General features: G+C 58.3%; 104 protein-coding genes, 4 tRNA genes, 5 pseudogenes and 1 riboswitch (3 of these 114 only partly in view). Of the genes and pseudogenes, 39 read left to right on the forward strand and 74 right to left on the reverse strand.

Annotation, left to right across the window (positions count from 1 at the left end):
- A protein-coding gene (locus ACOYXH_RS18075; RefSeq protein ID WP_095048111.1) for a PA3371 family protein crosses the window boundary here: on the forward strand, positions 1–4 show its final stretch. 176 nt of this gene lie to the left of the window's left edge; only the last 4 of its 180 coding nucleotides appear in the window; the start codon falls outside the window, past its left edge; the stop codon is at positions 2–4.
- On the opposite strand, the gene phnN is transcribed toward ACOYXH_RS18075, so the two are convergent.
- Positions 1–548, reverse strand: partial view of a phosphonate metabolism protein/1,5-bisphosphokinase (PRPP-forming) PhnN gene (gene phnN, locus ACOYXH_RS18080; RefSeq protein ID WP_095048112.1) — the 5' portion only. The gene continues 22 nt to the left of window position 1, outside the view; 548 of the gene's 570 nt are visible here — the first part of the coding sequence; its start codon is at positions 546–548; its stop codon lies off the left edge, out of view. The two genes, ACOYXH_RS18075 and phnN, sit on opposite strands and share 26 nt — an antisense overlap.
- 390 nt (positions 549–938) lie before the next feature.
- On the opposite strand from phnN, the gene ACOYXH_RS18085 reads away from it, so the two are divergent.
- On the forward strand, positions 939–1265 hold the full coding sequence (locus tag ACOYXH_RS18085) for an Arc family DNA-binding protein (RefSeq protein ID WP_003178899.1): 327 nt from the start codon (positions 939–941) through the stop codon (positions 1263–1265).
- Positions 1266–1378: 113 nt separating this feature from the next.
- Here the strand turns inward: ACOYXH_RS18085 and mgtE are convergent, their stop codons facing one another.
- Positions 1379–2821 carry a magnesium transporter gene (mgtE, locus tag ACOYXH_RS18090; protein ID WP_460413250.1) on the reverse strand — a complete coding sequence of 481 codons (1443 nt, stop codon included), beginning with the start codon at positions 2819–2821 and terminating at the stop codon, positions 1379–1381.
- 321 nt (positions 2822–3142) lie between these two features.
- On the opposite strand from mgtE, the gene ACOYXH_RS18095 reads away from it, so the two are divergent.
- On the forward strand, positions 3143–3661 hold the full coding sequence (locus ACOYXH_RS18095) for a cell envelope protein SmpA (RefSeq protein WP_095048114.1): 519 nt from the start codon (positions 3143–3145) through the stop codon (positions 3659–3661).
- A gap of 19 nt (positions 3662–3680) precedes the next feature.
- On the opposite strand, the gene ACOYXH_RS18100 is transcribed toward ACOYXH_RS18095, so the two are convergent.
- The 8 genes from ACOYXH_RS18100 to ltaE form a co-directional block, all read right to left on the reverse strand.
- Positions 3681–3757, reverse strand: a tRNA-Arg gene (locus tag ACOYXH_RS18100).
- Between the two features lie 71 nt (positions 3758–3828).
- Positions 3829–3905: transfer RNA gene (locus ACOYXH_RS18105), tRNA-Arg, on the reverse strand.
- Between the two features lie 72 nt (positions 3906–3977).
- Positions 3978–4054, reverse strand: a tRNA-Arg gene (locus ACOYXH_RS18110).
- Positions 4055–4161: 107 nt separating this feature from the next.
- A tRNA-Ser gene (locus ACOYXH_RS18115) sits at positions 4162–4252 on the reverse strand.
- A gap of 62 nt (positions 4253–4314) precedes the next feature.
- Complete coding sequence (gene csrA, locus ACOYXH_RS18120) at positions 4315–4503, reverse strand: carbon storage regulator CsrA (protein WP_002554426.1); 189 nt, start codon at positions 4501–4503, stop codon at positions 4315–4317.
- A gap of 187 nt (positions 4504–4690) precedes the next feature.
- Positions 4691–5932, reverse strand: coding sequence for an aspartate kinase (locus tag ACOYXH_RS18125; protein ID WP_007919332.1), 1242 nt, complete (start codon positions 5930–5932; stop codon positions 4691–4693).
- A gap of 90 nt (positions 5933–6022) precedes the next feature.
- Entirely contained in the window at positions 6023–8641 is a 2619-nt protein-coding gene (gene alaS, locus ACOYXH_RS18130) for an alanine--tRNA ligase (protein WP_095048115.1), read from the reverse strand.
- A 146-nt stretch (positions 8642–8787) separates the two neighbouring features.
- The gene (ltaE, locus tag ACOYXH_RS18135) at positions 8788–9792 is read right to left on the reverse strand and encodes a low-specificity L-threonine aldolase (RefSeq protein WP_258708689.1); all 1005 of its coding nucleotides are present in this window, start codon (positions 9790–9792) and stop codon (positions 8788–8790) included.
- A gap of 198 nt (positions 9793–9990) precedes the next feature.
- Positions 9991–10162, forward strand: a riboswitch (FMN riboswitch).
- Between the two features lie 101 nt (positions 10163–10263).
- Between ltaE and ACOYXH_RS18140 the strand changes: the two genes are divergently transcribed.
- Positions 10264–10773 carry a 6,7-dimethyl-8-ribityllumazine synthase gene (locus ACOYXH_RS18140; protein WP_095048117.1) on the forward strand — a complete coding sequence of 170 codons (510 nt, stop codon included), beginning with the start codon at positions 10264–10266 and terminating at the stop codon, positions 10771–10773.
- A gap of 152 nt (positions 10774–10925) precedes the next feature.
- On the opposite strand, the gene astE is transcribed toward ACOYXH_RS18140, so the two are convergent.
- The 7 genes from astE to ACOYXH_RS18175 form a co-directional block, all read right to left on the reverse strand.
- Positions 10926–11936: a succinylglutamate desuccinylase gene (astE, locus tag ACOYXH_RS18145; protein ID WP_320413375.1), complete on the reverse strand. Its 1011-nt coding sequence runs from the start codon at positions 11934–11936 to the stop codon at positions 10926–10928.
- Positions 11937–11948: 12 nt separating this feature from the next.
- Entirely contained in the window at positions 11949–12239 is a 291-nt protein-coding gene (locus ACOYXH_RS18150) for a hypothetical protein (RefSeq protein WP_016983958.1), read from the reverse strand.
- Positions 12240–12296: 57 nt separating this feature from the next.
- Entirely contained in the window at positions 12297–13643 is a 1347-nt protein-coding gene (astB, locus tag ACOYXH_RS18155) for an N-succinylarginine dihydrolase (protein WP_095048119.1), read from the reverse strand.
- A 163-nt stretch (positions 13644–13806) separates the two neighbouring features.
- On the reverse strand, positions 13807–15276 hold the full coding sequence (astD, locus tag ACOYXH_RS18160; RefSeq protein ID WP_460410885.1) for a succinylglutamate-semialdehyde dehydrogenase: 1470 nt from the start codon (positions 15274–15276) through the stop codon (positions 13807–13809).
- The gene (gene astA / locus ACOYXH_RS18165; protein ID WP_095048121.1) at positions 15273–16298 is read right to left on the reverse strand and encodes an arginine N-succinyltransferase; all 1026 of its coding nucleotides are present in this window, start codon (positions 16296–16298) and stop codon (positions 15273–15275) included. The genes astD and astA overlap by 4 nt, the downstream gene beginning before the upstream one ends.
- A gap of 51 nt (positions 16299–16349) precedes the next feature.
- Positions 16350–17369, reverse strand: coding sequence for an arginine/ornithine succinyltransferase subunit alpha (aruF, locus tag ACOYXH_RS18170; RefSeq protein WP_007951057.1), 1020 nt, complete (start codon positions 17367–17369; stop codon positions 16350–16352).
- 215 nt (positions 17370–17584) lie between these two features.
- Positions 17585–18805 carry an aspartate aminotransferase family protein gene (locus tag ACOYXH_RS18175; RefSeq protein WP_008077923.1) on the reverse strand — a complete coding sequence of 407 codons (1221 nt, stop codon included), beginning with the start codon at positions 18803–18805 and terminating at the stop codon, positions 17585–17587.
- Between the two features lie 304 nt (positions 18806–19109).
- Here ACOYXH_RS18175 and ACOYXH_RS18180 point away from each other — a divergent pair, with 304 nt between their 5' ends.
- Positions 19110–26897, forward strand: a complete 7788-nt coding sequence (locus ACOYXH_RS18180; RefSeq protein WP_460409856.1) for a dermonecrotic toxin domain-containing protein — start codon at positions 19110–19112, stop codon at positions 26895–26897.
- A 7-nt stretch (positions 26898–26904) separates the two neighbouring features.
- Here the strand turns inward: ACOYXH_RS18180 and argR are convergent, their stop codons facing one another.
- The 7 genes from argR to acs form a co-directional block, all read right to left on the reverse strand.
- On the reverse strand, positions 26905–27897 hold the full coding sequence (argR, locus tag ACOYXH_RS18185) for a transcriptional regulator ArgR (RefSeq protein WP_176471324.1): 993 nt from the start codon (positions 27895–27897) through the stop codon (positions 26905–26907).
- A gap of 246 nt (positions 27898–28143) precedes the next feature.
- A complete protein-coding gene (locus ACOYXH_RS18190; RefSeq protein ID WP_007912705.1) occupies positions 28144–28908 on the reverse strand; it encodes an ABC transporter ATP-binding protein in 765 nt (254 codons plus the stop codon).
- 27 nt (positions 28909–28935) lie between these two features.
- Positions 28936–30048 (reverse strand): M14 family metallopeptidase, encoded by a 1113-nt coding sequence (locus tag ACOYXH_RS18195; protein WP_220556861.1) that lies wholly within the window; start codon positions 30046–30048, stop codon positions 28936–28938.
- A 1-nt stretch (position 30049) separates the two neighbouring features.
- The gene (locus ACOYXH_RS18200) at positions 30050–30748 is read right to left on the reverse strand and encodes an ABC transporter permease (RefSeq protein WP_007912703.1); all 699 of its coding nucleotides are present in this window, start codon (positions 30746–30748) and stop codon (positions 30050–30052) included.
- On the reverse strand, positions 30745–31434 hold the full coding sequence (locus ACOYXH_RS18205; protein WP_007912702.1) for an ABC transporter permease: 690 nt from the start codon (positions 31432–31434) through the stop codon (positions 30745–30747). Before ACOYXH_RS18205 ends, ACOYXH_RS18200 begins: the two co-directional genes overlap by 4 nt.
- 91 nt (positions 31435–31525) lie before the next feature.
- Complete coding sequence (locus tag ACOYXH_RS18210; protein WP_038366516.1) at positions 31526–32299, reverse strand: ABC transporter substrate-binding protein; 774 nt, start codon at positions 32297–32299, stop codon at positions 31526–31528.
- Between the two features lie 748 nt (positions 32300–33047).
- On the reverse strand, positions 33048–35003 hold the full coding sequence (gene acs, locus ACOYXH_RS18215; protein ID WP_460413251.1) for an acetate--CoA ligase: 1956 nt from the start codon (positions 35001–35003) through the stop codon (positions 33048–33050).
- 474 nt (positions 35004–35477) lie between these two features.
- Between acs and ACOYXH_RS18220 the strand changes: the two genes are divergently transcribed.
- The gene (locus ACOYXH_RS18220; protein WP_093430405.1) at positions 35478–35738 is read left to right on the forward strand and encodes a DUF2790 domain-containing protein; all 261 of its coding nucleotides are present in this window, start codon (positions 35478–35480) and stop codon (positions 35736–35738) included.
- Between the two features lie 540 nt (positions 35739–36278).
- Positions 36279–37529, forward strand: a complete 1251-nt coding sequence (locus ACOYXH_RS18225; protein WP_095126160.1) for a ribonucleotide-diphosphate reductase subunit beta — start codon at positions 36279–36281, stop codon at positions 37527–37529.
- Between the two features lie 86 nt (positions 37530–37615).
- Here ACOYXH_RS18225 and ACOYXH_RS18230 read toward each other — a convergent pair whose 3' ends face one another.
- The 8 genes from ACOYXH_RS18230 to ACOYXH_RS18265 form a co-directional block, all read right to left on the reverse strand.
- A complete protein-coding gene (locus ACOYXH_RS18230; RefSeq protein WP_095048128.1) occupies positions 37616–38896 on the reverse strand; it encodes an MFS transporter in 1281 nt (426 codons plus the stop codon).
- Entirely contained in the window at positions 38893–41334 is a 2442-nt protein-coding gene (locus ACOYXH_RS18235) for a lantibiotic dehydratase (protein ID WP_220556863.1), read from the reverse strand. The genes ACOYXH_RS18230 and ACOYXH_RS18235 overlap by 4 nt, the downstream gene beginning before the upstream one ends.
- 3 nt (positions 41335–41337) lie before the next feature.
- Positions 41338–42144, reverse strand: coding sequence for a hypothetical protein (locus tag ACOYXH_RS18240; RefSeq protein WP_460065657.1), 807 nt, complete (start codon positions 42142–42144; stop codon positions 41338–41340).
- Positions 42134–43048: an MbnB/TglH/ChrH family RiPP precursor modification enzyme gene (locus ACOYXH_RS18245; RefSeq protein WP_460065659.1), complete on the reverse strand. Its 915-nt coding sequence runs from the start codon at positions 43046–43048 to the stop codon at positions 42134–42136. The genes ACOYXH_RS18240 and ACOYXH_RS18245 overlap by 11 nt, the downstream gene beginning before the upstream one ends.
- A 66-nt stretch (positions 43049–43114) precedes the next feature.
- Entirely contained in the window at positions 43115–43270 is a 156-nt protein-coding gene (gene tglA / locus ACOYXH_RS18250) for a 3-thiaglutamate biosynthesis pearlin carrier peptide TglA (protein ID WP_156685508.1), read from the reverse strand.
- Between the two features lie 10 nt (positions 43271–43280).
- Positions 43281–44426 carry a M50 family metallopeptidase gene (locus ACOYXH_RS18255; RefSeq protein WP_176471325.1) on the reverse strand — a complete coding sequence of 382 codons (1146 nt, stop codon included), beginning with the start codon at positions 44424–44426 and terminating at the stop codon, positions 43281–43283.
- Positions 44423–45340 carry a class I SAM-dependent methyltransferase gene (locus ACOYXH_RS18260; RefSeq protein WP_256579885.1) on the reverse strand — a complete coding sequence of 306 codons (918 nt, stop codon included), beginning with the start codon at positions 45338–45340 and terminating at the stop codon, positions 44423–44425. Before ACOYXH_RS18260 ends, ACOYXH_RS18255 begins: the two co-directional genes overlap by 4 nt.
- A gap of 13 nt (positions 45341–45353) precedes the next feature.
- A complete protein-coding gene (locus ACOYXH_RS18265; RefSeq protein ID WP_256587276.1) occupies positions 45354–46100 on the reverse strand; it encodes a methyltransferase domain-containing protein in 747 nt (248 codons plus the stop codon).
- Positions 46101–46290: 190 nt separating this feature from the next.
- On the opposite strand from ACOYXH_RS18265, the pseudogene ACOYXH_RS18270 reads away from it, so the two are divergent.
- Positions 46291–46506, forward strand: a pseudogene (locus ACOYXH_RS18270) (HNH endonuclease); the annotation flags it as partial.
- Positions 46507–46756: 250 nt separating this feature from the next.
- Positions 46757–47746: a hypothetical protein gene (locus ACOYXH_RS18275; RefSeq protein WP_258708693.1), complete on the forward strand. Its 990-nt coding sequence runs from the start codon at positions 46757–46759 to the stop codon at positions 47744–47746.
- Positions 47747–47749: 3 nt separating this feature from the next.
- On the opposite strand, the gene ACOYXH_RS18280 is transcribed toward ACOYXH_RS18275, so the two are convergent.
- The 4 genes from ACOYXH_RS18280 to ACOYXH_RS18295 all read right to left on the reverse strand — a co-directional run bounded on the left by ACOYXH_RS18280 (position 47750) and on the right by ACOYXH_RS18295 (position 51849).
- Positions 47750–48898, reverse strand: coding sequence for a hypothetical protein (locus ACOYXH_RS18280; RefSeq protein ID WP_258708694.1), 1149 nt, complete (start codon positions 48896–48898; stop codon positions 47750–47752).
- 86 nt (positions 48899–48984) lie between these two features.
- Positions 48985–49704 (reverse strand): DUF6933 domain-containing protein, encoded by a 720-nt coding sequence (locus ACOYXH_RS18285; RefSeq protein ID WP_258708695.1) that lies wholly within the window; start codon positions 49702–49704, stop codon positions 48985–48987.
- 94 nt (positions 49705–49798) lie between these two features.
- The gene (locus tag ACOYXH_RS18290; protein WP_258708696.1) at positions 49799–50944 is read right to left on the reverse strand and encodes a hypothetical protein; all 1146 of its coding nucleotides are present in this window, start codon (positions 50942–50944) and stop codon (positions 49799–49801) included.
- Between the two features lie 89 nt (positions 50945–51033).
- Positions 51034–51849, reverse strand: coding sequence for a sulfite exporter TauE/SafE family protein (locus tag ACOYXH_RS18295; RefSeq protein ID WP_258708697.1), 816 nt, complete (start codon positions 51847–51849; stop codon positions 51034–51036).
- A 112-nt stretch (positions 51850–51961) separates the two neighbouring features.
- On the opposite strand from ACOYXH_RS18295, the gene ACOYXH_RS18300 reads away from it, so the two are divergent.
- From ACOYXH_RS18300 to ACOYXH_RS18310, 3 genes are all read left to right on the forward strand, one after another.
- Entirely contained in the window at positions 51962–52729 is a 768-nt protein-coding gene (locus ACOYXH_RS18300; protein WP_258708698.1) for an AraC family transcriptional regulator, read from the forward strand.
- 93 nt (positions 52730–52822) lie between these two features.
- Positions 52823–53140 (forward strand): helix-turn-helix domain-containing protein, encoded by a 318-nt coding sequence (locus tag ACOYXH_RS18305; protein WP_150693326.1) that lies wholly within the window; start codon positions 52823–52825, stop codon positions 53138–53140.
- 10 nt (positions 53141–53150) lie between these two features.
- Positions 53151–53432: a helix-turn-helix domain-containing protein gene (locus tag ACOYXH_RS18310; RefSeq protein WP_064387601.1), complete on the forward strand. Its 282-nt coding sequence runs from the start codon at positions 53151–53153 to the stop codon at positions 53430–53432.
- Positions 53433–53453: 21 nt separating this feature from the next.
- On the opposite strand, the gene ACOYXH_RS18315 is transcribed toward ACOYXH_RS18310, so the two are convergent.
- Complete coding sequence (locus ACOYXH_RS18315) at positions 53454–54509, reverse strand: MBL fold metallo-hydrolase (RefSeq protein ID WP_258708699.1); 1056 nt, start codon at positions 54507–54509, stop codon at positions 53454–53456.
- A gap of 216 nt (positions 54510–54725) precedes the next feature.
- Between ACOYXH_RS18315 and ACOYXH_RS18320 the strand changes: the two genes are divergently transcribed.
- The 5 genes and pseudogenes from ACOYXH_RS18320 (at position 54726) to ACOYXH_RS18340 (ending at position 58761) form a co-directional block, all read left to right on the forward strand.
- A complete protein-coding gene (locus tag ACOYXH_RS18320) occupies positions 54726–55334 on the forward strand; it encodes a TetR/AcrR family transcriptional regulator (RefSeq protein ID WP_095048142.1) in 609 nt (202 codons plus the stop codon).
- Positions 55335–55490: 156 nt separating this feature from the next.
- Positions 55491–56558, forward strand: coding sequence for a diguanylate cyclase (locus ACOYXH_RS18325; protein WP_095048386.1), 1068 nt, complete (start codon positions 55491–55493; stop codon positions 56556–56558).
- A 280-nt stretch (positions 56559–56838) separates the two neighbouring features.
- Positions 56839–57522: pseudogene (locus ACOYXH_RS18330) on the forward strand (PAS domain-containing protein); the annotation flags it as partial.
- A 108-nt stretch (positions 57523–57630) separates the two neighbouring features.
- Positions 57631–58068: pseudogene (locus tag ACOYXH_RS18335) on the forward strand (methyl-accepting chemotaxis protein); the annotation flags it as partial.
- 159 nt (positions 58069–58227) lie between these two features.
- On the forward strand, positions 58228–58761 hold the full coding sequence (locus tag ACOYXH_RS18340; RefSeq protein ID WP_095048144.1) for a DUF1003 domain-containing protein: 534 nt from the start codon (positions 58228–58230) through the stop codon (positions 58759–58761).
- On the opposite strand, the gene ACOYXH_RS18345 is transcribed toward ACOYXH_RS18340, so the two are convergent.
- On the reverse strand, positions 58762–59703 hold the full coding sequence (locus ACOYXH_RS18345) for a LysR family transcriptional regulator (RefSeq protein ID WP_460409857.1): 942 nt from the start codon (positions 59701–59703) through the stop codon (positions 58762–58764).
- A 15-nt stretch (positions 59704–59718) separates the two neighbouring features.
- Between ACOYXH_RS18345 and ACOYXH_RS18350 the strand changes: the two genes are divergently transcribed.
- Positions 59719–60423, forward strand: a complete 705-nt coding sequence (locus ACOYXH_RS18350) for a CTP synthase C-terminal region-related (seleno)protein (RefSeq protein WP_220556869.1) — start codon at positions 59719–59721, stop codon at positions 60421–60423.
- On the forward strand, positions 60423–60728 hold the full coding sequence (locus ACOYXH_RS18355) for an antibiotic biosynthesis monooxygenase family protein (protein WP_095048147.1): 306 nt from the start codon (positions 60423–60425) through the stop codon (positions 60726–60728). The genes ACOYXH_RS18350 and ACOYXH_RS18355 overlap by 1 nt, the downstream gene beginning before the upstream one ends.
- 131 nt (positions 60729–60859) lie before the next feature.
- Here the strand turns inward: ACOYXH_RS18355 and ACOYXH_RS18360 are convergent, their stop codons facing one another.
- The gene (locus ACOYXH_RS18360) at positions 60860–61186 is read right to left on the reverse strand and encodes a DUF2025 family protein (protein WP_460409858.1); all 327 of its coding nucleotides are present in this window, start codon (positions 61184–61186) and stop codon (positions 60860–60862) included.
- Between the two features lie 221 nt (positions 61187–61407).
- Here ACOYXH_RS18360 and ACOYXH_RS18365 point away from each other — a divergent pair, with 221 nt between their 5' ends.
- Positions 61408–62535 carry a glycerophosphodiester phosphodiesterase gene (locus tag ACOYXH_RS18365; RefSeq protein WP_095048149.1) on the forward strand — a complete coding sequence of 376 codons (1128 nt, stop codon included), beginning with the start codon at positions 61408–61410 and terminating at the stop codon, positions 62533–62535.
- A gap of 161 nt (positions 62536–62696) precedes the next feature.
- Complete coding sequence (locus ACOYXH_RS18370; RefSeq protein WP_194933667.1) at positions 62697–63002, forward strand: PepSY domain-containing protein; 306 nt, start codon at positions 62697–62699, stop codon at positions 63000–63002.
- A gap of 306 nt (positions 63003–63308) precedes the next feature.
- On the opposite strand, the gene ACOYXH_RS18375 is transcribed toward ACOYXH_RS18370, so the two are convergent.
- The 3 genes and pseudogenes from ACOYXH_RS18375 to ACOYXH_RS18385 all read right to left on the reverse strand — a co-directional run.
- The gene (locus ACOYXH_RS18375) at positions 63309–63752 is read right to left on the reverse strand and encodes a hypothetical protein (RefSeq protein WP_095126168.1); all 444 of its coding nucleotides are present in this window, start codon (positions 63750–63752) and stop codon (positions 63309–63311) included.
- 110 nt (positions 63753–63862) lie between these two features.
- Positions 63863–64630, reverse strand: coding sequence for a methyl-accepting chemotaxis protein (locus ACOYXH_RS18380; RefSeq protein ID WP_414927069.1), 768 nt, complete (start codon positions 64628–64630; stop codon positions 63863–63865).
- Between the two features lie 165 nt (positions 64631–64795).
- Positions 64796–65485: pseudogene (locus tag ACOYXH_RS18385) on the reverse strand (methyl-accepting chemotaxis protein); the annotation flags it as partial.
- A 277-nt stretch (positions 65486–65762) separates the two neighbouring features.
- Here ACOYXH_RS18385 and ACOYXH_RS18390 point away from each other — a divergent pair.
- Positions 65763–66785: a transporter gene (locus tag ACOYXH_RS18390; RefSeq protein ID WP_007917764.1), complete on the forward strand. Its 1023-nt coding sequence runs from the start codon at positions 65763–65765 to the stop codon at positions 66783–66785.
- A gap of 224 nt (positions 66786–67009) precedes the next feature.
- Complete coding sequence (locus ACOYXH_RS18395; protein WP_258708702.1) at positions 67010–68623, forward strand: inorganic phosphate transporter; 1614 nt, start codon at positions 67010–67012, stop codon at positions 68621–68623.
- Positions 68624–68743: 120 nt separating this feature from the next.
- On the opposite strand, the gene ACOYXH_RS18400 is transcribed toward ACOYXH_RS18395, so the two are convergent.
- Complete coding sequence (locus ACOYXH_RS18400; protein ID WP_095048154.1) at positions 68744–69640, reverse strand: LysR family transcriptional regulator; 897 nt, start codon at positions 69638–69640, stop codon at positions 68744–68746.
- A 125-nt stretch (positions 69641–69765) separates the two neighbouring features.
- Between ACOYXH_RS18400 and ACOYXH_RS18405 the strand changes: the two genes are divergently transcribed.
- Positions 69766–70524, forward strand: coding sequence for an SDR family NAD(P)-dependent oxidoreductase (locus ACOYXH_RS18405; protein WP_095048155.1), 759 nt, complete (start codon positions 69766–69768; stop codon positions 70522–70524).
- 121 nt (positions 70525–70645) lie between these two features.
- Here the strand turns inward: ACOYXH_RS18405 and ACOYXH_RS18410 are convergent, their stop codons facing one another.
- Positions 70646–71083: a multidrug/biocide efflux PACE transporter gene (locus tag ACOYXH_RS18410; protein WP_460409859.1), complete on the reverse strand. Its 438-nt coding sequence runs from the start codon at positions 71081–71083 to the stop codon at positions 70646–70648.
- A gap of 89 nt (positions 71084–71172) precedes the next feature.
- On the opposite strand from ACOYXH_RS18410, the gene ACOYXH_RS18415 reads away from it, so the two are divergent.
- Positions 71173–72027: a LysR family transcriptional regulator gene (locus ACOYXH_RS18415; RefSeq protein WP_095048157.1), complete on the forward strand. Its 855-nt coding sequence runs from the start codon at positions 71173–71175 to the stop codon at positions 72025–72027.
- 41 nt (positions 72028–72068) lie between these two features.
- On the opposite strand, the gene ACOYXH_RS18420 is transcribed toward ACOYXH_RS18415, so the two are convergent.
- The 3 genes from ACOYXH_RS18420 to ACOYXH_RS18430 are packed head-to-tail and all read right to left on the reverse strand — an operon-like array spanning position 72069 to position 74143.
- Positions 72069–73340 (reverse strand): RNA polymerase sigma factor, encoded by a 1272-nt coding sequence (locus ACOYXH_RS18420; RefSeq protein ID WP_220556877.1) that lies wholly within the window; start codon positions 73338–73340, stop codon positions 72069–72071.
- The gene (locus ACOYXH_RS18425) at positions 73333–73677 is read right to left on the reverse strand and encodes a YciI family protein (RefSeq protein WP_095048159.1); all 345 of its coding nucleotides are present in this window, start codon (positions 73675–73677) and stop codon (positions 73333–73335) included. Before ACOYXH_RS18425 ends, ACOYXH_RS18420 begins: the two co-directional genes overlap by 8 nt.
- A gap of 40 nt (positions 73678–73717) precedes the next feature.
- Complete coding sequence (locus ACOYXH_RS18430; protein ID WP_095126173.1) at positions 73718–74143, reverse strand: YybH family protein; 426 nt, start codon at positions 74141–74143, stop codon at positions 73718–73720.
- A gap of 141 nt (positions 74144–74284) precedes the next feature.
- On the opposite strand from ACOYXH_RS18430, the gene ACOYXH_RS18435 reads away from it, so the two are divergent.
- Both ACOYXH_RS18435 and ACOYXH_RS18440 read left to right on the forward strand, forming a co-directional pair.
- Entirely contained in the window at positions 74285–74770 is a 486-nt protein-coding gene (locus ACOYXH_RS18435) for a GNAT family N-acetyltransferase (RefSeq protein WP_095048161.1), read from the forward strand.
- Between the two features lie 18 nt (positions 74771–74788).
- The gene (locus tag ACOYXH_RS18440; RefSeq protein ID WP_460409860.1) at positions 74789–75394 is read left to right on the forward strand and encodes a pyridoxamine 5'-phosphate oxidase family protein; all 606 of its coding nucleotides are present in this window, start codon (positions 74789–74791) and stop codon (positions 75392–75394) included.
- 123 nt (positions 75395–75517) lie between these two features.
- Here the strand turns inward: ACOYXH_RS18440 and ACOYXH_RS18445 are convergent, their stop codons facing one another.
- From ACOYXH_RS18445 to ACOYXH_RS18455, 3 genes are all read right to left on the reverse strand, one after another.
- Positions 75518–76006, reverse strand: a complete 489-nt coding sequence (locus ACOYXH_RS18445; protein ID WP_460409861.1) for a GNAT family N-acetyltransferase — start codon at positions 76004–76006, stop codon at positions 75518–75520.
- Positions 76007–76330: 324 nt separating this feature from the next.
- Complete coding sequence (locus ACOYXH_RS18450) at positions 76331–76825, reverse strand: GyrI-like domain-containing protein (RefSeq protein ID WP_095048164.1); 495 nt, start codon at positions 76823–76825, stop codon at positions 76331–76333.
- Positions 76826–76893: 68 nt separating this feature from the next.
- The gene (locus tag ACOYXH_RS18455) at positions 76894–77556 is read right to left on the reverse strand and encodes a LysE family translocator (RefSeq protein ID WP_460409862.1); all 663 of its coding nucleotides are present in this window, start codon (positions 77554–77556) and stop codon (positions 76894–76896) included.
- A 139-nt stretch (positions 77557–77695) separates the two neighbouring features.
- On the opposite strand from ACOYXH_RS18455, the gene alaC reads away from it, so the two are divergent.
- On the forward strand, positions 77696–78904 hold the full coding sequence (gene alaC, locus ACOYXH_RS18460) for an alanine transaminase (protein WP_053122962.1): 1209 nt from the start codon (positions 77696–77698) through the stop codon (positions 78902–78904).
- A 96-nt stretch (positions 78905–79000) separates the two neighbouring features.
- Here alaC and ACOYXH_RS18465 read toward each other — a convergent pair whose 3' ends face one another.
- Both ACOYXH_RS18465 and ACOYXH_RS18470 read right to left on the reverse strand, forming a co-directional pair.
- A complete protein-coding gene (locus ACOYXH_RS18465) occupies positions 79001–80356 on the reverse strand; it encodes a GntP family permease (RefSeq protein ID WP_095048166.1) in 1356 nt (451 codons plus the stop codon).
- A gap of 82 nt (positions 80357–80438) precedes the next feature.
- Entirely contained in the window at positions 80439–80972 is a 534-nt protein-coding gene (locus tag ACOYXH_RS18470; protein ID WP_095048167.1) for a gluconokinase, read from the reverse strand.
- A 216-nt stretch (positions 80973–81188) separates the two neighbouring features.
- Here ACOYXH_RS18470 and gntR point away from each other — a divergent pair, with 216 nt between their 5' ends.
- The gene (gene gntR, locus ACOYXH_RS18475) at positions 81189–82220 is read left to right on the forward strand and encodes an HTH-type transcriptional regulator GntR (RefSeq protein WP_095048168.1); all 1032 of its coding nucleotides are present in this window, start codon (positions 81189–81191) and stop codon (positions 82218–82220) included.
- A gap of 41 nt (positions 82221–82261) precedes the next feature.
- Here gntR and ACOYXH_RS18480 read toward each other — a convergent pair whose 3' ends face one another.
- Positions 82262–83134, reverse strand: coding sequence for a LysR family transcriptional regulator (locus tag ACOYXH_RS18480; RefSeq protein WP_460409863.1), 873 nt, complete (start codon positions 83132–83134; stop codon positions 82262–82264).
- A 121-nt stretch (positions 83135–83255) separates the two neighbouring features.
- Between ACOYXH_RS18480 and ACOYXH_RS18485 the strand changes: the two genes are divergently transcribed.
- The 3 genes from ACOYXH_RS18485 to ACOYXH_RS18495 all read left to right on the forward strand — a co-directional run bounded on the left by ACOYXH_RS18485 (position 83256) and on the right by ACOYXH_RS18495 (position 85945).
- The gene (locus tag ACOYXH_RS18485) at positions 83256–83696 is read left to right on the forward strand and encodes a PACE efflux transporter (protein WP_093430448.1); all 441 of its coding nucleotides are present in this window, start codon (positions 83256–83258) and stop codon (positions 83694–83696) included.
- A 125-nt stretch (positions 83697–83821) separates the two neighbouring features.
- Positions 83822–85246, forward strand: a complete 1425-nt coding sequence (locus tag ACOYXH_RS18490; RefSeq protein ID WP_095048170.1) for an MFS transporter — start codon at positions 83822–83824, stop codon at positions 85244–85246.
- Between the two features lie 153 nt (positions 85247–85399).
- Positions 85400–85945, forward strand: a complete 546-nt coding sequence (locus ACOYXH_RS18495) for a hypothetical protein (protein ID WP_095048171.1) — start codon at positions 85400–85402, stop codon at positions 85943–85945.
- Positions 85946–86080: 135 nt separating this feature from the next.
- Here ACOYXH_RS18495 and ACOYXH_RS18500 read toward each other — a convergent pair whose 3' ends face one another.
- The 6 genes and pseudogenes from ACOYXH_RS18500 to ACOYXH_RS18525 all read right to left on the reverse strand — a co-directional run bounded on the left by ACOYXH_RS18500 (position 86081) and on the right by ACOYXH_RS18525 (position 91553).
- Positions 86081–86620, reverse strand: coding sequence for a methyl-accepting chemotaxis protein (locus tag ACOYXH_RS18500; RefSeq protein ID WP_460410886.1), 540 nt, complete (start codon positions 86618–86620; stop codon positions 86081–86083).
- A gap of 3 nt (positions 86621–86623) precedes the next feature.
- Positions 86624–87400: pseudogene (locus ACOYXH_RS18505) on the reverse strand (PAS domain-containing protein); the annotation flags it as partial.
- Between the two features lie 551 nt (positions 87401–87951).
- The gene (locus ACOYXH_RS18510) at positions 87952–88965 is read right to left on the reverse strand and encodes an ABC transporter substrate-binding protein (protein WP_220556886.1); all 1014 of its coding nucleotides are present in this window, start codon (positions 88963–88965) and stop codon (positions 87952–87954) included.
- Positions 88962–89489: a sigma-70 family RNA polymerase sigma factor gene (locus tag ACOYXH_RS18515; RefSeq protein WP_460409864.1), complete on the reverse strand. Its 528-nt coding sequence runs from the start codon at positions 89487–89489 to the stop codon at positions 88962–88964. Before ACOYXH_RS18515 ends, ACOYXH_RS18510 begins: the two co-directional genes overlap by 4 nt.
- A 189-nt stretch (positions 89490–89678) precedes the next feature.
- The gene (locus ACOYXH_RS18520; RefSeq protein WP_095048176.1) at positions 89679–90470 is read right to left on the reverse strand and encodes a phosphate/phosphite/phosphonate ABC transporter substrate-binding protein; all 792 of its coding nucleotides are present in this window, start codon (positions 90468–90470) and stop codon (positions 89679–89681) included.
- A 141-nt stretch (positions 90471–90611) separates the two neighbouring features.
- A complete protein-coding gene (locus ACOYXH_RS18525; RefSeq protein ID WP_220556888.1) occupies positions 90612–91553 on the reverse strand; it encodes a fatty acid desaturase in 942 nt (313 codons plus the stop codon).
- 325 nt (positions 91554–91878) lie between these two features.
- On the opposite strand from ACOYXH_RS18525, the gene ACOYXH_RS18530 reads away from it, so the two are divergent.
- Entirely contained in the window at positions 91879–92298 is a 420-nt protein-coding gene (locus tag ACOYXH_RS18530) for a GNAT family N-acetyltransferase (RefSeq protein WP_095048178.1), read from the forward strand.
- 129 nt (positions 92299–92427) lie between these two features.
- Here ACOYXH_RS18530 and def read toward each other — a convergent pair whose 3' ends face one another.
- The 3 genes from def to ACOYXH_RS18545 all read right to left on the reverse strand — a co-directional run bounded on the left by def (position 92428) and on the right by ACOYXH_RS18545 (position 94276).
- On the reverse strand, positions 92428–92967 hold the full coding sequence (gene def, locus ACOYXH_RS18535; RefSeq protein ID WP_095126179.1) for a peptide deformylase: 540 nt from the start codon (positions 92965–92967) through the stop codon (positions 92428–92430).
- Positions 92968–92969: 2 nt separating this feature from the next.
- Entirely contained in the window at positions 92970–93920 is a 951-nt protein-coding gene (locus ACOYXH_RS18540; protein WP_007917840.1) for a YihY/virulence factor BrkB family protein, read from the reverse strand.
- A gap of 164 nt (positions 93921–94084) precedes the next feature.
- The gene (locus tag ACOYXH_RS18545) at positions 94085–94276 is read right to left on the reverse strand and encodes a CsbD family protein (RefSeq protein WP_027612573.1); all 192 of its coding nucleotides are present in this window, start codon (positions 94274–94276) and stop codon (positions 94085–94087) included.
- 197 nt (positions 94277–94473) lie between these two features.
- Here ACOYXH_RS18545 and ACOYXH_RS18550 point away from each other — a divergent pair, with 197 nt between their 5' ends.
- Positions 94474–94851: a hypothetical protein gene (locus ACOYXH_RS18550; RefSeq protein ID WP_007917843.1), complete on the forward strand. Its 378-nt coding sequence runs from the start codon at positions 94474–94476 to the stop codon at positions 94849–94851.
- A gap of 250 nt (positions 94852–95101) precedes the next feature.
- Here the strand turns inward: ACOYXH_RS18550 and fadD1 are convergent, their stop codons facing one another.
- Entirely contained in the window at positions 95102–96799 is a 1698-nt protein-coding gene (fadD1, locus tag ACOYXH_RS18555) for a long-chain-fatty-acid--CoA ligase FadD1 (RefSeq protein ID WP_095048180.1), read from the reverse strand.
- 347 nt (positions 96800–97146) lie between these two features.
- Entirely contained in the window at positions 97147–98835 is a 1689-nt protein-coding gene (gene fadD2 / locus ACOYXH_RS18560; RefSeq protein ID WP_095048181.1) for a long-chain-fatty-acid--CoA ligase FadD2, read from the reverse strand.
- Positions 98836–99034: 199 nt separating this feature from the next.
- Here fadD2 and ACOYXH_RS18565 point away from each other — a divergent pair, with 199 nt between their 5' ends.
- Positions 99035–99979, forward strand: a complete 945-nt coding sequence (locus ACOYXH_RS18565) for an alpha/beta hydrolase (protein ID WP_095048182.1) — start codon at positions 99035–99037, stop codon at positions 99977–99979.
- Between the two features lie 42 nt (positions 99980–100021).
- Complete coding sequence (locus tag ACOYXH_RS18570) at positions 100022–100492, forward strand: MaoC family dehydratase (protein WP_003227420.1); 471 nt, start codon at positions 100022–100024, stop codon at positions 100490–100492.
- A gap of 255 nt (positions 100493–100747) precedes the next feature.
- On the opposite strand, the gene ACOYXH_RS18575 is transcribed toward ACOYXH_RS18570, so the two are convergent.
- Entirely contained in the window at positions 100748–101215 is a 468-nt protein-coding gene (locus ACOYXH_RS18575) for a ferritin-like domain-containing protein (RefSeq protein ID WP_016983691.1), read from the reverse strand.
- 205 nt (positions 101216–101420) lie between these two features.
- Here ACOYXH_RS18575 and ACOYXH_RS18580 point away from each other — a divergent pair, with 205 nt between their 5' ends.
- Positions 101421–101657 carry a DUF3820 family protein gene (locus tag ACOYXH_RS18580; RefSeq protein WP_003227425.1) on the forward strand — a complete coding sequence of 79 codons (237 nt, stop codon included), beginning with the start codon at positions 101421–101423 and terminating at the stop codon, positions 101655–101657.
- A 31-nt stretch (positions 101658–101688) separates the two neighbouring features.
- The gene (locus ACOYXH_RS18585; RefSeq protein ID WP_095048183.1) at positions 101689–102870 is read left to right on the forward strand and encodes an aminotransferase class V-fold PLP-dependent enzyme; all 1182 of its coding nucleotides are present in this window, start codon (positions 101689–101691) and stop codon (positions 102868–102870) included.
- Here the strand turns inward: ACOYXH_RS18585 and ACOYXH_RS18590 are convergent.
- The 4 genes from ACOYXH_RS18590 to zwf form a co-directional block, all read right to left on the reverse strand.
- The gene (locus ACOYXH_RS18590) at positions 102867–103445 is read right to left on the reverse strand and encodes a peptidase associated/transthyretin-like domain-containing protein (RefSeq protein ID WP_220556891.1); all 579 of its coding nucleotides are present in this window, start codon (positions 103443–103445) and stop codon (positions 102867–102869) included. The two genes, ACOYXH_RS18585 and ACOYXH_RS18590, sit on opposite strands and share 4 nt — an antisense overlap.
- A gap of 280 nt (positions 103446–103725) precedes the next feature.
- Positions 103726–104391 carry a bifunctional 4-hydroxy-2-oxoglutarate aldolase/2-dehydro-3-deoxy-phosphogluconate aldolase gene (locus ACOYXH_RS18595; RefSeq protein WP_008082815.1) on the reverse strand — a complete coding sequence of 222 codons (666 nt, stop codon included), beginning with the start codon at positions 104389–104391 and terminating at the stop codon, positions 103726–103728.
- A gap of 17 nt (positions 104392–104408) precedes the next feature.
- On the reverse strand, positions 104409–105119 hold the full coding sequence (gene pgl / locus ACOYXH_RS18600; protein ID WP_095048185.1) for a 6-phosphogluconolactonase: 711 nt from the start codon (positions 105117–105119) through the stop codon (positions 104409–104411).
- Complete coding sequence (zwf, locus tag ACOYXH_RS18605; RefSeq protein ID WP_064119140.1) at positions 105106–106572, reverse strand: glucose-6-phosphate dehydrogenase; 1467 nt, start codon at positions 106570–106572, stop codon at positions 105106–105108. Before zwf ends, pgl begins: the two co-directional genes overlap by 14 nt.
- A gap of 226 nt (positions 106573–106798) precedes the next feature.
- On the opposite strand from zwf, the gene ACOYXH_RS18610 reads away from it, so the two are divergent.
- Positions 106799–107659, forward strand: coding sequence for a MurR/RpiR family transcriptional regulator (locus ACOYXH_RS18610; RefSeq protein ID WP_171057240.1), 861 nt, complete (start codon positions 106799–106801; stop codon positions 107657–107659).
- 80 nt (positions 107660–107739) lie between these two features.
- On the opposite strand, the gene ACOYXH_RS18615 is transcribed toward ACOYXH_RS18610, so the two are convergent.
- The 5 genes from ACOYXH_RS18615 to ACOYXH_RS18635 all read right to left on the reverse strand — a co-directional run.
- A complete protein-coding gene (locus ACOYXH_RS18615) occupies positions 107740–108594 on the reverse strand; it encodes a D-hexose-6-phosphate mutarotase (RefSeq protein WP_064391715.1) in 855 nt (284 codons plus the stop codon).
- 113 nt (positions 108595–108707) lie between these two features.
- Complete coding sequence (locus ACOYXH_RS18620) at positions 108708–110057, reverse strand: carbohydrate porin (RefSeq protein ID WP_095126181.1); 1350 nt, start codon at positions 110055–110057, stop codon at positions 108708–108710.
- 223 nt (positions 110058–110280) lie between these two features.
- Positions 110281–111441 (reverse strand): ABC transporter ATP-binding protein, encoded by a 1161-nt coding sequence (locus ACOYXH_RS18625; protein WP_095048187.1) that lies wholly within the window; start codon positions 111439–111441, stop codon positions 110281–110283.
- A 2-nt stretch (positions 111442–111443) separates the two neighbouring features.
- Entirely contained in the window at positions 111444–112289 is an 846-nt protein-coding gene (locus tag ACOYXH_RS18630; protein WP_093430462.1) for a carbohydrate ABC transporter permease, read from the reverse strand.
- Positions 112282–112733 carry the 3' end of a carbohydrate ABC transporter permease gene (locus ACOYXH_RS18635; protein WP_095048188.1) on the reverse strand. It continues 457 nt past the right edge of the window, so 452 of the gene's 909 nt are visible here — the last part of the coding sequence; its start codon lies beyond the right edge, outside the window; its stop codon occupies positions 112282–112284. Before ACOYXH_RS18635 ends, ACOYXH_RS18630 begins: the two co-directional genes overlap by 8 nt.

Raw genomic sequence — 112733 nt, forward strand, 5'->3', positions numbered from 1 at the left:
CTGAGCCTGATCAGACGCAAAAGATCACTGACGGCCTCCGCCAGCTCCCCGGAATTATCAATGACATTTACCGGCTCATCACTTGACCGCCTATCCTTGAACAACATATTGCGATCCAGTCTTGCGTCAATTTGCTCAAGCGTTTCTCGACCGCGCTTGAGCAGACGCTCTCGCAACACCTCACCCCGAACTGTCAGCAAAACTGGCAGCAGCGCGGGATAGCGCTCCATTGCTTGACGCAGATTGGCCCGGGAACCATTGACCAATACATGCCGTCCGGCATTCAGCCATTGATCCATTTCCACTGGAATCCCGTAGGCGAGACCATTGGCACGCCAGGCCAATGAAAATTCGCCGGCGCGCTCACGCTGCTCAAACTCATCCGGTGTCACCCCAACAGCATCCTCCCCCACCGATTCGGCAGATCGCGTGATCACCCGACGCATCACTTCACAGTTCAATGCACGTAAGGGGGCTCGCGCAGCCTCGATCAAACTGTCCTTGCCTGACCCGGACGGCCCCATCAAGTAAATTAGCTTGCCATCCATCCTGAAAACGCCCTCCAGCAGGTGTATGCCACTAGTAAATCGGCAATTTGCCACTATCCTGTACAGGTAAGGAACAAGGATGCAGAACCCGCATAGCATGCACGTTCTGATGCTATCGGACATCAATTGATGTGCAGCAGGAAGCGGACAAGGATGCGGACAGAGGTGAAGATTTCTAACCAGTCCGCATTTCTGATAATTGGTGCTGGCATTACGCCTTTACCCAGCTCAATATTTGTCACAGAATTGACGCCAATGATCTGGCAATTTTGAGGCATGATGCGGGCCTCTTAACAATTCAGGTTGAACCATTTGGCGCGGATGCTTGTCCTACCACACATCCTGCGGCCAATCCCGAGAACCGCTCCCCTGAACTAACCGGTTAAATATATGCGCCCATTGAAACAGGCAATTTATTCCAGCCGTACGGCTGACAAGTTCGTCGTACGTCTGCCAGACGGAATGCGTGAACGCATTGCCGAGGTGGCTCGCAATCATCATCGCAGCATGAACTCCGAGATCATTGCGCGCCTTGAGCAGAGTCTTATTCAGGAAGGTGCACTGGGCGAAGAGCTGAGCATGCGCCTGGACAGCCCGGAACTGTCGTTGCACGAGCGCGAGCTGTTGCAACGTTTCCGCCAGCTGTCTCATCGTCAGCAAAACGCTTTGGTGTCCTTGATTGCCCATGACGCCGAAATGGCAGCAGACGCGTCCTGAGCCATACCGAACATCTCAAGCCAGCTTAATTGCTGGCTTTTTTTTGCGCGGCATTTGAGATTTCGCAGCCACAAAAAAGCCCGCCAATTGGCGGGCTGTTTCGCTAATACCGATCAGAGCAGGAAGATTGTCGCCAGCCCGAGGAAGATGAAGAAACCACCGCTGTCCGTCATCGCAGTGATCATCACGCTCGCCCCCATCGCCGGATCTCGCCCCATCTTCGCCAGGGTCATAGGGATCAACACCCCCATCAACGCAGCCAGCAATAGATTCAGCGTCATCGCTGCCGTCATTACCACGCCCAACGACCAACTGCCGTAGAGCAGATAAGCAACGACGCCGATCACACCGCCCCAGACCAAGCCGTTAATCAAGCCCACCGCCAACTCCTTGCGCATCAGACGCGAGGTATTGCCAGTGCTGACTTGGTCGAGCGCCATGGCGCGAACAATCATGGTGATCGTCTGGTTACCGGAATTGCCGCCGATACCCGCCACGATCGGCATCAGCGCTGCGAGCGCTACCAGCTTCTCGATCGAGCCTTCGAACAGACCGATCACTCGAGAGGCGACAAACGCAGTGATCAGGTTGACCGCCAGCCATGCCCAACGGTTGCGTAAAGACTTCCAGACGGAGGCGAAGATGTCTTCCTCTTCACGCAAACCGGCCATGTTGAGAACTTCGCTCTCGCTTTCTTCACGAATCAGGTCGACCATTTCGTCGATCGTCAGACGGCCGATCAACTTGCCGTTCTTGTCGACTACAGGGGCCGAGATCAAGTCGTAACGCTCGAACGCCTGAGCGGCGTCGTAAGCATCTTCGTCCGGATGGAAACTCACCGGATCGCTGGCCATCACCTCGGCAACCTGTTTCTCCGGATCGTTGACCAGCAGACGCTTGATCGGCAACACACCCTTGAGCACGCCGTCGTAATCGACCACAAACAGCTTGTCGGTGTGGCCGGGGAGCTCTTCGAGTCGACGCAGATAACGCAGAACCACTTCGAGACTGACATCCTCACGGATGGTGACCATCTCGAAGTCCATCAACGCACCGACCTGCTCGTCGTCGTATGACAGGGCCGACCGTACGCGTTCACGTTGCTGGTTATCCAGACTCTCCATCAGCTCATGGACGACGTCTCGCGGCAGCTCGGAAGCCAGGTCAGCAAGTTCGTCGGCGTCCATGTCCTTGGCCGCAGCCAAGAGCTCGTGATCGTCCATGTCGGCGATCAGCGTTTCACGAACGGAGTCGGATACTTCGAGAAGAATGTCGCCGTCGCGATCAGCCTTGACCAATTGCCAGAGCGTCAGACGATCGTCCAGCGGCAAGGCTTCAAGGATGTAGGCGACGTCGGCAGAGTGCAGATCATCAAGCTTGCGTTGCAGCTCGACGAGATTTTGTCGGTGAACCAGATTTTCGACGCGATCGTGATGCGCGCCTTCCTGGCGGTGAGTCAGGTCTTCCACGACCCGCTGACGCTGCAGCAGTTCGACGACCTGAGCCAGGCGATCCTGCAGGCTTTCTTGTGTTTTCTTTACTTCGATTTCAGACATAGGCGAACTCCACTCCCAGCAGCGGGGCACGCCGGAAGGATCAATCAGTCAATTCATGATTGGTGAAACTATTTACTGAGTAACTACTGGGTAAGTCCATGGAGGTTTTCCATAAGCCCCGGCGGGGCTGACGGGCGCAATGATACACCGCCTGACGGTTTAAAACGTTAAAAAATCGCGGTCGAAACAAGCGCTTGCGAAACAAACCTGAGCACTGTCCTGATCCCTGCAAATGCGACGACTCATCCTGAAAAGAAAACACACCGGCGCTTAAAAATGTAGCGACTACTCTTGAGCGTAGATCGTCATGGAGGACGCCGAATGCCATTGAAACCATCCCACCTTGTGCTCACCTGTCTGCTCTGCCTGCCGCCCACCGGGGCCGCCCTTACCCTCCATCGTTGCGAAGCCGATGATGGCAGCATCACCTTCACCTCGATGAGCTGTGCGCACGGCGAGCAGCGCTCAGCACAGGAAGTCCACCCCTATTCCCCCGGATCAGTCGTGGCGGTGATGCCGGAACACAACCATGAAGAAATATCCGGGATGACAACAAAAACTCGAGCACTGGGGATTGTTGGTCACGCTGAAGACAGATGCGGAAACCTGATCGACGCCAGGCAACGTCGCGAAGCGATCATCAATCGCCGTGTCATTGCCGGCATGAGCCAACAAGATGTCGAGAGCGCGCTAGGTAAACCGCACAAGGTAAATATCCGAACATCGACGACGAGCTATCGATACGACCTCAAGCGAGGACGTTCGGCTCAAATTGATTTTGACGAGCGAGGATGCGTGAAAGCAAAAGCCAAATCCCGGACAGCAAAAAGCCCGCGTTAAACGCGGGCTTTTTGGTATATGGTGCACTCGACAGGATTCGAACCTGTGACCGCTCGGTTCGTAGCCGAGTACTCTATCCAGCTGAGCTACGAGTGCATTTGTGTTTTTAGACCAGACCACAACTGGCTGAAACCAAGTTATTCACATTGCTGCAACTAACTCTTAAATGGTGCACTCGACAGGATTCGAACCTGTGACCGCTCGGTTCGTAGCCGAGTACTCTATCCAGCTGAGCTACGAGTGCATTTGTGTTTGTTAGACCAGATCACACCTGGTTGAAGCCAAGTCATTTACATTGCTGTAACTGACTCTTAAATGGTGCACTCGACAGGATTCGAACCTGTGACCGCTCGGTTCGTAGCCGAGTACTCTATCCAGCTGAGCTACGAGTGCATTTGTTGCGCCGCATTATAGCCCGTCTAATCTCTATTCCAACCACTTTTTCTATTAATTTCAACAACTTACAGAAAAAGCCAGATTACAACGTACTAAGCAAATAATGGCGGAGAACGGGGGATTCGAACCCCCGACACCCTTTTGAGGTGTACTCCCTTAGCAGGGGAGCGCCTTCGGCCACTCGGCCAGCTCTCCGCAACACGGGGCGTATCTTAACCAACCTTTTCCCCGTTTGCAAACATAAAAATCGATAAAAATTAATGGCTTGGTTCTTCGTCCTTCTCTTTCTTTATACGCAGGTAAATTTCCTCACGGTGCACGGCAACCTCTTTCGGGGCGTTGACGCCGATACGCACTTGGTTTCCTTTAACGCCGAGCACGGTCACGGTGATTTCGCCATCACCGATAATCAGGCTTTCTGCGCACCGACGAGTCAGAATCAGCATACCTTTCTCCTCACGCAATTCATTTCAGGGACAACAGTCTGCAAAAAAAAGGCACCCGACCTACAACCGGAGCGATCGTAGCCCTACATGCCTGAGTATTGACCAGCGCGAGCAAAAGAACAGTTCAGGGCTCGCGCCATTCAAAAAATAAAGGGCGCGGTCAGACCGCGCCCTTCAAGAAACGGAATTACTCGCCCTGACGGGCCGGAGCATCCAGTTCGAAAGCCGTGTGCAGGGCGCGCACGGCCAGTTCCAGGTACTTCTCTTCAATCACCACGGAAACCTTGATTTCCGAGGTCGAGATCATCTGGATGTTGATGCTTTCTTTCGCCAGGGATTCGAACATGCGGCTGGCCACGCCTGCGTGGGAACGCATGCCGACGCCGACGATCGAGACCTTGGCAATCTTGGTGTCGCCAACCACTTCACGGGCACCGATCTCGCGAGCGGTGTTTTCCAGCACGGTCTGTGCGGCCTGGTAGTCGTTGCGGTGCACGGTGAAGGTGAAGTCGGTGGTGTTATCGTGCGCGACGTTCTGCACGATCATGTCGACTTCGATGTTCGCGGCACTGATCGGGCCGAGAATCTTGAACGCCACGCCCGGGGTGTCTGGCACACCACGGATGGTCAGCTTGGCTTCATCGCGGTTGAAAGCGATGCCGGAAATGATCGGCTGTTCCATGGTTTCCTCTTCATCAATAGTAATGAGGGTGCCCGGACCCTCCTTGAAGCTGTGCAGTACGCGCAGCGGAACGTTGTACTTGCCGGCGAATTCCACCGCACGGATCTGCAACACCTTAGAACCGAGGCTGGCCATTTCCAGCATCTCTTCAAAGGTAATCTTGTCCAGACGCTGAGCGACCGGCACAACGCGCGGGTCGGTGGTGTAGACACCATCAACGTCGGTGTAGATCTGGCACTCGTCAGCCTTCAACGCGGCAGCCAGTGCCACGCCGGTAGTGTCGGAACCGCCACGACCGAGGGTGGTGATGTTGCCGTGCTCGTCGACGCCCTGGAAACCGGCGACAACCACCACGCGACCTGCTTTCAGATCACCGCGAATCTTCTGGTCATCAATCTGCAAGATACGCGCTTTATTGTGCGCACTGTCGGTCAGGATCCGCACCTGATTACCGGTGTACGACACCGCCGGCACACCGCGCTTGATCAGCGCCATGGCCAGCAGGGCAATCGTCACCTGCTCGCCGGTGGAAACAATCACGTCCAGCTCACGCGGAACCGGTTGAGTGTCGCCACTGATTTGCTTGGCCAGATCGATCAGACGGTTGGTTTCGCCGCTCATTGCAGACAGCACAACCACCAGGTCATCGCCGGCATCGCGGAATTTCTTAACCTTGTCGGCGACCTGCTCGATTCTCTCGACGGTACCGACCGAGGTGCCTCCAAACTTCTGTACGATCAAAGCCATTTCAAAGCCGCCTCTGCCCATGAAGGGCGCCCAATAATCACTCGAACAGCCGCCGGACCCGCCACTAGACTGCGGGCCGGGCGGACTGCCTTATAAACCCTGCTCGACGAATGGAACGGTCAGCGCCAAAGCACCATCCAGTGCGCCGGCGTCGACACCGCCGCCCTGCGCCATGTCCGGACGACCACCGCCCTTCCCGCCCACTGCCGCAGCAGCCTGCTTCATCAAATCACCGGCTTTGAGTTGGCCAGTCAGGTCCTTGGTTACGCCTGCAACCAGTACGACCTTTTCCTCATGGACACTGCCGAGCAGGATCACTGCGCGGCCGAGTTTGTTTTTCAGCTGATCAACCAGCGCCAGCAGCGCCTTGCCGTCCTGACCATCCAGACGTGCGGCCAGAACCTTCACACCCTTGACGTCCACTGCCGAGTTCGACAGATCGTCGCCCGCGGCACTGGCAGCCTTGGCCTGTAACTGCTCCAGCTGTTTCTCCAGTTGGCGGTTGCGCTCCAGCACAGCCGACAGCTTGTCGATCAGGTTGTCGCGGCTGCCCTTGACCAGGCTGGCCGCTTCCTTGAGTTGTTCTTCTGCCGCGTTCAAGTAAGCCAGTGCTGCAGCACCGGTGACTGCCTCGATACGACGCACGCCTGATGCCACACCGCCTTCGCTGATGATTTTCAGCAGACCGATATCGCCGGTACGGTTGGCGTGGATACCGCCACACAGTTCGACGGAGAAATCGCCGCCCATGCTCAGCACGCGCACGTTGTCGCCATACTTCTCGCCGAACAGCGCCATGGCGCCTTTGTTCTTCGCGGTTTCGATGTCGGTTTCTTCGGTTTCAACCGCGGAGTTCTTACGGATCTCCGCGTTGACGATGTCTTCCAGCGCTTTGATCTGTTCCGGCTTGATCGCTTCAAAGTGGCTGAAGTCGAAACGCAGACGCTGGCTATCCACCAACGAACCTTTCTGCTGAACGTGCTCGCCCAAGACCTGACGCAATGCAGCGTGCAGCAAGTGCGTGGCCGAGTGGTTCAGCGAGGTAGCGTGACGCACTTCGGCATCGACGTGGGTTTCCACTGGCGCGCCAATGGTCAGGCTGCCCGAGTCCAGCACGCCGTGGTGCAGAAAGGCGCCACCGGTCTTGGTGGTGTCACGTACGTCGAAACGCGCGTTACCTGCCTGCAGGAAACCGCAGTCGCCGATCTGGCCGCCGGATTCAGCGTAGAACGGCGTCTGATTCAGAACGATCACCGCCTCTTCGCCTTCATTCAAGACGTCGACCGACTGACCATCTTTATAGATAGCGACAATTTTTGCCGAACCGCTGGTGTCTTTGTAACCGGTGAATTCGGTGGCGACATCAACCTTGACCAGGGTGTTGTAGTCCAAACCGAAGGAGCTGGCCGAACGCGCGCGAACACGCTGGGCTTCCATCTCACGTTCGAAACCGGCTTCGTCGACAGTCAGGCTGCGCTCGCGGGCGATGTCGGCGGTCAGGTCCATCGGGAAACCGTAGGTGTCGTAGAGTTTGAACACCACGTCGCCCGGCACCACGGTGCCTTTGAGTTCCAGCAGATCCTGCTCGAGGATCTTCAGGCCGTGCTCCAGCGTTTTGGAGAACTGCTCTTCTTCAGCCTTGAGCACACGTTCGATGTTGCTCTGCTGCTTCTTCAGTTCCGGGAACGCTTCGCCCATCTCGGCGACCAGCGCCGCGACGATCTTGTAGAAGAAGCTGCCGGTGGCGCCCAATTTGTTACCGTGACGGCAAGCGCGACGGATGATCCGGCGCAGTACATAACCGCGACCTTCGTTGGACGGCAGCACGCCGTCGGCGATCAGGAAGCCGCACGAACGGATGTGGTCGGAAACAACCTTGAGCGAAGACTGGTCGCCATTTTCGCAACCGATGGCTTCAGCGGAGGCCTTCAGCAGGTTCTTGAACAGGTCAATGTCGTAGTTGGAATTGACGTGCTGCATCACCGCACTGATCCGCTCCAGGCCCATGCCGGTATCGACCGACGGCGCTGGCAACGGATGCAACACGCCATCGGCGGTGCGGTTGAACTGCATGAACACGTTGTTCCAGATCTCGATGTAACGGTCGCCGTCTTCTTCCGGCGAGCCCGGTGGGCCGCCCCAGATGTGGTCGCCGTGATCGTAGAAAATCTCGGTGCATGGGCCGCACGGGCCGGTATCGCCCATGGTCCAGAAGTTGTCGGAGGCGTAAGGCGCGCCTTTGTTGTCGCCGATGCGGATCATGCGCTCGACCGGCACACCGATTTCTTTGGTCCAGATGTCATACGCTTCGTCGTCGGAGGCGTAGACAGTGACCCAGAGTTTTTCCTTCGGCAGTTTCAGAACGCCGGTCAGGAAGGTCCAGGCAAAGGTAATCGCGTCGTGCTTGAAATAGTCGCCGAAGCTGAAGTTACCGAGCATTTCGAAGAATGTGTGGTGACGAGCGGTATAACCGACGTTTTCCAGGTCGCTGTTCTTGCCACCGGCACGCACGCATTTCTGGCTGCTGGTCGCGCGGGTGTACGCACGTTTTTCCTGGCCCAGGAAGCAGTCCTTGAACTGGTTCATCCCCGCGTTAGTGAACAGCAGGGTCGGGTCGTTGCCCGGAATCAAAGAGCTGGAGGCTACACGGGTGTGGCCTTGCTCTTCGAAGAAGCGAAGGAAGGCTTCACGGATTTCTGCGCTTTTCATTAGGTTCTTCCACGGAGGCTGCGGCCAAAGGCCTGTTCGAAACGTCAACAGACGAAGCGACGGCAAAGGGCCGCATTATATCGGCCCTGCGCGCGGGGTACAGCGTGTTTATACGATAGAAACGGTCAATTGGACGGCTAACGCTATCACTTGCGCGAAAACTCGACGAATGTCGCGATCACTTGCTCGATTTGCGAGCGTTTGACGTCCATGTGCGTGACCATGCGCAGACGTGCGGCAGCGCTCAACTTGATCCCGCGTTCGGCGGCAAAGGCCTTGATCGCTTCAGCTTTTTCACCCATTTGCACATAAACCATGTTGGTTTGCACCGGTTCGACGATGAAACCTGCTTCACTCAAGCCCTCGGCCAGTAACTGTGCGTTGGCATGGTCGTCTGCCAGACGATCAACATTGTGGTCCAGCGCATACAGCCCCGCCGCTGCCAGCAGCCCGGCCTGACGCATGCCGCCGCCAACCATTTTGCGCAAGCGACGAGCCTTGCCGATCAATTGCTCAGAGCCACATAGCACTGAGCCCACCGGCGCGCCAAGGCCTTTGGACAGGCACACCGACACCGAATCAAAGTACCGAGTGATTTCCCGAGCATCGACGCCCAGCTTGATTGCCGCGTTGTAAAGGCGCGCGCCGTCGAGGTGCAGTTGCAAGCCTTTGTCCTGAGTGAAGCGGCGGGCGCGGGCCAGATACTCCAGCGGCAGGACTTTGCCTTGCATGGTGTTTTCCAGCGCCAGCAAACGAGTCCGGGCGAAATGGAAGTCGTCAGGCTTGATCGCCGCCGCGACCTGATCCAGATCCAGCGAACCGTCGGCCTGCACTTCCAGCGGCTGCGGCTGGATCGAGCCCAGCACCGCCGCGCCACCGCCCTCATATTTGTAGGTGTGCGCCTGCTGGCCAACGATGTATTCGTCGCCGCGCTCACAGTGCGCCATCAACCCCAACAGATTGCTCATGGTGCCCGTCGGTACGAACAATGCGGCAGCAAAACCCAATCGCTTGGCCAGTTCGGCCTCGAGACGATTGACCGTCGGATCTTCGCCGTAAACGTCATCACCGGTGTCCGCTGCGGTCATCGCATCGAGCATGGCGGGAGTCGGTTGGGTGACGGTGTCGCTGCGAAGATCGATAACGCTCATGAACCTGGCCTCTAATCAGCAGGGGAAATCCCTTTACGAAGTTGAATTACTGCGGTCATCGCTCGGATTAATCAACCCTTGCGCAAGGAAAAGTCGTTTCGAACCGCCAGAAAATTCGATGGCAATCATCAGAAAGGCGCAATGCACACAGCCACAATCTGTGTTAAAAACGCTGCGCCGCCCGATAAAGGGCGGCAAAAACGTTCTCAGGGCGGGGTGCAATTCCCCACCGGCGGTAATTGCGCGCAATGCGCATAGCCCGCGAGCGCTTGGCGACGAACACAGCTTGGGTTGTGCGCGGTGGCAAGGTCAGCAGACCCGGTGTGATTCCGGGGCCGACGGTCATAGTCCGGATGAAGAGAGAACGGGATTAACGCCAAAGGGCCGTCCGCGCGATGTTGTGCGTGTGCGCACCCTTGAATCCCTTTCGATTCATAACGCCCTGTTTTTCACACAAACAGGAGTCAGAACATGCAACCCACCGCTATCGACAGCAAAAGCAAACACCCTCACGGCGAGCGCGTCGCGTTCATTCAGGCCTGCTGGCACAAGGAAATCGTCGACCAGAGCCGTAAAGGCTTCGTCGCCGAAATGCTTGCCTTGGGTTATCAGGAATCGGACATCGACATCTTCGAAGTCGGCGGCGCTTTTGAAATGCCTCTGCACGCCAAGTTGCTGGCCAGAACCGGTCGTTATGCCGGCATCGTCGCCGCAGCCCTGGTCGTGGACGGCGGCATCTACCGTCACGAGTTCGTCGCTCAGTCGGTGGTCAGCGGCCTGATGCAAGTGCAGCTGGAAACTGAAGTGCCGGTGTTCTCGGTGTCCCTGACGCCGCATCACTTCCATGCCGGTGACGAGCATCAGAAGTTCTTCTTTGAGCACTTTGTACACAAGGGCCAGGAAGCGGCGCGGACTTGCGCCGATACGTTGCGCAAGGTTCGCGCACTGCGCCGCACCGAGCCGCATGCTGTAGCGGTCTGACGCCGAGTGAGGTTTTGACCTCACTCAAATCAAATGTGGGAGCGAGCCTGCTCGCGAAGAGGAACTGCCAGTCGATGATAAGTTGACTGATAGACCGCTTTCGCGAGCAGGCTCGCTCCCACATTGGGTTTGTGCCGGTTTAGAGATCGCTGTCAGGCGAGGTTTTCGTCGGTGGCCGGCACGATCAGGATGCCCGCGCGCAAGCCGTTCTTGACCTTGGGATTGGGAAAGATGATGCGTGCTCCCTCCTCCTCAATCACCCAACGGGTATTGGCCAAATCCTCGGCCAGCACGTAACCCACTTCCAACTCTGAAAAGTTTTCGATGTCCTGCGGCAGGTTCAGGCGGAATGCATCGCTGTGCTTGATGATTTCCCGGGCGACGCTGAACAGCTGCAAACCGTCCAGCTGCGCTTCAGCCATTTCCGGCTCAGTGCCTTCGATGATCTGCTGCAGACGAGTCTCCAATAGCGAGACATTGACCCCGTCGTTCTGCCCGAACGGCCGCGCCTTGCCCAGTTCCAGCGTGAAAGCCTCGGCACCGAGCTTGTCGTAGGTGTACGAGCTGAAGACGATCGACGGTTTGTTCTGCAACAGCACCGCTTCCATCCCGGCAGCACGCAGACGTGCCAGCTCCAGACGCGAATGCTGGCGACCTTCCTTCCACGGATACAACGCGAATTGCTCGATCTTCGAGCCTCGAATCGCCGTGTGCAGGTCGTAGTGCAGACGCTGGCGATCCGGCAGGCTGAAGAAACTCGCCGCCAGACGTTCCAGCTCACAGGCACGCAGCGCTTCGCTGCCACTGCTTTGTTCATGACGGCCGTTGAACAGCCGATTGACGTCCTGCTCGACGAAACGCTCGCCCTTGCGAATCGCTTCCGGGTTGCCGAACAGGAACAGAATGCGTGCGCGCGGCTTCAGGTCACCGCGAGCGATATCGTGCAGCAGCCGATCAAGCAACTCGATCGGCGCTGTCTCGTTGCCGTGGATGCCTGCCGACAGCAGCAGGTCCAGGCCATTGTCGCGCGCTTGCGGTGGCCGGACTTCCAGCGCACCTTCGCTCAACCAGCGCATACGCACGCCTTCGACAGTCAGTTGAGTCTTCTCCGCCGGTTCACGGCCGGCGAGGGTCAGTTCAAGCAGTTTGCCGAGGGCGAGCATAGAGCGGTTTCCTTAGTGATCGTGGTTGCAATCCGGGCCGTGCACGTGGTCTTCGTCGTCGCCGACGTCAGCCGGTTCCATTTCCAGTTGCAGACTTACCAGATTAGTCGCCAATGGGCGCAGCAGCAGGTTGGCGTACTCGGCGTCACCTTCTTCAACGTCCACGCCAATTAGCAGTTGGCCACGGCCGTCCTGCTGGATCCACAGCTCTTTGCCTTGCCACATGACCGCGACGCGGGTGCACGAGGTTTGCAGTTGCGTGCCGTCGGTGTCTTCAAGGATCAACTGCAGGGAATCGCTCATGTTTTTACTCTCTTCGGGAGACAAGCCGCGCGCCGCGTTCTGGCGACGCGCCGGCCATCAATTGATCTGGAATGGATAAACCGCGCCCAGTTTAAGGATTTGCGTCAGTTCATCCAGTGCCGTCCGGCATTCAAGCAGCAATTGCGGATCCGCCAGATCGGTTTCGCTCAGGCGGTCGCGGTAGTGCTTTTCAACCCATGCGGTCAACGAACCGTACAACGGTGGCGTCATGATAACCCCTGGGTTGACCGCCGCCAGTTCGGTTTCGTTAAGCGCGACGCGCAGTCGCAGGCACGCCGGGCCACCACCGTTCTGCATGCTTTGCTTGAGATCGAAGACTTTCACTTCGCGAATCAGACCGCCGGAGCTGGTCAGGCTTTGCAGATAAGCCCAGACGCGCTCGTTGGCCTGGCACTCTTGCGGCACGATCAGCAGCATCGAGCCGTCAGGACGCGAGAGCAACTGGCTGTTGAACAGGTAGGAACGCACCGCATCATCCACGGTGACTGCCGAACGCGGCACACACACGGACTGGAAGTTGCCGCCGACTTTGGCGAGCTTGCTTTGCAGTTCGGCGAGCATCTGATCGGTCTCGAGGAATGCATCTTCGTGATAGAACAACACTTCACCGTTACCGACGGCGATCACGTCGTTGTGGAACACGCCCTGATCGATCACGTTCGGGTTCTGCTGCGCGTAAACCACGCCTTCGTCTCGCAGACCGTGCAGACGCGCGACCGCTTGCGAGGCTTCGAGGGTCTGGCGCGCCGGGTATTTCTGTGGCGCCGGGAAACGGTTGTCGAACGCACTGCGGCCGAACACGAAAAACTCGACGCCCGCCTCGCCATACTCTCGACAGAAACGCGTGTGGTTGGCCGCGCCTTCGTCACCGAATTGCGCTACCGCTGGCAATGCCGCGTGATGCGCGAAGTGCTGCTGATTGGCGAACATCGCGCCGAGCACACGGCTGGTGGTCGGGTGCTCGATGCTGCGGTGGTATTTGCAGTTGAGGTTGGCGGCGGTGAAATGCACGCGACCGTCTGCGGTGTCGGCACTCGGGCTGACAGTCGCGGCGTTAGCCACCCACATGCTCGACGCGGAGCAGCTGGCGACCAGCAGCGGCATCGCCTCTTTGGCGGCGCGCTCGATCACTTGCGCGTCGGTGCCGCTGAAGCCCAGACGGCGCAGGGCGGCCACGTCCGGACGTTCCTGTGGCGCCAGCACGCCCTGCTGAAAGCCCATTTCCATCAGCGCTTTCATCTTCGCCAGACCTTGCAAGGCCGCTTCCTTCGGGTTCGAAGACTGCTGGCTGTTGCTCTGGGAGGCAACGTTACCGTAGGACAGACCGCCGTAGTTATGGGTCGGCCCCACTAGACCGTCAAAATTGACTTCATAGGATTTCATCAGCGAGGCTCCACGAGAATCTGTTGTTATAGGCTTCAGTAACTATTCTTTTAGACCGAGGCGCGGCCTTCGCGAGCAGGCTCGCTCCCACAGGATTTATGTTGAACACAATATGTGTGAACACCACTGAACCTGTGGGAGCGAGCCTGCTCGCGAATGGGCATCACGCCATCTTCACGCCGGGCGTCAGGGCAGCAGGCAACACCAGGCTTGGGGTTTCCAGCGAGGCCACCGGGTACGCGCAGTAATCCGCCGCGTAATAGGCGCTGGCGCGGTGGTTGCCCGAAGCGCCGACACCACCGAACGGCGCGCTGCTCGCAGCACCGGTCAGTTGTTTGTTCCAGTTGACGATACCGGCGCGGCTTTCCACCCAGAACTGCTGATAACGCGCTTCAGAATCCGACAACAGACCTGCGGCCAGGCCGTAAGCAGTGTCGTTGGCTTCAGCGATCGCCGCTTCGAAATCGGTGTAGCGGATTACTTGCAGCAACGGGCCGAACAGCTCTTCGTCCGGGCGATCGGCAACTGCGGTGACATCGACGATTCCCGGGGTCAGCAGCGCGGCTTGGGCCTGCGGCTGAGTCATTTCCAGCAGCGACACGGCGCCGTTGGCCAACAGATGTTCTTGAGCATCCATCAGCGCTTTCGCCGCGCCGAGGGAAATCACCGAGCCCATGAATGGGGCTGGTTGCTGATCGAATGCACCGACCTCAATGCTCGCACTGACTTCCACAAGACGCTTGAGCAGGCTGTCGCCCCACGCGCCTTGCGGCACCAGCAGACGGCGTGCACAGGTGCAACGCTGGCCGGCAGAGATGAATGCCGACTGAATGATCGTGTAAACCGCCGCATCCAGATCCGCGACCTGATCAACCACTAGCGGATTATTACCGCCCATTTCCAGCGCCAGAATCTTGTCCGGACGCCCGGCAAACTGCTGGTGCAGATGGTTGCCTGTGCGGCTCGAACCGGTGAAGAACAGGCCGTCGATGCCCGGGTTCGCCGCCAGCGCAATGCCGGTTTCGCGCGCACCTTGCAACAGGTTCAAAACGCCCGCCGGCAGACCGGCCTCGATCCAGCACTTGACCGTCAGCTCGGCGACTTTCGGGGTCAGTTCGCTGGGTTTGAACAGCACGCTGTTGCCGGCCAGCAGCGCCGGAACGATATGGCCGTTCGGCAAGTGCCCTGGGAAATTGTAAGGACCGAACACTGCGACCACGCCGTGTGGTTTGTGGCGCAATACGGCGGTGGCGTCGCCCAACGGGCCGCTCTTCTCGCCGGTACGTTCACGGTAGCTCTGCACCGAGATGGCAATTTTGTTGACCATGCTGGTCACTTCGGTCGCCGATTCCCACAGTGGTTTGCCGGTCTCTTCACCAATGGTGCGAGCCAGTTCGTCAGCGTGGCTTTTCAACGACGCGGCAAAAGCCTCAAGCACAGTGATGCGCTCGTCCAGCGTGCGACGTGCCCAACCCGGAAACGCCTGACGCGCAGCTTGCACAGCCGACTCAACCTGCGCAGCCGTAGCCCCCTCCCCCGACCACAGCACTTGCTGGGTCACCGGGTTCAGCGATTGAAAGGCTTCGCCCTGACCGGCCAGCCACTCACCTGCGATGTATAGCGAATTCATTATTTCGACTCCCGTGCAGCGGACAACGCCACGGCGCGCACTTGATCGCCAGCGTTGAGTTGAAGACGTTTGGCGGTCTGCGGATCGACCACCAGGGTGCCGGCAGCCAGACGCGCCGGCGCAGCGGTGATGCGGCAGTCTTCGCGTTTGCGGTTATGGATGATGAACGGCGTGGCGTCTTCGCCCGGTGTGCCAACAGCGAGCACCAGCGCTTCACTGTCACGTACCGCGCGGATCTTGCCGGTTTCGCATTCAATGGCCGGACCTGCGTCGAAGATGTCGACGTAACCCTGGTAGCTGAAACCTTCGCTCTTGAGCATCGCCAATGCCGGCTCAGTGTCCGGGTGCACCTGACCGATGACGTTACGTGCGCCTTCGGAGAGGAAGCAGGTGTACAGCGGGAATTTCGGCATCAGCTCAGCAATGAACGCCTTGTTGCCGACACCGGTCAGGTAATCGGCCTGGCTGAATTCCATCTTGAAGAAGTGACGACCGAGACTTTCCCAGAACGGTGAACGGCCGGCGTCATCGGACACACCGCGCATTTCGGCGATGATCTTGTTGCCGAACAATTCAGGGTATTCCGCGATGAACAGCATGCGCGCCTTCGACAGCATGCGACCGTTCAGACCGTTGCGGTAATCGGCGTGCAGGAACAGCGAGCACAGCTCGGAATTGCCGGTCAGATCGTTCGCCAGAAACAGCGTCGGGATCTCGCGGTAGATGTTCAGCTCTTGCGAAGCGCTGACGGTCAGACCGACACGGAAGTTGTACCACGGCTCACGCAGACCAACGGCGCCAGCAATGGCGGAAATCCCTACCACGCGGCCATCGTCGTCTTCGAGCACGAACAGGTAGTCCGCGTCGCCACGGCCAGCTTCGCCGCGAAAGGTCTTCTCGGCCCAGCCGACCCGGTGGGCCAGACGTTCTTCGTTGGCCGGCAATGTGGTCAGGCCGGTGCCGGTGCTGCGGGCCAGGTCGATCAGAGCGGATAAATCGCTGCTGCGTACGGGACGAACAATCATGCTATCTCCTCAAACGGGCCGCCTTCGCCACCCGTGAAACTCGCTAAGGCGTTAAACCGCCACCAGGCGCACGCTGGCACCTTCACCGACGCCCAGGGCTTCGGCCGCTTCCAGATCCAGAGTCACCGGTTTGCCCGGCGCGTAATCCAGCTCCAGCAACACCGCGCGGTAATCCTGCAGCTGCGCGTTAGCCACCAGATACTGACGCCCGGCACCTTTCACCGGCTCGCCGATCTTCACCGGCACCACGCGGCTCTGAGCGATCGAACGGATCCCCGACACACGTGCATGCAGGGTCGGACCACCGTCGAAAATGTCGATGTAGTGATCGGTCTCGAAGCCTTCGCGCATCAGGATGTCGAAGGTGATCTGCGCACGCGGGTGCACCTGGCCCATCGCCTCTTGGGCGGAATCCGGCAGCAGCGGTACGTAGATCGGGTAATGCGGCATAAGCTCGGCGAGGAACGTACGGCTTTTCAGCCCGCACAGACGCTCGGCTTCAGCGTAATTGAGGTCGAAGAAGTTGCGACCAATGGCATCCCAGAATGGCGAGTCGCCGTTCTCATCGCTGTAACCGACGATCTCGGTCACCACCGAATCGGCGAAACGCTCCGGGTGACTGGCGACAAACAGCAGACGGCCACGGGAGTTGAGCTCGGACCACGGCGAACCGACCAGCTCGCGCTGCACGTAGAAACTGGTCAGCAAGCTGTTGCCGGTCAGGTCGTGGCACTGCGAAAGCACGTGGATCTTGTTGTGGATCTTCAGCTCACGGGAGGCATGCACGAACGTCTCGTTGCGGAAGCTGTAGAACGGCTCCGAGTAACCGGCCGAAGCAACAATCGCCGAGCAGCCGACCAGCTTGCCGGTGGCGGTGTCTTCGAGGACGAAGAAATAGCTTTCCTCACCGTTGAAGCTCACTTCGGCAGCAAACGAGGCTTCGCTCGCGGCAATCTTGTCGCTCAGACGTTCCACGTCATCCGGCAAGGAAGTGACACCAATCGGGCTGTCCGCAGCCAGACGCTGTACCTCGCCCAGATCAGCCATTTGCGCGGGGCGCATCACCAGCATGGTGTCACTCCTTTCTCTTATAAATTCACAGAAAAAAAATAACCGGGCCTACATGGAGATCAATGTAGGAGTGAGCCTGCTCGCGATTGCGGTCTGTCAGAAACCAATGAGTTGACTGACACACCGCAATCGCGAGCAGGCTCACTCCTACAGTTGATCTGGTCCGGCATAAAATTTTGATCGACGCCTGAAAACTCCAGGCGCCGAAGGGTCTATCAGGCTTGCGTCAGTGCAGCAGCCGCGCGCTCGAAACGATCCAGACCGGCATCGATATCAGCGTCTTCCACCACCAGGCTCGGGGCAAAACGAATCACGTCCGGGCCGGCTTGCAGAATCATCAGGCCTTCTTTTTCAGCGGCGTTGAAGATGTCTTTGGCCTTGCCTTTCCAGGCATCGCTCAGCACGCAACCGATCAGCAGGCCGAGGCCACGCACCTGAGTGAACAGGCCGTATTTCTCGCCGATCTGCTCAAGGCGCGCCTTGAACTTGTCGTGCTTGGCGTTCACGCCGTTCAGCACTTCAGGGGTGTTGATCACATCGATCACCGCTTCAGCGACCGCACACGCCAGCGGGTTGCCGCCGTAGGTGGTGCCGTGAGTGCCGACGACCAGATGTTTGGCCAGCGCTTCGGTGGTCAGCATCGCCGCAATCGGGAAACCGCCGCCCAGGCTCTTGGCGCTGGTCAGGATGTCCGGGGTCACGCCGTAATGCTGGTAAGCGAACAGCTTGCCGCTGCGGCCCATGCCGGTCTGCACTTCGTCGAACACCAGCAGCGCGTTGTTCGCGTCGCACAGTTCGCGGGCACCTTGCAGGTAAGCCAGTTCGGCCGGCAGTACGCCGCCCTCGCCCTGAATCGGTTCCAGCACGACCGCGCAGGTCTTGTCGGAAACCGCAGCTTTCAGCGCGGCCAGGTCGTTGTAAGGCACGTGGGTGATGCCGGTGATTTTCGGGCCGAAACCGTCGGAGTACTTCGACTGGCCACCGACGTTGACGGTGAACAGGGTACGACCGTGGAAGCTGTTCAGCGCCGCAATGATTTCGTACTTCTCAGTGCCGAAACGGTCGAACGCAACGCGACGGGCCAGCTTGAACGCGGCCTCGTTGGCTTCAGCGCCCGAGTTGCAGAAGAACACGCGCTCGGCGAACGTGGCATCGATCAGCTTGTGCGCCAGGCGCAGGGCTGGTTCGTTGGTGAACACGTTGGACACGTGCCACAGCTTGTTCGCCTGTTCGGTCAGTGCACCGACCAGCGCCGGGTGCGCATGGCCCAATACGTTAACGGCAATCCCGCCGGCGAAGTCGATCAGCTCGCGGCCGGCCTGATCCCAGACGCGGGAACCGGCGCCACGCACCGGAATGAAAGCGGCAGGCGCGTAGTTGGGAACCATTACCTGGTCGAAATCGGCGCGTTGTACCGCAGCGTGCTCAACGGACATCGGAGTCTCCTGAAGAGGAACACTCGCCTGAAACTGGCGAGCTTGGTGAGGATTGTAAGGACAGTTTTCAGCCCGGCCTTGTCGCCAAGCGACAACTTCTTATAGCGCAAACCCCGGATTTTCCCGGGTTTACGGCAATGCGACATATAGCGTCGCAAAGGCGCAGTTTAACTGGCACCGTCGATTTGCGGCAGGCTGCAGAGAATACCAACTCAACCCTGCGACAAAGATATAAATATGTACCGCACAAGGGTGGCCGGTTGCTGATTTGCTGCGCGTTCTTTTCAACGCCAAGGAATGGCCCATGCACCTGACTCAGCGACACCCTCCGACAGCCTCGACCGCCACGAACAACGCGCTGCATCCAGACGATCATTACCTGCCGCTGAAAAATGCCTTGCCCGATTGGCTCGGCGCCGCGACACCGACTCGCCGCCTGGCACTCACGAACAGCCTGCCGCGCCTGTCCCTCACTCTCCAGTCGGCACCTGCCGAGCAACATCAGCAGATGAATAGCCTCAACGCCACGCAATGGGCCGCGCAAAGCAAGGTCGATCAAAGCCTGGAGCACTTGCAGGACGCCAGCACCTTTGCCGAGCCCTTGCTCCAGCAAGAACTGAAAAACTGGTTCGGCCTGGACCTGGATGTGCGCAACACCTTCGTGCGCCTGTACATCCCCGCAACCACTCCGTGGTTTCCGATCCGCACCGGCACGCGCGCCTGGACCGTGTCGTTACTGGAGGCCGCGCTGCACAACTTCGAGGAATCGGAAACCCGTGACGATGCCTTCGAAGCTGACTCGACCTTCGTCACTCGTCCCACCGTCAGCGGCCAGTTCAGTCCCCTGCCGGCGATCAAGGCGAAAATGAGCATCGCCGCTTTCACCCGATTGTGCCGAAGACTGGACATCGGCGCGCGATACAAGGCCCATCTCAAAGACAACCTCGGCTATACCGATCCGATGGTGGCCACCGTGCTGCGCAACAAAATCGATGACAGCCAGAAAGCCGCGATGAAAGCCGCCCTGCAGTGGGCGCGGATGAACCGCGATGTGTCGGAAAGCTATTTTCGCTTGATCGATGCCGTGCTCGACGGCATGAAAGGCCTGTACATCAGCGGGGCAGCGGTGTTGTGCCATGACATGGGGATGCTGTGCGCACCGCTGACCGGTATCGTCGTGTTTGCCCCAGACCTGTACGCCTCGCGAGACCCGGCAAGGGTGGTGGCTTATGTCCCCGATGATCCCGAGCACCCTTTCAAGGAATACGCCTCGACCTACGACCTGGTCGCTGAACTGACCCGCCAGTTGCGCTCGAAAGACTACCAGCAGTTTTTCAGCCGATTCGTGAACCACGAACATCGAGGTGTTTTCTTCAGCACCCTCAATAGCCGCTTGAGCCAGATCATGTGGCACCCGCCCGAGTCCGGCAGCTCGCTGCCCGCATGGCGCGACACCGCTGTCGAGCGCCCGGATCTGCAAACCACGCTGACCGCGTTCCATGACAATCTCTGGCAACACATCCATCACGCGAAACTGAACAAGATCTTCAATGACGCCAGGGTGATCGCCGTACCCACCGCGGTGGTCGACCAAAAAGCGCGCTGGGCCTTCTGGGACTCGGTGAGCAACATCATTTCCACCATCGTGCAGACCGCCGCGCTGATCGTTGCGCCGTTCGTGCCGGTGCTGGGTGAAGCCATGATGGCGTACATGGCCTATCAAATGCTCGATGAAGCGTTCGAAGGCGTCATCGAGTGGGCGCAGGGGCGAACGACCGAAGCCTTGGAACTCTTGATGGGCACCGTGGAATCGATGATCCAGTTGGGCCTGTTCGCCGTGGGCGGTAAGATTGGCGCGGCCGAGTTCCGCAAGATTTTGCCCAAGGAAGTCGTGGCGTTCATCGACCGCTTCAAACCGGTAAAACTGGCCAGTGGCAAGACCCGCTATTGGGAGCCGGATCTCGAACGCTACAAGCACCCGCAGGTTCCAACGGCAGATTCGCAACCCGATGCGCTGGGTTTGCACACGCATCAGGGCAAGCGCCTGCTGCCCTTGGAGGATGCCCACTTTGCAGTAAAAGAAAGCCAGGTGCCGGGGCAGTACCGCATTGAACACCCGAGCCGCCCCGACGCTTACCAACCGGTGGTGCGCCACAATGGCGAAGGCGCCTGGCACACTGAACTCGAGCAACCGCTGGAATGGGATGGCGAGACGGTTCTGCGCCGTATCGGTTCTTCCGTCGAGAGCCTGTCGCCGAACGAGCGCGAAACCGTCTTGCGGATCAGCGGAACCAGCGAAGACGCGTTGCGCAAAATGCATGTCAATCAGGAAAAAGTCCCGCCTTTGCTTGCCGACAGTATCCAGCGCTTCAAGATTGATCAGCAGTTGCAACGCTTCATCGATCAGCTCGAGAGCCATGTCGCCGAAGAGTTTTTGCGCGCTGATCCGGTCACACAGTTGCAGGTGCTCAGCGAATACGGGCGCTGGCCAAGCGATAAGTGCCTGCGTCTGCTCGATCGACAAGGGCAGCAGCTGTGGCAATCGTCTGCGGACGCAAGCCTGCCCGTCACCGAACTGCGCCAGGACAGCCTGCTCGGTGACGACGTGCTTAAAACCCTGCTCTATAGTCTCGACGAGACGCAGATCAAAGCCTTGTTGAACGAACCCTTCGCGGGACCGACACTGTCCATCGAGGTACGCAGCCAGAACCTGCGCAAGCAAGTGGCCGATCTCGCCAAACGCAACAGGAGCGCGCTGTTCGAGACGCGTTATCAGGCCCTTCAGCACCTCGATGATCCGCTGGCGGCACGACTCAAGGCTCACCCTCCCGAACTGCCGGCCAGCATCACCCGCGAACTGCTCGATACCGCGACCGGCAGCGAACTGTTGCAGATCAGCGAAGGACAATTGCCCGCACGCCAGCAGGCACTCATGCAGATGGCCAGTCAGGAGGTGCGCGTTACCCGCGCCTATGAAGGCCTGGAGCTGGACTCGGTGAGCAATTCCGACTCCGACTCTCTGGCGCTGCACAGCCTCAAATTGTTGCCAGGCTGGAGCGGCGATGTACGCATCGAGATCCGGGACAGGCGCTACGAGGGCCCGTTACTGGACACCATCGGCCGTGAAGATGCAGCCGCACACAAGGTTCTGGTTCGCCGCGACGATGGCCAATATCAACCTTACGACGATCGTGGGCAGCAGCTGCATTCGTTCAGCGATTTCTATTCCAGCCTGTTGTACGCATTACCCGACAGCGAGCGCCAGAACCTCGACATCCGGATTGGCCAGGGCCAGGCGCTGAAGGCGACCATTCGCGAACGTACGCTTGAGCGCAACGAGTTGCGTCAGGTGATCGGCGATACGCCGACCCAACCGTCGGCTGTCGACACACTGCGGCTGCTGGGGACCGATGGTTATCCCCCTGCGCCACCACGTCCGCCGCGCCCCAGTTCCCAACCGCGCACACTCGAAGAAGACATCCGGGTGCTCTATCCGCGGATGTCGAACCATGAGGTGGGTTATCTCGCCGAAAGCATGCTACGCAGTCCCGCTGGCCCACGCGCAGAGATACTTCGCTTGCAAAATGACTACCTGCAATTGCAGAACGAACTGCATGTCTGGGCCAACAATCCGCCCGCCATTCACCCCGAAACCGGCATGGCGCTCACGCCGCTGGAGAAGCGCGCCGAAATCCAGAACCGCAGGTTGCTCAGGGACGAGTTACTCAAAAGCTGGCGACGGGAGAACGTCACGCACTACGATCAACAGGGCTTCGCCGCCGGGCACGCCGTGCTGCTTAAGCACGCCATCATCGGCGACTTGCCCGTCCTCTCGAGCGATTTCAGTCATATCACTTCGCTCGGCATTGATGGCAGCCCAATGACCACCTCGGTCGAGCGCTTTTTGCAGTCTTTCAGTCAGTTGCAGATTCTGGATGCGCGCAACCTCAACCTGCCAAGCCTGCCACAAGCGCTGACCTCGATGCGCTCGCTGCGCGAATTGAGATTACGCGATTGCCGAGTCAGCCTGACAACGGTCACCGAGTCGGTGTTCGCCTCTATGCCGCAACTCACTCTGCTCGATCTGGAAGGCAACGCGCTGGGCTTGCCGCCGGACCTGCACTCGATGCCTGCATTGCGTTACGTCAATCTGTCGAATACCGGTATTTACACGGTGCCCGACGATTTGCTGGATCATCCACGCCTGATCTCGGCGCAATTCGATCGCAACCGCATCACCCGGATACCGGAAAGGTTTTTCAACCTGCCCAGCTCCCTCAGCGACGGTTACACCTTTGCTGACAACCCGTTGAGTGCGGCCTCTCGCGAACGGGTGAAAGTGTTCTTCGAGCACACCGGAAAGTACTTCGGTGTACGGCCTGTGCAGGAAGATCTGCAGCGCACGATCGCCTTGTTCCCAGCCCTTGATGCTGAAAAAGCTACACAGGTGTTGTACCGACTGCCCGGGCCGTTGGCCGAATTCGGTGCACAGTTGTCGCGCTGGGAAGATGAACTCGGCGCCCTGAATCTCGAATTCAATCAATGGACCAACCAGGCCGCCGTCCTTGACCCTGAGACGGGCGAACGTCTGCCCCTTGAAGCACAAACCCGCGAACTGGACGCCAGGCGATCCTTTGCGCAACAGATCGAGCAGCTCTGGCGCAGCCCGCCCGGCTACTACCGCCTCAAAGTACTCAGGGCAACGGCAACGTTCACGGGGGATATGCCGACGCTCAGCGCCGGTTTCGAGCACGTTACCCGGCTGGACCTCAACGGCAACGCCAATATCACCAACGCCCTGCGCTTCGTCGAGTGCTTCCCGAACCTGGCCGAGCTGAAAATGAACGGCTTCGAACTGGAGCCGCTTGCGCTTGGCGAAGTAAAACTGCCTCGACTGACCGACCTGGAGCTGAAAAATTGTGGCGTGGTCATGACCCCGGAAAATCAGGCTGTGCTGCTTTCACTCGACAGCCTCGACTCGCTGAACTTGAGTAACAATCCGCTGGGGACGTTCCCCGACCTGAACCTGCTGCCCCAACTGGACGATCTCGACCTGTCCAACTGCGGGCTGACCGTCGTGCCTGAAGGATTGACCAGCCATCCAGGTTTTCGAACCGTGGTGCTTGCGGGGAACCGCATCACGCAACTGCCTGACGCGCTGTTCGACCTTCCCGCCGATCGCAGTGACGCCATTGACCTTGCCGACAACCCGCTATCGGCAGCCTCCCGCGACCAGATCAAGAATTACTTCCGCAGCCATCGAAACGACTTTGACGTACTGGCTGACGAGCAAGACGTTGCCCTCGCCCGGCAGTTGTTTCCCGGTCTGAACGCCCAAGAGGCCAGCGAGATGATCTACGACTTGCCTGGCGACCTGGCCGGCGGTCGAAAACAACTCGTGCGCTGGAGAGCGGAGCTGCAACAGATGCGCGAGGATCTGGCGCGCTGGGCACTGGAAACTCCATCAGCGCACCCGGTTACAGGTCAGGTGCTTAGCGAAGGCGAGCGTCTGGAGCAACAAGACGCGCGTTCCGCCTTCAAGGAGCTCATGGAGGATTTCTGGCGTGAAAGGTCAATTGACACCGGCGCGCGCACCGCGTCTTTTGCGACAGACCTGAAGTTCTTCGGCGAACTGCCCCGCCTGACTGTGAACTTCGATCACGTGACAAGCCTCAAGCTTGCAGGCAATGCAACGACCACAGGCATCGATTCATTTGCTGCCTTGTTCCCGAATCTTCAGGCGCTGGAACTGAAAGCCTTCGCGCTCGATGACATCCCCTCATTCGTCGGGCGCCTCAAGGATCTCAAAGAGCTCAAACTGACTGACTGCGCGCTGACATTCACGCCTGAAGGGCAGCAACTGCTCGGTGCCATGTCCAAACTGCAGTTGCTCGATCTGAGCCACAACCCGCTGACAATCGCACCTGATTTGAACGCCTTGCCAAACCTGACGAGCGTTTCACTTGCCCATACAGATATCAGCAGCGTGCCCGAGGGTATCGCCGAGCATCCGGCTCTTGAAATTCTCCATCTCAATAACAACAACATCACCGAGCTGCCGGACACTTTTTTCAGCTTGAGTGCCGATCAGGCCGACGGCGTATATCTGAACGATAATCCGCTGTCCTTGAATGCTCGCGAGCGCATCAAGCGCTACTACGCCACACAGGGACGCAACTTCCGGGTCAAACCGGCATCGGCTGACATTGCCATGGCGCAAAGACTGTTCCCGCGACTGGGTGACAACGCGGCCATCAACATGATTTATCGCCTGCCCGGGACATTGCTGGCCGGCACGACTCAACTGCTCAGTTGGGAGGCAGAAATCGCCCGAATGATGGGTGATCTCAACGCGTGGCGTGAGCGTCTGCCGGTCAACAATCCGTTGACTGAACTGCCATGGACTGCTCAGGAAAAAGCCACAGAACTCGCCGCCAGACAAGAATTCAGCGACAAGCTTGAGCAACTCTGGCGCGGCCGGCGTAACGACAATTCAGCACTACGGTTCAACACTTTCGATGCCAAGCCGGCGTTTACCGGTGAGTTACCGGAGCTGAGCACCGATTTCACTCACATCACGCATCTCAATCTTCAGGGCAATCCAGGGCTGAAGGTTTCCGGAGGTTTTCTCAGAAGCTTCAGCGGATTGCAGGGACTGGAACTGCAGGGCTTCGGCCTCGGCCGCATACCTCAAGCGCTTCAAAGCCTGTCGTCGCTCGAAACGTTGATGCTGAGCAAGTGCCAGATCACTCTGGATCCTGAAGGACAAGCGATCCTGTCCACGCTGACCCGATTGAAATCGCTGGACTTGTACAGCAACACATTGCAGGCCACGCCCGATGTATCGGCCCTGCAAAACCTGACGTTCATCGATCTGATCAACACCGGGATCGATAGTGTGCCTGCCGGGCTGGAACAGCTGCCGCATCTGGAAGTGGCGTTGCTGAGCGACAACAACATCATCGAACTGCCGGCGGAACTGACGCGTTATTCTGGTCGCGGCATGGAACTGGGCAGCAACCCGCTGTCAGAGGCTTCCAGAGAACGAGTCAAAGCCGCTTTCCAGGCCAAGGCCGACAACTTTGGTATCTCCGCTCGACAGGACGACATCGAACTGGCTCAAAGTCTTTACCCATCGCTGTCCGGTTTCGACGCCAACGATCTTATCTACAGCCTTCCGGGTACGCTGGCCGATGGACGTCTTGAGCTGATGCGCCGCAAAACCGAGCTGACCGGCCTGCTCGACCGCCTGGGCACCTGGGCAAATGAGCCTCCCAGCGATCCTGTAACGCAGATGCCACTTGGGAACGACGCTGCAGCGACGGAAAAACTCAATCGCCAAACCTTCAGGCTCAACCTGGAAAAGGAACTGCGCCTAACGCCCACGTTCCTGACAGATCCAGCGGTTTACTGCGAGTTGTCGTTTACCGGTGAGCTGCCGCCGCTGACCGCACGCTTTGACCACATTGAAAAATTGAATCTGACCACCAAAGCGTCCGCCCCGCCTCGGGTTGATCGTCTGCTGGAGCTTTTTCCCAAGCTCAAAGACATCGACATCCGCAAATTTCCGCTGGGCGAGATTCCCGCCCCGATCTTCGCTATGGACAGGCTGCGCAGCCTGCATCTGCCCGACTGTGGAATCACCCTGACGGAACCGGCTGCAGAGGCCTTCGCAGGCTGGAAAAACCTGAGTTCCGTGGACCTGAGCAACAATCCGCTCAACATTGTTCCAGACCTGAGGCATCTCCCGCAGTTGGACAATCTGCGTCTCGGCAATTGCGCCTTGAGCAAGGTGCCTGACGGTCTGTTCGAGCTGCCTCGATTGACGAGCGCGGACTTGTCCGGGAACGCGATTACCGAGTTGCCAGGCGAGTTTCCTTCACAGCCCGGCGACGCGGTGACCGAATACAACTTCGACGACAACCCCCTTCACCCGGAAAGTCAGCAACGCCTGGACAGATACACCACGGCGTTTAACGAGCAAATGAACGAAAGATGGAGGACGGGGGTCCGGCGCGAACTTGACGACTTCGTGGATTCGGATTTTTCCGATGGCGAGGAGCGACCATTACCATCGACAAGGCATAGCTGACCCGCCGTCAGCCACGTTCTGGCGGCACTGACGACAACTCGAACGGGCTGCTGCTGCGCCGCTGGTTGCGATCTTCCCGCGGCGTGGCACCGAAGAAGTTGCGATAGGCGCTGGAGAAATGCGGCCCCGAGGAGAAGCCACAGGACAGGCCGATCTGGATGATCGACTTGCTGGTCTGCATCAACATCTGCCGGGCTTTGTTCAGGCGCAGCTCCAGGTAGTACTGGCTCGGCACACGGTTGAGGTATTGCTTGAAGATCCGCTCCAACTGGCGACGGGACACGCACACATGCTGGGCGATTTCGTCGGTGGTCAGCGGTTCTTCGATGTTGGCTTCCATCAGCAACACCGCTTGGGTGAGCTTCGGATGGCTGGAGCCGAGACGGTTCTGCAACGGGATGCGCTGACGCTCGCCGCCCTCGCGAATGCGTTCAACGACCAGTTCTTCCGAAACCGCTCCGGCCAACTCTGCACCGTGATCGCGAGCCAATACCGCCAGTAGCAGATCAAGCACGGACATGCCGCCGCACGCGGTCAGGCGATCGCGATCCCAGTCGAACAGGTGACTGGTGGCAATGACTTTAGGGAAACGCTCGGCGAAATCGTCCTGCCAGCGCCAGTGCACGGCAGCACGATAACCGTCGAGCAACCCCAGTTGCGCCAACGGATAGACACCGGCCGACAGACCGCCGATGACCGTACCCGCACGTACCAATTGCTTGAGCGCACTGCTCAGTGCCGGCGCCAATGTGGTCGGCGGCTCGTCAGCGAGCAGGAACAGTTTCTGGAAGTTTTCGAGTTTGCCGGTCCAGGCTTCACCGGGCAATTGCCAGGCGCCTTCGGCCGCCGCTGCGGTCACGGCTTCCGCCTGCAGGAACGACAGCTCGTAAACCACCTCCGGGTGCACACGCTGAGCAACACGCAAGGCTTCCTCCGCCAGCGCCAGCGTCAACGCTTTAGTGCTGGGCCAAATCAGGAAACCAATTCGATGGGCAGTCATGGGCGGGCGATCCGAAACGAAGAACAGTGATGAAGGCATGGGCCAATGCTAGCCCGTAAATGAACACAAATCTTGAGACCAACACCGATCAACTGTAGGAGCTGTCGAGTGAAACGAGGCTGCGATCTTTTGATCTTGTTGTTGAAGATCAAAAGATCGCAGCCTTCGGCAGCTCCTACAGGAAATTGAAGCCAGCCTACTGGCTGCGAAGCATGCACTATCGCGGTGCACAACGGCAGCCCTGATTTATTTCAAACTGCCCGAGAGGAATTGTTGCAAACGTTCAGACTGCGGATTCACCAGCACTTCACGCGGGTTGCCGCTTTCTTCAACAACACCTTTGTGCAGGAACACCAACTGGTTCGACACTTCACGGGCAAAGCCCATTTCGTGCGTGACCACGACCATGGTGCGACCTTCCTGAGCCAGCGCTTGCATGACTTTCAGCACGTCTCCCACCAACTCCGGGTCGAGGGCTGAAGTCGGTTCGTCGAACAGCATCACCTCAGGTTCCATCGCCAGCGCACGGGCGATCGCCACACGCTGCTGCTCGCCACCGGACATGTGCCCCGGGAACGCGTCTTTACGATGGGCCACACCGACCTTGTTCAGGTAGTACTCGGCTTTTTCGCGGGCTTCGTACTTGGGTACGCCCAGTACGTGAACCGGCGCTTCCATGATGTTTTCAATAGCAGTCATGTGCGACCACAGGTTGAAATGCTGGAACACCATCGACAGGCGCGAACGCATGCGTTGCAGCTGTTTCGGATCAGCGGCTTTCAGCGCGCCGTCCTTGTTCGCCACCAGTTTCAGCTCTTCGTTGTTGAGCAGAATCTTGCCCGCGTGCGGCTGCTCGAGCAGGTTGATGCAGCGCAGGAAAGTACTTTTGCCGGAGCCACTGGAGCCGATGATGCTGATCACATCGCCGGCTGCCGCTTTCAGGGACACGCCCTTGAGCACTTCGTGACTGCCATAGCGTTTATGCAGGTCTTGGACTTCAAGTTTGTACATGCGGTCGGTTCTCACAAAAACAGTCAGTCAGTCGTTGAGCAAGCGCCCGTGACGCAGCGCTTCGCGCCCCGCCACCTTGGCCAGCCAGAAACCGGGTTGGGCATAACGCAGCCGTTCAATGGCAAACAGCACCCCGGAGGTACCAGCACACACCGTGCTGACCCGATCGGACAGAGGATCAATCACTTCAAAAATCTCGTCGCCGGCCTCGACCCACTCGCCGGGCTTGCGCAGAAAACTTACGACGCCCGGATGCGGCGCGAACAGCAACTCGGTGCCTTCGAACGGCATGCCTTCACAGGCCTCGTGCGCCGGGTTCGGCCACTCGCCGGTGATCAAACCTTGCTCGGCGAGGAAGGCGAGAATGCCTTCAGCATACGCGCAAGCTTCGGCGCGACCGGTATCGGCCTGACCGCCCAGCTCAATGGTCGTTGCCAGACACGCCAGTGGAATCTGCGCATCAGGGAACTGCCGCGACAGACGCAGCCATGGCAGCGAACAAGCCTCATCGAACGAGCTGCCGCCGGAATCTTCCGCGAGCAATCCGACCTTCACATTCAGGTGCGCGGCCAGTGAGCGCCACTGCGGCCAATGCTGCGGCAACGCGTACATGTGCAGTGCGGCTTCGGCATCGCAGTGCAAGTCCAGCACCACGTCGGCTGTGCAGGCATGGCTGAGCAACACGCGCTGCATGCCTTGCAACTGGCTGCTCGCCTCTGGCAATGCCGCCAGGTGATCGGCCATGGCCTGACGAATCAGGCGCACATTGGCGTGCGGATCGTCACCGAGATTGTCGGCTAAAGCGGCCGCAACCGGCGCGCTCAGTTCGACGAAATCACGATTGAAATTCTTGCCACTGCCGGCCTCGAAACGGCCCTGGTGATTGCCTTGCAGCAATTGCCCGAGACCCAAGGGGTTGGCGACTGGCACCAGCTCGATGACACCGTTGAGCAGGCCTTTGGCTTCGAGTTCGCCGAGGCGCTTTTTCAGCTCCCAGGCGGTGCGCATGCCCGGCAATTCGTCAGCGTGCAGGCTGGCCTGAATATAGGCCTTGCGCTCGCCGCGACCGAAGCGAAAGACCGAAATCTTGCGCTCGCTGCCCAAGTGGCTCCACGGCAATACGTGGTCGATGCGCTCCATATCAGTGCTTCCGCGGGGCCAGGTAGCTCAACCAGCGACGCTCGGCCAGTTTGAACAGCTTGACCAGAATGAACGTCAGGCACAGGTAGAACACGCCAGCGGTGATGTACGCCTCGAACGGCAGATAGAACTGCGCGTTGACCGTGCGCGCTGCGCCAGTGATGTCGATCAAGGTCACGATGGAGGCCAGACTGGTGGTCTGCAGCATCATGATCACTTCGTTGCTGTACTGCGGCAGTGCCCGGCGCAGGGCCGATGGCAGCAGAATGCGCTTGTACAGTTTGAAGCGCGACATGCCCATGGCCTTGGCCGCTTCGATCTCACCGTTCGGCGTGGCTTTGAGGCTGCCGGCAATGATTTCCGCGGTGTAGGCGCTGGTGTTGACCGCAAAGGCCAGGCACGCGCAGAACGTTGCGCTGGACAGCCATGGCCACAGGAAGCTTTCGCGGACCGCTTCGAACTGCGCCAGACCGTAGTAGATCAGGAACAGTTGCACCAGCATCGGCGTGCCACGAATCACGTAGGTGTAAAGCCACGCGGCGCCGTTGACGACTGGGTTCTTCGAGACGCGCATCAGCCCCAGCGGCAGGGCCGCGAGCAGACCGAAAAACAGCGACAGCGCGAGCAGTTTGAGGGTGGTCAGCAGGCCGCCGAGGTACAGCGGCATGGCCTCCCAAATGACGTTGTAGTCGAAGATCATAGATCAGCCGCCCTTACGCCTACCGAGTAGCGCTTCTCAAGTTGACGCAGGATCAGCAACGAAACACTGGTGATCACCAGGTACATCGCCGCCACTGCGAGGAAGAAGGTGAAAGGCTCGCGGGTGGCATCTGCCGCCTGCTTGGCCTTGAACATCATGTCTTGCAGACCGACCACGGAAATCAGCGCGGTGGCCTTGGTGAGAACCAGCCAGTTGTTGGTGAAGCCCGGAATCGCCAGGCGAATCATCTGCGGCACCATCACCCGGAAGAACACCTGAAAACTGCTCATGCCGTACGCCATGCCCGCTTCGGCCTGACCTTTTGGAATGGCCATGAACGCGCCACGGAAGGTTTCCGACAGGTACGCACCGAAGATGAAACCGAGGGTGCCGATGCCGGCGGCCAGCGGATTCAAATCGATGTAATCGTCATAGCCGAGCATCGGTGCGACGCGGTTGAGCAAATCCTGACCGCCGTAAAAGATCAGCAGGATCAGCACCAGATCAGGAATCCCGCGGATCACCGTGGAATAAAGATCGCCCAGCCACGCCAGCCAGCGCACCGGCGACAGGCGTAACGCGACACCAATCAGCCCGAGAACGATGGCCAGAGCCATGGACGACAAGGCGAGCTGAAGCGTCAGCCATGCGCCATCGAGGATGACAGCCCCGTAGCCTTTCAACATGATTCAGGTCCTCGAAAGTTGGGATGAAAAAATGGCGCAAACCGCAGAGATCCTGTTGCTTGCGCCATTTCGGACTTGTCGCAGAGACGTTTTACTTGCCGTAGATATCGAAGGCGAAGTACTTGTCCTGGATTGCCTTGTATTTGCCGTTTTCACGGATGGCCGCGATGGCCGCGTTAATCTTGTCTTTCAGGGCGTCACCCTTACGGACTGCGATGCCTACGCCGTCGCCGAAGTATTTGACGTCGGTGAACGCAGGACCTGCAAACGCGAAGCCTTTGCCGGCGTCGGTGTTGAGGAAGCCATCTTGCAGCAGAGTAGCGTCAGCCACGGTACCGTCGAGGCGACCGGCAGCCACGTCGAGGTAGATTTCGTTCTGCGAGCCGTACGGCTTGATCTCGGCACCCAGCGGGGCGAGGACTTCGCGGGCGAAACGCTCGTGGATCGAACCACGTTGCACGCCGATGTTCTTGCCCTTCAGCTCAGCCAGACCTTCGCTGACCTGAGTACCGGCCTTCATGACCAGACGTGCCGGGGTGTTGTAGTACTTGTTGGTGAAGTCGACCGACTTCTTGCGATCTTCAGTGATCGACATGGACGACAGGATCGCGTCGATCTTGCGCACTTTCAGTGCTGGAATCAGACCGTCGAACTCTTGCTCGACCCACACACACTTGACCTGCATCTGCTCGCACAGAGCGTTGCCGATGTCGTAGTCGAAACCGACGATGCTGCCGTCCGGTGCTTTCGAAGCGAACGGAGGGTAAGCCGCTTCGATACCGATCTTCAGAGGTTTTTCGTCAGCGAAGGCGTTCATCGACAGCACGGACAGTGCCAGGGCGCCAAGCAGCACAAGTTTCTTCATCTTGGGACTCCATCGGTAAAGGGCAAAAACGGCAGAGTGAGCGACAGCCCAATATGCGAATGGGTGAATCGGGAAATCGGTTGCTGCATCGGTGGGAAATTTCCCATTGAAACCGTCGGAGATTTCAACGTCAGCCACGATGAGCGAGTGATCGGCATTCTAACGACAGGCCCGAAGCCGATATTTCTTCAATGCGACAACTAATTACAGATGCACAGAGAAAGCGACTTGAGCACATTGACAGCCTTGCAATTTCATGCAAGAGCGAAAGACAGTGAACCGATCTATGCTGCAAATTGCGGGCCTATTATTCGCAAACCCTTCTAATCCGGCAAGCGCAGCGTTGTGTCTTATTTTTCACCGGGGGTTTCGAGGCTCTAAAACGGGGCAATGCGTTTCCCTTTGCCCCGCTCCGGGGCGGGCGGTTACACATTCGGTTACGTGGAAGGTGTTGGGTAACAGGGGGAAATGTCTTACGGGGGAGATCGATAATTATTGACCCCCCGATCGTTCCCACGCTCTGCGTGGGAATGCAGCAAGGGACGCTCCGCGTCCCCGGAGCCGACGCAGAGCGTCGAGGGAGGCATTCCCACGCAGAGCGTGGGAACGATCGGAAGGTACTCGGTCAAACTGTGGGAGCGAGCCTGCTCGCGAAGAGGCCCGCCCAGCCACCACAAAACCCCCAGACACAAAAAAAACCCGCCCGGCAAACACCGGACGGGGCTTTTCAATGCATCAAGCCGAATGCTTAAGCAACATTCATGGTCTTGTGCGTATCAATCAAATGCTGCACCACACCCGGATCCGCCAGGGTCGAGATATCCCCCAACCCGTCATATTCCGCCGTGGCAATCTTGCGCAGAATCCGGCGCATGATCTTGCCCGAGCGGGTCTTCGGTAGCCCTGGCGCCCACTGGATCACATCCGGCGAAGCAATCGGGCCGATCTCCTTGCGCACCCAGTTCTTCAATTCCAGACGAAGCTGCTCAGTCGGCTCCTCGCCATTCTTCAACGTGACATAGACATAAATGCCCTGCCCCTTGATGTCATGCGGCACACCGACCACCGCCGCCTCAGCAACTTTCGGATGCGCAACCATCGCGCTTTCGATCTCGGCCGTACCCATGCGGTGGCCAGAGACGTTAAGCACGTCATCCACGCGCCCGGTGATCCAGTAGTAGCCATCGGCATCACGACGCGCGCCGTCACCGGTGAAATACATGCCACGGAAGGTCTTGAAGTAGGTATCGACGAAACGATCGTGATCGCCATACAGCGTGCGCGCCTGACCTGGCCACGAGTCGAGAATCACCAGATTGCCTTCAGCCTCGCCCTCGATGATGTTACCGAGGTTGTCGACCAGCGCCGGCACCACACCAAAGAACGGACGTGCTGCCGAACCCGGCTTCAGCGCGTGGGCACCCGGCAACGGGCCCATCATATTGCCGCCGGTCTCAGTCTGCCACCAGGTATCAACGATCGGGCAACGCGACTTACCGACATTCTTGTAGTACCAGTCCCAGGCTTCCGGGTTGATCGGCTCGCCGACCGAACCGAGCAGACGCAGGCTGCTGCCATCCGCACCTTCAACGGCGGCCTGACCCGAGGCCATCATCGCGCGAATCGCGGTGGGTGCGGTGTAGAGGATGTTGACCTTGTGCTTGTCGACGATCTTCGCCACTCGGGTGATGTCCGGATAGTTCGGCACGCCTTCGAACAGCAACGTGGTCGCGCCATTGGCCAGCGGGCCGTAGACAATGTAACTGTGGCCAGTGACCCAGCCGACGTCGGCGGTGCACCAGTAGATTTCGCCTGGGCGGTAGTCGAACACGCGCTCGTGGGTCATCGCCGCGTACAGCAAATAACCGCCAGTGGTGTGCTGCACGCCCTTCGGCTTGCCGGTGGAGCCGGAGGTATAAAGGATGAACAGCGCTTCTTCCGCGCCCATCTCTTTCGGCGCGCAGACGGTGCCCGCCACTTTCATCAGGTCTTCGTACCAGATGTCGCGATGCTGGTTCCACTTGATGTCGCCGCCGGTGCGCTTGCACACGATGACTTTCTGGATGCTGCTGGTTTCCGGGTTGGTCAGCGCGTCGTCGACGTTGGCCTTGAGGGAAATCTTCTTGCCGGCACGGATGCCTTCGTCAGCGGTGATCACCACTTTCGATTTGCAGTCAATGATGCGACCGGCCAGGGCTTCCGGCGAGAAACCGCCGAACACCACCGAGTGAATCGCGCCGATCCGGGTGCAGGCCAGCATGGCGACCACGGCTTCGGGAATCATCGGCATATAAATGGTTACCACGTCGCCGCGGTGCACGTCCTGACCACGCAAGGCGTTGGCGAGTTTGCACACTTGCTCGTGCAGTTCGCGGTAGGTGATGTTACGGCTTTCGGATGGATCGTCGCCTTCCCAGATGATCGCGACTTGATCGCCGCGCTCGGCCAGATGACGGTCGAGGCAGTTGTAGGAAACGTTCAGGGTGCCGTCGGCAAACCATTTGATGTCGACATGGTGATCGTCGAACGACGTCTGTTTCACCGTGGTGAAAGGCTTGATCCAGTCGAGACGCTTGGCTTGCTCGCGCCAGAAGCCGTCAGGGTTGACGACCGACTGCTGGTACATGGCTTTGTAGGTCGCCTCGTCAGTCAGCGTGTTAGCCAGAACCTCGGGACGAACGGGATACAGAGAAGCCGCACTCATCTTTCCTACCTCGGTGTAATAGTTGTTTTTGTATGACCCTGTTGTAACGGGGCGGGGGCCATAGAACCATTCGACGATGGTAGTAACAAGCCCCTACAAGTCGTGGCGATACCGAACCAAAACCCTCAACCCCATGCCCCACGCCGCCTGTAGGAGCTGCCGAAGGCTGCGATCTTTTGATCTTGCGTCTAAACATCCAGATCAAACGATCGCAGCCTTCGGCAGCTCCTACAGGGGGATTTCGGGGATTGTTACCAAATCTGCCAAAGGTGTTTATCAAAACCCGCTCTGTTTACCCCCGCCCCATCTCCCTAAAATTCACCTCGCCGACAAGGCAAACGCGATTAACAACGTTACAGCCCCCACGAAGGCCGTTAATCCAGCTCTCCAGTAATAACTGCAAATGATGAAGTTCCACACGCAACCCTAAAAAGGTTGCGTGACCCCACTCGACCTCAAAAAGGTAAATCTGAAATGAAAGCTTTATTGGTTCTGGCCCTCAGCAGTCTGTGCGCAACCGCCATGGCAGATGAGGTTCCGACTGATGTCGCGCAGCAACAACCGGTTGTTGAGGAATACACTTACTCGACTCACCTGGACATCGCCAAAGTTGTTTCCATGAGCGAAGTTCCGAATGTCTGCGAAGTGGTTCCAGCCAAAATGGAATACGACGACTCCAAAGGTCAGCGTCACATCCTGCGTTACAGCATCATGGGTAACGGCTGTACCAATTGATGTTTGAGACTGCACCGAATTGGATCTCTCAGCGCTTCATTGAGGGTCGATTCCAGCCCGACTTCGGTCGGGCTAGTTGTGTTTGAAGCCGGTAAAAATGCTTGCAAAACACTAGATGTAGTGAAAAAGCGGTTTTTTTGTTCGTTTTTTGAGCAAATTCACAATAGCGAGATTTTTACGAAAAAAAATCTATCCCCGGCAAAGCCCTGTAAACCCTCACTCTCGTCGAAAAACCACCCTCCTCGACCGCTCCATGCGCGGATTCGCCTCAGCACAGCCGTGTTTTTTTCCCTATAATGCCGCCCCATACGGGTCAGCAATATTCCCTTACAGGGAGCAAAAGCCATTCTGAAGCCCCGCAGCAGCGTTCAACGCTGATTGCGCCCATCAGAGGCTCTCGGAACCCGTCAAAATTTCTGTTTATTTGCCTGCGTGCATCGCTGCAAAAAACGACATCCAACGCGGTCTGTACGACCGTGTGAAAAACCAACCAATCAGGTTTCACACGGGCACAGGCCCTCACGCAGGAGACGACACGTCATGCTGAGCTGGGACGAATTCGACAAAGAAGACAGTGAAGTAGCAGCAGTGAAAGGCGCCAACGCCGGCCACGCTAGCGAAGCCAACATGGACCGCCTCGACAACGCCGGCGGCGCCGCCGCGCTGGAAGCCCGCGCCGTGACCGCCGACGACTCGGCCGCTGTCGCCCGCGCCAAGGCTGCACTGAACTCCCTCGACGTTGCCGAAGGCCTCGCCGAGCTCGAAGGCGCCTCCGCCCGTGTCGCCGTTGACGAAAAGCGCATGATCAACTGCCGCGCCGACCTCAACCAACTCGTGCCATTCAAGTACGACTGGGCCTGGCAGAAGTACCTGGACGGTTGCGCAAACCACTGGATGCCGCAAGAAGTCAACATGACCGCCGACATCGCCCTCTGGAAAAACCCGGAAGGCCTGACCGACGACGAGCGCCGCATCGTCATGCGTAACCTCGGCTTCTTCTCCACCGCCGACTCCCTGGTTGCCAACAACCTGGTCCTGGCCGTGTACCGCCTGATCACCAACCCGGAATGCCGTCAGTACATCCTGCGCCAGGCTTTCGAAGAGGCGATCCACACCCACGCCTACCAGTACTGCATCGAATCGCTGGCCATGGATGAAGGCGAAATCTTCAACATGTACCACGAGATCCCATCGGTCGCCAAAAAGGCAGCCTGGGGCCTGAAGTACACCCGCTCGATCTCCGATCCGAAGTTCGAAACCGGCACCCCGGACACCGACAAAGAACTGCTGCGCAACCTGATCGCCTACTACTGCGTTCTGGAAGGCATCTTCTTCTACTGCGGCTTCACCCAGATCCTGTCCATGGGCCGCCGCAACAAAATGACCGGCGTCGCCGAGCAGTTCCAATACATCCTGCGCGACGAGTCCATGCACCTGAACTTCGGCATCGACGTGATCAACCAGATCAAAATCGAAAACCCACACCTGTGGGATGCCGAGATGAAGGAAGAAGCGACCCAGATGATTCTGCAGGGTACGCAGCTGGAGATCGAATACGCGCGTGACACCATGCCTCGCGGCGTACTGGGCATGAACGCGGCGATGATGGAGGACTACCTGAAGTTCATCGCTAACCGTCGTTTGTCGCAGATCGGTTTGAAAGAAGAGTATCCAGGGACGACTAACCCGTTCCCTTGGATGAGCGAGATTATGGACTTGAAGAAAGAGAAGAATTTCTTTGAGACTCGGGTTATTGAGTATCAGACTGGTGGGGCGTTGAGCTGGGATTGATTCTAGCTGCACCCCAAAAAAAACCCGCACATGCGGGTTTTTTTTTCGAGTCGGCTTCTGAACGAAAACGATCTGGCAGTCCTGGTTTACCGCGCCGTCGCTGTTTTCAGTTCCCACGGCTTAAAACTCAGCCACAGCAACACCCCCGGCACCTGCAACGCAATCATCACTCCCAGCGACCACTGATAAGCCTCTACCGGGTGCCCATGCCCAGTTGCCGGCCACAGGTTCAAAATTTCCCCCATCAACCATTGCAAGACGAACGCCAGCACGAACACCACCAGGTTGAACGACGAACTGACCCGCCCGGCCAGCTCAGGCGATACCGACTGAGCTACGATCGCGTAGTTCATGGTCGTCGAGGTGCCGAAGAAGCTGAAACCCATAGCAATCAACAGCGGCGATACAGGCAGTCCGCTGATCATCAGCGATTGAAATACGATGAAAATCGAAACCCCGGCGCCGCATACCATGATCGGTTGAACGCCAAAGCGCCGCAGGTAATCTGTGATCGAGCCGAAGGCCAGCGAGCCTGCAACCATCGCCACGGTGCCCCAGAGCAGGGTATTGGCCATGCTGGATTCGCTCAACTGGGCGACATCGCGTAGCCACGGTCCCATCCACAGCGACAGCACCGACATATAGATCGCATGGGCAAATACCGAGTACAACGCCAGTCGCCAGAATACCCACGAGGAATACAGCGTCCCCACGGCCTTGGACATTTCGGCGAGAGTGGTGTGTTTGGGTTTGTAGGTGCGCGGCACGCTGAAATGAATGACCACGCAGACGAACAAAGTCAGTAGCGCCAGGATCAAGAATGCTTCACGCCATGAGATCCACTTGAGCAGTTCATGCAAGGGCGTGGTGGACGCCATGGCGCCCAGGCCGCCTACCGATAACAGGCATGCCGTACTCAACGGCAGGCGTTCGGCGGGCAACCAGATGGCGCACGCCTTGATCGCACTCATCAGAGAACCAGCGACACCCAGGCCGATCAGACCGCGACCAATGATCAGACCCAGTTCGGTATGGGAGAAACTGAAAATCAGAGAGCCCAACACGGCGAACAGCAGCATAGGTGCCTGCACGCTGCGCGGACCGTAGCGGTCGAGCATGACACCGAGCGGAATCTGCGCCGCAGCGAAGGTCAGAAAATACACGCCGGTCAGGAGACCCAGGCTGCTGGGGGGCAGGTTCAGTTCCCGTTCCAGGTCCACATAAATCAAGGCATTGACCGTGCGAAACAGGTACGACACAAAATGGCCGAGGCCAAACGGGATGAATATGGTCAAGAACAGGTACAAAAACGTGTGCTTGATTTCCTGGTCGGCCTTGGCGCACGAGCCTGTATTCTCATTACTCATGTCGAAGCCTCGCATGTGGAAAAGGTTGTGCGTATTTCACAGCAGAAACGCCCCCGCACCTCTTCAAGCCAAAGTTCATCGGGGCACGGTCGCATTTCAGAGAACTTTACGTGACCAGCATTTTTCAGCGCATTGGTGATGCCGTCGAAGGACAACGGATTATCGAAGTCGAGGAACAGCGGTTTGGGTTCGGTATCAATCTTGACGAAGGCATAACGGGGCAAACCGTTGACGGCGGCCCAGGCACGCCATTGCAGGGTGTGCTCAAGCTCGTCGACCGAGCCCTTCGGCTCTGGCAGGAGATCGCTGGTAAATAGCCAGGAAGCGCGCTTGTAGAGGGTGCGGCCCAACCAGATACGTCGGTGTTCGTGTTTGGCCACGGCGCTGCCAGCCAAGGCGAAGCCCAGCCGATGCATGGGGGTGGAATACACGCACAGCAAGTCTTCGCTGAACTGACCCAGGGCATCGACCACTTGCAGGCGACCGTTCACCCGCAGCACTTTTGCCCTGCCGGCGGCAAACTGTTGATGCGCCGCGACACAACCGCCGCCAGACGGCAGCACCAGTTGCAAATATGAGGGCTGCAAAGGCCAGTCGATGTGGGAGCGTTGATAGCTTTCGGGCGAGTCAGCCAATACCAGACGAGGGCGTTGGAATAACGCCTCTACCTGTTGGTTTATCTGAGTATTGAACGGTCCGAACGGCGCGGCGACGGGCTGGCTCAGAGTATGGACTGCCGGATGCACTTCACCCACGATGATTTGGTAGTCGCCGCGATTGAAGGCCTCGACCGACGCGCTGGAGAGCAGGATATCCGGAGAATGATAGTCGCTGCCGAACACCTCGAAGCCAGCAACATTCAGATCGTTATTGAGCAAAGTGATCAGGCGTTCGATGTCCGCCGCGCAAAGTTGTACCTCGGGATGGTCCGGGAAGTCCTGCAGCACTTGCGTCCAGGCTGTTTCCAGGCGCTGCTCGAGATCGAGGATGAGGCGCGCTTCAAGTGCAGGTAACAGAGGCGCGAGGGTGTTGAGCAGGTCGAGAAAATCAACTGGCTGATCGGGGCTGGCAGTCTGGCGCTGTTCCCAGACTTCAATGAAAGCCTCATTGAGTTGATGCGCGATGGCTTTGATCAGCCACTGATTGATGCGCATCAGCGGCGCCAGTTCTTCATTGACCTGGCTGAGCATGGCCTGGCCAAGGCTGATGTCTATGTTTCTCGAACAATCTTCGTACACCGGGTAACGTCCGACATACATGGCGCCGGTTTCTCGGCTGAGGTCCACCCCAGCCTCGCCAAGCAGCTGGTTCAAACCCTCCAGGCATTCGGTCCGGCGCATCAGGTCGCCGTGGGCATAATCCCGGCGCAAGCCTTCCAATGCTTCAAGGCGCGATTGCCAGGCCAGGCCGAAATCAGCGGACACTTGCGCGTCGACCAGGCAGCGCTGCAGCCGCGCGATGGGGCTTCGCTCGCGAGGCGATACTTGCCAGCCTCGGCGCACGATCCGTTTGCTCACCAAGTGCTCCAGCAGGTCGCGCAGAGTGCTGGGCGCGACTTCCGGACAGGCGCTCAACATACCTGCAAACGTGGGCTCTTGACCCTGTTGGTCGCTGATGTAGTGCAATACCCGAGCGGTTTGCGGGGTGAGGCGCTGGCTTTTGCCAATCGGCATGAACAGGATCTGCTCTTGCAGATAGCAACCGGTATTGAGCTGCAACGGCATTCGGTCGGTGTCTGGACATTGCCGGTTAATCTGTTCGACGAGCCGCTGCACCACCCAGTTCTCGAAGAATGTGTGGCGCTCCTTGATCCACGCCGTGTCACCTTGGGTCAGACGTACATTGTCAGCCTGGTTGGCATCGAACCGGCCCCAGGCCAAAGGTCCGAAAAAACTTGAGGTATCGTTCTTGGCGCAAAAACGTTGCGCGTAACTCCAGCCCAAACGCAGCTTCTGTTTTTTGCGGGTATCGTTTCTGCCGTGCCGATCCCGGACCAGCTCACGGATACGTGTCATCGCCGAGGGGTTAGATATGAATAAAGCCTCGGCGACTGCGTCGTCATCCAGGAAGTCGATCAACCCTTGGCGGGCACTTTCCAGATAGGCGTCATATTCCTCGGCTGCCTCTTCACGTGCCGCCGTCCGCTCCAATAAGCCGTTCCATTGCTGCAAAGACTCGGCCAGTGGTTCGCGCAGTACTTCCGGCAGATCAGAGAGTTGCAGGACCTGGTGCTCGTTGAGTTTGCGGATGAGCTTGCGGCAGGCCTGCGGTGAGTGCGCGTTGGCTTTCTCAAGCAACGTTGCCTTCAACGCCTGCAGTGAGCGGAAGTTTTGTTCAAAGACACGGCACGATGGCAGGTCGGCGAACCGGCCCAGATCGGTCAAGTGATGAATGGGAAATCCGGTCGAGCGCAGCCAGAAGTATTGTGAGCTTTCCATGTTCTAGACCGGCATCCTGATTGCGTTGAGTTGCTGCAGTTTACCGAGCAATGACAGGTCTTCACTGCTGAGTTGCGCGGTGGGGGAGGAACTCAGTATCTGCATCAAAGTGGCGAGTGACTGCGGTTGCTCCAGGCATCTATAGAGATGCGCCGCGCGCGGGCTTATGAGCGTAAATTTATGGCGGGCCTCAGGGTCAGGTAAATACACCAGGATGTGTTGGCTGGTTTCCTCCGGGCTGCTACGCCCCAACAGGCTTTTGTCGCGCAACCACTGCGACAGCGCATAGCTACTCTGGTAAATGCGTGCACCGTCGGTGCGCTGATAATGGCCCGGCACCACGGCGCTGGTTTCCACAAGTCCGGTGTAGAGGCGCACACATTCGCGCTCAAGCCCCATCAGGTCACGGATCTGCGGGTAATCAGCGAGTTCCTGGCGCTCGAGCAGAAACCCCAGCGCCGCATCGCAATAGCCATAAACTCTTGGCCCATAATCGAGCCAATTTTGTTGCCGCAGAAATGCCTTGGACAGTTCAGGCAGATCCAGCCCGATGTTGAGCAACGCGCGCAACGTCAACGGGGCACCGGTTTCCAGCGCGTTGATAAACGAATTGACCAAGCGGAACTGATAGTTCTCGACGAACCATTTCACTCTCTCAAACTGACTGGCATACACCTGCAAAATCGCCCGCTCGTCATCGGGATAATGCTCCAGCCATTGAGTCGCCCCCTGGGCCTCGTACAACTGCTGCTGCAGTGTTTCATCGCGTAGCAGGCGTCGCCACAGCTTCCAGACCTGCTCAGCATCCATGCATCAGCTCCTTAACCGGTTTGGTGTAGTGATTCCAGATTTTCTGTGCGCGGCGCACATCGGTGACGATCATGTGTTCGTCGTTGGCGTCCATCACCCGTGTCAGCGCATGGTGGGCCTGCCCCTGGTATTCCAGGATGATCGCCGAAGGCTGGGTACGAGACATAAGCTCCTCGTATAGATCCCAGACAGGTTCAGGCACACACGAGTCATGCCAGTCGTGGTAAAGCCCTTCGTGCCAACTGCCACCCGCCAGATGCACCGAGATCACCTTGTCCAATGGCAAGGTGTCGAGGTAGTCGCGCAAGTCGAAATTTTTCAGGTTCAAGTGATTGGTGTAGATGTTGTGCAAGTCCAGGTGCAAAAAGGTGCCGGACTGCTGTACGAACCGGGCCAGGAACTCAGCTTCACGCATTTCCGCGCCCGGGCATTGCAGGTAATAAGCAGCGTTTTCATGGGCCAGCGGCATCCCGTAATGGGCCTGCAACATCTTTGCGCGTTCGGCACAACGGAGCACCTCGGCATTGGAAAACTGCAGCGGGCTGCTCCAGATGTCCAGCCAGGAGTTGTCGCCATAGAAACAATGGTTGGCGACCCATGGGCTGTTCAGCATTTTGGCCAGGGGCACATGGCGTTGCACCGCGGCGGTTTCTTCGAGAGGGCTGAAACCGAAATCGCAACCGTAATTGGAATGCGCCAGCAAGGTGAACTTCTCAGCCAGCCGATTGATCATCTCCTTGGCTGCGGGCCTGATAATCTGCGGGCCGTCCATGGGGGCCATGATGTTGTCGAGAAGGATTTCCAGCACATCGACTTCGATGTCCTCAAACGGAAACCAGTCGAGAATCTCGGGGTTGTACTGGATACCCACACCAATCGGTTCGGGCTTAACGAAGTGAGCCATGTGGTTGCCCAGTCAGAGGAAGGGGACGGCTCCCTCGACGTAACGCCGAGGAAGCGTTTGAAACGATCAGGCGAAAACTTTGCTTTCGATGATTTCGATATCGTCGAGATCAAACTCTTCGAACGCCGTTTCGTTGAGGGCTTGCGGTGCGACGTTGGTGGTGGATTCGGTGGTGAGTTCATCCGCGTTGGCGATAGCCGGGGTCACAGTAGATTGAGTCATGTCACTGTCCTTATGGGTGGTTGAAAAGGCGAATCAAGGTGGCTGCGGTGAAGCACCAGGCTATTACCCAGCCCAGGCAGGTCAACAGAAATGTACCCCAGTAGAGTCTGCGCAATGCAGGGGAAACCGTTTCCAGCGGCGCAGTACGCCAATGGCGCTTTACATGGTTGAAAGCACGCTGACGCAGGCGTGGCTGGCCGAGCACTTCGGTAATGGCCAGGTACGTGTCGCCATTGAAGATGGGCAGCAGCGTCGGTATCAGGGAAATGAACGAAGCCACGATCATCACGACAAAAAGAGCCGGTAAAACACCTTCGGTGTCACGAAACATTGCCCACAGGGCTATGCCCACGCCGGCATACAGAAGGCTAACCAAGGGTCCTGCCAGAATGGTGATCACCCGCTGGTTCAGTGGCAGCTGCGACCATTGCGTCTGCACCGGACGTACCCAGCCGGTGGCGAGCAACACGTAGATGCCGATTCCGAAATCGTTAACCTTGACCCCATAATGACGACAGGCCATCGCATGCCCCAGTTCATGAAGGGCGATGGACGTCAAAATGACCGGGAAGTGCCAGAGCAACCAGTGGTAACTGTGGATATACGTCTCGCCGACATCGGCCAGGAACGTGCCGAAGTGCATACCCAGATACACGAAGCTCGCCAGGGCCAATGCCAGCAGCGGCAAAATGAATATCGCGCGACAGCACCAGGGCGCCCACCGGTAAATATGATCGAGCAAAGGCTGCGGATCGGTTTTCACCAAATTAATCAGCAGATATTCTTTTAGCGGGCCGTAGGTGATACCCGTGGCGGGATCACGCAGATCCTTTTTATGAGCGGTTCGCTCGCTGCTCAGCAACTTCAGATTGAGTAGCTTGCGCTCGAACTGCGCGAGCTTCTCAGGGCTGACCTTTATTCGATGCTGCGCAAGGGCAGCGTCGGCAATGTCTTGCCGGCTTCGCTGGCCATCGAAGAGCAAAGCGAGTGAGTACTCGGCCTTGCCCAGTTCAAAGCCAATATCATTACGAGGGTCGTAGAGGTTGTAGCGCCCCGTCACCGAATCGGCAGGCGGCGAGGTCACGACCAGGTCATCCCTGAAGCAGGGATGGGCTTGGATGCTCGACTTTTCGAGAACGCAGGCCGAGGCACTCATGCGCGAGCTCGCAACGCGTGCAGGCTGGGCATGTAAGACTCCTGAAGTGCCTTGCGACCCTGGGCCTTAATGCTTTCGAGGCGTTCGGTGGCAGGCTGGGCACAGGCGCGGCCCAGCACGAACACCGCTCCCGGCCTGGTCGGCCCGCACACCGGTTCGTGGGTGGTCTGGATCGGTTCCCAACCATGCAGGCACATCAAGTACTCGATGCTACTGGCACTCAAGTAACGGCGATGGTTATGCGTCAGAAACCCTTGCTCGATGCCATAACCCAGCGCGCGCCCCTCAATCAACAACAATCCGTCCTCGGCACTGGCCTTCCGGCAAAGTTGCATGACCTGGTTGACATCATGAACATGTTCCAGCGAACCATTGATGATGATCAGGTTGTAATCACCACTAGGGCTCATATGCTCGGCGCCCACCAGATCGATATCCAGGCCGATTTTTTTGCCGTATTCCACATAGGCGCGGTCGGGGTCGTTGCCTCTGACAGTCCATCCCCGTTTAGCGAAGGGAATCATCAAGCCGCCGGCGGAACAACCGACGTCAAGCAGTTTGCCTTTGGCGGGCAGCACATCGTGCAAGTACCGACACAGGTGTTCGCCACGGCGGACCTGGTCTAGAAAGAAGGCGCGCTCCGGCTCCGTATTGCCAAACAGGGTCAGGCGGTAGAATTTGTCGTAGTAGGCGTTGTAAAAGGCTTCATCGAAGCGGTACTGCTGGAAAATATGCCCGCAATCCTGGCAGCCGAGTACAGGCAATGCCACGACCTGATCACCAGGACCTTGGACACTTTCCAGTAAAACCCAATGTGCTTTGGAACTGCACAATTCACAGTTCATTTTCTGCGCGCAAAACTTTCCAGGCATTTGCAAAACTTGCAAATACTGTTGCTCTATAGTTGTACTCACGATGACATCCCGGTCACTTGATGCAGAAGAAACCTTCAAAGCATATGTACTTGAATATACTGGTTATATCCTTAAAGCCGGCGCGAGATAACATATCCATATTGCCAGCCGTGGAAAAAGGTTCAAGTACGCCTTTCAAACTTCTTGTCTTCGCCAGGATTTCATCGGCGTTATAACCCTGGTCGCGTTTATAATCTACATACAGGCTACTGAGGATGTCTTGAAAGCGCGCATCCGGGCCGCGTACTTTTTCAAACATGATAAAAGCACCGCCCCAGTTCAACGATTCGTAGATACGATCAAACAAGGCTTGGCGAATACGCGGGTGCACGAACTGAATAGTGTAGTACGCAACTATCAGATCGCTTTTTTCATAAGGAAAGGTCAGGATGTCATCGGTAACGAAGCTGACATTGTGCTGCGGCGATGCGCTCAGAAGCTCATTTGCCTTGCGGGTCATGGCGTCTTCCACATCAATGCCCACCCACTTTGCCGAGGCGCAATGACGCTGTGCGAGTTGTCGGGTAAGGGTGCCGGTAGAACTACCCAGCTCGTAACAGGTGCTGTCGCTCTTTACAAAAAAGTCACTGAGCGACAGCACGATATCGTGCCCGTCCTTATATTTAGGTACGGATTTCGATACATGGGAGTCAAAGTGTTGCGGGGTCGTGCCTCCGAAACTCCATGAGGCATTACTGGACTCTACGCCGTCACCGACGGTTTCGTAGAGAGTGGCAGGCGAAGTCATTAGGGAAGACATGTATGTCACATCCTTGTCCGATAACATGGGAGCACTTTAGTGCAACGAGATTCCTTTCTGCTCGACCAGAGAATATCCAGTCTTAATTAATGTGTCATCATTTTTCTGTGGAAAATAATTATTTCATGCGCACCAAACAGGTGCATGAAAACTGACCCAGGAATGTTTGAAGTGCACGCCGTTTTTTGAGTGCGAAGGCTGTGGCGAACCTGCTCCATTTGAGAAGGATGGGAAGCCGTTTCTGGAAGTGCATCACGTTAAGCATATGTCGCAAAAGGGTTCGGACCTTGAGACGAATGTTGTGGCGTTGTGTCCCAACTGTCACCAACGTTGCCACCATTCGGACGACAGAGAGGCTTTCACTGCTTGGCTGTATGACAACGTTGGAAGACTCGAAAAGGAATAATCGCGGTTTATCTGACTAACCCTATTTGTTGTTCTTGAGTCTGCTTCGCACCCCAGCGGAAGCAAGCTCCCTTGCCACAAGGTGGTGCATGGTCTGCAGTGGCGGTGTGGGGATTGAAATCTTGTTGAAGCCTAGAATCGCCAGCAGGCTGCCTCCCACAAATTCCGCATCATCCTGAAAACAATCAGTGCAACCCGCGCCGCCTCCCGCTATTAATACCCCTCCCCCACTCAAGGATCCGAGCCCCACCATGAAATTCGATCTCGCCTACTGCCTCGGCCTCGACGACAAGTTGTCGATCTATGACGTTCGCGATCTCAATTTCGATGAGACGGTGGCGTTTGACTCCGCGAAGGAGCACTTCCAGTGCCCCAACGATGCGTGTCGTTCGGCGTTCGAGGCTTCCAACGAGTTGGGCACGTTCAACGCCAAGAATGTGAATTACGTGCGCACGCCGCACTTCAAGAATCTGCCCACTACCCAGCATGTAGCGGGTTGTCCGTATGTGAGTTTGAAGGTTTCAGCGTCTGGCGTTGAAACGGCGGATGGCGAGGTGGATGACGGGCGTGAGGAACACTTCCCATCAGAGTTGCTGCTCACCCGGCGTGAGTATGTGCGCAAGCCTGTCGCGCCACCGGGGGCGGCGGATGTGTTGCGCGATGATCCGGTGCGGGGGGTGGCGGACACTGGTAAAGAGTCGGCGAGTCGTGAGTCGGCACCGGACAAGACCAGTGTGTTTGCGCACCCGGTGGAGTGCTTTGTTTCGAACTTCGCGGACAAGGAGCTGCTTAAGCGCATGCCGTTGAAGGTCGGCGAGCATACGGCGCCGTACAGTTCGTTCTTCAAGAAGATTGAGTATCTGACGGACAACAAGGGGCTGATTTACTGGGGGCGAATCAAGAAGATTGAGGACTTCCACAGTGGTGCCAGTTTCCGGATCGATTTCGAGGACAAGGTCTGGTTCAAGAAGCCCGAGGACAGTAAGAAGAAGCCGTACCCGGTCAGTGTTTATCTGAACAAGAAGCTGATCGACAACTACCGCAAGCGCAAGGCGTTTCTGGAGGAGATCAAGCACGCGGCGGATAGCGACAAGGCGTTGTTCTGTTTCTTCTATGGGGTGACGCCGGAGTTGAAGCAGGTGCCCGGCAAGAAGAACCCCGAAAAGCCTTTCGAGGTCTTCAATGCCAATATCGAGAACCTGGATCACTTCATTATTCGTGAAGCGCCGGGTTTGGAGTGACGGTTAGCCCTGGGGTAGTTGCAGGTTGACGGCGCCGGGGTGTTGTTTGACGACGGAGTACGGCAGGATCGACCACTCTGGTTCATCGCAAACACGTTGTATGCGCGGGAAGTACGGTCCGAGGTAAATGCCCTTGGCAGTGAAGTGCCAATTCAAAACGCTCCAGACATTTTCATCGGTGTAATCACAGCTGTCCTCATCACCGTCGGCTGGTTTTTTCATTTCGTTGGAATACAGCGTTGTGAATTGTTTGATCAACCACGGCGCCAACACATCGCTCTGATTGCTGGCGTTTGCTCCAGTCGAAGTATTCTCGCGCTCGCCAACCCACAAGACGTCTTGCAGCTTTATGTCTTGGCCAGTGTGAACATTGAGGTTGACGGGGGAGTTACTGACATCGGGGTGCGCGCCACCACAGTCATACCCGGTATTGATGTTCAGACTGACCACGTCCGGTGACAGGAACGTGGGCGCGACACTCTGATACTGCTCGGCATTTTCGCCACCCTGCAGCATGCAGGCGTGGTAGCTGATGACCTCTCGCCAGAGTCGCTCAAGCAATAGCTGATTGATGCGTAGTTGATCTTGCGCCGGGTAGCCGGACGCGACGCTGAACAGTGAAATTTTCGACTCAGGTTCTACCCACCACTGCAGGTTATAACCCATGAAGTTTTCTGTTTTCGCGGGCTTGAGCTTTAGCCCCTGTAAACGCAAATACTCGTAGGGTTCGCTCTTCGGCAGTGTGGCAATGAAAGGCAAAGTCGTTGATGTCGGCGCTGGAAGTTTGGCTTCGGCCAGTTTTACAGGCAACTTCTTGCCCTGCGGACTTTGCCACTCGCCTTGCCAGCCTTCGGCAATGGGTTTCAGTTTCAGCGTCGGCAGCGGCTTGTCATCACCGTAACGATTGTTGCCCTCGGTCAAGGTCAGTGTGCTGTCCTGCAATGCGCCGCTGAGAGGCAAATCGCGATGATATTTCTCGTAGAAATACCGCCCAGTCACTTCATCCGGCTGTGTGGTATTGAGCTCCACGACAATCGGCGTTTTACCCAGCGTACCGGTAAATACGCGCCGCCCATCTTCAGCATGGGCAGTGGAGATCAGTGAGAACAGCACAGCGGCGCACGGTGCCAGGCGCATCAGTCCCTTGAGCATGAATCAATCCTTGAAGGAGTCGGAGGTCGCGTCGGCACACAGGCGCCGACGCTGAAAAATACGCTGCGGATTATGGCGGGGGCGGCTTAACTATTCGAGTTTTCTTGCTCGTACTTTTCAAGCCAGGCTTCGTGCTCCAGCGCCGCAATTTCCCGAGCCATTTGTTGGCGACGCTCCTTGGCAGCATGAAGCTGGACGTCATCAAGAAAGCAGTAATGACGCAGCCAGTGAAGCGCCATTTCCTCATCCGGAAAGTAGTAAGACTTGGCGCCCTTGCTGTTCCTGGGCGTGTCATTCATTTGCTCGTCAAATACCATCGCTGTGATTTCATCCGGTGGCAAAGATCCCGTATGGGCGACCTTGTCTTGGAAATTCCATGCAATCTCATCAATGTGTTTTTGCGCGCTGCGATGGCTACGCCGATAGAACCGTTGATGCTCACAAGTCTGTTTCAGCCGCGCCAACATCAACTCTGGGTTAAGCCACTGCCCGAGGTCATGATGATGGGCGTTGATCACTATCCCCTTGACCCAACGATCCACAAATCGATCAACAAAGTCTTCTGTGTCAGCCTTTTTCGCATCAGCGAAAATCAGGCAATAGCGGGTCTGGACGTGAATGACCAGCAACACATGCTTGCGTTGTACCGTTATCGCGTGCACCAGCCACTGCTCATCAGCGCCGCTCAGCTCATCATCTTCAATGATTGCGGATGGCGGTTTAGCATCCACTGGCGTGATCTTTTTGCCCTTGTGGACACGGCTGAAGAATTTGCTGGCGGCTTCGGTGCAGTTAAAGATCAGCATGCTAGGCCCCATGTGATTTCTACAGAAAAGAAACATATTCTTGCGAACACGCTGACTGATTCCAACCCCCTTCGACGCACTAATCCAGTTTTACTCAGGGCAATTGCAATGGAACGCCGCCGGGGTGCTGTTTGATCAGGTCATAAGGCAGCACGCCCCATTCGACGTATCCGCACACGGCGGCGACATGTGGATACGACGGCGTGACGGTGATGCCGTTTGCGCTGAAGTACCACGATGGGAATGCCCAAGGTTCTTGCTCGTCGTACCCGCATTCGTTTTCGCCTTCCGCAACGACGGTCATTTCCCTGGAATAAAGCTTTAGTAGCTGCGCGACGAGCCAGGGTGAGAATTCTTTGGAGCGGTAGTTGTAATAGTCAGCGGAGGACACAGTAGAGGCGCCTTCCAATCCCTCCACATAATGAAAGGGCTTGCCCTGCCCCACCCACAGAACATCCTCAAGGGTCAGCAACTTCCCTGTTTGCGCATCAAAGTTGAGCGATTCATTGTTCTGATCCGGATAGGCACCGCCACAATAATATTCGGTAGAAATGCGCGCACTCATCACCGAAGACGACAACCATAGCGGCTGACTGGATTGCGAGTAACTCCCCGCACAGCTGAAGTGTGCGTCTACCTCGCCCCACAAGCGTGCCATTAAATATTGATTGATGCGCTCCCGCGCTTGCGGCGAATAACCCGATACCACTTCAAACAGCGAAGCCCCCGACTTCGCCTCGCTCCACCATTGCAGCGTGTAGCCCATCAAGGTTTCGGTTTTGCCTTTTACAAGTTGCAGACCCTGCAACCGTAGGTACTCGTACGGGTTCTTGTCATGCAGTTCGGTGAAATACGGCAAGGCACCAACGGGAACATCGGGGAGCTTGGCGGGCTGTAATTCGACCTTCAGGATCTTCCCATCCGGGTTGCTCCATTCGCCGCTCCAGCCGTCGAGTTTTGGCTGCAAGCGCAGAGTCGGGCGCGAATGGCCATCCATCGCCGCGCCTTCGGCCATCACCAGCGCATCGTCTTCTTTGCTGATGTCCAGCGCCAAGTCTTTTCGGTATTTTTTGTAGAAGTAACGACCCTCGCTGTAGCGAGTGTCGATTTCCACAACGATCGCGGCTTTGCCCAGGGTGCCGGCGTACACCTGTTTGTTGTCTTCGGCCCATATCGGGGTTGAGAGCACTAAACCGGCGAGCATCAACATGCCGGAGATTCGCAACAGTCCGCGATACATCTTTCATCCTTGAGTGACTGGGCTTTTGCCCATGAGAAAACGTTGCGGATTATGTCGAGGTTGCGCGGGGGAATCGAGCGCCGTCGCGCTCAGCTCAAACACATGCTGATCATCACGATCAGCAACAGCCCGATGTACACGCGCGCATGCACCCGATCCGGGATCCGCCCAATCCATGGCGCGGCCAATCGAATCCCGATGAGCGAGCCAACCGTCAGCAGCGCAAACGCCAGCAAATCCACATACCCGACAAACCAAGCGCCCAAGTCAGCCTGACTGAACCCGGCCAACGCCATGTACGTCAGCGTCCCGGCCAATGCCACCGGCACACTCAACGGATTGGCCATGGACGTCGCTTGCGACATGCTCAATCCACAACGGCGCAACAACGGCACGGTCATGACGCTGCCTCCTACACCGAGAAACGTCGCGATGGCGCCAATGCCTACACCACCTGCGGAAGTTTCCGTAGCGCCAAGTCGGCGTGGGATGACGTCTGCGTTTTGCGTGAGGAATCCGCGTCGTAACAGGCAATCGACGATAGTCACGCCGAGGTAGCCGATGAACGCGTAGCGAATCACGTCGCCGCTGACCCACACCGCCGCTATTGCGCCAACGACCGCACCCATCCCGATAAACCCACCCAGCGGCCACAGGTAATGACGGATGAGGTTGCCGGCGCGGCGATGTTTGTCGGTGGCGATCAGGGCGTTGACGATCATCACGCAGGTCGAAGTGGCGACAGCGATGTGCATCGCCGATTGGCCGATCGGGTCATCGGCACCGTGGCTGGCGGTGAGCAGGCGATACAGCAGCGGCACCACGACGAAGCCGCCGCCGAAGCCGAACAGCACGGCGGTAATGCCGGTCAGGCAGCCGAAGAGGGTCAGCAATAAATAGAACATGTCGAGGCGTCCGTTGTGGGAGAGCGGTCGACGATAGAGCGGCAGCGCTTGGCCTGCTTCAGTAAGTCAGCCAATAATGTTTGCGTTTACGCCAACCACCGGGAAACGCCTGATGCGCAATGTTTCGATCAATCTGCTGGATGACACACCGCGCGCGGTGGTGGCGATCGGTACGGATTATTCCCACGGTCACTTGTTGCCCTTTCACACGCATCGCCGGGCGCAATTGTTGTACGGCGCGACCGGTGTGATGCAGGTCAGCACCCATGACGGCAATTGGGTGGTGCCGCCGCAACGTGCGGTTTGGATTCCGCCGGGGGTGGCGCATGAGGTGATGATGCTCGGCGTCAGCACTCGCAGTGTGTATATCGAGCCAGGCGCAGTGGATTTGGGCGAGCGCTGCCAGGTGATCAGTGTGTCGCCGTTGATGCGGCATTTGTTGATGGAGGCGGTGGAAGTGCCGCCGACCTATGACTTGGGCGGACGCGACGGCGTGTTGATCGATCTGTTGCTGCATGAATTGACGCGCAGTGCGCCGCTGCCGTTGCACATTCCGCTGCCGACTGACGGAAAGCTCCTCTCTCTGTGTCAGAACTTTCTGCATCAGCCGTACGCCCATCAATCTCCACAGCAGTGGGCCGAGCAGTTACACATAAGCTTGCGCACCTTCAACAGGATGTTTCGGCAACAGACCGGATTGAGCTTCAGGCAATGGCGGCAGCAGGCCTGCGTGGTTCTGGCGCTGGCACGCTTGGCCTCGGGTGAAGCGGTGACACGAATCGCGCTGGACTTCGGTTATGAGAGCCCGGCAGCGTTCTCGACAATGTTCCGGCGCATCCTCGGGCAGGCACCGTCCGTCTGGTTGGAGGCGGCGAATTAGGGCAAATCAAAAAATGCGTTTGATCCCGGCCGAAAACAACTGTACAAAAACACAGTACATTTTCAATCAGCACTCTTGAGCCCGGAGCACACCATGGCCTCTCTTGCGATGAACCACATCCTCGAACGCATTGCCCTTTTCCAGTTCACCCCGACGCACTGCGTCCAGGCCCGAGCGATGCTGGGCTGGAGCGTGGACCAGCTATCGCGGGAGGCAGAGGTTTCGGTTGAAGACATTCAACGGTTTGAAGCGCAGCAGGACGTAGCGGATGCGGCGCGATTGGCGCTGGCTTACCGGTTCGAGGCGCAGGGGCTGGTGTTCTTTCCAGGGTTTGCACCGGGGCGTAGTGCGAGTGTTCAGGGCGTGTCGTCGGAAGCGATGGGGCGTGGGGATTTTGCGATGGCTGAGTAAGGATAAAAACATGAGCGAGATCGAAGAAAGCACAGGCAATGTTTATCAAGATTTAGAGCTTGAGCATGCAGGCGAGATGCTGCTCAAGTCCGAGTACGCGACCAAATTGATCTCGCTCATCGAGTCCACCGACATAAGCGAATCTGAAGCCGCACAAAGACTGGGAATACCTCTGGAGAACCTGCAGCAATTACTTCGTGGAAAATTTCGAGAAGTGTCGGTTACTACTATGGCTGATTACAGCCGTAAGATTTCAGGGCTTGTTTCTGGAGCAACCGGTTCGCCCCCTTAGGCGCGAACCGTCTTCATCTGATCAGGCGTTCTGCACCACACCCTCACTCTCCCCTTCAACCGCCAACCACCACGCCTCCCCGCGTTGCGGTTGAGCGATGTTAAACGCCTCACCCATCTGCGGCGTGGTAATGGAAATACTGCGTTCCCACGCCAGTGCCAGAATCCGGTCAAACGGTTCGTGCCAGGCGTGCATGGCCAGGTCGAAGGTGCCGTTGTGGATCGGGAAGAGCCAGCGGCCCTTGAGGTCGATGTGCGCTTGCAGGGTTTCTTCGGGCTGCATGTGCACGTGCGGCCATTCGACGTTGTAGGCGCCGGTTTCCATCAGGGTCAGGTCGAAGGGGCCGTACTGTTCGCCGATGCGTTTGAAGCCATCGAAGTAGCCGCTGTCGCCGCTGAAGAAGATCCGCGTGTCGCCGTCGATCATCACCCAGGACGCCCACAGGGAGCTGTTGCCATCGAACAGGCCACGGCCGGAAAAATGCTGCGACGGTGTAGCAACGAAACGGATGCCGGCAATCTCGGCGCCCTGCCACCAATCGTACTGGCGGACTTTGCTGGCTTCGATGCCCCATTTGATCAGCGTGTCGCCGACGCCCAGTGGCGTCAGGAACAGGTTGGTCTTGGCAGCCAGTCTGAGCACGGCCTGGTAATCGAGGTGGTCGTAGTGGTTATGCGACAGAATCACCGCTTCGATCGGCGGCAATTGGTCGATGCTGATCGGCGGCTGGTGGAAGCGTTTCGGCCCGGCCCACTGCACTGGTGATGCACGCTCGGCGAAGACCGGGTCGGTGATGAAGAATTTGTCGCGCAGTTTCAGCAACAAGGTCGAGTGACCGAGGCGATAGACGCTGTGATTGGGCGCTGCCAGCAGCTCTTCCCGAGTCAATGCTTGCACCGGGATCGGCGCAGCGGGCCGGGTGTTGCGCGGTTTGTGGAAAATCATGTTCCACATGATCCGCAGCATTTTGCGCAGGCCTTCGCGTTGCACCGGCGCATGGTTACGAAACAGGCCTTGAGCCTGTCGAGAGGCTTCAGGCGTGGATGTTTTATCCGGGATAGAAACAGGATTGGCCATGACTGAATGACTCCAGAAAAACCGCGCAATTCGCGGTTTCTCCACGGTTGGGACGATAAATGGCCAAGCTGCACGCATAGGCCGAACTGTCTGCTTTTTAGGTTGCGAGGATTAACGCAACATTACACTGCTCGGTGTAGTTTCTAGGTTGCATCAAAGCGGATGACAAGTAAACTGCCAAGTGTAATTTCATCTTTTCTTTGCCGAAGCGTACTTATGACAGCTCCACAGCGCCTCACCGACCGTAAACGCGAAGCCATTATTCAAGCGGCGATTGCCGAATTCCGTGCCAACGGTTTTGAGATCACCAGCATGGACAAGATTGCCGCCACGGCCGGTGTGTCGAAGCGTACGGTGTATAACCACTTCCCCAGCAAAGAAGAGCTGTTCGCCGAAATTCTCAACCAGTTGTGGGCACGAATCAGCGCAGAGCAATCCGTCGTCTATAACCGCGATCAGCCCTTGCGCGAGCAATTACGGCAGATGCTCCAGGCCAAAATGCAGTTGATGGCTGACGAGAATTTCCTGACCCTGGCCCGTGTGGCAATTGCCGCCACCATTCACTCACCGGAGCGCGCGCAGAACATGGTCGAGCGCATGGGCAAGCGCGAGGAAGGTCTGACCGTGTGGATTCGCGCCGCGCAGGCTGACGGCCGACTGAAACCGGTCGATCCGGAATTCGCCGCACAGCAAGTACAAGGCTTGCTCAAGACCTTTGCTTTCTGGCCACAGATGTCGATGGGCCGTGCCGCCCTCGATGTCGATATGCAGAACAGCGTCGCCGAATCGGCGCTGCAGATGTTTCTGGCCCACTATCAGCTCTAAATCGCCCCTCTCCTGCGCGAACCATCGACTAAATGGCTCGGAAGGACACTGATTATTCCCGTTGGAATAAATGACAATGTCCGACAATCGACCGACGAACGGTTAGCCTGAGAAAATACTGCAAAGTATTTCAGGATGAATTTCGCGCAGGGCATCATGGAAAACCAACGCGGCAAAGGCTTGTCATTCGCCAGACGTATTTATCTGCCCAGAGCCATTGGCTTGGGCGTGGGATTCTTCAGCGTCGCTGCGGCGTTGTATCCGCTGACCATGCCCGACTGGCTGTGGGCGCTGTTGTTGTTTAACGGTTTCGCCTGGCCGCACTTGGCTTACCAGATCTCCACGCGCTCGGCATTCCCGTATCAGGCTGAACGCCGCAATTTGTTATACGACTCGATGTTCGGCGGTTTCTGGGCGGCGTGCTTTCAGTTCAACCCGCTGACCACCGTGACCATCCTGTCGATGATGACCATGAACAACGTCGCCGCCGGCGGCCAACGTCTGTTCGTGTTCGGCGCCCTCGCGCAACTCGCCGGTGTACTGCTGGGCTGGGCGATTTTCGGTGTTAAATTCAGCCTGACGATGACCCAAATGCAAGTCTGGGCCTGCCTGCCGATGCTCACCCTGTATCCGCTCGCGCTGGGCATGGTGTGTTATCACCTGGCGATCAAACTCTCCCAACACAAGCGCGCACTGAGTGCCCTGAGCCGCACCGACAGCCTCACCGGCCTGCTCAATCACGGGGCCTGGAAAGACCTGCTGCACCTGAAATTTCAGCAGTGCCGCCAACACAACACCCAAGCCACGCTGGCGTTGATCGACATCGACCATTTCAAGGAGATCAACGACAGCTTCGGGCACATCGTCGGCGATGAAGTGCTTCAGCAATTGAGTCAGGAGCTCAAACGCCTGCTGGACCAGTACGAATTGGCCGGGCGCTACGGCGGTGACGAGTTCTGCGTGATCCTGCCGACACTGCCCCTGCACAAGGCCGAAGCCCTGATGGAGCAATTGCGCGAGGCATTGCAGCAGTATCGTCATCCGCAGGTGCCAGAGTTGCGAGTGGGCCTGAGTATCGGTTTGGCGCGCTATCAATCCTTGTACAAGGATGCACTGGACTGGCTGGACGATGCCGACAAAGCGCTCTACATCGCTAAACACACGGGCCGCAACACCATCAGTGTGGCCTTGACCAGGACCGCGACTGACAACGCCGACGCCTAAAAAGTTATACAAAATTACAAATAATTACTCTCTTGTACAAGTTTATGAAGTTTTGTATAAGTAGCCATCTGCCAGCCAAGGAATACTGGCATTGAGCAGTCATTGCCGAATGCCGTCCGCGCATTCGGTCTGCCGGCGCGGAAATAGGGACTGAATCCTCGATCTTCCCCACTTCCTGAGTACTGCGAACATGTTCTTTAATCGCCACAAAGCCGTCGTCGACGATCTTCAGCGCACCCTCACCGAACAAGCCGGCTTGCTCGAAGCGATCAATCGCTCGATGGCGGTCATCGAGTTCGACCTCGATGGCGTGGTGCTGCGCGCCAACGACAACTTTCTCAAGACCATGGGTTACACCGCCGAACAAGCGATCGGTCAGCCCCATCGACGTTTTTGCACACCGGAGTTCGGGCGCAGTGCTCAATACACGGATTTGTGGTCACGCCTGAAAAACGGCCAGTTTCAGTCCGGTACGTTTGAGCGGGTCGACGGCAAGGGCCAGCCGATCTGGCTGGAAGCCAGTTATAACCCGATCAAAGATGCCTCGGGACGGGTGGTGAAAGTGGTCAAGTACGCCATGGACGTGACCGCCAAGGTGCAGCGGGAAAGTGAGGCCAATGCCAAGTTACAGGCGATCGACCGGGCAATGGCGGTCATCGAATTCAACCTCGACGGCAGTATTCTCACGGCCAATCAGAATTTTCTGACGCGCATGGGTTACACCCTCGCCGAGCTGAAAGGCAAACATCACCGTTTGTTCTGCACGCCGGCACTGGTCAACAGCAGCGCCTATGAGGATTTCTGGCGGCGCTTGAATCAGGGCGAATTGTTCCAGGGGCAGTTCGAACGCGTGGATAAACGCGGGCAAACAGTCTGGCTCGAAGCCAATTACAACCCGGTTTATGACGCTGCCGGGCGCTTGTGCAAAGTGGTGAAATTCGCCTCCGATGTGACCGCGCGCGTCGAGCAACACGAACAGGACGCACGCAGTGCCAGCGCGGCTTATCACATCTCGGTAGCGACGCGAAAAGTCGCCGAGCAAGGTACGCAGGTGATCCAGCAAGCCGCCAGCGAAATGCGCGAAATCGCCGAAGACATTGCCGAGTCTTCAACGCTGATTGCACAACTGGGGGAACGCTCCGAGCAGATCACCGCCATCGTCAACACCATCCGCTCGATTGCCGACCAGACCAACCTGCTGGCCCTCAACGCTGCAATTGAAGCGGCGCGCGCCGGTGAACAGGGCCGCGGGTTTGCCGTGGTTGCCGACGAGGTGCGCCTGCTGGCGGGGCGTACCAGCGGCTCGACGGCGGAGATATCCACCATGATCGGTTTGATCCAGAGCGAAACCCGTCAGGCCATCAAGAGCATGGAAGGCACCCGTGGCCGTGCGGCTGAAGGCGTCGAGTTGGCGAATCAGGCGGGGACGGTGATTCTGCAGATTCGTGATGGTGCCAGTGAGGCGGTGGATGCGGTGAGCATGTTTGCCAATGAACGGGTGCCGGGGTAATCGATGCAGGGTCAGTAGACCGAGGCGCGACCTTCGCGAGCAGGCTCGCTCCCACAGGGAAATGTAATCCAATATGGGAGCGAGCCTGCTCGCGAAAGGGCCATGAGCCGCGATGCAGGACTATAGTGAGCTTCAGTCTCAAGTCCTGCCGAGTGCACCATGACCACTGAAAAACCCGCATTGCCTGAAACAGCTCCCGTCGACCACCTGCGCTTCCACCGCCCCCACGCCCACCTCAACACCACCTTCGGCAACGACAAGTTTGCCCTGCGCGCCGAGGCTTTCGCGCGGTTCTTCGGCACGCCGCTGTTTCTCGGGGCGCAAACCGTGATCGTCGCGGTGTGGATCGGCCTCAACGTGTCGGGCGTGACGCAATTCGACGTTTACCCGTTCATCCTGCTCAACCTCGCGTTCAGCCTCCAGGCCGCCTATGCCGCACCGCTGATTCTGCTGGCACAAACCCGTCAGGCCGCGCGCGACAAGGCACAAGCCGATGCCGATGCGCTACACCGTGAAGCGTTGGCACAGGCCAATACCGAGCGTCAGGCCCAAGCGGCGAAGAACACCGCGCAACTGCTTGAGCTGCTGGAGCAGAACACCCGCCTCACCGAGATGACCAAAAACCTCACCGAACGCATCGCCAGCCTGACCAGCGAGCTGCACGATCATATGCGCCAGAACCCGCAGCGCTGATCACGGCAAACGCAGCGCACGCCCAAGTTCATCGAACAACGTCACCACCGAACGCAAGGCTCGGCAATCCGCGCGGGTCAGCAACCATAACGCAGTGTCGTAACCGTGCAGCGGCTCGCTCAACGCCTGCAAACCGTCGATGATCAGAAAGTCCGGTAACGCCGCCACACCGAGGCCCGCACGAACCAGCTCTGTCACCGACAACATGCTGTTGCAGCGATACCCCGGAGTGACGCCGGGCAAGTGCTGGCGACGCCAGGCGACAGTCGGATGATCGGGCAAAAAGTCATCCGGGGCGATCCAGGTCAACGTCGTCAGATCCGAAGCATCGACATTTTGCAGATAGCGCGAACTGGCGCAGACCCGGTAGGAAATCTTCGCCAGTTGCCGTCCGACCAGATGCTCGGGCGGTGTCCGCGTCAGGCGCAGAGCAATGTCGGCATCACGGCGACTGAGGTTGGCGAAGTCGTTGGAGGTGCTCAGTTCAAGGGTCAGCGCCGGATAATTGGGCATGAACTGCGCCAGCGCCGGCAGCAGCAAACCCTGCAACACCGAATCGGTGCAGGTCAGGCGCACCGTGCCGCTGACCACTTCGCCGCCCTGCTCCACGCCGATACGTGCGGCTTCCAATGCCTGTTCGGCGCGTTCAGCTTGCTCGGCCAGCGTCTGCGCGAGGTTCGTCGGCAGGTAACCGGCGCGGCTTTTTTCGAACAATTGCTGACCGAGTGCGGCTTCGAGACGGCGCACGGCGCGAAACACCGTCGACACGTCGACCTTCAATAGCTGCGAAGCACGGACCAGGGAGCCGCCACGCACCAAGGCTAGAATCAGGGCGAGATCGGGGTAGTCGAGCTGATAGTGCGTCACTGCATTAATCACTTGTGGAAACGCCCATATTGAGTGCGTGAACGCCAATCTATAGTGAGCGCCATCAATCAACAAGCGCAGGGAACTCCCATGGAAAACAGCGCCGTCCGTATCGCCCTGATTGGCGATTACGACCCGCAAGTCACCGCCCACCAAGCCATTCCCGTCGCCCTCGGTCTGGTCGCCGAACACCTCAATCGCAACGTGCAATTCGAATGGCTGGCCACCGAGCAGATCCACGCCGATACACCACTCGGCGATTTCGACGGTTTCTGGTGCGTACCGGCCAGCCCCTACAAAAGTGAAGAAGGCGCACTGCGAGCGATCCGTTTTGCCCGCGAACAGCAGCGCCCTTTCCTCGGCACCTGCGGCGGCTTTCAGCATGCCGTGCTGGAATTTTCCCGCAACGTGTTGGGCTGGGTGGATGCGGAACATGGTGAAACATCACCCGACTCAGAACGCGCGGTACTCACGCCGTTGACATGTTCGCTGGTCGAAGCGGTGGACAGCATTCACTTGGTGCCCGGATCGTTGATCGCCAAGGCGTACGAAACGTCTGAGATTCGTGAAGGTTATCGCTGCCGCTTCGGTGTGAATCCGCTGTTCGAACGGCAACTGTTGAACGATCGGCTACAAGCTGTCGGTCATGATTCGTCAGGGGATTTGCGCGCGATTGAACTTAAGGATCAGCGGTTCTTTGTCGCCACGCTATTTCAACCGGAACGTGCGGCGCTCAAAGGGTTGATGCCGCCGCTGGTGCGCGCGTTTGTCGAAGCTTGTGCGGAGGCACGTTGATGGCTTCCTGCTTTGCGGTGATTTTTACCTCGACTCGAACCGAGGGTGACAACGGCTATGCCGAGGCCGCTGAGCGCATGGCTGAGCTGGTCAGTGAGCAGCCGGGGTTTCTTGGGGTGGAGTCAGTCAGAGGCGCGGATGGCGTCGGGATTACGGTGTCGTATTGGCAGAGCGAAGCGGCGATTCTGGCGTGGCGGCAGAACCCGGAGCATCGGGTGATTCAGGAGCGTGGGCGCTCGGAATGGTATTCGGCGTTTCATACGCGGGTGTGCAAAGTCGAACGCGAGTATCGGTTCAGCCTGTGATGTTGGTGGTGAACTCACCGGCCTCATCGCTGGCAAGCCAGCTCCCACAGGTTATGCGCTGTTCTGAAGATCACACCGTATTTGTGGGAGCTGGCTTGCCAGCGACGGGGCCGGTACAGCCACTAAAAATATCAGCCGCGCACCAGACTGCGCACCGCCTCAATCTCCGGCACCTCAACCTTGCTCATATACACCCGCAACGGCTCGGTGATGTTGATCCGCTCGTCGATGTTCTGATCCAGCAATAGCTGAATCAACTCGCGCTTAAGGGTCATGGTCTGCGCCGTCGCCGGCGCCCAGACGAATTCATTCACAGGAATAATGCCGTCATCCGCCACGTCCATGCCGAACGAATCTTCGCTGAAACGCACGATGTATTGACCGGTCTTGCGGTTGAGGCCGACAAACCCCTTGAGATCGTCGGCAGCCTGGCAGATGAGTTGGGAGGTGATGCGCATGGTAAACCTCACGAAAAATGATCGATGGTTTACACGCAGGGCAACGGAGCGGCGCGCCCTCTGCCGGGACGTCTGCCGAGGGCAAGCGTACTGCAAACCGCGCCACAAAAGTGCAGGAAAAATCGCTTTTAATACGTTTATGTCGGTCCTGCGATAGCACGCAATCGATTCAGTTGTTAAAAGGTAGGTCTTTGAAAATGCCCTGCGAAAGGAACTCGAACATGCCCGCCACTTTCACCAAAAGCGCCCTGGTTCTGAGCCTGCTGCTCGGCCTCGGTCAGGCGCACGCCGCCAGCCACGCTGATCCCGACGCCGTTGCTGCGGCCCACGGCATCCCGCACCCAGCGGTGATCGCTCACCGTGGCGCGTCCTTCGATGCACCGGAATCCACCGCAGCGTCCTACAAACTGGCCCGCGACCTGGGCGCCGATTACCTGGAAATGGACCTGCAGCGCAGCAAGGACGGCGTGCTGTTCGCCCTGCACGACGACAACCTGCAACGCACCACCGACGTCGCCAGCAAGTTTCCGGAGCGCAAGGACGCCTCGGCCACCGCGTTCACCATGGCCGAACTGAAAACCCTCGACGCTGGCAGCTGGTTCAACGCCAAGTACCCCGATCGCGCGCGCCCTTCCTACGCCGGGCTGAAAATTCTGACCCTCGATGAAATCATCGACATCGCCCAGGCCAACCCGCAACACAAGCCGGGCCTGTACATCGAGACCAAAGAGCCGCAGCTGTTTCCCGGGATCGAGAAAGACCTCAAGGAAAAACTCCAGGATCGTGGCTGGCTGAGCCCGGCCGGTTCGAAGCTGGCGAAAAGCGCACTGGGTGTGGGTCAGGGTAAAGGCAAGGTGATCCTGCAGACGTTCGAGAAGAACAGCCTCGCCCTGCTGGAAAAAGAAATGCCGCAAGTGCCGAAGATCCTCCTGCTATGGGTTGGCGAAGGCAGCATCGAGCCAAAATCGAAAGTGACCTTTGCCGAGTCTGGCGAGAAAGACAAAAACGTTTTCTACGGCAAACAAGAGCCGAAGTCCGAAGCCGAATTCAAGCAATGGGTGGATTACGCCAAGGCCCAAGGTGCCATCGGTACCGGCCCGTCGGCGAAGCTGACCAAGGGCGGCGACCAGAGCTATTCGGATCTGGTGCAACCGTGGATGAACCAGTACACCCATGATCAAGGCCTGCTGGTGCACGTCTACACCGTCGATGAGCCGGTGGACTTCGACAAAGTCATGGCGGCCGGTGTCGACGGCATCTTCACCAACCGCGCCAGCGAATTGTTGAAGTTCTACAAACGCCCGGCGGCTGGCACGGTTGATCAGGTGTTGAAGAACAACGGCTTCTGATCTGAAATCGAGGCGCCTTCATCCCGGGCAAGCCACGCTCCCACAGGTTCTGTGCCGGTGCATGGCTTGCCCGTTTTGTTTGGGTGCAGGGTTTTAAGGGTGAGTTAAGTTGCGCTGGTTAACCTGAGGCCACTTAAACGAGTCACCCAAGGAATGAACCGATGAAAACTTTGACTGCCCTGTTTACCGCCGCTGCCCTGACCCTCACTGCTGGCGTGGCCCTGGCTGATGTCCGCGTCGACCAGATCCCGCAACTGGTCAAGGAAGGCAAGATCAAGTCGCTGGAATCGATGAATGCCGAAGCGCTGAAACTGCATCCGGGTGCAACTATTACTGACACTGACCTGGATAACCACTTCAACGGTTATGAGTATGAAGTTGAATTGAAAACTGCTGATGGCAAAGAGTTCGATGTGGACTTTGATGCGACCACTGGCAAGGTGTTGAGCAACAAGCAAGACACTTGATTGAACGCACCACCAAAAGCCGCACGATTGAAAGATCGTGCGGCTTTTTTTGTGTTCGGCTTTTTTGATGTGTTGTCAGTGAAATTTTCTCCCCCTCACCCCAGCCCTCTCCCCCAAGGGGGCGATGGGGGAAGGGAGCAGATCGGGGACTTTTCAATGCCTGAGTTCGACTCGCAATCTTGAAGCCGATCAGGAAAACAACAAGAACCTGAGTGCGCCTCGAAATCTCAGGTCGGCGTAGCTCGAACAGTCACCGCGGTCAGTTCCCTCTCCCTTGGGAGAGGGCTAGGGTGAGGGGAAAAGGCATCACACCGAGGTGCTGACCAACGCCCCCGAAGTGCTCGAGTCGGAATCCTGCAACGCCTGCAACAGCGAGGCGGTGGCGGTGGACAGGGAGGCCGAGGTGGCGGTGATCTGCGCTTGTGCGGCGGCTACTTCGGCGGTTTTGGCATCCGAACTTTCCTGCTTCGCCTGGGCCGCTTGCAGCGCTTGCTGCTCCTCCTGCAATTGCTTCTGCAACTCGGCAATCTGCTTGCGCAGTTCTTTCACCGAATCCGATTCTTCACTGCTGGAATCGCTGTCACCCGCGGGTGCCGCACCACCGCCCGCAGCCACTTTGCTGGTGTCCGCTTTCACGCCAGTGCTGGCGGCTGCCGTGGTCGAGGTATCGTCACCAACGTCGCTGATTGCGGTTTTACTGGTGGGTGTCGTGACGGTCTGATTGATCGAAACTGAAGTAATGCTGACCATGGAAAGGCTCCAATGCCGGTTATAGATAACCGGTCATCGACCACGGCTGCTTCAATTTGAGATCGACTGTGTACCGACTCGGTATCCGAACCGGTACACAGGCATTGGCGTCAGGCACTCAGACGCGCGGTGACTTCGTTCAGCTCCCCCGACAGACTATGCAGGTTCTGACTGGCGCTTTCGGTGCGCTGCACGTTGTCGAGGTTGGTGCTGGCGATCGAGGTGATCTCGGTGAGGTTGCGCGAGATGTCCTCGGCCACCGAGGTCTGCTCTTCGGCGGCGGTAGCAATCTGACGGTTCATGTCGCGGATCGCTTCCACCGCGTGGGTGATGCGCTCTAGCATCGCGCCGGCCTGGGTCACCTGCTCGACGCTTTCATCACTGCGCGTCTGGCCGCTGTCGATGGCTTGCGCCGCGTCCACCGCGCCGGTCTGCACGCTCTGGATGATCTGGTTGATCTCGATGATCGACTCGGCGGTGCGTTGTGCGAGGTTGCGCACTTCATCGGCGACCACGGCAAAACCACGCCCGGCCTCACCGGCGCGCGCCGCTTCGATGGCCGCGTTCAAGGCCAGCAGGTTGGTCTGTTCGGCGATGCCGCGAATCACTTCCAGCACTTTGCCGATGCGGCCGCTGTCGGCTTCCAGACGACGGATCACCGTGGCGGTATTGGCGATTTCGCCGCGCATCTGGGTGATCGAATGGATGGTGCTCTGCATGACCTTTTCACCCTGCTGGGCGGACTGGTCGGCATCGTCGGCCGCACGCGCAGCATCAGCGGCGTGACGTGCGACTTCTTGCGCGGTGGCGGACATTTCGTTCATCGCCGTGGCCACTTGATCGGTGCGATTGAATTGTTCGTTGGTGCCGCCGGCCATGGTCGTGGCGATCGCATTCAACTCGCCACTGGCGCTATCCAGATCGCTGGCGCTGCGTTGCAAACGGGTGAAGGTTTCGGCGAGGAAATCGCGCAAGATGTTGGCGGCGGCGGCGAGGTTGCCCAGCTCATCCTGGCGGTCGCTGACCACGCGCTCGGCGAGTTTGCCGCGACTCAACTGAGTGACGTAATCGATGAGTTTGCGGATCGGTTCGACCAGGTTGCGGTTGACCAGCCACAGGCTCAGCGGGCCGATCAGCAGGCCCGATGCGAGCATCACCAACAGCCCCAGCCACACGGTGCGATCGGCGTCAGCACTGATCAGCGCCGATTGCGCGGTGCCCTGTTTGCGCAGTTCGGCAACCAGTTCACTCATCTGGTCGCTGGCGGCACGGTCGACACCTTTGACCGCGCTGTCGCCCGCCGTCGGATCGCCACCAGCCGCTACGTAGGCATCGCGGCCCTTCTGGTAGGCAGCGCCGAGCAGACGATGTTCTTCACGCAGACGTTCGATGCGGTTTTTCAGGCTCGGCTCGATGCCTTTCTGGCTGGCCAGTTCACCGAGGATGTTCTGCACATCGCGCTGACGATCCTCGAACTGACCCCAATATTTGGCCAGATCCGCCGGCTGCTTGCCGCGCAGCAGAACGTTTTTCCATTCCTGCACCTGCACCTTGAATTGCAGGTTGGCCTCGTCGATCAATTGCGAAGTGTGCAAGGGACCGGCGATCAACTGGCTGTAACTCTGCACGCCGTTGGAGAGGAAATGAAAACAGGCTAGGGCAATCAACAGCACCGCCAGCAGGCTGCCGCTCAGCAGGGCGAGAATTTGCGCTCTCAGGGATTTTTGCAGCATCGAAAGATACTCAGGACAAGGATGAGGCACGCCCGGTAAGGCGTAAAATTTTGCCGGACATCCCTGTCGGCACGCCTTGGCTCATGGCCAAGCGCGCGCAACGTAACCCAAGTGTGATCGGCACGCCAGAGCGCCTCTTGAAGAAAATCCGACCATCGGTAAGTCGCTGATTTGACGTCACTTTGCCGTCACATAAACGTCATGTGACATTGCGATGATGCGGCTCAGTGAACCTGCCATTTGCACAACCGACGCACCCTCCTCGCAGCGAGCCTTCATGAACCACAGCCTCGATATCAGCCATCGCGATCCCGATCTGTTTGGCCTGCTCTACGGCTATCGCTTCCTGCCCGGTGAACGTGGCCGCGAAGTCGATTCCGCCACGGCGTTGCGCTGTTTGCAGGACGACAGCGACAGTGGCGAATTTCTTTGGCTGCACCTCAATCTGGCGCACGCGGCGTGCGAGCGCTGGATGAAAAGTCATCTGCAATTGCCCGAAGAGTTTTTCGAGGCGTTGCATGAAGGCTCGCGGTCGACGCGCATCGAGCATGTCGACTCGGCGTTGCTGGCGGTGGTCAACGATGTCGTGTTCAACCTCAGCAGCATGGTCTCCTCGGACGTGTCGACGCTGTGGGTCTGTGTGCGCAGCAAACTGATCGTCAGTGCGCGTCTGCAACCGCTGCACTCGGTGGATAAATTGCGCTCGTCGGTGAAAGCCGGCGAGCGCTTTCGTTCGCCATCGGAATTGCTCGTGCATCTGCTGCGCGATCAGGGTGAAGTGCTAACGCAGATTGTGCGCAAGACCAGCATGAGCGTCGATCAGGTCGAGGACGAATTGCTCTCCTCCCGGCTGTCGACCAACCGTGCCGAACTCGGTGCCAATCGCCGCGTGTTGGTGCGTTTGCAACGGCTGCTGGCGCTGGAGCCGGGCTCGTTGCTGCGTCTGCTCAACCGGCCGCCGCCCTGGTTGCAAAAGGAAGACGTCAAGGAGTTGCGCAAATCCACCGAGGAGTTTGCGCTGATCATCAACGACCTCACCGCCCTTGGCGAGCGGATCAAACTGTTGCAGGAAGAGATCGCCGCCAACCTCAACGAACAGAGCAACCGCACGCTGTTCACCCTGACCGTGGTGACGGTACTGGCGCTGCCGATCAACATCATTGCCGGTTTTTTCGGGATGAATGTGGGTGGGGTGCCGTTGTCGCAAGATCCGGAAGGGTTCTGGATTTTGGTTGCACTGGTGGCGACGTTTACCGTGATTGCCGGGCGTTGGGCGTTTCGCAAACGCGGGGATTACTGACGCCTGAACGCTCGTTCCCACGCTCTGCGTGGTAATGCATCAAGTGACGCTCTGCGTCACAGGGACGCGGAGCGTCCCGGGCGTCATTCCCACGCAGAGCGTGGGAACGAGCAGAAGACCGACGGTGGGGCTAATCAGCCAAACACTGACATGGCGCAGTCTCTCTGTAACATTCTGCAACGATCATGGGCGACATTCCTTCCCTCGCTCAGGATTGTCCTGCCATGGCTACTCCCTCCCTGACCGCCAGCCCCGCGTCCGCCCACAGTGGCAGGCCAGCCCTCGACAAGAAAACCGGCCCGTTTACCTACGTGATCTTTTTCGCCGTGTTGGCGATGGGAATGCTGTTCACCGCTTACAGCCTGATGCACGACATGCACGAACTCGGCACGGTAGTCACCACGTGGACGCCGTTCCTGCTGCTTGGCGTGGCGCTGCTGATTGCCCTGGGTTTCGAGTTCGTCAACGGTTTCCACGACACCGCCAACGCCGTCGCGACGGTGATCTACACCCACTCGTTGCCGCCGAATGTCGCGGTGGTCTGGTCGGGGTTCTTCAACTTTCTCGGCGTGTTGCTTTCGAGCGGCGCGGTGGCGTTCGGCATCATCGCGTTGCTGCCGGTGGAGTTGATTCTGCAGGTCGGTTCGTCTGCCGGTTTCTCGATGATTTTCGCCCTGCTGATCGCGGCGATCCTGTGGAACCTCGGCACCTGGTGGCTGGGCTTGCCGGCGTCGTCTTCGCACACGCTGATCGGTTCGATCATCGGCGTCGGCGTGGCCAACGCCTTGATGCACGGCCGTGACGGCACCAGCGGTGTCGATTGGGCGCAGGCGACCAAGATTGGTTACGCCTTGCTGCTCTCGCCGCTGGTAGGTTTCGGTTGCGCGGCGCTGTTGCTGCTGGCGCTGCGTGCGTTCGTGAAGAATCGCGCGCTGTACAAGGCCCCTAAAGGCAACACCCCGCCGCCGTGGTGGATTCGCGGTTTGCTGATTCTGACCTGCACCGGCGTGTCCTTCGCCCACGGCTCCAATGACGGCCAGAAAGGCATGGGCCTGATCATGCTGATTCTGGTCGGCACATTGCCGATGGCCTACGCCTTGAACCGCACCATGCCCGAAGAACAATCGCTGCAGTTTGCCGCCGTGGCGCAAGTCACCCAGCAGGCGCTGGTGAAAAGTGCACCGCTGCCGACGCCCGCCGATCCGCGTGCGGTGCTCTCCGATTATGTGCGCAGCAAGGACGCCACGCCGCAACTGATCCCCGCCCTCGCCGCCCTCACTGGGCACATCGGTGAAGAAGTCAAAGGCTACGGTTCACTGGCGAAAGTCCCGGCCGAAGCCATGGGTAACGTGCGTAACGACATGTACCTGGCCAGCGAAAGCATTCGCCTGATGGACAAAAACAGGGTCGGCAATTTCGACGCCGACACCAGCGGCAAACTGCAACTGTTCAAGCAACAGATCGACAACGCCACGCGGTTTATTCCGCTGTGGGTGAAGATCGCCGTGGCCATCGCGCTGGGGCTGGGCACCATGGTCGGTTGGAAGCGGATTGTGGTGACGGTCGGCGAGAAGATCGGCAAGACGCACCTGACCTATGCCCAGGGCGCCTCGGCGGAAACCGTGGCGATGTTGACCATTGGCGCGGCGGACATGTTTGGTTTGCCCGTTTCGACGACCCATGTGTTGTCTTCGGGGGTGGCCGGGACCATGGTCGCCAACGGTGGCGGGTTGCAGATGAGGACCATCCGCAATCTGTTGATGGCGTGGGTGCTGACACTCCCCGCCGCCATTCTGCTGTCAGGCAGCCTGTACTGGCTGTTCACCCAGATCTTCTGACCGACGAAGATCCCCTGTAGGAGTGAGCCTGCTCGCGATAGCGGTGTGTCAGTCAACATTGATTAAACTGACACACCGCTATCGCGAGCAGGCTCACTCCTACAGTTTTGGTGTTCAGGTTCAGAGCGCGGAGCGAATCAGATCGCCAAGCCAATCCATGAACACGCGCACTCGCAAAGGTAAGTGTCGCTGCCTGGCATAGAGCAATGAAATCCCCATCGCCGGCGCGGTGAATTGCGGCAATACGGTCACCAGTTCGCCGTTTTCCAGATGCGGCTGCATACCGGTGCGCGGCACCTGCGTCAGACCAAAACCGCCCAGGCACGCCGACTCGTAAGCGTCAGTGCTGTTGACCGTAATGCTGCCAGCCATCGGCAAGCGTTTAACCTGACCGCCCTCCTCGTACACAAAACCTTCCGAACGCGAACCCAATACGCCGACGTAATGCACCAGCCGATGCTGCGCGAGATCTTCCAGGGTTTGCGGCACGCCGTAGCGCTCGAGGTACGCGGGGCTGGCGCAGTTGACCATCTGGAAGTCGCCGAGGTGCCTCGCGACCACCGACTGATCCGGTTGCGCGCCGATGCGCACCACGCAATCGAAGCCTTCGCTGAGCAGATCAACCCGGCGATCGGTGCTGCTGATTTCCAGTTCCAGGTTCGGGTGACGCTCCATGAACTGCGGCAGGCGCGGCATGATCAGACGCCGCGCGAGAATGTTCGGCATGTCCACCCGAATGCGCCCGGTCAGCGACGCCTCATCCTGGCGGAACAAGCCCTCGATCTCGTCCATGTGCGAGAGCAGATCCTTGCTGCGCTCGTACAACACCAGGCCGTCCTGCGTCGCCTGCACCTTGCGCGTGGTGCGTTGCAGCAGACGCGTGCCGAGCAGGGTTTCCAGCGCTTGCACATGTTCGGACACGGTCGAGCGCGGCAAGCCAAGGCTCTCGCCCGCGAGGGTAAAACTCGACAGTTCGCTGACCCGGACGAAGGTGCGCAGCAGTTCCAGTTTGTTCATGGGCCACCTATTGATTGTTCGGTTTAACCGATCAGTGATTCCGGTTTCAGTCTATTTATCACCATAGGACGGACAAATAAACTTTGATCCATCACCTGATCACTCACGGCAATCGAGGAAAAACCATGGACCGCAAAATCGCATTGATCACCGGCGCCAGTCGTGGCCTGGGAAAAAACGCCGCCCTGCACCTCGCCGCTCAAGGCATCGACATCATCGGCACCTACAACAGTCGCGCCGATGAGGCCCAAGCGCTGGTGCTTGAACTGGAAAAATTCGGCGGCAAAGCCGTGATGCTGCAACTGGATGTCAGCCGCAGCGAGAGTTTTGCCGGTTTCGGTGCGCAGGTTGAGCACGCGTTGCAGGAAACCTTCAAACGTCAGCGCTTTGATTTCCTGATCAACAATGCCGGGATCGGCGTGCACGCGCTGTTCGCCGAAACCACGCCGGAGCAGTTCGATCTGCTGATGAATATTCAGTTGAAAGGGCCGTTCTTCCTGACCCAGCAATTGCTACCCCTGATCAACGACGGCGGCCGGATCATCAATATTTCCAGCGGCCTGACCCGTTTCAGCTTGCCGGGTTACGGCGCTTATGCGGCGATGAAAGGGGCAATGGAAGTGCTGACCCGTTATCAGGCCAAAGAGCTGGGTGCGCGGCAGATTGGTGTAAACATTCTCGCGCCGGGGGCCATCGAAACTGACTTCGGTGGTGGTGCCGTGCGCGACAATGCGGCGGTGAATGCGATGGTCGCCGACAACACCGCGCTGGGCCGGGCCGGGCAGCCGGATGATATTGGCGGGGCGTTGGCGTTGTTGCTGTCGCCCGGTGCGCAGTGGATCAATGGTCAGCGGGTCGAGGCATCTGGCGGCATGTTCCTCTAACCAACGCTGAAAACACTTGCCCCCTATAGGAGCTGTCGAAGGCTGCGATCTTTTGATGTTGCCCTTAAAAATCAACAGCAAAAGATCGCAGCCTTCGGCAGCTCCTACATGGAGATGGGGGTTAGCCCTGACAAGCGTTGCGGGTCATGAAGCGCTCGCGCACTACGTCATAACCCCAGTGATACACGTAGGTGTACGGCAGAAAGAACAGCAACACGCCGATGTCGAGCAAAAACGCCTGCCACAGGCTGACCGACAGCCACCAGGCAATCAGCGGCACGCCCATCACGATCAAACCACCTTCGAACAGCAACGCGTGCACCACCCGTACCCAGGCATTGTGCGCAACGTTCATACGCGCCAGCAGACGATCGAAGAAGCGGTTGAACACCACGTTCCAGCCCAGCGCCAACAGGGCGATCAACACCGTCACCGCGCCCATTTCAAGCATCGGTTTTTGCATGATCCACGCCAGCAACGGGGTGCAGATCAGAATCGCCAGCAGTTCGAAACCGATGGCCTGGAAAATACGTTCAGAGATGGATTTGTGGGCAGTCATGGCCTGACTCCTTGAGTGAAGATGGTTGCCATGATCTATCTTGATACCGATACTTCATAACCAATAACCATCGATCAAGGCGATAGTTGATGATCTCGCAGGAAGTGCTGTTGGCATTTGTCCAGGCGGCGACCCAAGGCTCGTTTTCGGCAGCGGCGCGCAAACTGGGGCGCAGTCAGTCGACGATCAGCGCGGCGGTGGCCAGCCTTGAGATCGATCTGGATCTGCAGTTGTTCGATCGCAGCAGCCGCAAACCGGCGCTGACCCCGGCCGGGCATGTGATGCTGCAACGCGCTGAGGCGATTCTGGCGGCCAGCAGTCGTCTGGAAATGACTGCGCGGCAGTTGTCCCAAGGCGTCGAGCCGAAGTTGACCGTGGCGATTTCCGACACTTATCAGTCGGACCGTTTTGAAGCGGCGCTGGTCGGGTTTGAGCAGCGTTATCCGGATCTGGAGCTGGAATGCCTGATCGCCGAATGCGATGACCTGATCGAACTGGTGCAGCGCGGTCGTGCGCATCTGGCCTTCGCCGAAATGCAAGAGAACTACCCACCGGACCTGGCGACCTCGACGGTGGCCGAGCGCACGGAAATCGCCCTGTTCGTCAATCGCGATCACGCGCTGGCCAAGCTTGATCTCGTTGATCAACACATCCTGGAACAACACCGTGAATTGCGCCTGGCGACTATCGTCAATCCTTACGACAGTCGCGGCAAAGGTCGGGTGTGGTCGGCGCCGAGTTATCTGATGTTGCTGGAAATGGCCGAAAAAGGTTTTGGCTGGGCGCCGTTGCCGCGTTGGCTGGCGCAGCGTTTTGGCAATGATTTGCTGGTGGAGTTGAAGGTGCGCGGCTGGCCTAAGCCGGTGTTTGTCGATGCCTTGTGGTCGCGGCTGTATCCGCCGGGGCCGGCGGGGAGCTGGTTGTTGAGCAAGATGCTGGAATAGCGGCGCTGCCAATCGCTGGCAAGCCTGAAGTCAAAAGCCCCTCACCCCAGCCCTCTCCCGGAGGGAGAGGGCTGGGGTGAGGGCCATTCCAGCGCCATGAGCCGCCCTTCGATAAAACGCCGCTCCGGCTCTTGCCGGGTCAGCTCCAAGGCCCGCATATACGCAGCCCGCGCTTCTTCCACCCTACCCAACTGCCGACAAAACTCCGCCCGCGCCGAATGCGCCAAGTGGTAATCCTGCAACTCGCCGCGACCCAAAATCCCTTCAATCAGATTCAAACCGTTCAGCGCCCCATCCCGCTTGGCCACCGCCACCGCCCGGTTCAACTCGATCACCGGCGAAGGCATCGCACGCAACAGCACGTCATACAAACCAACGATCTGCTCCCAATCCGTCTCCCCCGCCGACGGCGCCTCAGCATGAACCGCCGCAATCGCCGCCTGCAAACAGTATGGCCCAAACCGCCGTGTCGTCAGCGCACGCTCAACCAGCGCACTACCTTCAGCAATCAGCCCGGCATCCCACTGAGATCGATCCTGATCATCCAGCAGCACCAGTTCACCACTCGGCGAAGTGCGCGCCGACCGTCGCGACTCGTGCAACAGCATCATCGCCAGCAGCCCCATCACCTCCGGCTCCGGTAGCAATTCCATCAACAGTCGGCCAAGCCGTATCGCCTCGCGGGTCAGATCTTCACGGATCAACTCGGCCCCGCACGACGCCGAATACCCTTCGTTGAACACCAGATAAATCACCCGCAACACGCTATCGAGGCGCTCGGGCAGTTCGCTCAGGCTCGGTACTTGATAGGGAATTTTCGCGTCACGAATCTTCGCTTTGGCGCGCACGATGCGCTGGGCAATCGCTGCCGGCGCGGAGAGAAAGGCGCGGGCGATTTCCTCGGTGGTCAGGTCGCAGACTTCGCGCAACGTCAGCGGCACTTGCGCATCCGCCGCCAGCGCCGGGTGACAACAAGTGAAAATCAGCCGCAGACGATCGTCTTCCACGTCTTCACCGCTCCAGTCCGCCTGTTCCAGTTCTTCCAGCTGCGCCAACAACAATGGCTGCGAGGCCTTGAACCGCGCGCGGCGGCGCAACACATCAATTGCCTTGAAGCGCCCGGTAGACACCAGCCAGGTGCGCGGGTTGTCCGGCACGCCGTCGCGCTGCCAGCGTTCGACCGCGACGAAGAACGCCTCGTGCAAGGCTTCTTCGGCGAGGTCGAAATCACCCAGCAAGCGAATCAGCGTCGCCAGGATCCGCCGCGATTCTTCGCGGTAGACCCGCTCGACCCGCGCCTTGACCTCAGACATTCAATTGCCGCACCGGTCGTACTTCAACGCTGCCCACCCGCGCGGCCGGAATATCGCCGGCAACCTGAATCGCTTCGTTGAGGTCCTTGGCGTCGATCAGGTAGAAACCGGCCAATTGCTCCTTGGTTTCGGCGAACGGGCCGTCGGTGATCGACAGTTTGCCGTTGCGCATACGCACCGTGGTGGCGGTCTGCACCGACTCCAGCGCCTCGGCGGCAACCATCCGCCCGCTGCCCTGGATCGACTCGGCGTAGGCCCAGCACTCGGCGTCCTCCGGGCTGTCGGGCGATGAATGCAGCAGGCGTTCATCGCTGTAGACCAGGCATAAATACTTCATGGCGTTCTCCTGAATCGGACGGTTCAACTATGGCTGAAGATCAGGGGGTCACATCGAACAGCGTCGCACCGCTCATCGGATCAAACGGCGCCGACCAGTGTTCGTGGGCGATTTTCCACGCCCCGCCAACCTGCCGATAGCAAGCGGTGACGCGCATCCAGCAGCTCTGGGTTTCGCCCTTGTCATTGGTGCCGCCGCAGTTGGCCACCCAGTGGGCGAAAGCGATGTTGTCAGCACTTTCGATGGCGATTTCGTGGAACTCGAAAATGTGCGGGCCGGGGCACATTTCCATGCACTCGACCCAGTGCGCGCGGTAGGCGGCTTTACCCTTGAATTGCAGGGCCTTGATCGCGTCGAAAGAGACGATGTCGTCGGCGTACAGCGCCATGACTTTCTCCACGTCCTTTTTCATGACGGCTTCGCGGTAGGTGTTGATCAGGGTCTGGATATCGGTTTGTGCGCTCATGCTGTTCTCCGTGGTTTTTGTTGTGAAGACACCCTTAGTCGTTCGGCGAACGGGCAGATCGACAGGCGAAACAAAAAATTTCCGCAGAAGACAAAATCGCTAGAATCCGAGCCTCATCTTTGTAGGAAAAAGGAAATTCCCGTGTCAGCCCAACTCGTGCCGTACGACAACCTGAACGCCTTGCAGCGTGAGCAAGTCGAGGCGATTGAAATCCATGCCGAGCAGATCAAGTTCTCCGGTGATATCCACGGTGCTTTGCACACCCTGCTGTCGAAACCCGGCCCCGGGGTGAAGGGTTTTGCGCTGCTGGCGGATGACGTGCCGGTGGCGTTTCTGTTGCTCAAGCGCCCGCCGGTGTTGCCGGCTTGGGCCGATGAACACAGCGCCACCCTGCATGCGTTGCAGGTCGATCGCCGCGCTCAGGGCAAGGGTTACGGCAAGGCGTGTCTGCAAGCGTTGCCCGAAGTTGCACGTCAGGCGTGGCCGGAGATCAAGGGGCTGGAATTGTCGGTGGATGCGGATAACGACGCGGCCATCGCGCTGTACGCCAAGCACGGCTACGTCGACAGCGGCGAAGCGTACAAGGGCCGGATCGGTTACGAACGGCGCATGGGCCTGTTTTTCTAAGTCATCGAGGGAAGCACGATGATCGACTCAATCGAAGCACTGGAAGCGATTTACGGACTGCCGCATGAACGAGCGCTGCGCAAGCAGATCGGTTTTCTCAACGAGGATTATCAGGCGATGGTGCGCCTGTCACCGCTGGTGATTGTCAGCTCGGTGGGGGCCGATGGCCTGGATAATTCGCCGCGTGGGGATACGCCGGGGTTTGTGCGGATCATTGATCAAAACACCCTGGCCCTGCCGGATCGCCCGGGTAACAACCGCATCGATACCTTGCGCAATGTGCTGCAGGATTCTCGGGTGTCGCTGCTGTTCATCATTCCGGGGATTGGCGAGACGTTGCGGGTCAATGGTACGGCGACGATCAGCGCTGAGCCGCAGTTGTTGGAGAGTTTTGCGGTAAATGGCAAACCGGCGAAAACGGTGTTGCTGGTGACGGTGGAGGCGGCGTTCTTCCATTGCTCGAAAGCGTTCGTCCGTTCGGATGCGTGGAATCCGGAAACGCACCTGCCGCGCTCGGCCCTGCCCTCTGCCGGCGCTTTCCACAAGCGCCTGAACGATGGCGAGTTCGACGCCGAAACCTACGACCGTGAAGCGCCTAAACGGGTCACCGATACTCTCTACTGACAGAACAAGGTCCCTTGTAGGAGTGAGCCTGCTCGCGATAGCGGTGTGTCAGTTAAATCGATGTTGACTGACACTCCGCTATCGCGAGCAGGCTCACTCCTACAGGTTTTGATCAGTGTTGGGTCAGAGAGTAAGAATCATCTCGTGCCACGCCATCCCGCCGTGGTCCGACTCCGATGGCTTGATGTAGGCAAAGCCAAACCCGGCATACAGCGGAATATGCTGTTCCTTGCACATCAAATGAATCGTCGCTTTATCCATCGCACGCATACGCTCGATGAACTCGCCCATCAAACGCTTGGCCAGACCCTGGCCCTGATAATCCGGGTGCACCACCACCGACATGATCACCACGTTCGGCCCTTTCGGGTCGTGGCCGATCAGTTCCTTGAACGCCTCGTCCGACATCTGCACGTCAAACGCCGCACCGGAATTGACGAAGCCTGCGACGATGCCATCGACCTCAGCCACAACAAAGCCTTCCGGCCAGGTGGCGATGCGCGTGGCGATTTTTTCGCGGGTAGCCGCTTCGTCACCCTCATAGGCAACGGTTTCGATGGCGTAGCAGCGGTCCAGGTCGGCGGCGGTGACGTTGCGGATAACGGTGTTCATGGCGGCTCGGAAATCGGCAGAAGAAAGTGCCGAAAGCATAAAGGAATAAGGCCTGCATATCGATGCGCAAGGGCGGCGTAAAGCCTGCGTATAAGTGCTTTTCTTCGGGTTCGCGGCGGGCTATTTCTCAGGTGTGTCTCTGACTACCCTTGGGGGAAACCGCTTATGAGCAGCGTTGAAATCGGCCTGTTGATGGTGTTGGGCATCAGTACGTTCGGCTTTATCACTCTGGGCATCGACCTGTTGCGGGCGCGACGGTTGGGCAAAGGCAAGCGGGGTTGAAAACCATGAGGCGGATCATTGATCCGCCTCATGCTTGTCGGCTCAGGCCTTGGTATCGACCGGCACGCAGATTTCCAGTTTGCCGGTGTGCAGCTTCGGATTGAAATCCGCGCTGTAACGCTCCAGCTCCGGGGCGTTGAGCTCCACGTAATGAGAGGTCGGCAACCAGGTCTTGTAGATGTATTGCAGGGTTTGTGGCAATTGCTCGAGCGGTCCTTTGTGCTCGAATACTGCGTACTGGCGAGGCAGCACTTCGACCCACTGGTAGACCTTCTGGTCGAGGTCATCGAGCTTACTGATTTCCACCCCGGCGATGTAATCGAAGCCGCCCTTGCCGTCGAAATTGCTGCAGACACCGTAGGTCACTTCGTTCTTTTGCCCCTGGATCTTTCCCAGGTGCGGCAAGAATTTTTCCCACAGCGCCGGAATGTCCTTGGCTGTGTCTTGGGTAAATCGACCGCGAAAACCTGCAATCAGCAAGAAGTGTCCATGTTCGAAGCGAGGTTCAGCCACTTCGACGCGTTTTTGCTCATCCATGACTCGACTCCTGGAACAAAAAAAGGGGTTCGGCTGGGAGTATAGAAAGCCCGATCCAAATCGCACGGTTACAGCGCGTGCAACTGCTCGACGGCGCCCGAACCGACAAATTCGTTGTAGCCAGATACGATCACGTACACCGCGAAATAGCAGAAGATCGCTGCAGATGCCAGGTACGAATAGCGCAATAGCTTATCGCCCAGCAGCTTGCCACCATGGCTCGCAGCGAAGCACAAACCGGCGGACCACAGCAGTCCGGCGCAGAGGAACCCACCGAGGAACAGCGCCGAGCTCAAAGGACCGCCACCACCGGAACGCGCAATCAAGGTGCCGCCCACCGCCGCGAACCAGAGAATCGCGCTCGGCGACGACATGGCGAGAAATATCCCCCGGAAGAACTCTTTGCGATGGGAGTTCTGCCCCACTTCCGCCGTCTCGGCCAGCAGCGCTTCGTGATGGATCGCCGAGTAAATCATCTTCGCCGCAAAGTAGATCAGCAGCGCCGAACCACCAATCCACAAAACCCAACGCACGGTCTCGTATTGCAGCAAAACGGTCATCCCGGCCAGCGCCAGAACCGCATAAACCAGGTCGCCAACACAGGTGCCGAGGCCCAGCGCAAAGCCCTGAAAGTAACCGCGCTGCATCGCCAGGGTGATCATGGCGATGTTGGCCACGCCGATATCCAGGCACAGCGAAAGGCTCAGCAAGAAGCCGCTGGTGAATTCCATCTACCGATTTCCTTGGGACAAAATTGTTTACAAACGGGCTGGACAGTATGCCATCACTGACCTTATCTTCCGCCACAGGTCACCGCAGTGACCAGCGTCGCTCGGACGGTTCCGGGCGCTTACGTTATCCGAGGCAACAATGGCTGAACAAGGTTCGCCGCGCCGCTTTGCGCGCATAGATCGACTCCCCCCTTATGTTTTCAACATCACCGCCGAGCTGAAAATGGCTGCCAGGCGTCGTGGTGAAGACATCATCGACTTGAGCATGGGCAACCCCGACGGCGCCACGCCGCCGCATATTGTCGAAAAACTCGTCCAGGTTGCCCAACGCGAAGACACCCATGGTTACTCCACATCCAAGGGTATTCCGCGTCTGCGCCGGGCGATTTCCAACTGGTACAAGCAACGCTACGAGGTCGACATCGACCCGGAAAGCGAAGCCATCGTCACCATCGGTTCCAAGGAAGGCCTGGCGCATTTGATGCTGGCGACCCTGGATCAGGGCGACACCGTATTGGTGCCAAACCCGAGCTACCCGATTCACATCTACGGTGCGGTGATTGCCGGTGCCCAGGTGCGTTCGGTGCCGCTGGTGCCAGGCGTGGACTTCTTCGACGAACTGGAACGGGCCATTCGCGGTTCGATTCCGAAACCGAAAATGATGATCCTCGGCTTCCCATCGAATCCGACCGCACAGTGCGTGGAACTGGATTTCTTCGAACGGGTGATCGCCCTCGCCAAGCAGTACGACGTGCTGGTGATTCACGATCTGGCTTACGCCGACATCGTCTACGACGGCTGGAAAGCCCCGTCGATCATGCAGGTGCCAGGCGCCAAGGACATTGCGGTGGAGTTCTTCACCCTGTCCAAGAGCTACAACATGGCCGGCTGGCGCATCGGTTTCATGGTCGGTAACCCGGAACTGGTCAACGCTCTGGCGCGGATCAAGAGCTACCACGACTACGGCACCTTCACCCCGCTGCAAGTGGCGGCGATTGCCGCGCTGGAAGGCGATCAGCAGTGTGTGCGCGACATCGCCGAGCAGTATCGCCAGCGCCGCAACGTGCTGGTCAAAGGCCTGCATGAACTGGGCTGGATGGTTGAGAATCCGAAGGCGTCGATGTACGTCTGGGCGAAGATCCCTGAGGCCTACGCGCATCTGGGTTCGTTGGAGTTTGCCAAGAAACTGCTGGCCGAGGCCAAGGTCTGCGTCTCGCCGGGGGTGGGGTTTGGTGAGTATGGCGACGATCATGTGCGCTTTGCGCTGATCGAAAACCAGGACCGGATTCGTCAGGCGGTGCGCGGGATTCGCGGGATGTTCCGGGCGGATGGGTTAGTTACCAAATAACTGACCCACCTCTGATCGTTCCCACGCTCCGCGTGGGAACGATCACCCACAAAAAAACCGCATCGCTGCGGTTTTTTTGTGTCTGCGTGAAGCCGCTTAAACGAACAGCGACAACAGCAGGATAAAGCCCAACGCGACGATGGAGAGGATGGTTTCCATCGCCGTCCAGGTCTTGAACGTCTCGGCCACGGTCATGTTGAAGTACTGCTTCACCAACCAGAAACCGGCGTCGTTCACGTGGGACAGGATCAGCGAACCGGCGCCGGTGGCCAGCACCAGCAACTCACGGTTAACGCCCGGGATCATCCCCACCACCGGCACGACAATGCCCGCGCCCGTGATGGTCGCCACAGTCGCCGAACCGGTCGCGATACGGATCACCGCCGCCACCAGCCACGCCAACAGGATCGGCGAGATCTGCGCGCTGACCGCCATGTGGCCAATCACGTCGCCCACACCGCTGGTGACCAGCATCTGCTTGAAGCCACCGCCGGCACCGATGATCAGAATGATCGCGGCGGTTGGCGCCAGGCTCGCGTCGAGCCACTTGAGCATCTGCTGCGAACCGATGCCCTGCTTGTGCCCGAAGGTGTACAGCGACAGCAGCAACGCCAGCAGCAGTGCCGAGATCGGGTGACCGATCATGTCCATCCAGGTGCGGAAGAAGTGACCGTCCGGCAGCGCCACGTCAGCGAAGGTTTTCAGCAGCATCAGGAACACCGGCAGCAGCACGGTGATCAGGGTGATGCTGAAGCTCGGCAGCGTGGTCGAGTCGTCATTTTCGCGGGCCAGTTGATCGACCAGTTCCTGATTCGGGTGACCCGGAATGTGCTTGGCGATAAACGTACCGAAGATCGGACCGGCAATGATCGCGGTCGGCAGCGCAACGATCAGACCGTAGAGAATGGTCTTGCCGATGTCAGCGCCAAACACGCCGATGGCCAGCAGCGGGCCCGGGTGCGGTGGCACCAGACCGTGCACGGCGGACAGACCGGCGAGCAGCGGGATACCGATCTTGATGATCGACACGCCGGTGCGGCGCGCAACGATGAACACCAACGGAATCAGCAGCACGAAGCCGATTTCGAAGAACAGCGGGATACCCACCAGAAACGCGGCGAACATCATCGCCCACTGGACTTTGTCTTTACCGAACGCACGGATCAGGGTCTGGGCGATCTGATCCGCCCCGCCCGATTCGGCCATCATTTTGCCGAGCATGGTGCCCAGCGCAAGGATGATGCCGACAAAACCGAGCACGCCACCGAAGCCGTCCTGGAACGCTTTGATGATGGTGCCGATCGGCATGCCCGACGTCAGGCCGAGGAACGCGGCGGCGATGGTCAGGGAAATGAACGGGTGAATCTTGAATTTGGTGATCAGGATAATCAGGCCGATTACCGTGACCACTGCATCGAGCAGCAGGTAGGCGTCGTGGGACATGCCAAACATTGGGGGTGTCTCCTGGATTGTTGTTGTTATTAAAGCGGGTTAAACAGAAGTCGGAAGGACAGCGCTATCTCTTTCAACACACTCATACCGCCTGCTTCAGACCGTGGGCCTGCCACCAGACGTGAGCCTGGGACGCCAGCTCTTCAACGCTGTGGATCGAAGCATTCAACGCCAACGTCAACGGCTCACCCTTCGGCGATTCGAGGGTGGCGAACTGGCTTTCGATCAACGTCGCGGGCATAAAGTGGCCCGGACGGTGGGACACACGTTCAGCGGCAACTTCAGGGGTCAATTCAAGAAACACGAAACCCAGGCCCGGCAAGGCGCTGCGCAACACTTCGCGATAACTGTGTTTAAGGGCCGAGCAAGTCAGCACCGGGCGTTTGCCCAGCGCGTCGACGCGACGCAGTTCATCGCACAGGCTGTCGAGCCAGCCGGCACGGTCGTCGTCGTTCAGGGGGATCCCCGCGCTCATCTTTTCGATGTTCGCGGCCGGATGGAAAGTATCGCCTTCAATGGCAGTGGCGCCGCTCAATTGGCACAGGGCCTCGCTGACGCACGTCTTGCCGCAACCGGCAACGCCCATGATGACTAGGGCGGTGATGGGATGACTCATATAACACCTCAGCGCGCAGACAGCGCTACCTTTGCTAGCTATGACTCTAGTGCACAGGCAGAAGTTGCCGACGCCTTCTTGTCGTTTTTTTGGGTTGCAGCAGGTTTGTTCCCAACGCCAAAAAGCGAAGATCAGGCAGGACCTCGCTTACGCATTTACAGCTGCATCAGGACAGCGCTACCTTAGTGCCTTGATTTTTGTTTGGCAAGCCGCCCGATGACCTCCCCTAAAAACGATAAAAATACCCGCACCACCGGCCGTCCCACCCTGAATGAAGTTGCCCGCCTGGCCGGTGTCAGCCCGATTACCGCCTCCCGCGCATTGCGCGGTGTCAGCACCGTGGCCACTGACCTTGTGGAAAAAGTCCAGAAAGCCGCGCTCGAACTCAACTACGTGGTCAACCCTGCCGCCCGCGCATTGGCCTCGGCGCAGAGCCATTCGGTGGTGGTTCTGGTGCCTTCGTTATCCAACTTGCTGTTCATCGATACGCTGGAAGCCATTCATCGGGTGCTCACGCCCAAAGGCTTCGAAGTGCTGATCGGCAACTTCCACTATTCACGCGATGAAGAAGAAAACCTGCTGCGCAACTACATGGCCTATCAGCCGCGCGGTTTCTTGTTGACCGGTTTTGACCGCACGGAAAGTTCGCGGCGGATGATCGAGGCGAGCAATATTCCCTGCGTGTACATGATGGAACTGGACAGCGCTGCCGGGGTGAATTGCGTCGGCTTCTCGCAGCTCAGTGCCGGTGAAACGGCGGCCGAGCATTTGCTCTCACGTGGGCGCAAGCGTCTGGCTTACATCGGTGCGCAACTTGATCAGCGCACGTTGTTGCGCGGTGAAGGCTTTCGCAAAGCGTTGCAAAAGGCCGGGCGTTACGACCCGGATCTGGAAGTACTGACGCCTCGTTCTTCATCGGTGGGCTTGGGCGGGGAGTTGTTTTTGCAATTGCTCGCGGCGCATCCGGACGTTGATGCGATCTTCTTTGGCAACGACGACCTGGCGCAGGGTGCGTTACTGGAAGCGCTGCGTCACGGCATCAAGATTCCCGAGCAGGTGGCGATTTTGGGCTTCAACGATTTGCCGATGTCAGAGCACATGGTGCCGCGCCTGAGCAGCATCAACACCCCGCGTGAAGCGATCGGCCGGCGCGCGGCGGAGCAGATGCTGACGTTGATGGCGGGTAACAGCGTGGCGCGTCCGGTGGAAGACATGGGCTTTGAACTGAAGATTCGCGAAAGTACCTGACAACAGGTAACCGATCGTTCCCACGCTCTGCGTGGGAACGATCAACCGCCCAACAATTCGACGAGGGCCAGCGCGCCTTTCTGTAGTGGCTGGCTCTTGAGCCACACCGCATGCACCGGCATTACCAGACCGTTTTCGATGTTGCGGAAATTCAGGCGTTTCAGCCGTCCTTTGTCCAACCGTGCCTGCACCACCGACAACGGAAAATTGCCCCAGCCCAACCCCGCCTCAACCATTTCCATCGCCGTCTCAAGGCTATCGGTGCGCCAATACGACTCCGCCACCAACGGCCGCGTTTCACTGATCGGCAAGTCACGACTGGCGACGATGATTTGCCGTACATGCACCAGATCCTCAAGAAACAGATCCTGACCCCGCAACAACGGACTGTCCGCCGCCAGGGTGGCGATCATCCGTTCGCTGCCGACAAACTGAAAACGCTCCAGCACATTCATGCTCAATCCGGCGAACGCCAGGCACAGGCTGACGCGGCCGCTGTGCAGCATCGCCAACACGTCGTCCTGCGGTGCGGTCAGCACTTCGATATCGAGCAACGGATGGTGCTCGGCGATCACCTTGATCGCCGCCAGCAAACGGCGCCGGTCGATGTCCGCGACTACGCCGATCGACAACTTGCTCTCCAGCCCCAACGACAGTTCCACCGCATGCACTTGCAACTGCTTGAGTTGCTCGGCAATCAGCCGCGCGTGTGGCACCAGCGACAGCGCCATCGCCGTGGGTTGCGGTTCGCGATGGCTGCGGTCGAACAGCAGATAACCGAGTTCCGCCTCAAGGTTGCCGATCCCCATACTTACGGCCGACGGGACTTTGCCCAACGCACGCGCCGCCGCCGAAAACGAGCCGCGTTCGATGACGGCAAGAAACAGCTCGATGCTGTCACTGTTGAAATTCAATTTGCACACCTATCAACAAAACTGAAAGCTACTGACTTTTTCTGTCAGCTCTATTGAAGCTATCTTTTGCCGCCTTCGCCAGTCCCGCTGGCGACAAACGGCAAGAAAGAGGCAACTCCCCATGCAAGGCGTCAAACGCAAACTGGTCTACGTGTCGCTCTACGAAGTGATCGGCATGACTTTCTCCGCCCTCGGTCTGGCGTTATTGTCCGGCACCTCACCGGGCAGCACCGGGCCACTGGCGGTGATCATCACCACCATCGCCGTGACCTGGAATTTCATTTACACCTCGCTGTTCGAGCGCTGGGAAAGTCGCCAGGTATCGCGCACGCGCACAGTGAAACGCCGTATCGCTCACGCGGTGGGCTTTCAACTGACGCTGATCGTGTTCCTGATTCCGTTGATTGCCTGGTGGATGAACATCAGTCTGGTGCAGGCGTTTCTGCTCGATCTGGCGCTGATCATTTTCATCCCCTGCTACACGTTTGCCTTCAATTGGCTGTTTGACCGGATTTTCGGGCTGCCAGCCTCGGCGCTACCAGATTCGGCGGCTGCGGCATAAATCGTTAATTCGTAAGCAGATATTGCGAGAATTCAGCGGTTTATCTGTTTAATCCGCCGATATTCACAATCCGTGAACTCCGATAGCAGGCTAAGCTTTTCCATCAATAAAAAATGGACCAGCCCATGACTGCACACGCCCCCGCCACCGCACAAAGCGACGGCATCGACCCGATCCGCGCTGCTCAGGTATCCGCCCGCATCGATCGCCTTCCGGCGGTCGCGACGATCTGGCGGCTGGTGGCGCTGCTGTCGATCGGTGGGTTTTTCGAACTCTACGACCTGTTCCAGACCGCTTACATCAGCCCCGGACTGATCCGCGACGGGATCTTTGCCACTGGCAATCAGGGCGTGTTCGGTTTCTCTGATCAGGCAGCGTTTGCCTCGGCAACGTTTCTCGGCCTGTTCCTCGGCGCCAGTCTGCTCAGCCCATTGGCGGATCGTTTCGGCCGCCGTGCGATCTTCACCTTCGCGCTGGTCTGGTACACGGTGGCGACGGTGTTGATGGGGATTCAGAGTTCGGCGCTGGGTATCATCTGCATGCGCTTTCTGGTTGGCATCGGCCTGGGCATCGAGCTGGTCACCATTGATGCTTACCTCTCGGAACTGGTGCCGAAACGCATGCGCAGCTCAGCCTTTGCCTTCGCGTTTTTCGTGCAGTTCCTGTCAGTGCCGGCGGTGGCATTGATGTCGTGGTGGCTGGTGCCGCAAGCGCCGTTCGGGGTCTCCGGCTGGCGTTGGGTGGTGCTGGCCAGCGCGGTGTTTGCGCTGTTTATCTGGTGGCTGCGCAAACGTCTGCCGGAATCGCCGCGCTGGCTCGCGCAGCATGGCCGCTTTGAGGAAGCCAACCGGATTCTCGATGGCATCGAAGCACGCTGCGCGAAGGATCACGGCAAAGCGCTGGACGTTCCCGAAGCCGTACCGGTCGACGTCGAAGGCAAGGGCCGCTTCGCCGATATCTGGCAGCCACCGTATCGCCGCCGCGCGTTGATGCTGATCGTGTTCCACATCTTCCAGGCCATTGGGTTCTTCGGTTTCGGCAACTGGCTGCCGGCGCTGCTGTCCGGTCAGGGCGTCAGCGTCACTCACAGTTTGATGTACGCCTTCATCATCACCCTCGCCTACCCGCTCGGGCCGCTGCTGTTCGTCAAGTTCGCCAACCGCTTCGAGAACAAATGGCAGATCGTCGGTTCGGCCCTCGGCGCGATGACCTTCGGCACCTTGTTCGCCCTGCAGACCAGCGCATTCGGGCTGATCTTCTGCGGGGTGATGATCACTTTCTGCAACGCCTGGCTGAGTTTCAGCTATCACTCGTACCAGAGCGAATTGTTCCCGACCAACATCCGCGCGCGCGCCGTGGGTTTCTGTTATTCGTTCAGTCGCTTGTCGACAGTGTTCAGCAGCTTGTTGATCGGCTTGTTTCTCGACAATTTCGGTACGCCGGGGGTATTGGCGTTTATCGTCAGCAGCATGCTAATCGTGATGCTGACCATCGGCTGGTTCGGCCCGCGCACGCGCAATCTGGCGCTGGAAAACATCGCTCATCGCTGATGGACAACGGTCATCCTCTGCCGCTTATCGGCAAGGGATGACCGCCACGAATACCTGACTGATGATCAAGCTGTTGAAATAAAAGGATTTATTCAAAAGGCACGGTAATTGCTCCGATACGCGAGCCAGCAATTACCTACAGGTCTACACGTCATGTTGATCAGTGCCAAACAACAGCAAATCATTCACCTGCCCAAAGCGCTGAATGACGATGCCACCACCACGGCAGCCGCCGGTCTGCAAGGTGGCCTGCACGGCGCCATGCTGCAAACCCTGCAAAACCAGACCCAGGCGCAAACCGCTGAAGCCACTGCCAAGGTGCAGGACTCGGCGACGCAGATCGCCACCCAGCAAGTCAGCGAAGCCACACGCATCAGCGATAACGTCGACGAAGCGTTCGCCAAGACCCGCGTGAACCTGCAATCGACCGACGCCACCAGCACCTCAGCGACATCCGCCACCGACGAGTTCAAGGACTACATGAGCAAGACGCCGGAACAGCGTCTGCGCGACAGTATCCTGCAGTCCATGGGGCTGACCGAAGACGACATCAAAGCCATGCCGCCGGAGAAACAACTGGCCATCGGCAAAGAGATCGCCGAGCGCTTGCAGGACAAGATGAAGTTGGCGCAGGCGGAAAAAGACAACGATGTGAAGGACAGTGACAAGCAGGCCAACAAGTTTCTTGCTGCGCTCTGATCTTCAAGTCACCCGAAATCAAATGTGGGAGCGAGCCTGCTCGCGAAGGCGGTGTATCAGTGAAATTTCCACCTACTGACACATCGCTTTCGCGAGCAAGCTCGCTCCCACATTGATTGTATCCAGCTGAAGAAATCAGTTCAGTTGCAGGGTCTCATTGAACTGACTGATCGCGTCCACCACCTGCCGCGAGCCCTGCTGAATTTCCAGAATCACCTCCCCCGCCTCATTGGCCAGCTCAACCCCGAGCCCGGTGCGGCTCAGACTTGATTGCATACTCGACACCGCACTCAGCGACAGGTCATGGTTTTTGCGCACCACCTCGACAATCTCCAGCGTCGCCTGACTGGTGCGCGCCGCGAGGCTACGCACCTCGTCCGCTACCACGGCAAAACCGCGCCCGTGTTCCCCGGCCCGCGCCGCTTCAATCGCCGCGTTGAGCGCCAGCAAGTTGGTCTGATCGGCAATGCCGCGAATGGTCTGAACGATGGTGCCGATGATGTCCGACTGTTTGCTCACTGCATCGATGCTGGCGGCAGCTTCGTTGAGGTCGCGGGAAATGTCCTGAATGATCTGCACGGTTTGCTGCACGACCTGTGAGCCTTTTTGCGCGCAGGCGTCGTTTTGTACCGAGGTGCTGTGGGCCGATTCGGCAGCGTTCTGCAAGGTGGTCATTTGATGGGTGATGTCGCTGGCGAACTTGACCACTTTGTACAGTCGGCCCTTGGCATCGAATAACGGGTTGTACGAGGCTTCGAGATAAACCATCTGCCCCGATTTGTTCTTGCGCTCGAAACGGTGAGAGTGATATTCGCCACGGTTGAGCGAGGCCCAGAATGCCTTGTACTGCGCGGACTCGGCTTCGGCACGATGGCAGAACAGGCTGTGATGATGACCGACGATTTCGTTGAGCGAGTACTGCATGGTCTTGAGGAAATTGTCGTTGGCGGCAATGACGTTGCCTTCCGGGGTGAATTCGATCACCGCCATCGAACGGCTGATCGCTGCCAGCATGCTTTCTTCTTCGTGTTCTTTATTCACCCGAGCGGTGATGTCGGCAGCCACTTTGATAACGCTGTGGACTTGCTTGTCCGGGCCATACACCGGCATGTAACTGGCTTCGAGCCAGACTTCCCTGCCGGCCTTGTTCAAACGCAGAAAAGTCCCGCTGATCGGTTCACCACGGGCCAGGTCACGCCACAGCTTTGCGTATTCCTCACTGCGGTAGAACATCTCTTCACAAAACACCCGATGATGTTTGCCACGCACTTCATCGGCGCTGTAGCCCATGGTCTTGCAAAAATTTTCATTGGCATCCAGAACGATGCCGTCAGGGGAGAACTCGATCATTGCCATCGAGCGGCTGATCGCAGCCAACTTGGCGTTGGCCTCGGTCAGGGCGCAGCTGAAGCGCTCGATTTCCTGCAGGTCAGCCTTGTGATGTAGGTTGAACATGGTTGTATCACCTTCCGCGCGGACTTTTGATTTGATGAAAGTTCAGTTCTTTCACGATCCACCACTACGTTCCACAGAACAGGCACACGCATTCCTCCACGGGAGGAAGTTGTCAGGTGATAAATGATGATCAATCGGAGCGTCCATGCAGCGACGCTCTAATCAAGACATCCTTCTCTTGATAGCCCGCACGCGGGCCAGCCCTAACGCGTTGAAGAACTTCCATGTAAGCGACGCTCCTTGTTGGTTCAGTGTCGGTGCCTTGGGTTGCGCACTCTGGCAGCATGAATTCACGGACCAACGATGTGTTTCAGCCATGTTTTGACATGACGGTCGACATAGTTAGTTACGGGAAGCATAGCCAGTGCAAAGACCTGCGCAAGGCCACTAGTCGGCCAGTATCTGGCACTTTTTGCACAAGAAACGGTTCAGCGCGGGGAGAATTGTTGGCGGGGCGGACGCTTTCGCGAGCAAGCTCGCTCCCACATTGGAACGCCTGCCCCTGCTCGCGAAGGCAAAAGTTGCAGCACTACAAAAAAACCAGAAATGACTTACAGGCTCCCGTTCACCTTGGTCGCCACCTCCGCGGGCACCCAAGGCTTCCAGACCTGCGGCTGATCACGCAAGAACGCCTGCGCCACCACTCTCGGCTGCAAACGTTTTTCGCTCATCCCCGCCAGTGTCTGGTTCAACAGATCGATCGGCAGATCGACCTTTTCAAAGAACGTCACCAACTCCGGATACTGCGCCTTGAACGGCGCCGACACGCCAATCGCCAGGCTCGCCGGCATTGAGCGGGTGCCCTTGGGGTTGGGATTGTTGGCATCGGCCAGGGTCTTCCAGGCCTCGGCATCGAATGGCGGCTCATCCAGTTTGACCAGTTTGAATCTGCCAAGCAGCGGCGTCGGTGACCAGTAGTAGAACAACACCGGTTTGCCACGCTTGATCGACGATGCCACCTCGGCATCCAGCGCCGCGCCGGAACCGGTACGGAAGTTGACGAAGCTGTCATTTAGCGCATAAGCCTTGAGCTTCTGGCTGTTGACGATCTCCGAGGTCCAGCCGGTCGGGCTATTGAGGAAGCGCCCGCGAGACGGATCTTCCGGGTCGCGGAACACGTCTTTGTAGCGCGGCAGGTCCGCCACCGACTTCAACTCCGGCGCCAACGCTTTGATCCCGCGTTCAGGGTCGCCCTTAATCACATACTCAGGTACCCACCAGCCTTCGGTGGCGCCTTTGACCGTATCGCCCAAACCGAACACCTTGCCTTCGGCGGCCGCCTTGACCCACGCCGGACTGCGCCCGGCCCATTCTTCGCCAATCACCTGGATATCGTTTTTCGCCAATGCGGCCTCAAGGCTGACCGTACTGCCGGGCAACGTGTCGGTCGGGTAGCCATAGCCTTTCTCAACGATCAGGCGCAGCACTTCGGTGATGAAACTGCCGCTCTCCCAGGTGATGTCGCCGAAGTGGATCGGCACGGTTTTCTCCGTAGCCGAAACAGTACCAACGCTGAGGCTCAGAGCCAGCAACGACGTGCCGAGCAGGGTTTTGATCGATCTCATGCAGACCTCTTGTTTTGCAGGAATTGGTTGGCGCTGTGGCGATCGCACAGCGCTTGGGAACGGCTCATGTACACGCTGACCGAACGCTGGGAGATACCCAGTTCGGTGGCGATTTGCGGGTAGGTCAGGCCGTCGATGCGGGCGAGCAGAAACGTCGCGCGGACTTTGCCGGGCAAGCGCTGCAAGCTGTGATCGATGCGGTTGAGGGTTTGCGACAGCGTTACGAGGTCTTCAGGCGAAGCGGCGTAATCGACATCGATGTGCTGGCGATGGTGACGTTCCAGATCACCGCGTCGCCAGCGCTGATAAAGCAGGCGTTGGGCGATAGTCGTCAGCAGGGCGCGAGGTTCACGAATGGCCCTCAGCGCTGGGGCTTCGAGCAATTGGGCGAAGGTTTCGGCGGCGATGTCTTCGCTGCTGGCCGCGTCATGCAGATGACGGCGCAGATAAGCACAGAGCCAACCATAGTGGGCGCGAAACAGGACGTCCACGGTGTGACGATGGGAAAGGTCGGCGCCGGACATAGGGGCTCCTTGATGAGGGGTCGCTGAATGTCCGGTGTTCCGGTGGCGCGATCGTAGCAAGGCGCCTTATTCGTTAAAAATACTTAAAACGAATCTTTATATTCCATTTACAAATAAAAGATCAAAAGATCGCAGCCTTCGGCAGCGCCTACACCGATCCCCTGTAGGAGCCGCCGAAGGCTGCGATCTTTAGCGCAAGCGCCCATAGCCAAGTCCTTCAGCCTCACGCTGATAGTCGAGCAGGATTTGATAATCGCGCTCACTGGCCGCAAACACCTCAGGCAATCCCAAGGTCTGTACGACATCAGGGAGTTCGCGCAAGGTTTCATTCATTACCTGTCGGAGCTGCTCGACCTGCTCATCCGTAGCGCTACCTACCGTAATAAACGGCAGGGTCGGGCTCAGGGCGCTGCGCGCAATCACCCGCAAGGCGCTGACTTCTTCAGGCACATACCGGGCGAGATAGGCATAGGTAACGCTGTCGATGGCAGCCAGATCGGCGCGGTTTTCCCGCAGCCAGCGCAGGCTCTCGCGATGGCCGCCGCTGATACCGACCGAGGCGAAGAATTGTCCGTCCTGATTCAGTGGCGCCAAGCGCTGACGCAGCAGGTTCATGCCACTGTTGGAGTCTTCGCTGTTGATCACCCCGCGACTGTTGTGAAAGTCCGCCAGGGTTTTGCGTGGGTCGTCAGCGTGGCCGAGGATCAGGCTGCAATGATTGCCAGCGCTGGCGTCGGGCAGTTCGTAGCGTGGGCGGCCGACGATGCGCACTTGTCCGCGCAATGCAGTCATCAGTGGATAGCCGCAGGTTTGCGTGAGCAGCAGATCGGGGGATAGCCAGAGTTCTGGCAGAGACAGGTCTTCAGCACTCAGGCGAGTGTGGCCAAGTTGCTCGATAATGCGCGCAATCCAGCGCTCATTGGCCGCGCGGATCGGCTCGGGGGCGACGTACATCAGCAGTTCGGTGTGGTGTTGAGCCATACACATTTTCCCCGAGTTACAAATAACCAATGTGGGAGCGAGCCTGCTCGCGAAAGCGCTGGGGCAGGCAACAGATCCATCAACTGACACGACGCCTTCGCGAGCAGGCTCGCTCCCACAGGGTTTTGTGGTGTTCTTGGGTTAGTGGTAAGGATGCTCGGGACTGTCGATCGGCTTGACTCCATGGCGCCGCCAGAACTCGCCATACCCATGCACCAGAAACCCGCCACTGCGCGCGATCCATTGCTCGCGATGCATCCGGTAAACCGTCGGCAAGTCGTACCACGCCAGCTTCGGCAAGTCGTGATGCACCAGATGAAAATTCAGATTCAGGAACAACCAGCGCCATGGCCAACCCGCTTCGTTCAAGACGGTGCGCTGCTCCGGCTGCGCATGCGGGCGGTGTTCATAGTAGGAGCGGATCATCGCAATCGACAGCGCCGGCACGCTGATCAGCAGCACGTAATGCCAGACCGGCAGCACGCTGACACGGGCGACAAACCACAGCATCAATAACGTGAGCAGGCCGTGGGTCAGCCACATCAACCAGGCCTGGCGCTCGCCATTCTTCAGCCGCAGCAACTCTTCTTTGGCCAGCGCCATCAGCGCCAGCGGTGCGCCGATCACAAAGCGCCCGAGCACGGTTTTGTTCAACCAGTGCAAGCTGCGTTCAAACGGCGAACTGCCCTGCCAGCCAACGCGGGTCAGATAGCGGCTTTCCGGATCGACGCCGGGCACGGTGAGATCCTCGTCACGGTGATGCAGCAAATGGCTGTCGCGATACAGCGTGTACGGATACCACACGGCAAACGGCGCGTAGCCAAGGATCTTGTTGAAGCGAACCCAGCGCGTCGGATGCCCGTGCAGCAACTCGTGCTGCAACGACAGCCACAACACCAGCAGCGGAGTCAGCAACAGCGTGCTCAAGGCACGGCCCAGCCAATGACTATTGAGAACAATGGCAAACCAGCCGCCATAGACGCCGATCAGCAACAACCAGGTCGGCCACTCGGTACGGGCAGTAAAGCGTTGGCGCAGGGTTTCGATCTGCTGACGATGGGCGGCGTCGAAGTAATGGGGCATGGCATTGCTCGGAACGGGACTCTTCCCCTTCTGTGCAACGACGCGGTGCAATCTTGCAGATTATTTTCGGGTTCAGGCAGGAGCCCGAGAACCGGGCTCCGGAAAGGCGTGATCAGTGACCGAAGATGTCAACCTTTTTGGCTTTCTTCTCTGCGCGTTTTTCAATCGCGGTCTTGGCCGGTTTCTTCTTTGCGGCTTTCTTTGAATCCATACCTTTGGACATGATGCGTACTCCACTCACAGGGGATGTAGGCTCAGGTATACACCTATCCTGTTGCGCGCGTTCTTTTATAATCGCCGCTTTCAGCGCCGACAGTCCGATCCCATGCCCGACACCCAATACAGCCTGCTCGACGAGTCGTTATGGCCGTTGATGAACAAGTTTTACCGCAGCCACCAGTCCTCGATGAAAGCGGTTCGTGAGGCACAATTGTGGGTCGCGCGACGGGGCGAGATTGTTGCCGCGTTGTGCTTGCGGCCAGTGTCCGGCGGGCATTGGTTGACCGGGCTGTTCGTTGATCCGGGGTGTCGTGAACAGGGCATTGCCGCAAAGCTGATTGCAGCGGCGGTGCAGGATGTGAGCGAGCCGGTGTGGCTGTTCTGTCATCCGGATTTGCGCGAGTTTTATGAGCGACGCGGATTCACGTTCGACCCGGCGCTGCCGCAGGCGATGGCGGAGCGCTTGAGCCGGTATGCGCGGAGCAAGCCGATGATTGCGATGGAAAGGGTTCCCGCTCAATCCTGAAGGACATGCAAAAACCAATGTGGGAGCGATCCTGCTCGCGAAAGCGGTGTGTCAGTCACAGAATCTGTCACTGATATTGCGCATTCGCGAGCAGGTTCGCTCCCACAGGGATATGTGCTGGGCACTGGATCAATCGTCAGCTGTGGGATCAAGATCCGGGAACATCACTTCGGTAAAACCGAACTTAGTGAAGTCGGTGATGCGCGACGGGTACAACCTGCCGATCAGGTGATCGCATTCGTGCTGCACAACCCGTGCGTGGAAACCTGAAGCAATGCGCACAATCGGCTCGCCCTTCGGATCAAACCCTTCGTAGCGGATCTGCTGATAACGATCTACCGCGCCACGCAAACCCGGCACCGACAGACACCCTTCAAAGCCCTCCTCCATCAACGGACTCAACGGCGTGATCAGCGGATTGATCAGGATCGTCTGCGGCACCGCTTCAGCGTCCGGGTAGCGTTCGCTGTGTTCGAAACCAAAGATCACCAATTGCAGATCGACACCGATCTGCGGCGCCGCCAAGCCGACGCCGCCGACGCTTTCCATGGTCTGGAACATGTCGTCGATCAGTTGCCACAGCTCGGGGCTGTCGAACATCTCGGCTGGCACGGGCGGGGCAATGCGCAGCAGGCGCTCGTCGCCCATTTTCAGAATTTCACGGATCATGATCAGACTTCGTCAGTGTCCGGCTTGAGCGAATGATCGCGGCCCAGGCCCGAGACGTGTTGTTTGGGATGTTCATCGAGTTCGCCGGGGACTTTCTCACCCGCATCCTTGCCCTCGCTGGACATGTGCTCGATCACCGCGTTCATCTCGGCGCCGAGCAACAGCACCGCAGCGGAAATGTAGAAATACAGCAACAGCACGATGATCGCCCCGATGCTGCCATACATCGCGTTGTAGTTGGCGAAGGTCTTCACGTAGAAAGCGAAACCCAACGAGGCGATGATCCACACCACCACGGCCAATACCGAACCGGGGGTGATGAAGCGGAATTCCTGTTTGACGTCGGGCATGACGTAGTAGATCAGTGCCACCGCGACCATCATCAGAATCACGATCACCGGCCAGCGCGCGATGGTCCACACGGTGACGATGAAGTCTTCCAGTCCCACCTGCGCGGCGATCCAGCCCATCACCTGCGGCCCGAGCACCATCAGCGCAGCGGCCACCAGGAGCATGCCGGCAATGCCGACGGTGTAGACAATCGACAGTGGAAAACGCTTCCAGATCGGCCGGCCTTCGACCACGTCGTACGCGGCGTTCATCGCGCTCATCATCAAGCGCACGCCCGCGGAGGCAGTGTACAGGGCGATAACGATACCGACGGAAAGCAGGCCACCCTTGGACTGCTGTAACTGGTCAATCACCGGGTTGACCTGCTCCAGCGCCTGCGGTGGCAGGACCAGTTCCGATTGCAGGCGCAGCCAGGAGAAAAAGTCCGGCAGGTGCAGGAAACCGATCAGGGCGATCAGGAACAGAATGAACGGGAACAGCGAGAACAGCATCTGGTAGGCCAGTGCCGAGGCATAGGTCGACATCTCGTCGTCGACGAATTCAGTGACCGTGCGCACCATCACCCGATGCAGGGGCAGACCTTTCATGTCTGGAAATATCATTCGCGTCTCCTTTCGCCGCAATACAGGTTGAAGTCGTGGCGACTCAGGGGCCGTTTTTTACATCACGGTAGCCTGTTTGGCGAACCTCGTCGGGTTGCTGCAGGCTTTTGACACAAAAACGGCCATCCTTGGATGGCCGTTCATGTATTTCGTTCAAGGCTGAATTACGCCTTGTCGACACCTTTCTTGATGGCGTCCTTGGCTTTACCGACCGCTTGCTGGGCCTCGCCTTTTTTCTCTTGCAGTTTGCCTTCGGCTTGCAGCTTGGTGTTGTCGGTGGCTTTACCGACGCCTTGCTTGACGTTGCCGACTGCTTCGTTGGCCATGCCTTTTACTTTATCGCCTGTGCTACTCATGGTGTTTCTCCTTGGTGCAATTAGGGGGAAAAGTCAGTACGTAATGATTGACTGGCCGGGTTTGCGCCAAGTTTCATTTATTTTCAGCGGCTCATTTCGTCGCGGCGTGCAGGTTGGGCTTTATGTTTGCGTGCGTAGCCCCGAGAATGCGCAACATATGGGCGTCAAGCGCCAGGAACCGATCCCGCAGGAATGTTATGAAACTCGATAAAACGCAGGCCATCGCCCGTCGCAACAAGGAACTGGGCGGCGCCGTGCTCGGCACCAACAACTGCCACTTCGCCGAACTGAACCGTAACCGCAACATCTGGTGGTTCGATCTGCCGGTGTCGCGTCTGGCCATCGGTCAGTACGAGTGGATTCACCTGCTGATGCACACGCCAGCCACTGACGAACTGCTGCACCTGAAAGTGCCGACGGTGTTTCTGCGTGAAAAGCTGGAAGGGCTGGTGATTCGTAATGAAGGCAAGCGTAAAGCCGCGTTGAGCCTGGAATTGAGTGCGGACAAGGACTCGTATCTGCAGGACATGCGTCCGGCGGGGACCAATGTGAATTTTGCGCCGTTCCGTCAGTAGGATTTGGCAGCCCCCTTTCCCTCACCCTAGCCCTCTCCCAAGGGAGAGGGGACTGACCGAGGTGTCTGGACGAGGTACGCCGACCTGAGATTCCGAGTTGAACTCAGATTCTAAACAGCCCCCCGATCGGCTCCCTTCCCCCTCGCCCCCCTGGGGGAGAGGGTTGGGGTGAGGGGGTAGGATTTACCGGACACTGCAAACTCCCTCGCATACACCAACAAAAAGCCCCGCATCTGCGGGGCTTGGTGTTTTAGGCGGCGGACTTGGCCTTGATCTTCTTCAGCTCTTCATCACGCAACTCGCGGCGCAGGATCTTGCCGACGTTGGTGGTCGGCAACGCATCGCGGAACTCCACCGAACGTGGCACCTTGTAACCCGTGACGTTGGCGCGCATGTGCTCCATCACGGTTTCCTTGGTCAGCGTGACGCCCGGTTTGGCGACGATGAAAATCTTGATCGCCTCACCCGATTTCTCGTCCGGCACGCCGATGGCTGCGCACTGCAACACACCCGGCAGGGTCGCCAGCACGTCTTCCAGTTCGTTCGGGTAGACGTTGAAACCGGAGACCAGAATCATGTCTTTCTTGCGATCAACGATGCGCATGTAGCCGTCCGGCTGGATCAGCGCGATGTCACCGGTCTTCAGCCAGCCTTCGCTGTCGAGCATTTCATCGGTGGCTTCCTGACGCTGCCAGTAACCCTTCATCACTTGCGGGCCCTTTACGCACAGTTCGCCGATTTCACCCAGCGGCTGCTCGACACCGGCATCATCGATGACTTTGCACAGGGTCGATGGCACCGGAATACCGATGGTGCCGATCTGGATGTTCTGGATCGGGTTGACCGTGGCCACCGGGCTGGTTTCGGTCATGCCGTAACCTTCGCAGATGGCGCAACCGGTGACCGCTTTCCAGCGCTCGGCAGCGGCCAGTTGCAAGGCCATGCCGCCGGACAACGTAACTTTCAGCGCCGAGAAATCCAGCTTGCGGAAACCTTCGTTGTTGCACAGCGCGACAAACAGCGTGTTGAGGCCGACGAAACCGCTGAACTTCCACTTCGACAGTTCCTTGACCATCGCCGGCAGGTCGCGCGGATTGCTGATGAGGATGTTGTGGTTGCCGATAAGCATCATCGCCATGCAATGAAAGGTGAACGCATAGATGTGGTAAAGCGGCAGCGGCGTGATCAGGATCTCGCAACCTTCATTGAGGTTGGAACCCATCAGCGCCTTGCACTGCAGCATGTTGGCGACGAGGTTGCGATGGGTCAGCATCGCGCCCTTGGCCACGCCCGTGGTGCCGCCGGTGTATTGCAGCACCGCAACGTCGCCGCTGTCGGGATTGGCTTCGGCCACCGGTTGACCCTGGCCCTTGCTCAGCACGTCATTGAACTTGACGGCTTTTGGCAAGTGATAGGCCGGAACCATTTTCTTCACGTACTTGATGACACTGTTGATCAGCAGGCGCTTGATCGGTGGCAGCAGGTCGGCGACTTCGGTGACGATGACGTGTTTGACGCCGGTTTTCGGCACCACGGTTTCAGCCAAATGCGCCATGTTCGCCAGGCAAACAAGGGCTTTGGCGCCGGAGTCGTTGAATTGGTGTTCCATTTCCCGCGCGGTGTACAGCGGGTTGGTGTTGACCACGATCAGCCCGGCGCGAATCGCACCGAAGACGGCCACCGGGTACTGCAGAACGTTGGGCAGTTGCACGGCGATTCGATCGCCGGGCTGCAAATCGGTATGCTGTTGCAGATACGCGGCAAACGCACCGGACAATTCGTACAACTCACCGTAGGTGATTGTCTTGCCCAGGTTGCTGAAAGCCGGTTTGTTGGCGAAGCGTTGGCAGGATTGCTTCAACACTGCCTGAATGTTCGGATACTCGTCCGGATTGATGTCGGCAGCAATTCCAGCCGGGTATTTATCCTTCCAAAAGTCTTCGATCATGGAAGCCCACTCCTCAGCAACGCGAATTCTTCACCGCATTTGATGCGATTATTATTGGTGTGTGTTTGGTATTGGTGAATCTGGCTTTTACAGAGGCCGAGAAGTCACAAAGCGCGCCGAGAGTAGCAGCTTTGCCAAGGGTCGACTAGAGCCAAAAGCGGCCCCTACAGTCATTATCATGACTCAAGACTACCTAGCAGTCATTTTAGAGCAAAAATCCTAGAACACCTTTTAAGCCCCGGTTTTCGGGGGCTTAAAGCAAAAGATCGCAGCCTTCGACAGCTCCTACAGGAAATGCATTCCAAGGTAGGAGCTGCCGAAGGCTGCGATCTTTGTGTTTTTGACTTTTACGCGATATCGCGCAACTCGCGCCGCAGAATTTTCCCGACAGGCGTCATCGGCAATGACTCACGCAACACGATGTGTTTCGGCACCTTATACGCAGTGAAATTCTCTTTGCAGTAAGCCTTGAGTTCTTCGAGACTGACCCCGGTTTCCCGCGCCACCACAAACAGCTTCACCGCCTCCCCGGAACGCTCGTCCGGCACGCCGATCACCGCGCAATTGGCGACCTTCGGGTGCGCCATCACTACGTCTTCGATCTCGTTCGGATAAACGTTGAAACCGGAGACGATGATCATGTCCTTCTTGCGATCGACGATGCGCACGAAACCGTCCGGATCGATCACCGCAATGTCACCGGACTTGAACCAGCCCTCGGCATCCAGCACTTCGGCAGTGGCCTCAGGCTTGTGCCAATAACCTTTCATGATCTGCGGGCCCTTGATGCACAACTCGCCGCGCTCGCCCATCGGCTGTTCGACACCGTCATCGTTGATGACTTTGAGCAACGTGCCCGGCACCGGCAAGCCGACCGTGCCCAGCCGCGACTGGTCGCCGTACGGGTTGGTGCAGGCCACTGGCGAGGTTTCGGTCAGGCCGTAACCCTCGGTGATGCGGCAACCGGTCATCTGTTCCCAACGCTCGGCGGTGGCTTTGACCAGCGCGGTGCCGCCTGAGTTGGTGAGCTTCAGGCTGGAGAAATCGAGGGTCTTGAAATCCGGGTGATCCATCAGCGCCACGAACAAGGTGTTCAGGCCCAATAGCGCGGAGAAGCGCCAGTTCTTCAGCTCCTTGATGAAGCCGGCAATGTCGCGCGGGTTGGTGATCAGCACGTTGTGGTTGCCGGAAACCATCATGCACATGCAGTTCGCGGTGAAGGCATAGATGTGATAAAGCGGCAGCGGTGCGATCATCACTTCCTGGCCTTCGCGCAGCAGCGGCTGCCCGTCCGGGCCGAGTTGCGCGAGACAGGCGCGCACTTGCTGCATGTTCGCCACCAGATTGCCGTGGGTGAGCATCGCGCCTTTCGCCAGCCCGGTGGTGCCACCGGTGTATTGCAGCACGGCGATGTCGTCGAGGCTGACCTTCAGCGGCTTGATGCCCAGACCTCGGCCCATGCGCAGTGCGCTTTTGAAGGAGATGGCCTGCGGCAGCGAATACGCCGGGACCATTTTCTTCACTTTGCTGACCACGGTGTTGACCAGCCAGCCCTTGGCGGTGGGCATCAGGTCGCCCATTTTGGCTTCGATCAAGTATTGGATGTCGGTGTCGGCCAGTACTTCCTGGACCTTCTGGCCGAACATGTTCAGGTACACCAGCGCCCGCGCGCCGGAATCCTTGAACTGGTGGCGCATCTCCCGTGCGGTATACAGCGGGTTGGTGTTGACCACGATCAGCCCGGCACGCAGTGCACCGAACACGGCAATCGGGTAATGCAGGATGTTGGGCATCTGCACGGCGATGCGATCGCCCGGAACCAGATCGGTATGCGCCTGCAGGTAACCGGCGAAGGCGGCGCTCTGCCGCTCAAGTTCAGCGTAAGTCAGGGTGATCCCCATATTGCTGAACGCCGGGCGATCAGCGAACTTCTTGCAGGAACGCTCGAACACCTCGATCACCGACTTGAACTCACCCATGTCGATGTCCAGCGGTACGCCGGCCGGGCGCTTGTCGTTCCAGAAATCAGGTTGCATTGTTCTTGTCCTCTTTACCTGAGCCGATCCGGGCCGCTTTCTGTCATTTCTGAAAAAGCGGAGCTTCACGGACACTAGCAGTTATGGCCATTGAGGCAAATATGGCCAAAGCCGTCATTGATCGTGTGAATCTTCCTGCCGTGGCGTGGGCTGATCAGACGCGCTATACAATGATCCGACTTTGAGCAAAGGAATCGCCATGATCCACGACACCCTATGGCTGGACGCGAGTGACCGCAGCCGCCTGTTCGTCAATCAATGGCTGCCGGCGGCGCCGTTGAAAGCGGTGATCCTGCTGGCCCATGGCATGGCCGAACACAGCGGCCGCTATGCGCGATTGGCGGACACGTTTTGCGACAAAGGATATGGCGTGTACGCGCCGGATTTACGCGGACATGGCAAAACCGCCAATCACGGTACCCTCGGCCACTTCGCCGATGACGACGGCTGGTGCAAAGTACTCGGCGATCTAGCCAGCCTCAATCAGCACATCGGCCAGCAGCACCCTGGTGTGCCGATCATCCTGCTGGGGCACAGTATGGGTAGCTACCTCGCCCAAGGTTATCTGCTGCATCACAGCGCCAGCCTGCACGGGGCGATTCTCAGTGGTTCCAACTTTCAACCCGTTGCGCTGTACCGCGCTGCGCGGCAGATCGCTCGCCTGGAAAAACTGCGTCAGGGTGGCAAGGGTCGCAGCGCGTTGATCGAGTGGCTGTCGTTCGGCTCGTTCAATAACAAGTTCAAACCGGCGCGCACACCGTTCGACTGGCTGAGCCGCGACCCGGCCGAGGTCGACCTGTACGCCAACGACCCACTGTGTGGCTTTCGCTGCACCAATCAACTGTGGATCGACCTGCTCGGCGGCTTGCAGCAGATCAGCAAAGCGTCCAATCTCGCCCAGATCGACCCGGGCCTGCCGCTGCTGGTAATCGGCGGCGAATGTGATCCGGTGAGTGAAGGCAAGCGTCTGACAGATCTGGCTAATGCGTTGCGCACGGCCGGCAGCCAGCACCTGCAACTGAAGATCTACCCGCAGGCGCGGCACGAATTGTTCAACGAAACCAACCGCGACGAAGTGATCGCTGATGTGCTGGCCTGGATCGATCAGGCCTTGAGCCATCCGCGACCTCATCGCAGCGAATAATTTTTTGTGGATTCACTGAATCCGTCACAGGAATCGAGACCGATGACCCAGGTTACCAACATCCCTTACGAAGCCCTCGAAGTCGGCCAGACCGCCAGCTACAGCAAGACCGTCGAAGAGCGCGACATCCAGCTGTTCGCCGCGATGTCGGGCGACCACAACCCGGTGCACCTGGACGCCGAGTTCGCTGCCGCCAGCATGTTCAAGGAGCGTATCGCCCACGGTATGTTCAGCGGTGCGCTGATCAGTGCCGCCGTTGCCTGCGAGCTGCCTGGGCCCGGCACTATTTATATCGGTCAGCAGATGAGCTTTCAGAAGCCGGTGAAGATCGGTGACACGCTGACCGTGCGCCTGGAAATTCTCGAGAAGCTACCGAAGTTTCGCGTGCGCATTGCCACTCGTGTGTTCAACCAGCGTGATGAGCTGGTGGTGGATGGTGAGGCTGAGATTCTGGCGCCGCGTAAGCAGCAGACGGTGACGTTGCCGACTTTGCCGGCGATTAGCATTGGCTGATTGATTAGCGGGGTGTCAGGTAAAGCTTTTCCCCCTCACCCCAGCCTCTCCCCAGGGGGGCGAGGGGGAAAGGGAGCCGATCTTCGTGCTTTTCAAAACCTGAGTTCACCTCAGATCGCTCAAGTCGGTGTATCTCCAACAGCCACCTCGGTCAGTCCCCTCTCCCTCCGGGAGAGGGCTAGGGTGAGGGGCTTGTGCTTTTTCCAGACACAAAAAACGCCAGACTAGCTGGCGTTTTTTATAACCGGCAAACGCTTACGAACGAGCGCGAGCCTGGTTACGCAGGGCTTTCACCTGGTCGTGGTTGCGTTGTACGCCGTGGTATTGGCGTTCAACCAGGTCACGAATACCTACCAGATTATGCTTGCTGATTTTCTCGAGGGCTTCTTTGTAGGCCTTCAGCGCATGGTCTTCACCGCGCTCTGCTTCGTTCAGTACAGCCTCTTCGTCTTTGCCGGTGAACATGGCTTTGACGTCGACCCAGCGACGGTGCAGGTCACCGCTGACGCTGGTGGAAGTTTCCGGATCGCCGCCCAGCTTGCGAACTTCGGCTTGCAGTTCTGCTGCAGCGGTGGCGCAATCAGCGGAGCGAGTTACAAACAGGGTTTTCAGTTCTGGGTGCTTGATGTCTTCAGCGCAAGTCTTGAACCCTTCCTGACCGTCCTTGCTGGTTTCAATCAGGTCATTGAGTACAGAGATGGCTTCTTTATTCATGTCGGTCATTTTTCAATTCCTTGCGATTGGTTGAAGATGCAAGGGATATTGCAGTGTGCATGCCAGCTTTTTTATTTTTAAAAAATACTTATAAATCAGTTAGTTAAAGATAAGTGAACTATCTGCATCACGGTTATTTGCATGATCTGTCATTTGGCCTGCATGCAGAATGCCTGTATTTTCCAAGCTGATTTGAAGCCAGACGATCTCACCGATGAATCCTGAAAAACTCGAACTGCTGATAACCCGCGAAATGCCCTTCGGTAAATACAAAGGCCGGATCATTGCTGACCTGCCGGGGCCATACCTGAACTGGTTTGCCCGCGAAGGTTTCCCGCACGGCGAACTCGGTGGCTTGCTCGCACTGATGCAGGAGATCGACCATAACGGCCTCTCGGACCTGCTCGAACCGCTGCGCGCCAAACACGGCAAACCTGCTCCGCGCCATTGAAGCGCCCTCCTCTCTCTTGAGTCAGCCGACCATGCCCGATAACACCCGCCGCGCCCGTGACGAAGCCTTTTGGCGAACGTTCGCCGATCGTTACGACGTTCAACCCGGCCCCGTGAACCTGGAAAACGGTTATTTCGGGCGCATGTCGCGCACGGTGATCGAGGAATACCAGCGCAACATCGAGCTGATCAACACCAGCAACTCGGTGTACGTGCGCCAGCGTTTCGAGCAGCACGACAACCTCGATATTCGCGCGCAACTGGCCGAGTTGATTGGCGTGCGCGCGCAGAGTGTGGCGTTCACCCGCAATGCCACCGAAGGCCTGCAGTCGCTGATTCGCAACTACAACCGCTTGCAACCGGGCGATCAGGTGCTGATCAGCGATCTGGAATACGACACGGTCAAAGGCGCCATGCGCTGGCTCGCCAGGCAGCGCGGCGCTGAAGTGATCGAGATTGCTCACGCGCACCCGACGAGCTACGACAGCCTGGTGGAGACTTACCGCGAAGCCTTCGTCGGTCATCCGCAAGTCAAGCTGATGGCCCTGACTCACGTCACTCACCGCACCGGTCTGGTCATGCCGGTGCAAGCCATCGCCGCGCTGGCCAAAGAGCATGGCGTCGATGTCATCCTAGATGGCGCCCATGCACTCGGTCAGATCGAGTTCGATCTTGATGCCCTCGGCATCGCTTTCGCCGGATACAACCTGCACAAATGGATCGGCGCACCGCTCACCCTCGGCTTCCTCTATATCGCGCCACACCGCCTGGCCGACATTGATCCGGACATGGGCGAAATGCATTACCCGGGCAATGACATCCGTGCGCGCACTTCGTACAGCACGCCCAACATTCCGGCGCTGATGACCTTGCCGCTGGTGTTCGAGGAGCACCGTTCCCTCGGCGGCGCACCAGCCAAGGGCGCTCGCCTGAATTATCTGCGCAACCTTTGGGTCAGCGCGGTGCGGCACTTGCCGGGCATCGAAGTGATGACGCCAGACGACCCTCGGCTGTATTGCGGCATCACATCCATGCGCTTCACTCGACACGACGATCAACAGGCGATGGCCGAACGTCTGCTCAACGACTACAACCTGTTCACCGTGGTGCGCCATGGCGCAGCCAGCGGGCCGAGCATCCGCATTACACCGGGGCTGACCACCACCGCTGCCGACATGCAGTTACTGGTGCGGGCGCTGAACGAGCTGCGCTAAAACACCGCGCCCGTGGACTTTTCGTAGCCCGCAAGGCCGATCTGCGACGACACCGCAAATGTGTCGACGCCGATCGTCTGGCAACCGAAGTAGCCATCCTCCACGCCTGCCCCGGCAATCGGTCGCAACTCCAGCCGCGAGGCGTCATTTCCGATGGTCTCACAGCGGCAGGCACAGGGCAGATGCAGCCGTCCGTTCCAGGCTTCGTGAAGTGCTTGCGAATGTTGATCGTCGCTGGCGATGCACACGGTCATGGCGATGCACGAAGCACCACCAGAGGGTCGATCCGGGTAAATACTGGTAAACCGTACGATGCCTTGACTGTCGGTCGACTGGGTTCCACACAGCGTATCGGCACCAATGTGCTGTTCGATCCAGACCCGGGCGCCAACCACCGGCTCACCGGTCATGAGATCGACCAGGGTCAGACGCAAAACCAGTGGCAGGCCTTCGACACCGCTACTGATGTTGCGCTCCTTGCCTTCGGTTTTGCGCCAATCGAAGCTGCCAGGGATTTGAATGGTCCGTTGCCGCAGAGGTGGGTGTGGCAAGACTACTGATTGATGGTCATCCATGAGGCGTTCTCTCTTCCGTAAGATGAACGCAGATTAGCGCCACGCAAACGCGGCTGTGCGGTAACTATGTATCGCGTCGTAACGGTGTCGATGTAGGAGCTGCCGAAGGCTGCGATCTTTTGATGTTGGCGCTCAAGAGCAAGGTCAAAAGATCGCAGCCTCGTTTCACTCGACAGCTCCTACATGACTTCTACACAGCAATTTTCAGGCAAAAAAAAACGGTGCACCGACCAAGCGCACCGTAAAGCCGTAGAACACACAACGAAGTGTCTGGTAACAATCAGTCCAGCAGCGCCAGTGCCTCAGCGGTGCATTCCTGAATACGGGCCCAGTCGCCGTTCTTGATCCACTCCGGATCAAGCATCCAGCTACCGCCCACGCACATGACGTTTTTCAGCGCCATGTAGCTCTTGATGTTGGCCGGGCCGACGCCGCCAGTCGGGCAGAATTTCACTTCGCCGAACGGACCGCCGAGGGCCTTGATTGCTGCTACACCACCGCTGACTTCAGCCGGGAACAGCTTGAAGCGGCGATAACCCAGACCGTAGCCTTCCATGATGCCCGAGGCGTTGCTGATGCCCGGCAACAGCGGAATCGGGCTGTCGACGCTGGCTTCCAGCAGGTCGCGGGTGATGCCTGGGGTGACAATGAACTGCGAGCCAGCGGCTTCGGCAGCCGCGAGCATGTTGCGATCGAGCACGGTGCCAGCACCGGTCATCAATTCCGGACGCTGGTCGCGCAGGATCTGGATGGCCTTGAGGCCAAACTGCGAACGCAGGGTCACTTCCAGCGCGGTGAGGCCACCGGCAGCCAGAGCGTCAGCCAGTGGCAGCACGTCCTGTTCGCGAGCGATGGTAATCACCGGCAGGATCCGCGCCTTGGCGCAGAGGCTGTCGATCAGGGCAACTTTGTCCGCCATGGAAACGGTCGGGGATGGGGTTGTCATAGCGGCTGTTCCTTGGCTCATGGGCACCAGTAAATCTCTAACGTAGGTTGCAGAAACGCGCGCACCGGCATGGCGGCGACGTCGGATGCCAGCGCGGCATTCAGGGTGGTCAGTTTCGACTGACCGGAAATCGACAGAATCTTGTGTTTGGCCGAGGCCAGCAGCGCACGACTCATGGTCAGGCGTTGACGCGGCACGCTTGGCGCCAGCATCGGCCAGCAACGGCGCGTGCCATCAGCCTGCAGCGCTTCGGCGAGGTTCGGGCTGTCGGGGAACAGCGACGCGGTGTGACCGTCATCGCCCATGCCCAATACCAGCACGTCAATCGGCGGCAATTCGGCAAGCAAGCGATCAGCCTGTTCAGCAGCCTGCTCGACGTTGGCCGCCGCGCTATACAGGCTGAGGAACTGCGCCTTGGCTGCCGGGCCTTTGAGCAGGTATTGCTTGAGCAAACCGGCATTACTGTCGGCATGTTCAACCGGTACCCAGCGCTCGTCGGCGAGGGTCACGACGACCTTCGACCAGTCCAGTTCCTGCTTGGCCAGGTGCTGGAAAAACGCCACCGGGCTACGACCGCCGGACACCACCAGCACCGCGTTGCCGCGTGCAGCAATGGCGTCGCTCAATTGCTTGGCGACGTTCAGCGCCAGACCTTCGGCCAACAACACCGGGCTCTTGAATTCGTGAGCGTTCACGCCCGCAGGCAGTTGCACATCAGATATCGCCATACCACGACCTCCCGTCCCGCGTGATCAATGCAATGGAGCTCATCGGCCCCCACGACCCGGCCGCATACGGCTTGGGCGCGTCACCGGATTTTTTCCACCCGGCAATCAGCTGGTCACACCATTTCCACGCGGCTTCGATTTCATCTTTACGGACAAACAGGTTCTGATTGCCGTTCATCACTTCCAGCAACAACCGCTCGTAGGCATCGGGGATCCGCGCGCTACGCCAGGTGTCGGAAAAATTCAGTTGCAGCGGGCCGCTGCGCAGTTGCATGCCTTTGTCCAGGCCCTGCTCTTTGGTCATCACGCGCAAGGAAATGCCTTCGTCCGGTTGCAGGCGGATGATCAGTTTGTTGCTGATCTGCAGGCGTTGTTCCGGCGCAAAAATGTAGTGCGACGGTTCCTTGAAGTGGATGACGATCTGCGACAGTTTTTGCGGCATGCGCTTGCCGGTCCGCAGGTAGAACGGCACGCCGGCCCAGCGCCAGTTGCGGATATCGGCACGCAAAGCGACGAAGGTTTCGGTGTCGCTCTGGGTGTTGGAATTCGGTTCTTCGAGGTAACCCGGTACGGATTTGCCTTCGCTGTGGCCAGCGATGTACTGGCCGCGCACCACCTGTGTGGTGAGGCCTTCCGGACTGATCGGCGCGAGCGCCTTGAGCACTTTTACCTTTTCGTCGCGGATGCTGTCGGCGGACAGGTCGGCCGGCGGGTCCATGGCAATCAGGCAAAGCAGCTGTAACAGGTGATTCTGGATCATGTCGCGCAGTTGGCCGGCCTTGTCGAAGTAGCCCCAACGGCCTTCGATACCAACCTTCTCGGCCACGGTGATTTCCACGTGGGAGATGTAATTCTGGTTCCACTGGGTTTCGAACAGGCTGTTGGCGAAACGCAGGGCGATCAGGTTCTGAACGGTTTCTTTGCCCAGGTAGTGGTCGATGCGGTAGGTACGGTTCTCCGGGAAGAACTGCGCCACGGCGTCGTTAACCTTGCGCGAGGATTCGAGGTCGGAGCCGATCGGCTTTTCCAGTACCACGCGGGTATTTTCTGCCAGACCGACTTTCGCCAGGTTTTCGCAGATCGCGCCGTACACCGCCGCAGGGGTGGCGAAGTAGGCAATCATGCGTTGCGTGCTGCCAGCCAGTTCGGCCAGCGCCACGTAATCTTCGGATTTGAGGAAGTCGACGTGCAGGTAGGTCAGGCGTGCGAGAAAACGCTCGGCGACGGCCTCGTCCAGCTCTTTGCCCACATAACGACGCAGTTCGGCGGCGATGAACGCCATGTGCTGTTGCTCGGAACCTTCTTCACGGGCCAACGCGATGATGCGCGTGTCCTCGTGCAGCAGGTCGGCGCCATCGAGATGATAAAGGGCAGGAAACAGCTTGCGCAGGGCCAGATCGCCAAGCGCGCCGAACAAGGCAAAGGTGCACGGTTCAACCGTAATCGAAGGCATGATGTTTGTTCTTTTATCAAGTTAAGCTACAAATACCTTTTTTCAAGGCATCACTCAAGGGAAAATGTAGTAATAACCACAACATTTTCGCAAAATACAGATTCCGAGTGGTGGTCGGTCGGAGCCATCAGTAGGATAGGCCACCGTTACGGGCCATATCAAAGGCCCAATTTGCATAGCCCGGCGCACCTTTGCGCAGGTGAATTAGGAATTCCATATGGACCGCGTGCGAAATTTACTGGAACAGATCCAGAGTCGCCTTGAAGACCTGAACAAGGCCGAACGCAAAGTCGCCGAGGTGATCCTGCTCAACCCGCAGCAGGCCACCCGCTTCAGCATCGCCGCCCTCGCCCAGGCAGCCTCGGTGAGCGAACCGACGGTCAACCGTTTCTGCCGTTCGTTCGGTGTCAGCGGCTATCCCGAACTCAAGCTGCAACTGGCGCAGAGTCTGGCCAGCGGCGCGGCGTATGTCAGCCGCGCGGTCGAGGCCGACGACAATCCCGAGGCCTACACGCAGAAGATTTTCGGCAGCGCCATCGCGTCCCTGGACAGTGCCTGTCAGGCGCTGGACCCGAACCTGATCAGCCGCGCTGTCGACCTGTTGATTCAGGCGCGACAGATCCACTTCTTCGGCCTCGGCGCTTCGGCACCGGTGGCACTGGATGCGCAGCACAAGTTCTTCCGCTTCAACCTGGCGGTGACCGCGCATGCTGATGTGTTGATGCAGCGGATGATTGCGTCGGTGGCGCACACCGGTGAGTTGTTCGTGATTATTTCCTACACCGGCCGCACCCGCGAGTTGGTCGAGGTGGCACGTATTGCTCGCGAGAACGGGGCTTCGGTGTTGGGTTTGACGGCGGAGAATTCGCCGCTGGCCAAGGCCAGTACCTTGAGCCTGAATATTCCGTTGCCGGAAGACACCGACATTTATATGCCAATGACTTCGCGGATCATTCAGTTGACGGTGCTGGATGTGTTGGCGACCGGGATGACGTTGCGTCGCGGGGTGGATTTCCAGCCGCATTTGCGCAAGATCAAAGAGAGTTTGAATGCCAGCCGGTATCCGGTGGGTGACGAGTTTAATTAGGACGCTTCGCGTAAAAGATCGCAGCCTTCGGCAGCTCCTACAGGGGTTGATCGTTCCCACGCTCTGCGTGGGAACGATCATCAAGCCGCCGCCCACGCCTGCAAACTCAAATGCGCCTTCTCCCCCGGCGCCAGGTGCAAGCTGTCCGTCCCACCCGCCGCCGCTTCCACACAGACAAACTCCGAAATCTCATCCCAGCTCACGCCCAACAACGGCCGCGCGCCCGGATGCCAGACCACCGTGTCCGCACTGTCACCGGTATCAATGCACAACTCACGCTGCCAGGCGTGATCTTTCAGCTGCAATTCGCCGTCATGCTGGAACACCCGCTGACAGCCGCCATCCACCCGCAACTCGCCTTCCTGCTGGCAAACCTGGCGATTCAACTGGTCATAGCCCTGCGCACCTTCAAGCCCAGACAGCGCTATCTCGCCGACATCGCCAATACGCCAGTAAGCGTGCAAAGCCTGGCTCAACTGGCACGGCATATCGTCCTGATGCTCGGTGCTCAGGCGCAGTTCCATGCGTTCGCCCAGATGTGCATGCAGGTCAACCTGCCAGTCGCACAGCTGCAATTGCCAGTGCAGGCGCACGCCATCTTCGGCGCTGCTGCTGTCGAGCAACTTCCAGTCGAGCAGTCGCGCCCAACCATGCGATGGCCAGGCGTTTTCGCTGGGATGACGGCCATACCACGGCCAACACACCGGCACGCCACCGCGAATGGCACCCACATGCGGCCACTTCGCCGCACACCACAACCACGGCTTTTGCCCGCGCGGCTGAAAGTGCAGCAACTGCGCGCCCTGACGACTGAACACCGCCTGACACAGCGGGTGATCGATCACCAACACGTCGCGCATCTGATAGCGCTCCCAGGCGAACACCGGTTGTTCACGCAGGGATTTGAAGAAGCGTTGTAGCGGATGCTCATGCATTTGCCACGATCCTGAACTCGTCTTTCACAGGGGTGCGCCGCCCCCAAAAAAAAGCGGACAGCCTTGGCTGTCCGCAAATATGCGCACATAGAGAGGAGCTTATCGCAGACGCGTTAGAACGTAGACTGAATTTTCAGGCCAGCGACCAATGCGTTGTCCACTTCATCCACACCACCCGGGTGAGTGATGTACTGCAGGTTAGGACGTACGGTCAGCCAGTTGGTGACGTGGAAGCCGTAGTTGATCTCGTAGTTGTATTCGGTTTCACGAATTGGCGAGAACACCGGATTGTCGTAGTCCGACACACCGTTGGAAGCGTTCAGCAGTTCGGCGTTTTTCTTCACGTCGTCGTTGACGTGGATACGTGCCGCGCCGATACCGACGTCATCCTTCGGACGCGCGTCGAACGGGCCTTTGTAGACAAACATCACCGACTGATAGTTGTCGATGAAGTTGGTGTCCTTGTCGTGGAACGTGGCGTTGGCCGCGATGTTCAGACCGCGGGTCGCATCACCGTTGTGGCTGGTGAGTTGCTGTTGCGCGACGAACCAGTAGCCGCTTTTGCTGCTGTGGGTCTTGTAGGCATCGCCAGTAGTAGCAGCGTCGAAACCGTTGACGTCTTCGCGAACGTCGTCGGCATCGGCCGTGCTCTTGTAGTAACCGACGCGGTATTCGCCCGGCAGGCTGTTGACCTTCGGCGACCAGACCAGCTCGACCGGAAGAACGGTACCTTTGGTGCCGCTGCCGCTGAGTTTGAAGCCGTTGCCGTGTTCCAGCTGCGACGGGTTCTGGTTGTACGCACCGATTTGCGCGTAGAGCTCGTCGTTGATGTTGTACTTCACGCGGATAGCAGCCTGGCTGACCGGCCAGTTGTACCAGATGTTGGTGGCCCAGTTACCCACTTGCGAGCCGCAGAACGCCAGGTTCTGGAAGTCGCACGGGAAGGTGTTGAAGTCTTCGCCTTCACCGAAGTAACCAGCCTTGACGTCGAGTTTGTTGTCGAAGAACTGGTGCTGAATCCACAACTGGGTCAGACGCACCATGTGGCCACGGCCGTAAACTTCTTGCGACGAACTCAAGGTGCCGGCACGCGGATCGCCAACGCGGTCGTTGGAGATGTTGTAACCGTTACGGTTGGTCAGCTGGATCTTCGCCTGAGTGTTATCCCAGCCCCACAGCTTTTGCAGATCGAGTGCCACGCCCAGACCGAACTGATCAGCGTAACGCGCAGTCTTGTCGTCGTTGTAGCCACCGTTCAGGTTGCCACCGACTTCCCCAACGTAGTCAGCCTTGATATCGATACCCTGCTCGATCAGCTTGGTACGCTCGCCACCCCAGTCGCCGGTCATCCATTTCGAATCGGAACTGAAGGCATCCGCCGCCATGGCGTTACCGGCCAGCACCAAGGCCGCCGCAGCCGACACTTGGCAGATCAACCGGGCATTGACGTGTTTCTTTTTCATCCCTACATCCTCGTCTTTATTGTTATTAACTGTTTTTATCTAACGCGGTTTACATAAAGTGCGATGGATTACAGGCAATCCACCGCGTGCTCCTTTTGGAATCCAATCCCTGTGGGAGCTGGCTTGCCAGCGATGGCGGTGCTTCAGGCGACATCCATGTTGGATGTGCCGGCCTCATCGCTGGCAAGCCAGCTCCCACATGACCGCATTCCAGCATCGATCTTCAGCGGCCTTTGAATTGGGCGACGTTCGCAGACCGCGCATCGGTCTGTGGTTGCCCGGCAGTGCCGAGGCGCTCACCGGTGTTGGCATCAAACAACAACACTTTCGACGGATCGAATTGCAGCGTCAGGTTCTCGCCCACCTGCGGTGCCACATCCGGCGCCAAGCGACAGCAGACTTTGGTTTCATTGAGGTTGACGAATACCAGAGTGTCCGGACCGGTCGGCTCGGTCACCTGCACTTCGGCACGAATGCTCGGCAGGCCATTGCCCTCGCCGTTCGCCAGTACGATTTGCTCCGGGCGCAGGCCGAGGATCACTTCGCGATCTTCGAGCCCGGCGTCCTGCATGCTCATCGGTAACTCGCAACGCGCCTGGCCGCTGTCGAGCAGCGCCAGCAGACGGCCGTCCTTGCGCTGCAGGCGCAGCGGAATGAAGTTCATCGGCGGCGAACCGATGAAACTCGCGACGAACAGGTTGGCCGGATCGTTGTAGATCTCTTTCGGCGTGCCGAACTGCTGAATGATGCCGTCCTTCATCACCGCCACTTTGTCGCCCAGGGTCATCGCTTCGATCTGGTCGTGGGTCACGTAGACCGTGGTGGTTTTCAGGCGCTGGTGCATCAGTTTCATTTCGGTGCGCATCTCGACGCGCAGCTTGGCGTCGAGGTTGGACAACGGTTCGTCGAACAGATAAATCTTCGGTCGCCGCGCCAGGGCACGGCCCATCGCCACACGCTGTTGCTGACCACCGGAGAGTTGACCCGGCTTACGGTTCAGCAGGTGTTCGATCTGCAACAGCTTGGCGACGCGCGCGACTTCTTCGTCGATCGCCGACTGCGGCATCTTGCGGATCTTCAGACCGAATTCGATGTTCTCGCGCACGCTCATGGTCGGGTACAGCGCGTAGGACTGGAACACCATGGCGATGTCGCGATCCTTCGGGCTCATGCCGCTGACGTCCTGGTCGCCGATCATGATCGCGCCGCCGGTGATGGTTTCCAGGCCGGCGATGCAGTTCATCAGGGTCGACTTGCCGCAGCCCGACGGGCCGACGAGGATCAGGAACTCACCGTCCTTGATCGACAGTTCGATGTTCTTCAGGGTGTCCGGCAGGCCGGCACCGTAGGTCTTGTTGACGTTGCGAAGTTCGAGCGTTGCCATGATTACCCCTTGACTGCGCCGGCTGTCAGCCCGCGCACGAAATACTTGCCTGCGACCACATAGACCAGCAGGGTCGGCAGGCCGGCGATCATCGCCGCTGCCATATCAACGTTGTATTCCTTGGCGCCGGTGCTGGTGTTGACCAGGTTGTTCAACGCCACCGTGATCGGTTGCGAATCACCGCTGGAGAACACCACACCGAACAGGAAGTCGTTCCAGATCTGGGTGAACTGCCAGATCAGGCAAACCATGATGATCGGCGTCGACATCGGCAGAATGATGCGGCGGAAAATCGTGAAGAACCCCGCGCCATCCAGGCGTGCAGCTTTCACCAGTGCATCCGGAATGCTCACGTAGTAGTTACGGAAGAACAGCGTGGTGAACGCCAGACCGTAAACCACGTGAATAAACACCAGACCGGTGGTGGTGCTCGCCAGGCCCATCTTGCCGAGGGTGAACGAGGCCGGCAGCAGCACGGTCTGGAACGGCAGGAAGCAGCCGAACAACAACAGACCGAAGAACAACTGCGAACCGCGGAAGCGCCAGAACGACAGCACATAACCGTTCAACGCACCGATGGCGGTGGAGATGATTACCGCCGGAACGGTGATCTTGATCGAGTTCCAGAAGTAACCGTCAACCGTGGCCCAGGCCTTGACCCAGCCGATGCCGCTGACCACGGTCGGCCAGCTCAGCAGGTTGCCGGTGCTGATGTCTTCCGGGGTCTTGAAGCTGGTCAGCAACATAACCACCAGCGGCACCAGATAAAGCAGTACGGCGATGATCAGCACCGCGTAGATCGCGATGCGACTCAGGCTGATAGCAGGTTTGGCAGCGAGACTAGTCATTGCGCTTGGTCCTCAGCTCGGAATACAGGTAAGGCACGATGATCGCGAGGATCGCACCGAGCATCAGAATCGCACTGGCCGAGCCCATGCCCATCTGGCCGCGACTGAAGGTGAAGGAATACATGAACATCGCCGGCAGGTCGGAGGAATAACCCGGGCCACCAGCGGTCATCGCCGCGACGAGGTCGAAGCTCTTGATCGCGATGTGCGCCAGAATCATCACCGCACTGAAGAACACCGGACGCAGGCTTGGCAGCACCACTTTCCAGTAGATCGTCGGCATGCTCGCGCCATCGATCTGTGCAGCGCGGATAATCGATTGATCAACGCCACGCAGGCCGGCGAGGAACATCGCCATGATGAAGCCCGAGGCTTGCCAGACAGCGGCGATCACCAGGCAGTAAACCACGCGATCAGGGTCGATCAGCCAGTCGAGACGGAAGC

This window comes from Pseudomonas sp. Mb7, assembly GCF_054790525.1.

Bases quoted from the DNA above. Each gene is read 5' to 3' on its own strand.
- ACOYXH_RS18625 (WP_095048187.1), bottom strand. From the start codon at position 111,441: ATGGCAACGCTCGAACTTCGCAACGTCAACAAGACCTACGGTGCCGGC.
- acs (WP_460413251.1), bottom strand. From the start codon at position 35,003: ATGAGTGCGGCTTCTCTGTATCCCGTTCGTCCCGAGGTTCTGGCTAAC.
- ACOYXH_RS18540 (WP_007917840.1), bottom strand. From the start codon at position 93,920: ATGATATTTCCAGACATGAAAGGTCTGCCCCTGCATCGGGTGATGGTG.
- ACOYXH_RS18315 (WP_258708699.1), bottom strand. From the start codon at position 54,509: ATGGCCAATCCTGTTTCTATCCCGGATAAAACATCCACGCCTGAAGCC.
- ACOYXH_RS18595 (WP_008082815.1), bottom strand. From the start codon at position 104,391: ATGACAACCCCATCCCCGACCGTTTCCATGGCGGACAAAGTTGCCCTG.
- alaC (WP_053122962.1), top strand. From the start codon at position 77,696: ATGGCTGAACAAGGTTCGCCGCGCCGCTTTGCGCGCATAGATCGACTC.
- ACOYXH_RS18615 (WP_064391715.1), bottom strand. From the start codon at position 108,594: ATGCATGAGCATCCGCTACAACGCTTCTTCAAATCCCTGCGTGAACAA.
- ACOYXH_RS18470 (WP_095048167.1), bottom strand. From the start codon at position 80,972: ATGAGTCATCCCATCACCGCCCTAGTCATCATGGGCGTTGCCGGTTGC.
- ACOYXH_RS18415 (WP_095048157.1), top strand. From the start codon at position 71,173: ATGATCTCGCAGGAAGTGCTGTTGGCATTTGTCCAGGCGGCGACCCAA.
- ACOYXH_RS18300 (WP_258708698.1), top strand. From the start codon at position 51,962: ATGCGCAATGTTTCGATCAATCTGCTGGATGACACACCGCGCGCGGTG.
- ACOYXH_RS18240 (WP_460065657.1), bottom strand. From the start codon at position 42,144: ATGGATGCTGAGCAGGTCTGGAAGCTGTGGCGACGCCTGCTACGCGAT.
- ACOYXH_RS18235 (WP_220556863.1), bottom strand. From the start codon at position 41,334: ATGGAAAGCTCACAATACTTCTGGCTGCGCTCGACCGGATTTCCCATT.
- ACOYXH_RS18515 (WP_460409864.1), bottom strand. From the start codon at position 89,489: ATGTCCGGCGCCGACCTTTCCCATCGTCACACCGTGGACGTCCTGTTT.
- ACOYXH_RS18430 (WP_095126173.1), bottom strand. From the start codon at position 74,143: ATGAGCGCACAAACCGATATCCAGACCCTGATCAACACCTACCGCGAA.
- ACOYXH_RS18275 (WP_258708693.1), top strand. From the start codon at position 46,757: ATGAAATTCGATCTCGCCTACTGCCTCGGCCTCGACGACAAGTTGTCG.
- ACOYXH_RS18490 (WP_095048170.1), top strand. From the start codon at position 83,822: ATGACTGCACACGCCCCCGCCACCGCACAAAGCGACGGCATCGACCCG.
- ACOYXH_RS18500 (WP_460410886.1), bottom strand. From the start codon at position 86,620: ATGACCACCTTGCAGAACGCTGCCGAATCGGCCCACAGCACCTCGGTA.
- fadD1 (WP_095048180.1), bottom strand. From the start codon at position 96,799: ATGATCGAAGACTTTTGGAAGGATAAATACCCGGCTGGAATTGCTGCC.
- ACOYXH_RS18455 (WP_460409862.1), bottom strand. From the start codon at position 77,556: ATGGAATTCACCAGCGGCTTCTTGCTGAGCCTTTCGCTGTGCCTGGAT.
- zwf (WP_064119140.1), bottom strand. From the start codon at position 106,572: ATGCCTTCGATTACGGTTGAACCGTGCACCTTTGCCTTGTTCGGCGCG.
- ACOYXH_RS18340 (WP_095048144.1), top strand. From the start codon at position 58,228: ATGACCACTGAAAAACCCGCATTGCCTGAAACAGCTCCCGTCGACCAC.
- ACOYXH_RS18190 (WP_007912705.1), bottom strand. From the start codon at position 28,908: ATGTACAAACTTGAAGTCCAAGACCTGCATAAACGCTATGGCAGTCAC.
- ACOYXH_RS18150 (WP_016983958.1), bottom strand. From the start codon at position 12,239: ATGAGCGATTCCCTGCAGTTGATCCTTGAAGACACCGACGGCACGCAA.
- ACOYXH_RS18210 (WP_038366516.1), bottom strand. From the start codon at position 32,299: ATGAAGAAACTTGTGCTGCTTGGCGCCCTGGCACTGTCCGTGCTGTCG.
- ACOYXH_RS18525 (WP_220556888.1), bottom strand. From the start codon at position 91,553: ATGCCCCATTACTTCGACGCCGCCCATCGTCAGCAGATCGAAACCCTG.
- ACOYXH_RS18495 (WP_095048171.1), top strand. From the start codon at position 85,400: ATGTTGATCAGTGCCAAACAACAGCAAATCATTCACCTGCCCAAAGCG.
- ACOYXH_RS18440 (WP_460409860.1), top strand. From the start codon at position 74,789: ATGATCGACTCAATCGAAGCACTGGAAGCGATTTACGGACTGCCGCAT.
- ACOYXH_RS18545 (WP_027612573.1), bottom strand. From the start codon at position 94,276: ATGAGTAGCACAGGCGATAAAGTAAAAGGCATGGCCAACGAAGCAGTC.
- ltaE (WP_258708689.1), bottom strand. From the start codon at position 9,792: ATGAGCGTTATCGATCTTCGCAGCGACACCGTCACCCAACCGACTCCC.
- ACOYXH_RS18220 (WP_093430405.1), top strand. From the start codon at position 35,478: ATGAAAGCTTTATTGGTTCTGGCCCTCAGCAGTCTGTGCGCAACCGCC.
- astE (WP_320413375.1), bottom strand. From the start codon at position 11,936: ATGCTCGCCCTCGGCAAACTGCTTGAACTGACCCTCGCCGGCCGTGAA.
- ACOYXH_RS18295 (WP_258708697.1), bottom strand. From the start codon at position 51,849: ATGTTCTATTTATTGCTGACCCTCTTCGGCTGCCTGACCGGCATTACC.
- ACOYXH_RS18570 (WP_003227420.1), top strand. From the start codon at position 100,022: ATGACCCAGGTTACCAACATCCCTTACGAAGCCCTCGAAGTCGGCCAG.
- ACOYXH_RS18400 (WP_095048154.1), bottom strand. From the start codon at position 69,640: ATGAACAAACTGGAACTGCTGCGCACCTTCGTCCGGGTCAGCGAACTG.
- ACOYXH_RS18520 (WP_095048176.1), bottom strand. From the start codon at position 90,470: ATGGCTCAACACCACACCGAACTGCTGATGTACGTCGCCCCCGAGCCG.
- ACOYXH_RS18310 (WP_064387601.1), top strand. From the start codon at position 53,151: ATGAGCGAGATCGAAGAAAGCACAGGCAATGTTTATCAAGATTTAGAG.
- ACOYXH_RS18620 (WP_095126181.1), bottom strand. From the start codon at position 110,057: ATGAAAAAGAAACACGTCAATGCCCGGTTGATCTGCCAAGTGTCGGCT.
- ACOYXH_RS18290 (WP_258708696.1), bottom strand. From the start codon at position 50,944: ATGTATCGCGGACTGTTGCGAATCTCCGGCATGTTGATGCTCGCCGGT.
- ACOYXH_RS18125 (WP_007919332.1), bottom strand. From the start codon at position 5,932: ATGGCTTTGATCGTACAGAAGTTTGGAGGCACCTCGGTCGGTACCGTC.
- ACOYXH_RS18325 (WP_095048386.1), top strand. From the start codon at position 55,491: ATGGAAAACCAACGCGGCAAAGGCTTGTCATTCGCCAGACGTATTTAT.
- ACOYXH_RS18425 (WP_095048159.1), bottom strand. From the start codon at position 73,677: ATGAAGTATTTATGCCTGGTCTACAGCGATGAACGCCTGCTGCATTCA.
- ACOYXH_RS18550 (WP_007917843.1), top strand. From the start codon at position 94,474: ATGAAACTCGATAAAACGCAGGCCATCGCCCGTCGCAACAAGGAACTG.
- argR (WP_176471324.1), bottom strand. From the start codon at position 27,897: ATGACTGCCCATCGAATTGGTTTCCTGATTTGGCCCAGCACTAAAGCG.
- alaS (WP_095048115.1), bottom strand. From the start codon at position 8,641: ATGAAAAGCGCAGAAATCCGTGAAGCCTTCCTTCGCTTCTTCGAAGAG.
- ACOYXH_RS18265 (WP_256587276.1), bottom strand. From the start codon at position 46,100: ATGTCTTCCCTAATGACTTCGCCTGCCACTCTCTACGAAACCGTCGGT.
- ACOYXH_RS18420 (WP_220556877.1), bottom strand. From the start codon at position 73,340: ATGTCTGAGGTCAAGGCGCGGGTCGAGCGGGTCTACCGCGAAGAATCG.
- ACOYXH_RS18365 (WP_095048149.1), top strand. From the start codon at position 61,408: ATGCCCGCCACTTTCACCAAAAGCGCCCTGGTTCTGAGCCTGCTGCTC.
- ACOYXH_RS18590 (WP_220556891.1), bottom strand. From the start codon at position 103,445: ATGGATGACCATCAATCAGTAGTCTTGCCACACCCACCTCTGCGGCAA.
- mgtE (WP_460413250.1), bottom strand. From the start codon at position 2,821: ATGTCTGAAATCGAAGTAAAGAAAACACAAGAAAGCCTGCAGGATCGC.
- ACOYXH_RS18245 (WP_460065659.1), bottom strand. From the start codon at position 43,048: ATGGCTCACTTCGTTAAGCCCGAACCGATTGGTGTGGGTATCCAGTAC.
- def (WP_095126179.1), bottom strand. From the start codon at position 92,967: ATGATCCGTGAAATTCTGAAAATGGGCGACGAGCGCCTGCTGCGCATT.
- ACOYXH_RS18585 (WP_095048183.1), top strand. From the start codon at position 101,689: ATGCCCGATAACACCCGCCGCGCCCGTGACGAAGCCTTTTGGCGAACG.
- ACOYXH_RS18445 (WP_460409861.1), bottom strand. From the start codon at position 76,006: ATGAACACCGTTATCCGCAACGTCACCGCCGCCGACCTGGACCGCTGC.
- ACOYXH_RS18280 (WP_258708694.1), bottom strand. From the start codon at position 48,898: ATGCTCAAGGGACTGATGCGCCTGGCACCGTGCGCCGCTGTGCTGTTC.
- ACOYXH_RS18580 (WP_003227425.1), top strand. From the start codon at position 101,421: ATGAATCCTGAAAAACTCGAACTGCTGATAACCCGCGAAATGCCCTTC.
- tglA (WP_156685508.1), bottom strand. From the start codon at position 43,270: ATGACTCAATCTACTGTGACCCCGGCTATCGCCAACGCGGATGAACTC.
- ACOYXH_RS18630 (WP_093430462.1), bottom strand. From the start codon at position 112,289: ATGACTAGTCTCGCTGCCAAACCTGCTATCAGCCTGAGTCGCATCGCG.
- aruF (WP_007951057.1), bottom strand. From the start codon at position 17,369: ATGCTGGTGATGCGCCCCGCGCAAATGGCTGATCTGGGCGAGGTACAG.
- ACOYXH_RS18175 (WP_008077923.1), bottom strand. From the start codon at position 18,805: ATGTCCGTTGAGCACGCTGCGGTACAACGCGCCGATTTCGACCAGGTA.
- csrA (WP_002554426.1), bottom strand. From the start codon at position 4,503: ATGCTGATTCTGACTCGTCGGTGCGCAGAAAGCCTGATTATCGGTGAT.
- ACOYXH_RS18305 (WP_150693326.1), top strand. From the start codon at position 52,823: ATGGCCTCTCTTGCGATGAACCACATCCTCGAACGCATTGCCCTTTTC.
- astB (WP_095048119.1), bottom strand. From the start codon at position 13,643: ATGAAATCCTATGAAGTCAATTTTGACGGTCTAGTGGGGCCGACCCAT.
- ACOYXH_RS18375 (WP_095126168.1), bottom strand. From the start codon at position 63,752: ATGGTCAGCATTACTTCAGTTTCGATCAATCAGACCGTCACGACACCC.
- ACOYXH_RS18180 (WP_460409856.1), top strand. From the start codon at position 19,110: ATGCACCTGACTCAGCGACACCCTCCGACAGCCTCGACCGCCACGAAC.
- ACOYXH_RS18320 (WP_095048142.1), top strand. From the start codon at position 54,726: ATGACAGCTCCACAGCGCCTCACCGACCGTAAACGCGAAGCCATTATT.
- ACOYXH_RS18095 (WP_095048114.1), top strand. From the start codon at position 3,143: ATGCCATTGAAACCATCCCACCTTGTGCTCACCTGTCTGCTCTGCCTG.
- ACOYXH_RS18255 (WP_176471325.1), bottom strand. From the start codon at position 44,426: ATGAGTGCCTCGGCCTGCGTTCTCGAAAAGTCGAGCATCCAAGCCCAT.
- ACOYXH_RS18200 (WP_007912703.1), bottom strand. From the start codon at position 30,748: ATGATCTTCGACTACAACGTCATTTGGGAGGCCATGCCGCTGTACCTC.
- ACOYXH_RS18225 (WP_095126160.1), top strand. From the start codon at position 36,279: ATGCTGAGCTGGGACGAATTCGACAAAGAAGACAGTGAAGTAGCAGCA.
- pgl (WP_095048185.1), bottom strand. From the start codon at position 105,119: ATGGCGATATCTGATGTGCAACTGCCTGCGGGCGTGAACGCTCACGAA.
- ACOYXH_RS18370 (WP_194933667.1), top strand. From the start codon at position 62,697: ATGAAAACTTTGACTGCCCTGTTTACCGCCGCTGCCCTGACCCTCACT.
- ACOYXH_RS18195 (WP_220556861.1), bottom strand. From the start codon at position 30,048: ATGGAGCGCATCGACCACGTATTGCCGTGGAGCCACTTGGGCAGCGAG.
- ACOYXH_RS18205 (WP_007912702.1), bottom strand. From the start codon at position 31,434: ATGTTGAAAGGCTACGGGGCTGTCATCCTCGATGGCGCATGGCTGACG.
- ACOYXH_RS18530 (WP_095048178.1), top strand. From the start codon at position 91,879: ATGCCCGACACCCAATACAGCCTGCTCGACGAGTCGTTATGGCCGTTG.
- ACOYXH_RS18350 (WP_220556869.1), top strand. From the start codon at position 59,719: ATGGAAAACAGCGCCGTCCGTATCGCCCTGATTGGCGATTACGACCCG.
- ACOYXH_RS18450 (WP_095048164.1), bottom strand. From the start codon at position 76,825: ATGGATGAGCAAAAACGCGTCGAAGTGGCTGAACCTCGCTTCGAACAT.
- ACOYXH_RS18410 (WP_460409859.1), bottom strand. From the start codon at position 71,083: ATGACTGCCCACAAATCCATCTCTGAACGTATTTTCCAGGCCATCGGT.
- ACOYXH_RS18575 (WP_016983691.1), bottom strand. From the start codon at position 101,215: ATGACCGACATGAATAAAGAAGCCATCTCTGTACTCAATGACCTGATT.
- ACOYXH_RS18565 (WP_095048182.1), top strand. From the start codon at position 99,035: ATGATCCACGACACCCTATGGCTGGACGCGAGTGACCGCAGCCGCCTG.
- gntR (WP_095048168.1), top strand. From the start codon at position 81,189: ATGACCTCCCCTAAAAACGATAAAAATACCCGCACCACCGGCCGTCCC.
- ACOYXH_RS18465 (WP_095048166.1), bottom strand. From the start codon at position 80,356: ATGTTTGGCATGTCCCACGACGCCTACCTGCTGCTCGATGCAGTGGTC.
- ACOYXH_RS18140 (WP_095048117.1), top strand. From the start codon at position 10,264: ATGCAACCCACCGCTATCGACAGCAAAAGCAAACACCCTCACGGCGAG.
- astA (WP_095048121.1), bottom strand. From the start codon at position 16,298: ATGATTGTTCGTCCCGTACGCAGCAGCGATTTATCCGCTCTGATCGAC.
- ACOYXH_RS18380 (WP_414927069.1), bottom strand. From the start codon at position 64,630: ATGGCCGGCGGCACCAACGAACAATTCAATCGCACCGATCAAGTGGCC.
- ACOYXH_RS18230 (WP_095048128.1), bottom strand. From the start codon at position 38,896: ATGAGTAATGAGAATACAGGCTCGTGCGCCAAGGCCGACCAGGAAATC.
- ACOYXH_RS18285 (WP_258708695.1), bottom strand. From the start codon at position 49,704: ATGCTGATCTTTAACTGCACCGAAGCCGCCAGCAAATTCTTCAGCCGT.
- ACOYXH_RS18085 (WP_003178899.1), top strand. From the start codon at position 939: ATGCGCCCATTGAAACAGGCAATTTATTCCAGCCGTACGGCTGACAAG.
- ACOYXH_RS18360 (WP_460409858.1), bottom strand. From the start codon at position 61,186: ATGCGCATCACCTCCCAACTCATCTGCCAGGCTGCCGACGATCTCAAG.
- ACOYXH_RS18390 (WP_007917764.1), top strand. From the start codon at position 65,763: ATGAACCACAGCCTCGATATCAGCCATCGCGATCCCGATCTGTTTGGC.
- ACOYXH_RS18405 (WP_095048155.1), top strand. From the start codon at position 69,766: ATGGACCGCAAAATCGCATTGATCACCGGCGCCAGTCGTGGCCTGGGA.
- fadD2 (WP_095048181.1), bottom strand. From the start codon at position 98,835: ATGCAACCTGATTTCTGGAACGACAAGCGCCCGGCCGGCGTACCGCTG.
- ACOYXH_RS18395 (WP_258708702.1), top strand. From the start codon at position 67,010: ATGGCTACTCCCTCCCTGACCGCCAGCCCCGCGTCCGCCCACAGTGGC.
- ACOYXH_RS18355 (WP_095048147.1), top strand. From the start codon at position 60,423: ATGGCTTCCTGCTTTGCGGTGATTTTTACCTCGACTCGAACCGAGGGT.
- ACOYXH_RS18485 (WP_093430448.1), top strand. From the start codon at position 83,256: ATGCAAGGCGTCAAACGCAAACTGGTCTACGTGTCGCTCTACGAAGTG.
- ACOYXH_RS18510 (WP_220556886.1), bottom strand. From the start codon at position 88,965: ATGAGATCGATCAAAACCCTGCTCGGCACGTCGTTGCTGGCTCTGAGC.